86 protein-coding genes and 1 tRNA gene are annotated in these 105,807 nt (G+C 55.5%); 34 read left to right on the top strand and 53 right to left on the bottom strand.

Annotated features, from left to right (window positions below; all coding sequences use genetic code 11):
• The 5 genes from ENH71_RS11625 to speB form a co-directional block, all read right to left on the bottom strand.
• Positions 1-346 (bottom strand): hypothetical protein (locus ENH71_RS11625; RefSeq protein ID WP_294137834.1); only part of this gene is annotated, 346 nt, incomplete at its 3' end.
• Between the two features lie 129 nt (positions 347-475).
• A complete protein-coding gene (locus tag ENH71_RS11620; RefSeq protein ID WP_294130410.1) occupies positions 476-790 on the bottom strand; it encodes a hypothetical protein in 315 nt (104 codons plus the stop codon).
• A gap of 2 nt (positions 791-792) precedes the next feature.
• Positions 793-1,167, bottom strand: coding sequence for a PH domain-containing protein (locus ENH71_RS11615; RefSeq protein ID WP_294130409.1), 375 nt, complete (start codon positions 1,165-1,167; stop codon positions 793-795).
• Between the two features lie 48 nt (positions 1,168-1,215).
• Positions 1,216-3,162 (bottom strand): biosynthetic arginine decarboxylase, encoded by a 1,947-nt coding sequence (gene speA / locus ENH71_RS11610; RefSeq protein ID WP_294130407.1) that lies wholly within the window; start codon positions 3,160-3,162, stop codon positions 1,216-1,218.
• Positions 3,163-3,218: 56 nt separating this feature from the next.
• Positions 3,219-4,166 (bottom strand): agmatinase, encoded by a 948-nt coding sequence (gene speB / locus ENH71_RS11605; RefSeq protein ID WP_294130405.1) that lies wholly within the window; start codon positions 4,164-4,166, stop codon positions 3,219-3,221.
• A 377-nt stretch (positions 4,167-4,543) separates the two neighbouring features.
• Between speB and ENH71_RS11600 the strand changes: the two genes are divergently transcribed.
• Positions 4,544-5,884: an efflux RND transporter periplasmic adaptor subunit gene (locus ENH71_RS11600; RefSeq protein ID WP_294130401.1), complete on the top strand. Its 1,341-nt coding sequence runs from the start codon at positions 4,544-4,546 to the stop codon at positions 5,882-5,884.
• A 39-nt stretch (positions 5,885-5,923) separates the two neighbouring features.
• Positions 5,924-9,040: an efflux RND transporter permease subunit gene (locus ENH71_RS11595; protein WP_294130396.1), complete on the top strand. Its 3,117-nt coding sequence runs from the start codon at positions 5,924-5,926 to the stop codon at positions 9,038-9,040.
• 21 nt (positions 9,041-9,061) lie between these two features.
• Here ENH71_RS11595 and ENH71_RS11590 read toward each other — a convergent pair whose 3' ends face one another.
• Together ENH71_RS11590 and ENH71_RS11585 are read right to left on the bottom strand one after the other, a co-directional pair.
• Positions 9,062-9,706, bottom strand: coding sequence for a carbonic anhydrase (locus ENH71_RS11590; RefSeq protein WP_294130393.1), 645 nt, complete (start codon positions 9,704-9,706; stop codon positions 9,062-9,064).
• 55 nt (positions 9,707-9,761) lie between these two features.
• Complete coding sequence (locus tag ENH71_RS11585) at positions 9,762-10,886, bottom strand: PQQ-dependent sugar dehydrogenase (RefSeq protein ID WP_294130389.1); 1,125 nt, start codon at positions 10,884-10,886, stop codon at positions 9,762-9,764.
• A 237-nt stretch (positions 10,887-11,123) separates the two neighbouring features.
• On the opposite strand from ENH71_RS11585, the gene ENH71_RS11580 reads away from it, so the two are divergent.
• The 3 genes from ENH71_RS11580 to ENH71_RS11570 all read left to right on the top strand — a co-directional run bounded on the left by ENH71_RS11580 (position 11,124) and on the right by ENH71_RS11570 (position 14,250).
• A complete protein-coding gene (locus ENH71_RS11580) occupies positions 11,124-11,537 on the top strand; it encodes a copper resistance CopC family protein (RefSeq protein ID WP_294130386.1) in 414 nt (137 codons plus the stop codon).
• Positions 11,538-11,545: 8 nt separating this feature from the next.
• A complete protein-coding gene (locus tag ENH71_RS11575) occupies positions 11,546-12,505 on the top strand; it encodes a CopD family protein (RefSeq protein ID WP_294130381.1) in 960 nt (319 codons plus the stop codon).
• 80 nt (positions 12,506-12,585) lie between these two features.
• Positions 12,586-14,250, top strand: a complete 1,665-nt coding sequence (locus ENH71_RS11570; protein WP_294130379.1) for a Na/Pi cotransporter family protein — start codon at positions 12,586-12,588, stop codon at positions 14,248-14,250.
• 32 nt (positions 14,251-14,282) lie between these two features.
• Here ENH71_RS11570 and ENH71_RS11565 read toward each other — a convergent pair whose 3' ends face one another.
• From ENH71_RS11565 to ENH71_RS11530, 8 genes are read right to left on the bottom strand one after another with little or no spacing between them, the layout of a single operon-like run.
• A complete protein-coding gene (locus ENH71_RS11565) occupies positions 14,283-15,464 on the bottom strand; it encodes a multidrug effflux MFS transporter (RefSeq protein WP_294130378.1) in 1,182 nt (393 codons plus the stop codon).
• 20 nt (positions 15,465-15,484) lie between these two features.
• Positions 15,485-17,551 (bottom strand): tetratricopeptide repeat protein, encoded by a 2,067-nt coding sequence (locus ENH71_RS11560; RefSeq protein ID WP_294130375.1) that lies wholly within the window; start codon positions 17,549-17,551, stop codon positions 15,485-15,487.
• A 43-nt stretch (positions 17,552-17,594) separates the two neighbouring features.
• The gene (locus ENH71_RS11555) at positions 17,595-18,641 is read right to left on the bottom strand and encodes an AAA family ATPase (protein ID WP_294130373.1); all 1,047 of its coding nucleotides are present in this window, start codon (positions 18,639-18,641) and stop codon (positions 17,595-17,597) included.
• Positions 18,642-18,689: 48 nt separating this feature from the next.
• On the bottom strand, positions 18,690-20,891 hold the full coding sequence (locus ENH71_RS11550) for a transglutaminase TgpA family protein (RefSeq protein ID WP_294130371.1): 2,202 nt from the start codon (positions 20,889-20,891) through the stop codon (positions 18,690-18,692).
• Between the two features lie 28 nt (positions 20,892-20,919).
• Entirely contained in the window at positions 20,920-22,260 is a 1,341-nt protein-coding gene (locus tag ENH71_RS11545; protein ID WP_294130369.1) for a DUF58 domain-containing protein, read from the bottom strand.
• The gene (locus ENH71_RS11540) at positions 22,260-22,667 is read right to left on the bottom strand and encodes a TM2 domain-containing protein (protein ID WP_294130366.1); all 408 of its coding nucleotides are present in this window, start codon (positions 22,665-22,667) and stop codon (positions 22,260-22,262) included. Before ENH71_RS11540 ends, ENH71_RS11545 begins: the two co-directional genes overlap by 1 nt.
• Positions 22,668-22,726: 59 nt before the next feature.
• The gene (locus ENH71_RS11535) at positions 22,727-24,748 is read right to left on the bottom strand and encodes a TRAP transporter permease (RefSeq protein ID WP_294130364.1); all 2,022 of its coding nucleotides are present in this window, start codon (positions 24,746-24,748) and stop codon (positions 22,727-22,729) included.
• Between the two features lie 18 nt (positions 24,749-24,766).
• Entirely contained in the window at positions 24,767-25,843 is a 1,077-nt protein-coding gene (locus tag ENH71_RS11530) for a TAXI family TRAP transporter solute-binding subunit (protein ID WP_294130362.1), read from the bottom strand.
• Positions 25,844-26,038: 195 nt separating this feature from the next.
• Between ENH71_RS11530 and ENH71_RS11525 the strand changes: the two genes are divergently transcribed.
• Positions 26,039-28,387 carry a sodium:proton antiporter gene (locus ENH71_RS11525; RefSeq protein WP_294130359.1) on the top strand — a complete coding sequence of 783 codons (2,349 nt, stop codon included), beginning with the start codon at positions 26,039-26,041 and terminating at the stop codon, positions 28,385-28,387.
• 29 nt (positions 28,388-28,416) lie between these two features.
• Here ENH71_RS11525 and ENH71_RS11520 read toward each other — a convergent pair whose 3' ends face one another.
• Positions 28,417-28,851: an NIPSNAP family protein gene (locus tag ENH71_RS11520; protein WP_294130356.1), complete on the bottom strand. Its 435-nt coding sequence runs from the start codon at positions 28,849-28,851 to the stop codon at positions 28,417-28,419.
• 188 nt (positions 28,852-29,039) lie between these two features.
• On the opposite strand from ENH71_RS11520, the gene ENH71_RS11515 reads away from it, so the two are divergent.
• On the top strand, positions 29,040-31,076 hold the full coding sequence (locus ENH71_RS11515) for an SLC13 family permease (protein ID WP_294130354.1): 2,037 nt from the start codon (positions 29,040-29,042) through the stop codon (positions 31,074-31,076).
• Between the two features lie 2 nt (positions 31,077-31,078).
• Here ENH71_RS11515 and ENH71_RS11510 read toward each other — a convergent pair whose 3' ends face one another.
• The 8 genes from ENH71_RS11510 to ENH71_RS11475 form a co-directional block, all read right to left on the bottom strand.
• Entirely contained in the window at positions 31,079-31,321 is a 243-nt protein-coding gene (locus tag ENH71_RS11510; RefSeq protein ID WP_294130353.1) for a hypothetical protein, read from the bottom strand.
• A 64-nt stretch (positions 31,322-31,385) separates the two neighbouring features.
• Positions 31,386-33,191, bottom strand: a complete 1,806-nt coding sequence (locus tag ENH71_RS11505; RefSeq protein WP_294130352.1) for an FG-GAP repeat domain-containing protein — start codon at positions 33,189-33,191, stop codon at positions 31,386-31,388.
• Positions 33,188-34,762 carry an FG-GAP repeat domain-containing protein gene (locus ENH71_RS11500; protein ID WP_294130351.1) on the bottom strand — a complete coding sequence of 525 codons (1,575 nt, stop codon included), beginning with the start codon at positions 34,760-34,762 and terminating at the stop codon, positions 33,188-33,190. The genes ENH71_RS11505 and ENH71_RS11500 overlap by 4 nt, the downstream gene beginning before the upstream one ends.
• Before the next feature lies 1 nt (position 34,763).
• On the bottom strand, positions 34,764-35,729 hold the full coding sequence (locus tag ENH71_RS11495) for a PDZ domain-containing protein (RefSeq protein WP_294130350.1): 966 nt from the start codon (positions 35,727-35,729) through the stop codon (positions 34,764-34,766).
• A 40-nt stretch (positions 35,730-35,769) separates the two neighbouring features.
• Positions 35,770-36,630, bottom strand: coding sequence for a DUF2705 family protein (locus ENH71_RS11490; protein ID WP_294130349.1), 861 nt, complete (start codon positions 36,628-36,630; stop codon positions 35,770-35,772).
• On the bottom strand, positions 36,630-37,553 hold the full coding sequence (locus tag ENH71_RS11485) for an ABC transporter ATP-binding protein (protein ID WP_294137831.1): 924 nt from the start codon (positions 37,551-37,553) through the stop codon (positions 36,630-36,632). Before ENH71_RS11485 ends, ENH71_RS11490 begins: the two co-directional genes overlap by 1 nt.
• 19 nt (positions 37,554-37,572) lie before the next feature.
• Positions 37,573-40,584: a M16 family metallopeptidase gene (locus ENH71_RS11480; RefSeq protein ID WP_294130345.1), complete on the bottom strand. Its 3,012-nt coding sequence runs from the start codon at positions 40,582-40,584 to the stop codon at positions 37,573-37,575.
• Between the two features lie 75 nt (positions 40,585-40,659).
• Positions 40,660-41,406, bottom strand: a complete 747-nt coding sequence (locus tag ENH71_RS11475) for a ferredoxin--NADP reductase (RefSeq protein WP_294130344.1) — start codon at positions 41,404-41,406, stop codon at positions 40,660-40,662.
• 135 nt (positions 41,407-41,541) lie between these two features.
• Between ENH71_RS11475 and ENH71_RS11470 the strand changes: the two genes are divergently transcribed.
• Positions 41,542-42,828: a dicarboxylate/amino acid:cation symporter gene (locus ENH71_RS11470; protein WP_294130342.1), complete on the top strand. Its 1,287-nt coding sequence runs from the start codon at positions 41,542-41,544 to the stop codon at positions 42,826-42,828.
• 31 nt (positions 42,829-42,859) lie between these two features.
• Here ENH71_RS11470 and ENH71_RS11465 read toward each other — a convergent pair whose 3' ends face one another.
• From ENH71_RS11465 to ENH71_RS11450, 4 genes are all read right to left on the bottom strand, one after another.
• Positions 42,860-44,359, bottom strand: a complete 1,500-nt coding sequence (locus ENH71_RS11465; RefSeq protein WP_294130339.1) for a hypothetical protein — start codon at positions 44,357-44,359, stop codon at positions 42,860-42,862.
• The gene (locus tag ENH71_RS11460) at positions 44,359-45,258 is read right to left on the bottom strand and encodes an outer membrane lipoprotein-sorting protein (RefSeq protein WP_294130337.1); all 900 of its coding nucleotides are present in this window, start codon (positions 45,256-45,258) and stop codon (positions 44,359-44,361) included. Before ENH71_RS11460 ends, ENH71_RS11465 begins: the two co-directional genes overlap by 1 nt.
• Complete coding sequence (locus ENH71_RS11455) at positions 45,255-48,020, bottom strand: efflux RND transporter permease subunit (protein ID WP_294130336.1); 2,766 nt, start codon at positions 48,018-48,020, stop codon at positions 45,255-45,257. Before ENH71_RS11455 ends, ENH71_RS11460 begins: the two co-directional genes overlap by 4 nt.
• A gap of 94 nt (positions 48,021-48,114) precedes the next feature.
• Positions 48,115-48,462 (bottom strand): DUF4156 domain-containing protein, encoded by a 348-nt coding sequence (locus tag ENH71_RS11450; protein ID WP_294130334.1) that lies wholly within the window; start codon positions 48,460-48,462, stop codon positions 48,115-48,117.
• Between the two features lie 243 nt (positions 48,463-48,705).
• Between ENH71_RS11450 and ENH71_RS11445 the strand changes: the two genes are divergently transcribed.
• The 4 genes from ENH71_RS11445 to ENH71_RS11430 are packed head-to-tail and all read left to right on the top strand — an operon-like array spanning position 48,706 to position 51,214.
• A complete protein-coding gene (locus ENH71_RS11445; protein ID WP_294130332.1) occupies positions 48,706-49,437 on the top strand; it encodes an SDR family oxidoreductase in 732 nt (243 codons plus the stop codon).
• 8 nt (positions 49,438-49,445) lie between these two features.
• A complete protein-coding gene (locus ENH71_RS11440) occupies positions 49,446-50,123 on the top strand; it encodes a nitroreductase (RefSeq protein WP_294130331.1) in 678 nt (225 codons plus the stop codon).
• A gap of 21 nt (positions 50,124-50,144) precedes the next feature.
• On the top strand, positions 50,145-50,633 hold the full coding sequence (locus ENH71_RS11435; protein WP_294130330.1) for a hypothetical protein: 489 nt from the start codon (positions 50,145-50,147) through the stop codon (positions 50,631-50,633).
• A 5-nt stretch (positions 50,634-50,638) separates the two neighbouring features.
• Positions 50,639-51,214 carry a hypothetical protein gene (locus ENH71_RS11430; RefSeq protein WP_294130329.1) on the top strand — a complete coding sequence of 192 codons (576 nt, stop codon included), beginning with the start codon at positions 50,639-50,641 and terminating at the stop codon, positions 51,212-51,214.
• Positions 51,215-51,324: 110 nt separating this feature from the next.
• Here ENH71_RS11430 and ENH71_RS11425 read toward each other — a convergent pair whose 3' ends face one another.
• From ENH71_RS11425 to ENH71_RS11410, 4 genes are all read right to left on the bottom strand, one after another.
• On the bottom strand, positions 51,325-51,708 hold the full coding sequence (locus tag ENH71_RS11425; protein WP_294130328.1) for an ectoine synthase: 384 nt from the start codon (positions 51,706-51,708) through the stop codon (positions 51,325-51,327).
• Positions 51,709-51,761: 53 nt separating this feature from the next.
• Entirely contained in the window at positions 51,762-53,036 is a 1,275-nt protein-coding gene (gene ectB, locus ENH71_RS11420) for a diaminobutyrate--2-oxoglutarate transaminase (protein ID WP_294130327.1), read from the bottom strand.
• Positions 53,033-53,644 (bottom strand): diaminobutyrate acetyltransferase, encoded by a 612-nt coding sequence (ectA, locus tag ENH71_RS11415; protein WP_294130325.1) that lies wholly within the window; start codon positions 53,642-53,644, stop codon positions 53,033-53,035. The genes ectB and ectA overlap by 4 nt, the downstream gene beginning before the upstream one ends.
• Before the next feature lie 200 nt (positions 53,645-53,844).
• Positions 53,845-56,034: a BamB-related PQQ repeat family beta-propellar protein gene (locus ENH71_RS11410; protein ID WP_294130324.1), complete on the bottom strand. Its 2,190-nt coding sequence runs from the start codon at positions 56,032-56,034 to the stop codon at positions 53,845-53,847.
• Positions 56,035-56,260: 226 nt separating this feature from the next.
• Here ENH71_RS11410 and ENH71_RS11405 point away from each other — a divergent pair, with 226 nt between their 5' ends.
• The 3 genes from ENH71_RS11405 (at position 56,261) to ENH71_RS11395 (ending at position 60,331) form a co-directional block, all read left to right on the top strand.
• Positions 56,261-57,838 carry a M48 family metalloprotease gene (locus ENH71_RS11405; RefSeq protein WP_294130323.1) on the top strand — a complete coding sequence of 526 codons (1,578 nt, stop codon included), beginning with the start codon at positions 56,261-56,263 and terminating at the stop codon, positions 57,836-57,838.
• 10 nt (positions 57,839-57,848) lie between these two features.
• On the top strand, positions 57,849-60,200 hold the full coding sequence (locus tag ENH71_RS11400; RefSeq protein WP_294130321.1) for a sensor domain-containing diguanylate cyclase: 2,352 nt from the start codon (positions 57,849-57,851) through the stop codon (positions 60,198-60,200).
• Positions 60,201-60,254: 54 nt separating this feature from the next.
• Positions 60,255-60,331 (top strand) — tRNA-Arg (locus ENH71_RS11395).
• 203 nt (positions 60,332-60,534) lie between these two features.
• On the opposite strand, the gene ENH71_RS11390 is transcribed toward ENH71_RS11395, so the two are convergent.
• The 6 genes from ENH71_RS11390 to ENH71_RS11365 all read right to left on the bottom strand — a co-directional run bounded on the left by ENH71_RS11390 (position 60,535) and on the right by ENH71_RS11365 (position 69,321).
• Positions 60,535-63,669: an efflux RND transporter permease subunit gene (locus ENH71_RS11390; RefSeq protein WP_294130319.1), complete on the bottom strand. Its 3,135-nt coding sequence runs from the start codon at positions 63,667-63,669 to the stop codon at positions 60,535-60,537.
• A complete protein-coding gene (locus ENH71_RS11385; RefSeq protein ID WP_294130317.1) occupies positions 63,666-65,177 on the bottom strand; it encodes an efflux RND transporter periplasmic adaptor subunit in 1,512 nt (503 codons plus the stop codon). The genes ENH71_RS11390 and ENH71_RS11385 overlap by 4 nt, the downstream gene beginning before the upstream one ends.
• A 31-nt stretch (positions 65,178-65,208) precedes the next feature.
• Positions 65,209-66,534, bottom strand: coding sequence for a TolC family protein (locus ENH71_RS11380; RefSeq protein ID WP_294130315.1), 1,326 nt, complete (start codon positions 66,532-66,534; stop codon positions 65,209-65,211).
• Between the two features lie 83 nt (positions 66,535-66,617).
• Positions 66,618-66,917 carry a hypothetical protein gene (locus tag ENH71_RS11375; protein ID WP_294130314.1) on the bottom strand — a complete coding sequence of 100 codons (300 nt, stop codon included), beginning with the start codon at positions 66,915-66,917 and terminating at the stop codon, positions 66,618-66,620.
• 321 nt (positions 66,918-67,238) lie between these two features.
• Entirely contained in the window at positions 67,239-68,642 is a 1,404-nt protein-coding gene (locus ENH71_RS11370; RefSeq protein ID WP_294130312.1) for a Cu(+)/Ag(+) sensor histidine kinase, read from the bottom strand.
• Entirely contained in the window at positions 68,629-69,321 is a 693-nt protein-coding gene (locus tag ENH71_RS11365; protein WP_294130310.1) for a heavy metal response regulator transcription factor, read from the bottom strand. Before ENH71_RS11365 ends, ENH71_RS11370 begins: the two co-directional genes overlap by 14 nt.
• 199 nt (positions 69,322-69,520) lie before the next feature.
• Between ENH71_RS11365 and ENH71_RS11360 the strand changes: the two genes are divergently transcribed.
• From ENH71_RS11360 to ENH71_RS11330, 7 genes are all read left to right on the top strand, one after another.
• The gene (locus tag ENH71_RS11360) at positions 69,521-71,311 is read left to right on the top strand and encodes a copper resistance system multicopper oxidase (protein WP_294130308.1); all 1,791 of its coding nucleotides are present in this window, start codon (positions 69,521-69,523) and stop codon (positions 71,309-71,311) included.
• Positions 71,311-72,276 carry a copper resistance protein B gene (locus tag ENH71_RS11355; RefSeq protein WP_294130424.1) on the top strand — a complete coding sequence of 322 codons (966 nt, stop codon included), beginning with the start codon at positions 71,311-71,313 and terminating at the stop codon, positions 72,274-72,276. The genes ENH71_RS11360 and ENH71_RS11355 overlap by 1 nt, the downstream gene beginning before the upstream one ends.
• 26 nt (positions 72,277-72,302) lie before the next feature.
• Positions 72,303-72,752, top strand: coding sequence for a copper resistance CopC family protein (locus ENH71_RS11350; protein ID WP_294130306.1), 450 nt, complete (start codon positions 72,303-72,305; stop codon positions 72,750-72,752).
• Position 72,753: 1 nt separating this feature from the next.
• Positions 72,754-73,632 carry a CopD family protein gene (locus tag ENH71_RS11345; RefSeq protein WP_294130304.1) on the top strand — a complete coding sequence of 293 codons (879 nt, stop codon included), beginning with the start codon at positions 72,754-72,756 and terminating at the stop codon, positions 73,630-73,632.
• A gap of 163 nt (positions 73,633-73,795) precedes the next feature.
• A complete protein-coding gene (locus ENH71_RS11340) occupies positions 73,796-75,082 on the top strand; it encodes an APC family permease (protein WP_294130421.1) in 1,287 nt (428 codons plus the stop codon).
• Positions 75,083-75,111: 29 nt separating this feature from the next.
• Positions 75,112-75,339, top strand: coding sequence for a hypothetical protein (locus ENH71_RS11335; protein ID WP_070118150.1), 228 nt, complete (start codon positions 75,112-75,114; stop codon positions 75,337-75,339).
• Between the two features lie 75 nt (positions 75,340-75,414).
• Positions 75,415-75,873 carry an ATPase gene (locus ENH71_RS11330; protein WP_294130298.1) on the top strand — a complete coding sequence of 153 codons (459 nt, stop codon included), beginning with the start codon at positions 75,415-75,417 and terminating at the stop codon, positions 75,871-75,873.
• Between the two features lie 70 nt (positions 75,874-75,943).
• Here ENH71_RS11330 and ENH71_RS11325 read toward each other — a convergent pair whose 3' ends face one another.
• The 3 genes from ENH71_RS11325 to ENH71_RS11315 all read right to left on the bottom strand — a co-directional run bounded on the left by ENH71_RS11325 (position 75,944) and on the right by ENH71_RS11315 (position 78,413).
• Entirely contained in the window at positions 75,944-77,140 is a 1,197-nt protein-coding gene (locus tag ENH71_RS11325; protein ID WP_294130296.1) for an ATP-grasp domain-containing protein, read from the bottom strand.
• Between the two features lie 97 nt (positions 77,141-77,237).
• The gene (locus tag ENH71_RS11320; protein ID WP_294130294.1) at positions 77,238-77,522 is read right to left on the bottom strand and encodes a DUF5676 family membrane protein; all 285 of its coding nucleotides are present in this window, start codon (positions 77,520-77,522) and stop codon (positions 77,238-77,240) included.
• Positions 77,523-77,660: 138 nt separating this feature from the next.
• A complete protein-coding gene (locus tag ENH71_RS11315) occupies positions 77,661-78,413 on the bottom strand; it encodes a glutaredoxin family protein (protein WP_294130292.1) in 753 nt (250 codons plus the stop codon).
• A gap of 306 nt (positions 78,414-78,719) precedes the next feature.
• Between ENH71_RS11315 and ENH71_RS11310 the strand changes: the two genes are divergently transcribed.
• Positions 78,720-79,070 (top strand): DUF3147 family protein, encoded by a 351-nt coding sequence (locus ENH71_RS11310; RefSeq protein WP_294130290.1) that lies wholly within the window; start codon positions 78,720-78,722, stop codon positions 79,068-79,070.
• Here ENH71_RS11310 and ENH71_RS11305 read toward each other — a convergent pair.
• The 6 genes from ENH71_RS11305 to ENH71_RS11280 form a co-directional block, all read right to left on the bottom strand.
• Positions 79,052-82,165: an efflux RND transporter permease subunit gene (locus tag ENH71_RS11305; protein ID WP_294130288.1), complete on the bottom strand. Its 3,114-nt coding sequence runs from the start codon at positions 82,163-82,165 to the stop codon at positions 79,052-79,054. The two genes, ENH71_RS11310 and ENH71_RS11305, sit on opposite strands and share 19 nt — an antisense overlap.
• A 9-nt stretch (positions 82,166-82,174) precedes the next feature.
• Positions 82,175-83,305, bottom strand: a complete 1,131-nt coding sequence (locus ENH71_RS11300) for an efflux RND transporter periplasmic adaptor subunit (protein ID WP_294130286.1) — start codon at positions 83,303-83,305, stop codon at positions 82,175-82,177.
• A gap of 152 nt (positions 83,306-83,457) precedes the next feature.
• Positions 83,458-84,720 carry a TolC family protein gene (locus tag ENH71_RS11295; RefSeq protein ID WP_294130284.1) on the bottom strand — a complete coding sequence of 421 codons (1,263 nt, stop codon included), beginning with the start codon at positions 84,718-84,720 and terminating at the stop codon, positions 83,458-83,460.
• 10 nt (positions 84,721-84,730) lie between these two features.
• A complete protein-coding gene (locus ENH71_RS11290) occupies positions 84,731-85,408 on the bottom strand; it encodes a transmembrane anchor protein (protein ID WP_294130282.1) in 678 nt (225 codons plus the stop codon).
• 35 nt (positions 85,409-85,443) lie between these two features.
• The gene (locus ENH71_RS11285) at positions 85,444-86,103 is read right to left on the bottom strand and encodes a HupE/UreJ family protein (RefSeq protein WP_294130280.1); all 660 of its coding nucleotides are present in this window, start codon (positions 86,101-86,103) and stop codon (positions 85,444-85,446) included.
• A 174-nt stretch (positions 86,104-86,277) separates the two neighbouring features.
• Positions 86,278-86,661 (bottom strand): hypothetical protein, encoded by a 384-nt coding sequence (locus tag ENH71_RS11280; protein WP_294130278.1) that lies wholly within the window; start codon positions 86,659-86,661, stop codon positions 86,278-86,280.
• A gap of 556 nt (positions 86,662-87,217) precedes the next feature.
• Between ENH71_RS11280 and ENH71_RS11275 the strand changes: the two genes are divergently transcribed.
• From ENH71_RS11275 to ENH71_RS11260, 4 genes are all read left to right on the top strand, one after another.
• A complete protein-coding gene (locus ENH71_RS11275) occupies positions 87,218-88,513 on the top strand; it encodes a TolC family protein (protein ID WP_294130277.1) in 1,296 nt (431 codons plus the stop codon).
• A 17-nt stretch (positions 88,514-88,530) separates the two neighbouring features.
• Complete coding sequence (locus ENH71_RS11270) at positions 88,531-89,547, top strand: efflux RND transporter periplasmic adaptor subunit (RefSeq protein WP_294130275.1); 1,017 nt, start codon at positions 88,531-88,533, stop codon at positions 89,545-89,547.
• Positions 89,548-89,561: 14 nt separating this feature from the next.
• Complete coding sequence (locus ENH71_RS11265) at positions 89,562-92,684, top strand: efflux RND transporter permease subunit (RefSeq protein WP_294130273.1); 3,123 nt, start codon at positions 89,562-89,564, stop codon at positions 92,682-92,684.
• Between the two features lie 84 nt (positions 92,685-92,768).
• Positions 92,769-93,656, top strand: coding sequence for a cation diffusion facilitator family transporter (locus ENH71_RS11260; RefSeq protein ID WP_317622747.1), 888 nt, complete (start codon positions 92,769-92,771; stop codon positions 93,654-93,656).
• A 47-nt stretch (positions 93,657-93,703) separates the two neighbouring features.
• Here ENH71_RS11260 and ENH71_RS11255 read toward each other — a convergent pair whose 3' ends face one another.
• Positions 93,704-94,135 (bottom strand): Cd(II)/Pb(II)-responsive transcriptional regulator, encoded by a 432-nt coding sequence (locus ENH71_RS11255; protein ID WP_070116083.1) that lies wholly within the window; start codon positions 94,133-94,135, stop codon positions 93,704-93,706.
• A 163-nt stretch (positions 94,136-94,298) separates the two neighbouring features.
• Between ENH71_RS11255 and ENH71_RS11250 the strand changes: the two genes are divergently transcribed.
• Positions 94,299-96,260, top strand: a complete 1,962-nt coding sequence (locus tag ENH71_RS11250) for a TonB-dependent receptor plug domain-containing protein (protein WP_294130264.1) — start codon at positions 94,299-94,301, stop codon at positions 96,258-96,260.
• Positions 96,261-96,300: 40 nt separating this feature from the next.
• Here ENH71_RS11250 and ENH71_RS11245 read toward each other — a convergent pair whose 3' ends face one another.
• The 3 genes from ENH71_RS11245 to ENH71_RS11235 form a co-directional block, all read right to left on the bottom strand.
• Positions 96,301-97,125 (bottom strand): cation efflux transmembrane domain-containing protein, encoded by an 825-nt coding sequence (locus tag ENH71_RS11245; RefSeq protein WP_317622344.1) that lies wholly within the window; start codon positions 97,123-97,125, stop codon positions 96,301-96,303.
• A gap of 824 nt (positions 97,126-97,949) precedes the next feature.
• Positions 97,950-98,159, bottom strand: a complete 210-nt coding sequence (locus tag ENH71_RS11240; RefSeq protein ID WP_294130263.1) for an EAL domain-containing protein — start codon at positions 98,157-98,159, stop codon at positions 97,950-97,952.
• A 115-nt stretch (positions 98,160-98,274) separates the two neighbouring features.
• Positions 98,275-99,213: a LysR family transcriptional regulator gene (locus tag ENH71_RS11235; RefSeq protein WP_294130262.1), complete on the bottom strand. Its 939-nt coding sequence runs from the start codon at positions 99,211-99,213 to the stop codon at positions 98,275-98,277.
• A gap of 171 nt (positions 99,214-99,384) precedes the next feature.
• Here ENH71_RS11235 and ENH71_RS11230 point away from each other — a divergent pair, with 171 nt between their 5' ends.
• Genes ENH71_RS11230 through ENH71_RS11220 form a run of 3 tightly spaced genes read left to right on the top strand, consistent with a single transcriptional unit; the run spans position 99,385 to position 100,830 of the window.
• The gene (locus ENH71_RS11230; protein ID WP_317622345.1) at positions 99,385-99,768 is read left to right on the top strand and encodes a DoxX family protein; all 384 of its coding nucleotides are present in this window, start codon (positions 99,385-99,387) and stop codon (positions 99,766-99,768) included.
• 34 nt (positions 99,769-99,802) lie between these two features.
• Complete coding sequence (locus tag ENH71_RS11225) at positions 99,803-100,618, top strand: DODA-type extradiol aromatic ring-opening family dioxygenase (protein ID WP_294130261.1); 816 nt, start codon at positions 99,803-99,805, stop codon at positions 100,616-100,618.
• Positions 100,615-100,830, top strand: a complete 216-nt coding sequence (locus ENH71_RS11220; RefSeq protein ID WP_317622343.1) for a tautomerase family protein — start codon at positions 100,615-100,617, stop codon at positions 100,828-100,830. Before ENH71_RS11225 ends, ENH71_RS11220 begins: the two co-directional genes overlap by 4 nt.
• 331 nt (positions 100,831-101,161) lie before the next feature.
• Here the strand turns inward: ENH71_RS11220 and rnk are convergent, their stop codons facing one another.
• Positions 101,162-101,569 (bottom strand): nucleoside diphosphate kinase regulator, encoded by a 408-nt coding sequence (gene rnk, locus ENH71_RS11215; RefSeq protein WP_294130256.1) that lies wholly within the window; start codon positions 101,567-101,569, stop codon positions 101,162-101,164.
• A gap of 319 nt (positions 101,570-101,888) precedes the next feature.
• On the opposite strand from rnk, the gene ENH71_RS11210 reads away from it, so the two are divergent.
• Positions 101,889-102,311, top strand: coding sequence for a GreA/GreB family elongation factor (locus ENH71_RS11210; protein WP_294130254.1), 423 nt, complete (start codon positions 101,889-101,891; stop codon positions 102,309-102,311).
• Positions 102,312-102,624: 313 nt separating this feature from the next.
• Here ENH71_RS11210 and ENH71_RS11205 read toward each other — a convergent pair whose 3' ends face one another.
• Positions 102,625-103,083 carry an Rrf2 family transcriptional regulator gene (locus ENH71_RS11205; protein ID WP_294130253.1) on the bottom strand — a complete coding sequence of 153 codons (459 nt, stop codon included), beginning with the start codon at positions 103,081-103,083 and terminating at the stop codon, positions 102,625-102,627.
• Between the two features lie 100 nt (positions 103,084-103,183).
• Between ENH71_RS11205 and hmpA the strand changes: the two genes are divergently transcribed.
• Both hmpA and ENH71_RS11195 read left to right on the top strand, forming a co-directional pair.
• A complete protein-coding gene (hmpA, locus tag ENH71_RS11200) occupies positions 103,184-104,470 on the top strand; it encodes an NO-inducible flavohemoprotein (RefSeq protein WP_294130252.1) in 1,287 nt (428 codons plus the stop codon).
• Positions 104,471-104,534: 64 nt separating this feature from the next.
• A complete protein-coding gene (locus ENH71_RS11195; RefSeq protein WP_294130251.1) occupies positions 104,535-105,686 on the top strand; it encodes an NnrS family protein in 1,152 nt (383 codons plus the stop codon).
• Positions 105,687-105,807: the final 121 nt, after the last annotated feature.

Genomic DNA, 105,807 nt, shown 5'->3' with positions numbered 1-105,807 from the left:
GGTTATAGTCAAGGGGGTTGGTCTCTATCCAGAAATCATTGTAACCGCCGATGGCGCCACCAATGATATCGGTCAGTTCCACACCGGACGCTTCACGGGCCATACGGGCCTGCTCCTGCGCCATGACTTCCTCCAGTGTGTAGAATTCACGGTCGCCCAGTGCTGTCGGGCGTTGCATTGGAATGGAAGAGCTGAAATTCCACACGCCCCTGAGTTCGGGGTGGCCCCATTCGGTGCGTGGCGCGGTGTAACCGGTGGTGTCGTCCTGGGCGTAGAGTATTGATGAGGTGAGGCAGGCTAAAAGGGTTGCAGCAATCGGCTTGGCAGAAAAGGATCGTATCGTCATCGTCGGACTCCTTCGCGTGTCGCTGTTCTGGGTATTGTTGTTTTTGTTCTCCCGGTCAATTGCAGCATAGCTTTGACGGACTGGCAAGTGCCAGATCCGTTGACAAAAAAACGTTACTTTAAAAACGAATCAGAACACCCAGGCAATCAGCAGCCATAATACGAGGAAGAAAGCGAAGAATCCCGGCAACATGAATTGTATTTCGCCGAGCAGGCCATCGCCTGCTGCGAAGGCGAAAACAACCAGCACCACAAGCGTGGCGACGAAAGCGATAATAGCCGCGTCGCGCAAGCCCAGACCGGGTGCCAGGAAGTTGGCATTGAATTCGGCCAGCAAGGGTATGGCAAAGATGGCGCTGATGGTGAGCACCAGCGCCAGCACAATCAGCACAACGGCCAGTGCTCTGGCATCTTTCTTGTCCCTGGCGCCGGTTTTACCAACCATAATCAGGCATCCTGCTCGGCTTTGATCAGTTCGCGAAGGTCATGCGGGTTCGGTAATCCACTGACATCAATTTCCGGGTCGTCGCCGGCCGTGTAGATAGAGATCCTGCCCACACCGAAGATCCGGTTAAAGAAAGACTGATACACGTTCACAGTGCGGATACGGCTCACGTCCAGCTCGGTCCTGTCCTTGCTGAGCAGACCGCGCTCCAGGACCAGATCATTGCCGATGAAATCCAGTCGGGTCGATTTGCACTTCAGGTACCACACCATCAGTATGATAATGCCAATGGCGACCGGAATCAGCAGCACGGCGAGGATGAAGCCGAGCGGGTTGTTTCTGAACATGGCCGGGTGTTCGGAGTATTTTTTCTGCATTTTAATGTCCCTGAAAATGTAGTTCTACAGTAGTTGCCATAAAGGCTATCACCGCACAATCTCGGTTGTGCAGTAGGTGCTCTCGTCGAGGCGCTTGGTGTAATTGTTCAGAATCCGTGTGCCTTCTGCGGCCTTGATCACGCCGGCGTTGATCTGCTTGCGTATCAGCTCACTCATGCGGCGGTCCAGGTCGTTGGGAAAGTACTGAACCTGACTGAGCATGTCCTTGATACAGATGCCCTTGAGGGTTTCCTCGATCCAGAAGTTGCCGGTTTCGTCTTCCTTGGCGTAGACGTGAACTTCGTCGACTCGCCCCAACAGGTTGTGGGCATCGCCGAGAATTTCCTGATACGCACCGACCAGGAAAATACCCAGATGATAGGCTTCGCCGTGTTTGTGTGAGTGCAGCGGCAGCCAGCTGGTATTGGCGTGGCCGTGTACGTACTGGTCGATTTTTCCGTCCGAATCACAGGTCAGGTCAACGACCTGTGCGCGCCGGTCCGGACGCTCCTGCAGCCGGTGCAGGGGCATGACCGGGAACACCTGCTGGATGGCCCAGTGGTCAATAATGGAATGAAACACCGAAAAGTCGCACAAATACAGATCTGTCAGTTGTTCTTCCAGTTCCAGCTGTTCGGTGGGTGGCGGTGTCAGTTTGGCCGCCGCCAGCTTGTGCAGAACTTCACGACAGGTGCTCCAGTACAGACTGTCGGTGTGGGCCAGCTGATCCAGCGTCATGTAGCCCAGGCGCATGAGCTGATCGGCTTCTTCTCGCGCTTCGCGGGCATCATGGTAGCACTCCAGCAGTATGCCGGTGACGTCCGAGCTGGTGGCCTCCTCATAGGCAGTTTCCATGCGGGTGACCACCGACGGGGAGTCCGCCGGGGTTTCATCATGCATGGGCGGACTGTCCGGGCGATGCATGCCCAGCACCGGTACCACCAGCATGGAATGATGGGCGGTCAGGGCGCGACCACTTTCCGACAGCAGGGTGGGTACCGGAACGCCGCGCTCGTCGCAGATTTCCTTGACGGCATAAACCACAACATTGGCGTACTCGCGCAGGCCATAGTTGATCGACGAGTCGGGGTTGTCGTAGTCGCCGCCGTAGTTCACGCCCAGGCCACCGCCGACATCCAGGAATTTGACATTGACGCCACGCAGCACCAGGTCCGCATAAATCTGGGTGATCTCCTTAACCGCGCTGCGCAGTACCTGAATGTCCGAAATCTGGCTGCCCAGGTGGAAGTGCAGCAGCTCCAGGCAATCGCCCTGACCGCGCTTTTCCAGAATCTTCACCAGACGCACCAGCTCTGGTACGGTCAGGCCGAATTTGGAGCGCGCACCACCGGATTCGTACCACCGGCCGGCGCCCCGGGTATTAAGTTTGACCCGCACGCCCAGACGTGGCTTGAGTTCACGCTGATCGGCCAGGATCAGCAGCTGCTCGAATTCCGAGTATTTCTCGATAATGGGGATGACCTGCTGGCCAAGTTGCTGGGCGTTGAGCATCATGGTCAGCATGACATGGTCCTTGACGCCGTTGCACAGCATCAGGGTGTCAGAGCCGATCATCGGTAACGCTGCCATCAGTTCTGCCTTGGAGCCGCACTCGATACCGATATCGAATTCACGCCCGGCCTCGATGACCTCGGCGACAACTTCCTGCAACTGGTTAACCTTGATCGGGAAAATGCTGCGATAAACACCATCGTATTCAGCGGCTTCGATGGCTTCACGGAACTTGCGATTCAGACGTTTGACACGCGAGCTGATGATGTCCTGAAAGCGCACAATAAAGGGCAGGGTTGAGCCTTCGGCCAGCGCCTCTTCGATTACATCGTTAATGTCGACGCTGATGTCCTGGCCTTCAATAGGCCGGACACAAACGTTACCTTTGTCATTGATACCGAAAAATCCGTCGCCCCAGACGTCCATGGCATACATGTCATGAGCGTCGTCCAGGTTCCATGCGGGCGTTTGCTGTGCTGTCATTCAAAATTCCTCGAGTCCGGGATGATGCGCAGTTTGTGGTAACTGCAATGTCGGTGTCAGGTTCGACCGGCTTTGCACTCCGCGTACAGTGCCAGTAATTCAATGCCGATCTGGGCACCCGCCAGCGCAGTGATTTCGGCATGATCATAGGCAGGGGCTACTTCCACCACGTCCATGCCAATCAGATTGATGCCGGTCAGGCCGCGGATGATACTGAGTGCCTGCAGAGACGACAAGCCGCCTGGCACAGGCGTGCCGGTGCCCGGTGCAAAAGCCGGGTCAAGACAGTCGATGTCGAAGGTAATATAGGTCGGGCGATCACCGACCCGCGCCTTGATACGTTTGGCGATAGCGGCTGCGCTTTGTTCGTGTACCTCCGGGGCCGAGACGATATCGTAGCCCAGGGTGTCGTCATTGGTGGTGCGAATGCCAATCTGTATGGAGTGCTCAGGCAAGACAATACCTTCTTTGGCGGCTTTGTAGAACATGGTGCCATGATTCACGCCTTCACCGGACGACGGCCAGGTATCAGTATGGGCGTCGAAGTGGATCAGCGCGATGGGGCCGTGCTTTTTGTAATGTGCGCACAGGCTGGGATATGAAATGAAATGGTCGCCACCCAGCAACAGTGTGGCGGTATCGGTCGCCAGAATCCCGCTGACCCAGGACTCAATATGTTTGACGCTGAGCAGGCCGCCACCTTCGTTGTTCTCGCAATCACCGTAGTCAACCACCCGCAGCGCTTCCAGGGGGTCTGTTTTCCAGGGCCAGGGACGCTCCCAGGCCAACGACATGGATGCATTGCGAATGGCGCGAGGGCCGAGCCTGGCGCCCGAGCGGTTGGTCACCGCGATATCCAGCGGAATGCCCATCACCGCCACATCGATTTCACTCAGGTCGCGGCCAAACGGCGTGCGGAAAAAACTGACGGCACCGCCGAAACTGTGTGAATTGACGGCACCGGTTCCGGGTTTGCCGGTGAATGCGTTGTCCCAACTGCTCATAAAAACTTCCTGAATTGCGTTTGCGAGGATGAATGGTTTCGATAATTTGTCGGGTGTATGACCGACGGGAATCCATGTAACTGACGTTTAAGCTAACTTAAACTAACGGCGCAAATATGCCAAGCGCGCCAATCTGTCGGGAACAAGACCGAATTCAGGCAGAAATCTGCCAAAAAAGCTGGTTTGACAACATTCGTAACACAAAACTGCGAAACACCTTTAAATCAGAACCAGCACCCGGTGTTACGATTGATTGCCGGTATCGCGAGGGCAATGCCGGGGATTGTAAATATTTGATTTTACATGTGCTTGAACCATTTGCCGATGGCACGCGTATCCAACCTTCATATCACTTTATCTAATTTGGGCGATCAGTCATGACTTTAACAGCGCACATGTTTCGGCCGGTCCGACAGACACTGCTGGCGTTATCCGCCGCCGCTATGTTGCTGTCCTGCGGTGAGGGGGATGCCCCGGCCGGTCAGGCTGGCAGCGGCGGTGGCCCCGGTGGCGGTCAGCGCGCAATGACAATCCCCGCCGTGGAGGCCGTCCAGGCCCAGCGTGGTGCATTGCCGCTGGAAGAGCGACTGACCGGGCGCGTCAGCGCCCGCAATCAGACCGAAATCTACCCGGAAGTATCAGGTCCGGTCACCGAAATATACGTCGACAACGGCGATTATGTTAACGCTGGCGACCCTCTGGTGCAGTTGCGTGATGCAGAATATGTGGAACGCTATCAGCAGGCAGTGGCCGGACTGGATATCGCCCGGGCGCAGACCCGACAGGCTGCGGCCAATTTGCAGCAACTGGAAAATCAGGCCAGCCGGGTGCGCGAGCTGACCGAGCGCCAGCTGGAGACCACTGCGAATCTGGAAACCATTGAGGTACAGGTTGCGGTGGCCAAAGCGAATGTGGATCTGCGGGAAGCGCAGGAGAACCAGGCGCGATCGCAGCTCGAGGAGCGGCGGCTGGAGCTGGTCAACACCACTGTGCGCGCGCCGATCAGCGGTCTGGTGGGCCTGCGCAATGCCGAACGCGGCCAGATGGCCAGTACCGGCACGCCTCTGTTCCTGATCGGTGATGTTGATGAAGTACGCATCGAGGTCCTGCTGACCGAGCGCATGCTGAATTATATCCGCGAGGGCATGTCCGTGAACCTGTACTCGGAAAACTGGCCCAATACCATGCTTGATGCCGATATCTCGCGTATCTCGCCGTTTCTGGACCCGGAAACCCTGCGTACCCAGGCGTACATCGACATGGCGAATCCGGATAGTCTGATGCGTCCCGGTATGTTCGTTAACGTCGACGTGCTGTATGGCGAGACCGAGCAGGCGGTGTTGATACCCAACAGTGCCATTTACCGGCATCCACGTACCGGGGTGGAGGGCGTTTATGTCATGAACGCGCCCGGCGAGGAGCTCCGTCCGGTGGCTGAGATTGATGGTGCGCCGGCGGTATCGCCGCCCATGCCAGTGAGCTTTGTCGCCATAGACATTGTTGCCTCAGGCCGCATGGCCAGTGGTGTGCGCGGTGTGGATGAAGGTCAGTGGGTGATCACGGTTGGCCAGAACCTGATGGCAGGCGCCATCAGTGAGGCTCGGGCCCGACTGATGCCCTGGAATCGCATCATGGAAATGCAGCGCATGCAAAGCCGCGATATTTTCGACATTATTAAACAGTCACGTGACGAGCGTCAGGCACTGACCGGCAGTTAATTTTCCAACCCTCTCGAATTATCAAGCGGATACAGCACAATGGCGCTAACTACCAATTCGATTAAACGACCCGTTGCCACCTCGATGATTTTCCTGATCATCATCACGCTGGGTACGCTCGGATTTCGCTTTCTGCCCGTCGACCTGTTACCGCCCATCGAAATGCCTGAATTGTCGGTGCAGATCAGCTATCCCAATGTCGGCCCTGAAGAAATGGAGTTGTTGGTCACCGAGCCGCTGGAAAATGCGCTGTCGACGGTGCAAAACGTCGAGCGCATGAGTTCCAATTCGCGCGAAGGCAATAGCTGGGTTTCCATCCGGTTTGCCCAGGGCACCAATCTGGATTCAGTCAGCAACGATGTGCGTGAAGCACTGGACCGGCTGCGCCGGCAATTGCCGGAAGATGCCGATACACCGCGTATCAATCGTTTCAATCCCGATGATTCGCCGATTGTGGTGGTCGGTGCCCAATCCAATATGGATCTGATGGATCTGACCACGGTGCTTGATCGCGAATTGCGTCGCCGTTTTGAACAGATTCCCGGCGTCGGCGCAATTGACGTCTGGGGCGGAATCGATCGGGAAGTGCGTATCGAAGTTGATCGCGATCGCCTGTTGGCGGGCGGCCTGACCATGAACGATATCGTGCAGGCCATCGGGCGTGAGAGCAGCAATGCGCCGGGCGGCAATGTGCAGCGCGGCCTGAGCGAACTGTACGTGCGCTCGTTGGGAGAATACAGCAACATTGACGAGATTCGCGACACGGTTATCCGCACCGTGAATGGGGTTGCCCTGCGTGTCTCCGACGTTGCTGATGTGCAGTATGATCGCGCCGATATGGGCCGTTATGTCGAAATCAATGACGTGCCCATGTTGCGTCTGGGTATCCGCAAGCAGTCCGGCGCCAACACGGTAGAGGTGGCAGCGCAGATTCGTCGGGAAGCCGAGCGCATCAATCAGGAACGCTCTGACATCAACATGATCATTGTCACCGACCAGAGCGAATTCATTCAGGATTCCATCGACAGCGTGCGCAACTCTGCCGTGTGGGGCGGTATCCTGGCTGTCATCGTGCTGATGGCATTTTTCCGCAATGGATCCATTACCAGCATCATTGCCGTTTCCATTCCGATTGCCATCATTGCCACGTTCGGCCTGCTGTTTTTCGGCGGGTTGACGCTCAACCAGATGAGTTTTGGTGGTTTGGCCCTGGGCGTGGGTCTCATCGTTGATAATGCCATTGTGGTGATCGAGAACATCGTGCGTCTGCGCCAGAACGGCGCGTCCAGAAAGCGGGCAGCGCGGCAGGGTACACGCCAGGTCACCGGCGCCATCGTGGCGTCAACCATCACCACCTGCGTCATCTTCCTGCCGGTGGTGTTCATGCAGACCCTGACCGGCACCATGTTCCAGGAGCTGGCGCTGGTCGTGGTATTCTCGCTGGTATGTTCGTTGTTCGTTGCTCTGACGCTGGTGCCGATGCTGGCCAGCCGTTTCCTGACGGTAGTGCCGGACGCTGAGCGCAGCGGGCCCATCAAGGGCAACGAGCGAGTCCTGCGGGCGGTGGGATCACGTTACGAAACTATCCTGACCTGGTCGCTGAAACATCGTCTGACGATTGTTGGCATGACCATGGTGCTGCTGGGAGCATCGGTGTTTGGTGTCAGATTCCTGTCCTACGAGCTGGCACCACAAACGGAAGCTGACGAAATCAGTATCCGCATGAACATGGATGAGGGCACCAATATCGCCATTCTGCATTCCTACATGATGGAAATGGACAACATCGTGCAGGCCATTGTGCCCTGGGATGATGTGCTTTATTACACCCGTGATGTGCGTAACAGCAATGCCGAAATCGAGTTTGCCCTGGTCGATCAAAGTGAGCGCAGCATGAATGCTGACGAGCTGACCGATTTCATCCGGGCACGTGTTGAATCCGCTATCCCGGGTATGCGGGTGCAGGTGAGAGCGCAGACCGGCCTGTGGATCATGCGTCGTATTTTTGGTTCCGGCGGCGATGATGCGGTGCAGGTGGAGTTGCGCGGTTATGATCTGGACATGGCCGAGACGCTCGCGCAGGGCATCCGTGATCGCATGGAGACCGTGCCAGGTATTGCCGACGTCAATCTCAGTCGCCTGGAAGGGCGTCCGGAACAGAATGTGCGTTTTGACCGTGAGCGCATGGCAAGTCTTGGTATCGGCGTCGCCGATGTCAGCCGTGCCATCCAGAGCAGCATTGGCGGTGCCCGCGCGGGTGTCTTCCGCGAACAGGGCGACGAGGTTGATATCATCGTGCGGCTGCGCCCGGAAGACCGTCTCAACGTTCAGGATATCGACAACATTTCGGTGCGTGCTGCCGATGGTCAGGTGGTGCCGGTGTCATCGCTGATCACCACCACCTATGATCGCGGACCCACCGATATCAGGCGTATCAACGGACAGCGTGTCACCTATATCAATGCCAATCTGGAAAGCGGCGTAGCGTTGGGTGATGCTGTGCAGGCGATCCAGAATGAGCTGTCAACAATGTCCTTGCCAGATGGTTTTTCCATTGTCTACGGCGGCGAATACGAGGAACAGATCAGAGCCCAGCGTGATTTTGTCATGGCTATCGTGATGGCACTGATTTTGATCTACATGGTGATGGCAGCGCAGTTCGAGCGTTTCCTGGACCCATTGATCGTAATGTTCTCTGTGCCGCTGGCCTTTATTGGCGTGGTGCCGACATTGCTGCTGACCGGAACCACGCTTAACATGCAAAGCTTCATGGGCATGGTGATGCTGATCGGCATTGTGGTGAACAATGCCATCGTACTGGTCGACTATATCAACCTGATGCGCCGAGAGGAAAAGATGCCAGTGGTCGACGCCGTTATCAAGGCAGGACGGCTGCGTTTACGGCCGATTCTGATGACCACGCTGACCACCGTGCTTGGTCTGCTTCCGTTGGCGGTAGGTATCGGTGCCGGGGCCGAGATGCAGGCCTCACTGGCGCGGGTGGTGATTGGCGGCCTGGCGGCCTCCACGCTGATCACGCTGGTGTTCATCCCCATCGTGTATGTGGCCGCCAATGACCTGCGCGATCGGATCGCGGCGCGTCTGCCGGGGCGCAGGTCTGACAAGGACAGTGAGGGGATGGCGTCGTCAGCTTAGACTGATCGCTGAAGCAACAGACTAGTCTGCTGAGGCGTCATCGGACGCCTCCACGATCGTGGAGATAGTGTCCTGATCGTGAACTTTTTTCAGTGCGCCGCTGTAAATATTATAATGCCAGCCGTTTATCTGCAGCGTCCCGGCTGCCACCCGGCTGGCAATCCACGGATACGTCAACAGGTTGCGTAATGAAAAACCAATCGCCGCCTGCTCGCACTGGCTGAAGGTCTTGGGATCATTCAGTTTGTCCGGGTCTGCCAGTTTCGCCACCGGTGCCACAATCGACATCCAGCGCGAGATGAACGAATCCTTTTCCATCTTGTCCGGATCCAGCACCAGAGAGCGGATGCCGCCGCAGCGCGAGTGTCCCAACACGATGATCTCGGGCGCCTCCAGCACCGTTATCGCATACTGCAGGGCCGCGCTGGTGCCGTGGTACGAGCCTTCGACTTCGTACGGTGGCACCAGGTTGGCGACATTGCGAATAACAAACAGATCGCCCGGCTCGGTATCAAAAATCCGCGAGGGCTCCAGCCGGGCATCACAACAGGTTATCAGTACGTAGGACGGTCGCTGGTCCTGCGCCAGCTCCCGTATTTTTTCCCTGTTTTGTGCGTAATAGCCTTCTTTGAAACGCTTGTAACCTTCCAGTAGTTTTTCACTCATCCTTATTCTGGTTCCTGCTTGTTTTTATTGGTTGCACGGTACTGACTGCCGGGTATTAGTTGCCCGGTACAAGGCGCTTGATGCCTTCACCCTCAATGCCCAGATACACATAACCGTCCGGGCCCTGACGTATCGCGCGCACCCGGCCGATACCGGTCAGCAGATCGGTGCGACGCAGGACGCGGTCTTCATGAATCTCCAGTAACTCAAGCTTGGTGGCACGCAGGGCACCAACCAGCAGATGGTTCTGCAGCTCCGGGTAACGGTCGCTGGTGACAAAGGCGATGCCAGCCACGGCAATGGATGGGTCCCAATACCAGATGGGTTGTTCAATGCCTTCGCCAAATTTGGCTTCAGCCAGAGGCTCGCCGTTATAGTTGATGCCATACCCGACATAAGGCCAGCCGTAGTTCAGGCCCGCTTCTGCAATGTTGATTTCATCGCCACCGCGTGGGCCGTGTTCGCTGGCCCAGACCTGACCGGTGACCGGGTTGATATCGATACCCTGAGGATTGCGGTGCCCATATGACCAGATCGCGGCTTTGGCGTTATCCTGGTCTACAAAGGGATTGTCGGCGGGCACGCTGCCGTCAGCATTCAGGCGGTAGATTTTGCCGCCATCGCGGGTCAGGTCCTGCACATTGGTGAAGTGGTCGCCGCGGTCACCGATGGAGAAATAAAGATAACCGTCGTTGTCAAAGATCATGCGCCCGCCGTAGTGCTGGCCGCGCATGGAGTTTTCGGCGCCCTTGTAAAGAACCTCCTGATCAACCAGTCGGTTGCCGTCGAGCCGGGCGCGCATGATGGCGGTGTTGCTACCTTCGCCTTCGCCCTCTTCACTGGCGTAGCTGATATACAGCCAGCCGTTATCGGCATACTCCGGGTGCAGGACAATATCCAGCAGGCCACCCTGACCGTTGGTGTGCACGGCAGGAACGCCGCCCAGAGGATCGCCGACCTGACCATTGCGCACGCGGAAGATGTCGCCGTTGCGATCGGTCACCAGCATGTCGCCCTCAGGCAGCCACACCATGCCCCAGGGCATCTGAATTTCGCTGGTGATGGTCTCCAGGCTGAATTCCGGCAGGCCCTGCGCCAGGGCGTTGTTGACGGCAGAAAAGGACAAAGCATAGGAGCCTAAGGTGATGGCGGCGGCGCTTAACCAGACTTTCTTTTTCATGACAATTCCCCGTGTGGACTAACGTCGTTGGTAAACTGGGCTTATTGTAGCTGAGTACGGCAATTGTTTCAGCATGGATTGCCTGGGTGATGTCACCGGGGGCGACAGCGCCCGATCGGTGTTTGTATGAGACAAAGTGTCGCAGGCGTATTAAGCGGTTATTAAGCGCATTGGTGTACAATGCGCTCAGGTTACGTTCGGTTATGTTTATGCCTACACCGGTCTCAAGGAGTTGATATGAAAAAGTTGTCCTGGTTAAACGCAATGTTGCTGGCGGTAGTGGTAGCCCTGCCAGCTGGCAAGGTGCTGGCGCATGGTGAACTGAGTTCATCCGCGCCCGGTCATGAGGCGGTGGTGATGTCGCCGGAACAGTTGGTGCTGAACTTTAGTGATGATGTACGCCTGTTGCGTCTGACGTTGGTCCATGGGGCCAGCCACAACATGGATTTCGGTTTCAGCCCGACAACGGCCGCGCAGCGGACCTTCAGCCACGACCTGCCCGAGCTGATGCTGGGTACCCACACGGTGAACTGGACAATTATCGGGACTGATGGTCATACCGTGAATGGTAGCTTCAATTTTGTGGTCAGTGACGGCGGTGAGCAGGCCGAGCTGCAGGAGCTCAGCCACAACGACCATCATCAGCACTGAGCGCGCCATTGAACGCAACGCTTTGGGAAATCGCCATCCTGCTGAGCAAATGGCTGTCCTACCTGGCCATGGTGGCGACACCGGGTGCTGTGTTTGTCGCCTGGCTGTGTCGTCAGGTACCCACCGGCAGCCCCGACGCTGAGCCCCCCGGGATTGACCGGCGCTTGCTGTCGCATTTTCTGTTGCCGGCAGCGGTGCTGGGCATTCTGGCCTGCAGTGTGTTTTTCCTGTTCCAGGTGGGCGCCATCAATCAGCGCGGGCCCGGCGGCATGTTTGATCCGGTTATGTCGCAAATTCTGGCGCAAACAGCATTGGGCGACGGTGTGCGCTGGCGACTGTCCGGATTTTTTCTGGCGTTGGTGGCCACAGGCCTGTGGTACGTCTCGCGTTCGCTGCCGGCAGCAAAAGCCACCCCCCTGATACTGTCGTCGCAGGTCATCATTACGCTGACCGCCGCAGCGCTGCTGTGTATAGCAGTGTCTTTTGCGGTTCTTGGTCATGTCAGTCAACTGGCCACGATCAGTCGGCTGATGCTGGTTTTGCATATCGCTGCCGTCTGTTTGTGGGCGGGCTCCTTTATTCCGCTTTATGCTCTGTGCAGCGCCCAGATTCAAGGCCGGAACGGTTGTGATCGGCAGTCTTTACAATCGCTGCTGGTGTTGTTCAGTCAGGCGCTCTGGATCGTGCTCAGCGCCTTGCTGGTCAGCGGTCTATGGTTGATCTGGCAGCTGAACCCGGATTTCTCCGCGCTGCTGGCTACATCCTATGGGCAGGTGATGCTGCTCAAACTGGCGCTGGTGGCAGGCTTGCTGGCGCTCGGTGCCCGGCACAAGTTCAGTCTGGTCCCTGCGCTGATGCTGGATGGCGCGTCACGTTTGCGCCGCTCGATCAGGTTACAGATGGGGCTGGCTGCCCTGATCCTGCTGGTGACAGCGGTTTTCACCACCATGACCGGCCCGGCAGGCTGAGCTGACGCCAGTCAAAATTAATTGTCACCAAACTGTAAACAAATTGTAATATTGCGGCGCATTTAATAAACTTCGCGCCCATGGACTATTTCGAAATCTCTTATACCGCTATCGGCGGCCTGGGTATCTTTTTTCTCGGTCTCAAGTACCTGTCCGAGTCGCTGCAGTCCAGCGGAAAAGAGGCGATCCGTGGCATTCTTGCCTCCCTGACCCGGAACCGTGTGCTGGCAGTGCTGGCCGGTGTGGGTATTACGGTATTCGTGCAGTCCAGCAGTATCTCTACAGTGATGACCGTCAGTCTGGTGAATGCCGGGCTAATGGAGCTCAAGCAGGCTATTGGCGTCATTCTGGGTGCCAACATCGGCACCACGGTCACCGGTTGGATTATCTCCTTCAAGGTCGGCAAATACGGGCTGTTGTTCATAGGCCTGGGCATCTACCCGATGGTGGCAGCGCAGCGTACCTGGCTGAACACGCTGGGTAAGGCGCTGGTCGCACTGGGCCTGATTTTCACCGGTCTGGAGTTCATGAGTGGTGCGTTTGTGCCGCTGCGTACCGACGAAAACTTCATTTCTTACCTGTATCTGTTTGATGCCCAGTCACTGGGCAGTTTGCTGGCCTGTGTGGCGCTGGCGTGTTTGCTGACGGTGATTGTACAAAGCAGTTCTGCCATGCTCGGCATTACCATCACGCTGGCAGCAACCGGGGTGATCAATTTCGACACGGCGGTCGCTCTGATCATCGGCGAAAACATTGGCACCACCATTACGGCCCAGCTGGCGGCGATAGGTGCCAACACCTCGGCAGTGCGCGCCGCCCGGGCCCATGCCATATTCAATATTCTGGGCGCGGCGCTGTTTATTGCCATATTCCCCTGGTATGTATCGTTTGTCGATTTTGTCGTCGCGGGTGAGGCCAACCTCCAGGATGCAGAGGGTATGCGGCCCAATATCGGCTGGCATATAGCCGTCGCGCATACCCTGTTCAATGTGCTTAACGTGCTGTTCTGGATACCATTGATTGGATTTCTGACCAAAACCGTGATTTGGCTGGTGCCGCAAAAGGAAGAAAAAGAATCTCACAAGCTCAAGTATCTGGGTAGCCGTACCACCATGGCACCGGAGATGGCCCTGCAGCAGGCCGGTCTGGAAATGGACAATATGGTAGATATTACGCGGGAGATGTTTGAGGTCACCCGTGAATACGTCACGGCGCCCAAGCACAAAAAGAAGCTGTTTGATCGCATCAATCACCTTGAGGATATTACTGACAATATCGAAGAGGAGATGATCAATTTCATCACTATTGTGCTGACCGGCTCTGTGTCGCAGGGACAATCGCAGCGTTCATACGGGTTGATGCGTATGGCCGATGAGATTGAAAGCATTGCGGATGCATTGCAGTCGTTCAGTATTTACCGCAGTCGTCTGTTCAAACGCAGTGAAGACCTCAGCCCGGACGCCTGGGCCGATATTCTCAGCTTCTTCGATGAGGTTGCAGCGTATTTTGACCGTCTGACCAAAGCGCGCGAACGTGACGCCAATGCAGCTGAGTTCAAGACGCTTATCGCAGACTCGAAGAAAATCAGGAAAATCGGCAAGGACATGCGGGAGCGCCATCTGGACCGCCTGCGCGCAGGTGAATGCCAGGCGGTGATTGCGCAGACTTACAGTGACATGTTCATGTCGCTGCGACATATCAAGAATCACACCGTGAATTATGTTGAGGCCCACGCCGGGCTTTAACGAACCTCTGAACAAGTCTGAGTGACCCGGCCTTAACGCTGTACGCGGGTAAAACTCCACAGCGATATGAGTGCCGCGGCCAGCATCAGAAGCAGCATCGGGTACACAGTGCCGTTGAAGATCAACGCCACCATTTGTGCTGCCACAGCTGACAACCCCATCTGCAGGAAACCGGTCAGACCAGAGGCACTGCCAGCCATTTCCGGGAACTCGTTAATCGCACCGGCCTGGGCATTGGGCAGTGAAATGCCATTGCCGAAGGTGCTCAGGGCGATCGGTGCAAACAGCGCCAACGGTTGGTGCAATCCCCCCAACTGCAAAGCGATGGCAATGCAGATACCGACAATGCTCAGCCGGGACCCCATGCTGATCATCCGGTGGATGCCCCACTTTTTCGACAGGCCGCGCGCCATGTAGTTACCTGTCATAAACGCCAGCGGGATCATGATGAAGTAGTAGCCATATTCGTTGGGCGGGCGATTGAACACGGAGACCATGATTTCCGGTGCGCCTGAGATAAAACTGAAAAACACCACGGAGACAAAAGCGACATTGAACGCGTAGGCAGAGAAAGTTCGCGCCCGCAGCAGCGTGGCAAAGCCTTTGAGCATGCTGCCGACCCCGGTGAAATAAACTTTACGGTGCAGCGTTTCCGGCAAATAACGGAACATCGCCAACAGCATGACGATGGCAATGGCAGCCACCAGATAGAAGATGGCGTGCCAGTCGAAGCGGACCAGCATTTCACCGCCGACTACCGGTGACAGCATGGGCATGACGACCATGACCATGACCAGGGTGGCGATGATGCCGGCGGCCTCATCGGCCGGGTAAACATCGCGCACGATGGCCCGCGCCAGCACCAGACCCACCGCGCCGCCCGCGGCCTGCACGATGCGACCCAGTATCAGCCACTCAATGCTGCCGGCCAGCATGCACAGCAACGAACCAAAAACGGTAATGCAGATGCCTGTGAGCATGACGGGGCGCCGGCCATAACGGTCTGACAGCGGTCCGTATATGAGGGTGGCAATGGCAATGGACAGCATCGACAGGCTGAGCGTGAGCTGAGCGGTGCCCGTGCTGACCATAAAGCGTTCGCGTACCACGGGGATGGCAGGCAGCATGATTTGCATGGCGACCGGTCCCAGGGCGGACGCGGCGGCGAGCAACAGTATCATGCCGCGAGAGAGGGATCTCGGGATGTCGTGCATAAACTGACCTGAAAGTGACGTCAGCGCTGCAGCACGGAGTCTTGTCGTTGCTGCAGGCCGGAATCCTGATTGCTGAAGATAACGCTGTTGCCAAGTAGGGCGACACGCTGGGAACGGTCGATAGTATACGCGAGACTGAAGGTTCTGTCGTGGAACTGGCGGGCCAGACGCTGAGCGGCGCTGTCATCAGCGTCTCCGGCAGCATCGGTGACAGGGTCCGGCGCCTGCAGTTCGACGCAGGACAAGGCATCACCCGAGTGGTCGCGCAGGCACAGGCCAGGCGTGTCGGTCGACAGAATTTCCAGGGGTAGTCCCTGGTCGACAATTCTGAACCTGGGAGAGCGACTCAGGTAGGACACCAGTTCAGCACCTTGTTCGCTGCTGCTGCCCCCGGGGGTGATGGGGAGCGCGAGGCTCAGCCGGCGTAAAATAGTCGGATCCTGACGCAAGGCGGCCGCATAATGCTGCAGCGCCTGCTCCTGTTGACCTGAGCGCCACGCGGCGTTCGCCAGTCTGGCTGATACCCGTGCGCGCAGCATCACCTCCTGCGCCGGCAGTTGTGCCAGTGCCTGCTCTGCCGCAGCCAGCACCGCCGCGTCCCGTCCCTGCTGCGCTGCGATCTCGGTCTGATAGGCAAAGACATAACCCTGATTGAGCGCAAAGGCGCCTTCGCTGGCCGTGCTGGCAAGCAGTTGCTGCATGACGCCCGGGCCGATCAATGCGATCAGTTCCGGTTCCAGCCACTCGGGGATATGAACATCCAGCGGCGCATACGGACGCAGACGATTGGTCAGGGTCCCGGCGTTGGCGAACAGCGAAGCGGCATGACGCGCTGAGCGCCAGGCGCGGAAGCGAGCCGTCAACGCTTCAATGCGCAGACCCCAGGCACCAAAGCGTGACCGGGTGGCCAGGTCTTCCCGGATGCGCTCGTAGCGCATGCGGTGCGCAACACTGTTGACCAGCGCGGCAAAGGAGTCCTTCTGGGCTTCATCAGCGGTGTAGGAACCGGTGCGGTCGGGCTGGTTCAACGCAGTCTGGGTCAGTCGGGCGGCATCATCCGGGTAGCCCGCCAGCATCAGAAAAATGGCACTGACCATAAAATGATCAGCGCGGTTCATGACGCCCACCAACGGCGATTGGCTGTCGCGCCACACCAGCATGTTATCCAGGGCACTGCGGGCGGCATCAAAGCGGCCCTGGTTCATGTACAGGTAAAGCTTGTATATCCAGGGGTTGCCCACGCTGTCCGGATCTATCTGACGCGATGCGCGATCCAGATAGTTTTCTGCTTCCTCAAAGCGCAACAGGTTAAGCGAGACCTCGGATGCGTTAAGCAAATGCACGGTGTCGAGTTCTGTTGCCTGCGAGGCTGCGATGTTCTCGTCCTCGGTCATGGCATTTTCGCAGGCCTGCAGAGACTCCGCGGGTCGCATGTCGGCCAGCTCAACCGCGCACAGCGTATTCCAGGCCCGACTGCGGTCGCGTGGATTGTCGCTGGCAGCCAGTACTTTTTCGGCACTCTCGCGGGCGTCATCGTAGCGTTTCATTTTGATTAACGGCCAACCACGAAAGGACTCGGTATCCTGTCCGTAAATGTCGCTGATCTGGTCGAGATACTGAAGAGACGTTTCCTGATCACCGATCAACTGATGCGCGTAGGATAACTGGCTCAATGTCAGGTAGTGCCATTCCAGGTTGCCGGAGGCCATGGCGCGGCCCAGTGAACTGTAGTTGGTCAGTGATTCGGCGATATTCAGATGGAACAGGGCACGTGGTAAATTGCCTTCCACGCGGAACAGGACTTCGGCCAGCGAGAACTGGGCGCCCGGCGCCTCGGGTTCATCGGAAACCCATTGCTGGGCCAGTTCACGCGCCCGCACATTCTGCCCCAGCGTCAGTGCGTCGCAGATGGCCAAAGCTCGCTGCTGGGTGATGCCGCTCATGCCAAAACACAGACGTTGAGAATTGAACTGGATGGCGTCGAAGCCGTCGTCGCTTTCCTGTGCCTGCAGCGGCGCAGGCATTAGCATCGCCGACAGCAACAGTGCCGTCGCCGGGCCTTTGACCAGTGCGGGCACGCGGGCCAAAACAGTCCTTGTGAGCAAGCGGTGGTGTGACATAAAAACCAGTTTATTTATCGGACGAATGATGTGTCTTGAGCGTGCTTCGTGCCAGCTGTTCCAGTGGCTCACGCATGCAGTCGCGCAGTACCTTGCCGAAATCAGAGACACCTGGCGCCAGCTCGACTCTGTGCGTCAGTACATGCGGCAGCAGCATTTCCAGGTCGTCAGCGTTGACATAGTTGCGTCCGCGCAGGGCAGCCAGCACCTGGAGCGCGGGCAGAATCAGCACCAGGCTGCGTGTCGAATTGCCCTGCACTACCCGTTCGTCAGCGCGCAGCGCGCGCGAGATGTCGACCAGCGTGGACTTGATGCCATCAGCAATATAAACGTGCTGGTCAATGCTCTTGCGGGCACTCAGTATTTCATTGCGCCCGACGCGGATGCGGTCGGCTGCCGGGTCGCGGCGCTGTTGCCAGGTGTCCAGTACCGCCAGCTCGGCATCGCGGTCGATATGAGACATGGTGATCTTGAACAAAAACCGGTCCAGTTGCGGCGTCGGCAGTGGGTAGGTGCCGACCAGGTCCAACGGGTTCTGTGTGGCGATGACAAAAAACAACGGGTCCAGCGGGTAGGTGATGTTGTCCACCGTAACCTGCTTTTCGCCCATCGCCTCCAGCATGGCCGATTGCACTTTGGGCGAGGTGCGGTTGATCTCGTCGGCGAGCACGACGTGGGCAAAAATGGGTCCGTGACGGAAGTGGAAAGTGTTGCTGTTGGTGTCGAACACGGGGCTGCCGGTGACATCGGAAGGCAGCAGATCTGGGGTAAACTGGATGCGGCGGAAGGCTGCAATAGGCACCGCGTCCGTTGCATCCGACGGCGAATGGTCATCGACAATGGCTTCGCCCAGGGCTTTGGCCAGTGTGGTTTTACCGGAGCCGGGGAAATCTTCCAGCAGCACATGCCCGTCCGCCAGCAGAGCAATAACAGTCAGTTCGATGACCTGGTCACGCCCGATCACCTGAGCGCGCACGGCCCCCGCCAGTCGTTGCAGGACATTACTGGCTTCGCTCAGGTCCGGGGTTGTCGAGGCTTCCGCTTCCATCACTTGCATCGTTCACTCCTGCTTACATGCTTGAAAATAAATCTCGGGGAATACAGGCTACCGGCTTGTCAGCCAGGGCGCCGGATGTAACACGGCGATGAACCGCCGCCACTGGGGCTGTGACCTGGTCAGTTCCAGCTGCAATTGTTTGCGCAATTGCTGCCAGTATTGTCGGCTAGCCAGCGCGTCCTGATCCGATATTTGCCAGCCACCGGCCGGCGCCAGGCCATAGCCAGGAGCCACGCGCAGGTGATCTTCGGTGAGAACACCGAACACGGGTGCTGCTGGCGCCAGACGGCGGGCAAAGGCTTCCCGGCTTTCGCCGTGTCGACGCGCTATGCCATAACTTGCCAGCGTATCGAGAGCCGCGCGGTATTGCAGCCGGTACTGGTTCTGCGCGCTGGCCCAGGCGGGCACCTGGGTACGATAGAACCGGATCAGATAGGCGGCAAGCAGCAAGGCAGTCAGCAACAGGGCGATGCCTCGGGTGATGTTCACCAGTGACCAGCGGCTGTCGCCTGCCTGATCCTGCAGAAAGGCCTCAAAAGCGGCGTCGTCGCGCAGCATGTCGGCAAGCATTTGTTGCAGTGAATCCTGCGGATCGGTGGACATATCCACCAGTGTTTGTGCAGGTGTCGGGTCGACGATGACCCAGCCCAGATCCTGCAAATAGATCTCCGGCCAGGCATGGCCATGTACAGCCTGAATCAGCAATGCGGAGCCGCCGGCCCTGTTGGCAGAGGGAACCGAGTAGCCGACACCCACACGTGCCGGAATGCCGAGGCTGCGATACAGGTAGGTGGCAGCGTAGGCAAAATGGATACAGTAACCGGTCATGTCACCAAACAGAAACGAGGCTGCCGGGTCAGTGGCATAGGCGTGTTCGTTGGCCAGACTGTAGATGCCGTTAGTGTCCAGCCAGTCCTTGACGGCCAGCGCTTTGGCGTAAGGGTCCTCAGCGAACTCTGCGCGCAGGTTGGCAATCAGCTCGTTGGCAAACTCACCGTAGCGCGGGTCATCGGGCATTTCCAGATACTCTGTCCATTGCGCCACAGTCCAGTCGGGCGAGCCTGCCTGGCGGCCGATCAGGTCCGGGAAGCTGAATTCAGGTACCAGTGATTCAACCGTGTAGGTCTGTCGGAAGCGCAGGCTGTTGGGATTGGGAGCACGCTCAAAACGCACCGGTGCGTCCAGTCCGAACGGGCTGCGGTGGGGCGTCAACAGGCCAATGGTGGTGGTGACGCTGCGACGTTTGTCCGGTGCCGGAACCTGGTCTGACACTTCAATGGGTGAGGCCGGAAATTCACTGACCAGATCCTGATCCAGGCTGTCATCCTCGGCTGTCCACAACAGTGTGCCGTTAAACTGGGAGTAGGCTGACTCACGAAAATAGTAGGCACCGCTGTCGGGTTCGTAGTCATCGCGGAACAGGACGATGGCAACGGGAGCTTCGCGATCGCTGGCATCGTTTTCGCCATCACGGAACGGATTGTCCGATTGCGAGCCACCACCTGCTGCCGATTGTCCGGTCAGTCCCAGGTCATCGGTCAGACTTGGGGTGGGCATGCCAAAGAACTGAACGTAGGCCAGCAGCGAAAAGCACAGCACGGCGAGCACGGAAAAATGATAGGGCAGGCGCTTGTGATTGTTTTCCATCATTAACAGCACTGCCAGCGCCAGCACCGCGATGACGCCAATCGCCATCAATATGGACGAGGGGTCGATGCCGCGTATCAGGGCAAAATCACCAATGAAATACGGCCTGTCGATCATGCCGCGCTGATGGGCTGCCAGCGTAATGACAAACGCACTGGCGACAAACAGCAGTTCCGGAATACTGCCCCAGCTATGGCGGCGTGCCAGCAGGCGAAGAGTCAGGCCGATGCCGGCAGCCAGCAATACCCAAAACAGCATCTGCCCGAGTTGGTAGCTCGCCATGGCGCCCACGGTTTGCGCGATCAGCGAGGTGCCGGTTAGCCAGTTGGCGACGGCGGCGCCGACGGCAAGAGTGATAGCGATGATCAGTACGATCAGGGGTGAGCGCAGGCGGAACAGGCGCGCCCCGGCATGCTGACGATCCAGCCACAGACAGGCCAGCAGGCAGCCGGAAAAAGCAGCAGCGGAGCCGGCAACGGTCGTCAGCGGGGTGCTCAGCACCCAGCAGGCGATGGCCAGGATCAACGCCCTGATCACACTTTGCTGAGCGCGTGGTTGTGATCCCGGGGTCAGGCCCCGGTTGTGCTGAGTGATCTCAATCATGGATTGTGTCAGTCATAAGTCAAAAACATTAAACCCTTTTCAGGAACTGGTCAAAAGACAGACCGGTTTGCCGGTCAACCATTACAACATGCGCCCCCAGTTTGTGAAACTCAAGCATCAGTTGTCTTAGCGTGGCGGTGCTTTGCGCGTCCTGGTGGCGTTCCTGTTCGCCACTGGCCAGCAGCAGGGCCTGCCACCACGGCGCGGGCTGTTCGTCGCTGATGCCGTCGGTACTGAACACGACGGAAAACGGTCCGGGGTTGGACTGCAGTGTCCGCTTCAGGAGTTGTGTCCAGGGGCCGGGTGTCGCCGGTGCAAAAATGATGCAGGCAGACTGGGCCGACCCCTGTCGCTGCAGAAACCGATCCAGTCCGTAGTCCGGGGTAACGGGTTGTGCGCGGGCATTGACCTGGCGCGAGCCGGCAAGCAATGGCAGTGCGGCGGCCACCGAGCTGGCGGTATCTTCACTGGCATCGGCGCCAAACACCCAGGGTGAACCGATGGCGCCCTGCGTCAAGGCAAAGCGGGCAACACCTGCCGCCGCTTCGTCAGCGTCACCGGTCACCAGGTAGGCAAGGGTGCGTTCGGTGTGGAACACACTTCTTTCCGCCAGCCGGACGTTAAGGTGCCGGTTGCGGGCATAGACCCGCCACATAATGTCACGCACCGAATCGCCGGCCGCGTAGCGCCGAATGTCCATGCGATCACCTTCCGGGCGTCCGGCAGGGTTGGGTATGCCGTCTTCGGACTCCATGGAGCGCAGCACAGGCAGGGTACGGAGTCGACCGGTCTGCGGCAGCACAAGCAACGGCATCTGCTGCGACTGGCGCCATGAAAAGCGACACAGGCCCAGTACATCGCGCAAGGTAAACAGTCTTACCAGATGGTGACTGCGACAGCGCCGCCAGGGCGTGATCTCCTCATCGACAGAATTGTCGTCGGGATTGATCCGGTTGACCGTGGTGAACCGGTCCGGCGCCGTGACGCGCCACTCCAGTGTCATCAGTGGCAGCCAGGCGAGCGCGGGCATCCGGAATCCGGTTTCATTGGGAAAGCCCGCCTCTGCCTGACAGGCGGGCAGGGACGTGCCGACAAGGCGGCGCAATCGTCTGCGCAGCAGCAACCCGGTCACGGTCACCATCAATACACTGAAAATGACAATACTCAGGGCGCACACGGTCAGCGCGAACACGACCAGGTCCATGCGCTGGTAACCAAAGCCCTGCAAGGCCAGCAGTGCCATGGCAAGCACTGCGAGACCCGCCACAGTGAAGGGGAAATGGGGACGAAGGTGAGTGCTCCGGGCTGTCGCCCAGCGTTGCAGGCGTTGCCATCGTGACCCCATTGAGTGGTGGCTGGCAGCGGACATCAACGCGGGTCCTCATTGCTCTGATGTTTCTGCGCACGCGCCAGGCATCTGGCCATGATTCTGTTGTTGCGGCTGTGCACCAGGTGCCGGGCATTAAGCAGTTGCGGAATCTCGATAAAAACCATGGCCGTCAGCAACATCAGGCCATAAACCACCTGATCGGTGCCCAGCAGCAGCGTCAGCCCGGTTGCAGTCAGACCGCCATTGACAATACCTCGCCCCCAGCGGGCCAGATAAAAATGATGCAGCCCCAATGGGAACAGCCGGTTCAGCAACAGATAGCGATCCGGGCTCTTCAGTCTCGCGCTTTCCAGCGTCAGGTAGTACTGACGCTGGTGGTCAGGCAGGCTTCGGATCTGCTCCCGCAGTTCATGTTCTTCCAGATTAAGTTCTTTTTCAGAAAACATGTGCGGATACGTCTCTTAAGCGATGTCGCTTAGCCGGAGTTGCCGTTGATGGGTTTCATTCAGGTCGCTGCCACGCTATCCATTTTGTCCTGATGTTTCTGCCAGAGCACAACAGCTATGACCAGGGCTGCGCCGGCAATATGGTGATAAACCGTTAACGGCGCCCACATCAGTAGACCGGCGCCCACGGCAAGCATTGCAGCGGTGAGCAGATTGAGCGGCCGGTCCAGTCGCCACTGTAACAGACCTGCCAGGGCAAAGAGACCGATGCTGGCCCAGAAAAAGGTATAAAAGCGTTCTGGCCAGGTGCCCGAGATCAAAGGTGAATAGGCGAACAACACGGGCACCAGATACAGACCTTTGGCTATTTTCCATGAGGTCACGCCTGTTGCCATGGGTTTGGTGCCGGCGATACCCGCTGCCGCGAACGCCGCCAGACAAACCGGAGGCGTCACGTTACTGTCCTGCGACAACCAGAATATGATCAGGTGCGCACTGAGCAACATGCCGGTAAGCAACTCCGGGCTCAGTAGCTCCTGGCGCAGTATCTGACGCATTTCCAGCGGCATTTCCCGCAGCGCTACTATCGGATCGCCACCAAACAGATTCAGGGTAGCGGTAACACTGGCCGGCAGATCGGTGGCCTGCAGTGCTGCCAGCATCTGGTCCTGAGCGATGAGATCGTACAGGATGGGTGCGGCCAGCGTTGCCAGTACGATATAGGAGGCGGTCACCGGCAGGCCCATGCCCAGAATAAGCGACGCCAGGGCAACCAGTACCAGACTGATCAGCAGACTGCCCTGGGCCCATTCCACGATCATCAGGGAAAACGCGTTGCCAACACCTGTGGTTGTCACCACCATGATGATCAGTCCCACTGCAACCAGCAGCAGTGCGGTTGACACCATGGTGCGGACACCATCGACGGTGGCTTCAAAAATATCGCCGGCTTTCATCGGTGTGGGTGACAGCCACGAGGACGCAATGACCGCCAGGATCGCTACCGCGGCAGCGCGAATCGGGGTATAACCGGCCACCAGTAATCCCACCAGTACCGCCAGCGGGATAATGAAGTGCCAGCCCTGTTTGACCACCAGCCAGATGCTTTCGTGATCGCCCGCTTTGTCTGCCAGCAGCCCCAGGCGTTTGGCTTCAATACGAACAAAAAAGATCACCGTCAGATAGAAAAGCAGTGCCGGCAATGCGGAGACGGCAATAATATGCAGATAAGGAATCTGTGTGTAACTGGCCAGAACAAAGGCACCTGCCCCCATGATGGGGGGCATCAACGCGCCGCCAGTGGAAGCTGCCGCTACCACACCGGCAGAGAACTGGGCCGGGAACCCGGAGCGTTTCATCATGGGGATGGTAATGACGCCTGTTGAAACTGTATTTGCCACCGCGGACCCTGTCACCGACCCCATCAGGCCCGAGCCGACCACAGCCACAATACCGGCGCCACCGGTAAAACGTCCGGCCAGGCAGCGCGCGAAGTTGACGATAAAGTCACCGGCGCCGGACTTGAGCAGGAAAGAGCCAAACAGGATGAACATGAAGACATAGGTCGCCGAAATATTGGCAGTCATGCCGAACATGCCTTCTTCACTGAAGTAACTGCGGTACAGCACTGTTTCCAGGCTCAGGCCGGGGAACGAAAAGACGCCGCTGATGTAGCGGCCCATGAACAGAATGTAACTCAGCGAAATCAGGATCAGTATGGGCATGAACCAGCCGGTGGTGCGGCGGGTGAACTCGATGGCCAGCGCTATTGCCAGTGCTGTGATGACGTAGTCGGAGAGGATGAATTCAGCTTCGCGGGCATACAGCGCATCTTCGAACAGAATCAGGTAAGCAGTGATTGTCACTGCAACCACTGCCAGCACGATATTCAATACTTTTATCGGCAAGCGGGGGGTCACACCATCCGCATCTTTTTCATTACTGGACAGTGCACACAGCGCGACAAAACCACCAAAGTGGATGGCAGAGAACCACAGTTCCGACATCGTGGCAAAAACATTGACGTAGACATGAAACAGGGCAAACAAAAAAGCAGCCCATTTCAGTAAAGGTGTTCTCATAGTGCGGACTCGCTGGTTTTATTGTTCTGTGGTGCTGCTTTCTGTATTGGTGTCGCTGGCGTATGGCAGGCTGGCATCTGCTGGCCGGTCATCGCCGGGCAGAATCAGATGCGGCGCTATCTCAAGCCCCTGTTCGCGATAGTAGCGAATGGCGCCCGGGTGCAATGGTGCTCCCAGTCCGCGCACGGCACGATCCAGCCTCATGTCACGCGTGGCACCGTGAATTTCCTGCAAGGCCGCCAGGTTCTCCCAGATGGTGCGGGTGATGTGGTAAACAACATCTTCCGGCACATCGTCACGAACCGCGAGCACATTGGGGCTGGAGATGGAGCGCACCAGCTCGTTCTGATTGGGGTAGGTGCCGGCAGGCAGGTCATACCAGTCCCACAGGTCGTAGCGCCGATTGATCGCGTCCAGCTCGTCCTGGGTGAAATTGAGCAGGGTGATGCTTTCGCCCATCTGGGCAAAGGCCTGCGTAATGGCGCTGACCGGCGCACCGGCAGGCACGTTCATGCCGACAATATTGCCATCCTGGATGGCGTTGGCGGAGCCACCGTAGCCCATGTACGCCAGCGACAGGCGATTTTCGTAGTCGATCTCCAGCGCATCAAAAATGTAACGGCCGGTCTGTTCTGCGCCCGAGTTGCGTGCGCCCAGCACGAAGCGTTCGCCGTCCAGGTTGCGGAAGTCCTGCATGGTGCCGCTTTCAACCAGTTCGGTCATCAGTACAAAATGCTCAACATTGTGCCAGACCGCGCCCACTGAGCGCAGGTGGGTCTGCGGGCGGCCAATGGGGCCTTCGCCGTTCCAGCCCCAGGCGGCAAATGGCCCTTGCAGCAGGGCGAACTGAGCCTGGTTATCGCGCAGCAACTTGATGTTCTCCAGCGAACCGGCAGAGCTGATGGCTGACAGGCTGATGTCATAGTCTTCGGCAAGTTGGGATTTGGCGATGGTGGCGATGGCCACCCCTATGGGATAGTAGGCGCCGCCGGTGGTCGCTGTGGTCAGAATAAAGGGCCGGTTGCTCGCCAGCTCATCGGAGCAGGAAGCGAGTGACAGGGCGCCAAGCAAGAGTATTATCAGACGTGTCTTCATGGGCGCAGATATAATCACATTTCCCCGCAAAGCTCAATCAGGCGGCGCGCATTGCAGTGCCAGACAGAGAATATCATGGTCAGCGCTACCAGTTTACCTGTGCTTCTATTTATCATATTGATGTTTCAGGTTTTTTTTGGGATTATTAAAGGTCTATGGCTGGTTTCCAGAATGACACACAAAAGGATGGTTTGAGTGACATTTGATATCGCACTGGTATTGAGCATTCTGCTGGTAGCGGTGCTGCTGTTTGCCACCGACAAATTGCGCATGGATGTCGTTGCACTGCTGGTGTTGTGCTCGCTGGCGGTGACCGGGCTGGTCAGTCCGGAGGAAGCCATCGCCGGTTTCAGTCATCCAGCCGTGATCACCATCTGGGCCATGTTCATTCTCAGCGATGGCCTGACCCGCGCCGGCATCGCCGATATGATGGGGCAACGTGTGATCAAGGTGGCCGGCAACAGTGAAGTGGCGCTGGTGGTCACCTTCATGCTGTTGGCGGGGCTGTTATCTGCTTTCATGAACAATATCGGCGTAACCGCGCTGCTGCTGCCCGTGGTGGTGGGTGTTGCCCGTCAGGTCGGTGCAACGCCATCGCGACTGCTGATGCCCATGGCATTCGGGTGTCTGCTCGGTGGTGCTCTCACCCTTATCGGTACACCTCCCAATCTGCTGGTCAGCATTGCGCTGCAGGAAGCCGGCTTCGAAGGTTTCGGATTTTTCGACTTTGCACCGATAGCGGTGCCGGTACTGCTGGTAGCCACCGCGTTTGTGGCGCTGATTGGCCGGCATTGGCTACCGGCGCGGGATCCGGTAGCGGAGACCGGCGATAGCCGCGATCTGCGGGAGCTGTACAGTCTGCAGGAGCGTATTTTTGCTGTACAGGTACCCGATGAATCGCTGCTGGTGGGCAAAAGTCTGGGCGAAGCCGGCCTGACCACCGCGGCCGGGTTAATGATCATTGCACTCAGCAGAGGCGGGCATACGCAGGCGCTGCCGTCGTCGGTGACCCGTTTGCAGGCGGGCGATATTCTGCTGGCCCAGGGGCGACTGGATCGCTTCAAGCTGCTCAGACAATGGAGCGAGCTGTCCATTGAGCGTGAAGCGCCGGTTTTGCACGACCGGCTGCTGGAAGACGCCGGGCTTTACGAGGTAACCCTGGGTGAGGACTCTTCGCTGGCCGGCAAAAGCATGACGGCGGCGGAGTTCTACGAATCAACACAATCCTGGCTGCTTGCTGTGCTCAGTGGCGAGACGGTGCGCCGGACACGTCTGGCTGACTACACCTTTGTCAGTGGCGATCAACTGTTGATTCAGGGCGACGAGAAGGTGCTCAAAACCCTGCGCGAAAAATACCAGTTGATTGGCGTGACCCCGCTCGACAAGGAGCGCGTGCAGCAGAAGTATCACCTGGATGAACGTCTGTTGGTGTTGAAGGTGCCCAAGGAGGCATCTCTGGCCGGGCGTAGCGTGGGCGATACCCGCCTGGGCAAGGCTTTTGATCTGCGTTTACTGGCCATGTTCCGGGATGGCGAGTTTATCCGGCCGTTACCGGCCGAACAGGAGATACAGGGCGGTGACCTGCTGCTGGTGCAGGGCCGCCAGGAAGACTTCGATCTGCTCCGTGGTTTGCAGCAGTTGCGCATGCTGGATGATGCCACGCCCTACATGAAAATTTTTGAGCAGGGCAAGCTGGCGATGGTGGAAGCCATCATGCATCCGCACAAATGGATCAACAACAAAACTGTCGCTGACCTGAAACTCAGGGAAGCCTGGCAGGTGGAAGTGGCTGCGCTTTGGCGTGGCGGCCGGCCCTACCGTTCCGGTCTGGGCGATATGGAGCTGCAACGTGGTGATGCCCTGCTGCTGGTAGCTCCCATCAAGCAACTGGCGGCACTTAACAGGAATCGCGACCTGATTATCCTGAACCCGGTGTCGGCACCCGAAGTAGACAAGTCGCGGGCGCCCATCGCTGTGGGCAGTATGGCGCTGGTGGTCTTGTTGTCCATCTTTGGCCTGATGCCGATTTATATCGCAGCACTGATAGGTGCCACGCTGATGGTACTCGGGCGTTGTCTGAACATGGAGCAGGCTTACAAAGCCATTCACTGGCGCTCCATTGTTTTGCTGGCCGGCATGATGCCATTGGGCGCCGCGATGCAGGGGAGCGGGGCGGCTGCCTATCTGTCGCAACAGTTATTGCAGTTGACCGGAGGATACAATCCCTGGCTGACCGTGGCAGGACTGTACTTTCTCACCGTTCTGGGCACGTTGATCATACCCACCGTGGTCCTGGTGGTGCTGATGGCTCCCATTGCGCTGTCGGTAAGTATTGGTCTGGGCGTGCAACCGCATGCTGCCATGATGGCAGTAGCACTGGCGGCGGCAGTGAGTGTGGCGAGTCCGGTAGCGCATCCGACCAACGTGCTGGTGATGGGGCCGGGGGGTTATCGGTTTGTCGATTTTCTGAAGCTGGGGCTGCCGCTGACTTTACTGATCTTTGTTGTGGGCGCAATCCTCATGCCGATCGTCTGGCCACTGTAGGGTTTACGCCCGCAACAAAATATTCCGACTTATTTCATCTGCGAGAAATCGGTTGCTGTCATGTATTTGCGTTCCACGCCCTGCAGAATGGCGCCGTCGCGATTGGACTCGTCATTGACCACCGCCCATGCCGGATCAGAACCAAATGCCCGCCAGGATGCGTTGGCGGCGTCGCGGCTGTCATGTTTCAGCAGGTAAATCAGCGTATTTTCTGCTGCTTCAGGGTCGGTAGGCACCCAGTAACCGATATTGGTCATGCCGTGTTTTTCAAACAGTGCCATGGTGTGATCACGGAACCGGGTCAGCAGTTTGTCCAGATTGCCGGGCGTTGCGGTATACGTGCGTAGCTCAAACACCGGGCCTTCCTGTGCCTGGGCATGAACCGGGAGCAGTAGCGCCGCCAGTGCAACAAACGAAGCCGACGCCAGGGTGTTAATCATTCTTTTGTACATTGTTGTTTTCACGATCAATCTCCTAGTTATGCAGTGACTGCAGAGGAGCAGGAGCGTAACAGAAAGCACAGACAGACAACAAGCAACTCGCGACTGTAAGGATGCATGGAAGGGCATTGCCCCCATCAGGGTGTTAGTGTCTAATACCAGCAACAGCCTGCGACAGTCACCAGCTTGTCAGGTTGAAACGGAGTAAAGGTATGACGGTAGACCAGTTGATGATTATCGCCATTCTGGTCTGCAGTGTGGGTATGTTCATGTGGGGCCGCTGGCGCCACGATATGGTGGCCGGTGGTGCCTTGTTGGCATGTATCCTGACCGGGTTGGTGCCATCTGCCGAAGCCTTCGCCGGCTTCGGTCACCCGGCGGTGGTCACCGTGGCTTGCGTGCTGGTGCTCAGTTACGGTTTGCAGGTTACCGGCGCGGTTGATGCGCTGGCGCAAAAAGTATTGCCAGCCAAAGCCGGTCAGACATTCAGTATTTTTGCCTTGACCGCGCTGGCGGCAGTTCTTTCCGGATTTATGAACAATGTGGGCGCGCTGGCGCTATTAATGCCAGTTGCCATTCAGGTGGCTGTTAAACAGAACCTGCCACCGGGGCGCGTGCTCATGCCCCTGGCCTTTGGGTCGATACTGGGTGGCACTACCACGCTGATCGGCACACCCCCCAATCTTATCGTTTCAGGTTTTCGCGAAGAAGCGGGCATGGGCCATTTTGCCATGTTCGATTTCACCCCCGTCGGTCTTTCCATCACGGTTGTCGGCATATTATTTGTGGGGCTGATAGGTTGGCGCCTGGTGCCCGCGCGGCGTAATGCGGAGTCTGCCAGCTTTGACACCGGCACTTACCTGACCGAAGTACGTATCCAGAGCGAGAGCAAGGCAGTAGGCAAAACCTTGCGTGAAGTGGAAGTGATTCTGGAAAAAGCGGATGCCCAGATTGTGGGTCTGGTTCGTGGCGAGGTGCGTGTCATTGCCCCCTACTCACGACGGGTGTTGCGGGAACACGATATTCTGGTGATAGAGGCGGAACCCGAATCCCTGGGGGCAGCATTGTCCAGCCTGGGATTGAAGCTGGAAGAAGAAGTACTGGAGATCAGCAGTGAGCAGGACGACGCCGACGAAGAGGAGTCCGGCGATGCCCGGAAGGCTGACAGCAAACCAGCGCGTTCAGCCAGACGCGAAACCGGGACGGCCGTCAAAGCAGACTCGACCGCTGGCAAAAATTCCGAGCGCAGTGCAGAAAAAGGTTCCGAAAAAAGTTCAGGAAAAAATCCAGCAAAGGGAGCAGGCAAGAAAGCCGGCAACGAGTCGACAGGCGAGGGCAAAAGCGGCACCAATAAGGAAGGCGACGCTGACACCAAGACACCCACCAAATCAGATGAGTTGGTGATTCAGGAGCTTGTGGTGATGCCGGGCTCCCCATTGCAGGGTCGTTCGGCAACCGACATTGAATTGCGCACGCGTTATGGTATCAACCTGCTGGCAGTGTCCAGGCAAGGGCGACGCTCCATCAAACGTTTGCGCTCAACATCCATCCAGGCCGGCGACGTCCTGTTAATGCAGGGCGTACCCGAGGCGGTGTCCGGGTTCGCCGGCGATTACCGTTGCGTACCCTTGGCAACCCGGGATATCCGGGTGCCGGTCAAAGGTCAGGCTGTGCTCGCAGTGGCAATTTTTCTTGCCGCCATCTCAGTGACGGCACTGGGCCTGCTGCCGGTGGCAGTGTCGTTTTCGGCGGCCGTGCTGGCGTATATGGCAGTGCGCATCGTGCCGCCACGTGCCGTGTATGATGCCATTGACTGGCCGGTCATCGTGTTGCTGGGCGCCTTGTTGCCGGTGGCCGGAGCGATGGCCAGCACCGGCACGGCGGATGTGCTGGCGACGGCATTGCTCGACTCGGTGGCGCAGGGCAATCCGGTGGTGGCGCTGGCGTTGGTGCTGATCGTTACCATGACGCTGTCGGACTTTATGAACAACGCAGCGACGGCAGCGGTAATGTGTCCGCTTGCCATCAGTATTGCAGCGCAGTTGGGAGTGAATCCTGACTCGTACCTGATGGCGGTGGCAATCGGAGCGTCCTGCGCCTTTCTGACACCGATCGGACATCAGAACAACACCCTGATTCTTGGTCCCAGCGGATTCAAATTCGGTGACTACTGGAGGCTGGGTCTGCCCGTGGAAATCGTGGTGGTTGCTGTCAGCATGCCCGTGCTGTTGTGGGTATGGCCCTTATAGGATTACGGGTCTCGCTTTTCCGGTTGCGGCTGTTGAGGTTTTTGATTGGACGGTACTTCCTCATCTGCCTGGTTCATCAATACCCAGGCGCCGCCGAACACACAGCTGATCAGGGTAATGCTTAGCACTACCGCCAACCGGTAGGGCATGGCGATGTAAACGCCGCCGAAGCGGTCGGCGGCAAAGGCGAGCAGGTTGACAATGACAAGTGCGCTGATAAAACTGATCCAGACTATTTTTCGCATTATTTTCTGTCCTGGTTGTTGCGTTGGTTATGACCATCACGGCGGCACTGTTGCCGGCGCCGGATCAGTCAAACCCGGATAACCATAATACTCCGGTCACGGCAGTCTGACTGCGTTCAAGAAAGACGACGATATCGTCATTGCCATTGTTGTTCAGGTCAGTGGCAATGATGTCGCCGCGTTGTGCCTCGCGGGGCAGTGTCAGGCTGACGTCGGCCTGCTGCCCACTGACAGCATTGAGGTCACGATTGATCTCGATGTCAAACTCGTCAATGATGCGCCTGACGTCGATTTCATAGTCATCGCGTGTCCGTTGGTAGCCAATAGAGGCGAGGAAGCGATCGTCATCGATTTCAGATTCAGGCGCCAGTGCGCTATAGAAGACGTTGACCTGATCGTCGAGCAGCACCAGCAGGTCTGCCATGGCAGCACCGGGCTGAGCAGCGGCGGCCTGTTCAGCGGCCAGCAGCGCGCGTGATGTGGGCACGATGGTTTCGGTGCTGCGGGCACGATCGCGCACCTCTTCAACCGAGCTGATCATTCTGACGGCCGACGGAAACCGCAGCGCGACAGTGATTCGGCGTGCCGGTCGCCGTGCAAAGGCGTTGCCTTCATTAGGGTAAACAAAGGCTTCTATATTGATAGTGCCCGAAATTGCCAGCCACAGAAATACATCACCCAGTGAGATCTGTTCCACCCGCCACAACCAAAGGTCGGGCTGTCCGTCGTCATTCTCATCCTGCAGGAATACACTCAGCACGTTGCCACCCGAACGCAGAATCTGGTCGGCCTGATCGAATTCGATGCCGTCAGCACTGCCCAGATGCAAGGCGACCCGTCCGCCTTCACGCAGGATCATGTCATCGATACCATCGCCATTCATGTCCTGCAGAATCTCTTCATGAGTCAGCGCCAGCACACCGGTCAGGTTGGCAAAGTCGAGCTGATCGACATCAAATTCACCCAGGCGTTCGCGAATGGCCGTGCGGTCAATACTGTAATCCGGCGTGGCTGAAAAGTAGTCACCGCTACCGTCCGGGCTGGCCAGAAACACGTCAAAGCGCTGGTCGGTATCCGATACCAGATCGGGGCGACCATCGCCATTGACGTCACGCAAAGCCAGCAGCGGAATACGCAGGCTCTGGCCGACATCACGGGTGAGATCGACGGCCTGCTGGCGTCTGTTGTCAGCGCCAATGACACCGAGGTTACGGGGGTTGTCCGGTGTCAGTATCGTGCGCAGCTGCATGTCCGATGAGATGGCCAATGGCTGCTGGTAACTGTCGTCGGCATTGCGGATATGTAATGACAATTGACCGGCACCCGGAATGATCAGGTCATCGAGACCGTCATCGTTGATGTCGCGGGAGAAGTTGAGGCGATAAACACCCTGTCCCAGAAAGCCTGTGAGACCCGAGAGCAGTGCCGTGGCCTCAACGAACTGTCTGTCCTCGACCTGCCATCGCAGAATCCGGTTGCCATCAATCAGCGCAATCAGGGACCAGGCTTTGTTGTTAGTCTCTGAAGCATAATTATCGCTGATGTCCCAGCCTACGGCGTTACCGGGCAAACTGAGTTGCGTGCCCGGGGCAGAGAAATCGAACCCGGCTGGCGTCTGAAAGTACAGGCTGATGGTGTTGCCGGCGAAGGTCATCATGTCATCAAGGCCGTCGCCATCGGCATCGGCGACCAGCATGCGTTCAGTGTCCGCCGCGAGTATGAAAGCAAATTGCCGATAACCCGGCAGGCTGCTACTGGCGCCGGTTTGGGCCTGGGCGTTTAAGGCGGGCAGACCTTGGCACAACAGTAAACCTGTCAGTGCGAAATACCCGGCTGTTTGGTGACGTGGTCTTGCAGCTAACCATTTCATGGTGAAGAAACCAGGACAGTCATGGAATTGGAGTGGTTCAGTAACAGGTCGGGAATCCCGTCCGCGTTCAGGTCCTGTACGCTGAATCCGATAATGGTGCGCTGTGGCACGTATTGCCAGAAAGGAGTGTCGGCAAACTGCAGATTGCTGTTGATTGCCTTGGCTGCCAGTGTGCCGTCGGCGGTCAGGTAAAGTGCGTCAGCCCGACCATCGCCATCAAGGTCAGTGTCGATCACGATGGGACTGGAAAGACCGCGAATACTGCTGGCGGAAAAACTCTCCTCAAGGCTGAAATCCGGCCGGTTGTTGAAGCGATGCTGGTCCTGATTGTTGTTACTGCCATACAACAACTGGGTGCGCACAATGCTGGTGTTGCGAATCGCATTGACCACCGGAATGGTGTAGTAACTGATACTGAGCTCGGGGTGTCCGTCGCCCAGAATATCATTGATGTTGAGCTGCAGGTCGTAACCACTGAAGCGCATGACCTGATCGGGTTGATCAAAGTCGAAATGTCCGCCCCGATTGAGGTAGAAATGCACAGTCCAGTCATTGGCATCCTCCACCACGCGGACGACATCCGTCAGGTCGTCGCCGTTGATGTTCTGCAGCAGGATATCGCCCTCCATATCGATGGGGCCTTGCCAGTCCGGTTGCTCGCTGTACGTCCCGTCGCTGCGTTGGGCGAGCACATTGATCTGGCCACGGATATCGTTGCCAATATTCAGGAACACAATATCGTCGCTGTCGCTTTGTGTCATGTTGCGCAGTACTGCCGGCGGCAGCCAGACACTGCGGTCGAGCAGGACGTTGCTGTCGTCGCTGTCGGCATGGTCCAGGAAGTCTTCAAAGGCGGTATTGGGACGTGCATTGATCCTCACCACCAGTCCGTCCTGCCGATTGAACTGTACCTGTGTGGAAAAGCGTCCGGCAGTGTCTGGCAGATCGGCCGGGTCCAGGTCCTCATTGACGGTACTAAAGCGATGCGCCAGTGTGAACTGTTCATCCGGTGCGCCATGCCAGACACCGTAAGTCTCGGGACCGGGCAATAACAGATCAACGTGGCCGTCGCCGTTGATATCTTCGGGCGGTGGCAGAAACTCAACGACTCTGCGGTCAGGAATGGCAGCGGCCAGCGACCAGTCGAACAGCGGGCGAATATTGCCGCTGTAGCCGTCGATGGCACTGGACAGGCTGAACGCAGCGGTGCCGGTAAACAGCAGTAACTCAGCGCCGGGTTGTGGCCGCAGGTCGGCGAAACTGACTGCGACAATTTCCGGCACGATAGCAATATAACGCGATGCCTGGGCGGGGAACCGGTTGTTGGTCTGTTGCAGAAAGACCAGCAATTGTCTGCCGGTATCGGCAGTCCACTGTGGCAGAATCAGATCCTCACGTCCGTCGCCGTCCAGGTCGGCCATGGCCAATCGATTGGGCCATTCCGGACTTGGGATTTCTGACGCGATGTAGTTGAGCTGGCGCGGCTCACTCTGTGCAAGAGCACCCGGGCCGGACAGACTGATGCCGGCTATCAGCCATGCCGCTACTAATGTGAGACGCTGACCGCGCATATCAATCCTCAATCAGTTCACCATAGTCACTGGCGGTGCGGAACAGTCCGAGCACGTTGTACTCACGTTCGGCACCGTTGCGCTGATAGGAAAATAATGAAAATAGGATCAGGTCGCCCACATTGAGACGGGTCTGGTCCGGGCTCAGGGTTGACTGATAACTGAACAGCGGCCACAGGCTGAGCCGGGTCAGTTTGCGACCGGGGTGCCACAGATCAAGGCGCTGGCTTCGTATAATATTGTTTCGACTGACGGTCAGCGTGACTGATTGCCCGGCACGGTAATCTTGCGTCAGCGTGGACACCAGCCCCTGTGCAGATTCAATGAGCCTGTCATCAACGGCGAGGATGATATCGCTAATACCAATATCGGCTGCCGCCAACGGGCTGTCTGTGAACAAGCGCACCACACGGGCGCCGGAGACCCGACTGCCGTTCCGGTCCTGCAGCAGTTCGGTGCTGAACCCTGCGCGCAACAACACTGGCTCAGCCCGGTACAATTCGACGGGTTCTGTCTGTTGATCCAGGACCGGCCTGACCTCCAGCGTTGTCATGAACACCGTGGTGTTGCGGCGCACTTCAAACGCAAAGCGGCGCGCCTCGGTGGTCTGCACAGCCAGTGCATCAAGCACATCAGGATGATTCGTGTCGGCGCCGTCTATACTGAGGATGATATCGCCGGCGCGGATACTGGCCCGGTCAGCGGCGCCGCCGGGCGCGACCGCGCGCACCCGGATTCCGGGCAACACACTGATATTGGTCAGGGAGTCACTCTCATTGACGCCGGCAGTCAATCCGAAATTAACACCGGGTGCCTGCGGTGCCCCGGCGTTGTCGGACAACACAACATTATCGGGAGACAGTGACAGGGTAGGCACCAGTTGCCGTGGCTCGTAACTGACGCAGGCAGTCAGTGCCAACAGACAGATCATCAGGCCGCCCGGTTTCAGTCGTTGTTTAATCGTCATCTGGAGGCCCTCAGGTAGCTGCGCATTTTTTGAGAACAGGTCAAAGCTTACGGTATTGAACTACAATCAGGCTGGCAATGACCAGCGCCAGCATCTGCGGCCAGGGTGCCCACTGGTTGAGTTGCAGCAGCGTCGGGTCGATCATGACGTCAGAGTACCCGCGCACCAGGCGGCTGACATCGTCGAGGTACGACTCGTTGAGCAGGGATGACTGGTAGTTGACGTACAGGTAGTCGGAAAAATCACCCATCAGGCCTTTGAAAATATCGAGCGCCAGTGTCAACCCAAGTGCTGCCGTTATCGCCTGAGTAGCGTTCTGGGTGCTGACTGAAATCAGCATGCCCAGGGCAATGGCGGCCGGCAGCGGGATCAGCGCCAGCACCAGCCCCAGGCGGATCTCGGCATGGATCTCGGCAGTCCCGATCAGCTCGTAACCATCTTCCACCACGGGGCCAAAATCCCACAGGCCGTTGCCGACCAGCAATGCCACTGCCAGCATCAGCACCACGGATATCAGACCCATGATATGGGCATTCACCAGCTTGGCCGCCACCAGCGCCCGCCGGCTCACGCGACGAATCAATAAGTGCCGCAGCGCGCCGCTGTCTTTGTCGCCGGCAAAACTCCAGGCGGCGTAGGCCACCAGTGTCAGCCCTGTCAACGTCAGTCCTGTGGATATCGCATCCACCAGCGCGCCCCAGGCGTCGGCGCCTTCAGCAGTGCCCTGGCCAAAACCCTGACCCGACAATGCATCACGTGCCTGTTCGCCGGCGCTGCGGAAACTCACCAGCAGCAACTGCAGGGCACTGATAAGAGCCGGCAGCAAGACCACCAGGCGTGTCGAACTGCTGCGTAAAGCGACATAAAGTTCAGCCCGCAGGGCGATGACAAAACCGTCCATCAATGCGCCTCCACCACGTCGTGGAAAAGCCGGGCCAGGCTTGGTCGTCGCATCTCCAGCCCGGACACGGAGATGCCGGCCAGGACCAGCACACTGTTGATGGCAGCGGCGTCGATATTGTCCAGGGTCATGCTGAGCACCGTGCCAGTGGCATCGACATCGCGGGTGACGGCGCTGACGCCGTTTATGTCAGCAAGCAGGGAACAGGCTTTGTCCGCCTGGTCACAGCGCACATCCAGGCGTGCCAGCCGATCTTTAAATAAAGTGTCGACACTGCCTGTCAATTCAATGCGGCCCCGGTGCAGAATGGCCAGGTGTGTGCAGACACTTTCCAGATAAGCCAACTGATGGCTGGACAGAAGAAAAGTGGTGCCATGCTGGTGGTTCAGCTGTTTAATCAACGCCAGCACATCGTCGACGCCGCCGGCATCCAGGCCGTTAAACGGTTCGTCAAGAATAATGAACTCAGGCTGCCCGATAAGTGCGTGGGCAATGGATGCCCGCCGCCGGTTACCGAGTGACAATTGTCTTATTTTATAGTGACTGTATTGAGTGATACCCAGCATGGCCTCGACCTCGGCCGGGCTGCGCACCGGCCGCGCGCAAACAATGCGGGCATGTTCCAGTACCTGGCGTACGGTCAATGCCGGATGCAGGCTGGGGGCGTCGAAAATGCCAACCACATCGCCGCGTCCCTGCCAGAGCCTGGACGGGGGCCGACCCAGCACCTGCAGGTCGCCCGATTGAAAGCGCTGCATGCCCAGCACGCATTCCAGCGTGGTGGTTTTGCCCGAGCCATTGAGTCCAACCAGCCCGTGAATGGCGCCACGCGCCACGCTGAGATTCAATTGTGACAGCACAGCGGTGGTACCGTAGCGTTTCTCCAGCGCAGCGATAGACAACACGGATTCTGGCGATTCCACGCCCGCACGCGCCATCTGCTTACTCCACGAAAACGTCGTCAACGGTCAGTTCGCGAATGCTGCCCAGTTCCGCCAGCGCCTCCATGTTGATGCGACTGGTGTCGCCCACTATCGAAATCAGCTTGGCGCGGTCGGCAACCTGTGTCTGCTGGAACTGCAGCAGATCCTCCAGAGTCATTTCCTGTAATTGGGCAAAGCGCTGTTGACGCGGATCCCCGTTCAGACCGAGTTGCTGCCAGGCATACACGGTGCCGGGAATCTGGCGAAACCCGATGGTGGAGGTGCGATATCGATTGATCTGGGCATTCACAGCGTCCTCAAAGCGGTCGCTGGAGCGCGGCATATTGTCAAACAGATCAACAAAGGCGGCGGTGGCTTCGACAGCTTTGTCATTTTGCGAGCCGATGGCGCCCAGTACCATGGTTTGCACCTCGGGACGGCCACCCTGAGAGTAGTTCGCTGCCGCAGAGTAGGCCAGGGCACGTGCTTCGCGCAACTCCTGGAATACCACACTGGACATGCTGGAGCCGAAGTAGCTGTTGTACACCGATGCGGGTACCACCAGGTCTTCTTCGTAGGTGCCGTCGGGGAATTCCAGGCGAACCTGTGATTGCGCGGTCTCGCGGTGAATGACATAGATCTCGTTGTCAGCGATCTGGCGTGCACGGCGGTACTCATAGGGTGGCGGCGGCAGCAGATCGTCACCGGGCTGATGATGTTCCTGCAGCAGCGCAGTAACCTGCTCCAGGGACATGGATCCGGTGTAACTGATGCGATGCTGGTATTGTTGCAGGCTGCTGATCAGTGTCAGTAACTCCTCAAGCTCGACTGCCTGTATGGCGTCGCTGCTCATCGCCTGCAGCATGGGCGATTCGTCGCCATAGCGGTTGTACAGGTACAGTGCCTGACTGATCGCCTGCGGATCTTCGCGCTGATTGCGGCGCGCCTCCAGTATCGTCGCCTTCAGTTCGGCAAAAGTGTCTTCATCGGCGCGCGGGTCACTGATCAGCTCCAGCATCAACGCCAGCGTTGCCCCAAACTGTGAGTCCAGACCCGTAATTGCGATGCTGGTTTCATTGGCACTGCTGCTGAGACCAAAGTCACTGCCCAGGCGGTACCATTCTTTCTGCAGTTCTTCTGCTGACAGGTTTTCCGTGCCGGCCTTGCCCATCACGGCGCTGGCCAGGCTCAACAGATCGTTCTCTTCGGTACCCACATCAATACTGATGTTAAGCGTGAACAATTCGTTCAGGGGGTTGTGGGCATAATATAGCGGTACATCCGCGGCGTACTCGGAAATCTCGTAGTCACGACCGGCTTCCAGAAAAGTCGGCTCGATTTCTTCGTACGGCATGGCGAGAATGCTGGCGGCGAACTGCGACTGACGACTCGGATCAATCTGAACCGGATCGATCTGCGGCTTCTCTACCGGGGGGATCACCGCGGGACCGTCGACTCGGTGAACAGCCACGTAGCTGTTGTCATCGAAGTAGCGGTTGGCGACATCAATAATGTCCTGGCGGGTCACCGATTCCAGTCGTTGCATTTGGTTGATGTGGTAGTTCCAGTCTGTGTCGGACAGGAATGCGGCGCGCATATCGGCGACGCGGGCAGTGTTGGATTCCAGGCCGCGCATGTTCATGCGGCGAAAATCATTGAGAATAGCGGGCAGAATCCAGTCTTCGAATCCGCCGCGTTTGATGATGTCCAATTGTTCGAGCAGTAAGGCTTCGACTTCTGCCAGTGTCTGTCCGTCGCGGGGCACGCCCCACAAGCGCTGTGACCCGTAGTCGTTAAGAAATTCGGGTGACGAGCCGGCGGCCTGCACACGTTGACGCTGATTCAGATTGAGGTTGATCAGCCCGGCGGTGCGGTTGTCCAGAATCATGTCCAGCAACATCAGCGCTTCCTGGTCGGGGTGGCCATTGGGGACCGTGCGGAATGCCATCTGCACTTCTTCCTGGCCCGGATAGGTGACGGTGACGCGCTCAATATCGGTAATCGGGTCTTCCTGCCAGGTTTGCTCATCGGGCAGTGGTTTGGCCTCCCAGTCGGAAAACTCCTCGCTGATGACGGCAATGGTGTCTTCTATATCGATATCGCCGCTGATAAAAATCGCCATGTTGTTGGGCACATACCAGGTGTCGAAATATTCCTGAATGTAGACCAGTGATGGGTTCTTCAGGTGTTCGGCGTCACCGATAGTGGACTGTTGGCCGTAAGGATGGTTCTTGTAAAGCAGGTCAGCCAGCGCGTAGTAGGAGATGCGGTCACGATTGTCCAGCGTGCGGTTCTTTTCCTCATACACCACTTCCAGCTCGGTGTGGAACATCCGGAACACTGGATTTACAAAGCGATCTGCTTCTATCGTGGCCCATTGCTGCAGGCGGTTGGCGGGCAGGCTCACTTTGTACACGGTCTCTTCGTGCCAGGTGTGCGCGTTCAGGCCGCTGGCGCCCATATTGCTGTAGACGGTGCTGATTTCGTTGGGTACGGCGTACATCGCAGCCTGCTGTGACAGGCGATTGATCTCGGCATAGATCTCGGCGCGGCGCTGTTCATCCGTCTCGCTGAAGTGTTGCTCGTACAGCGCCTCAATCTGCTCCAGATAGGGTTGTTCGGCGCTATAGTCCAGGGTGCCCAGTGATTGGTTGCCCTTGAACAACAGGTGTTCAAGATAGTGCGCCAGTCCGGTCGCATCAGCCGGATCCTGTTTGCTGCCGGCGCGTACCGCGATTTCAGCGTAGAAGCGCGGTTCCTGCGGATTGCGGGTAAGGTAGACCTGCAGGCCGTTGTCCAGTTCGTAGATGTGAGCGTCCAGCGAGTCACCGGGCTGGGGCGGATGGACCAGGGTATAGGGGGGTGCGTTTTCGGCACTCATGGCTGTTTCTGCGCTCAGGGCTGTTTCGCCGCCATTTGCCGGCGCCGGGGCATCCGGTGAGCACGCGACCAGTGCCAGGAAAAGGGCGCCAACTCCGATTGGAGGGAGTCGATACAGGTGGCGGAATTGGGCTATCGCTGAATTGAACATGGTAAAACTCTCCGGATAAAACTGCGGCAACTCCCTAATGTATAGGAATTCGTACAGAAATCCAGACCCGTATGTTTACCAGTAACTTTCGTAGCTCAGTTGACCTGGTTGTCCGGGTCGATTGTCGCGGAAGCCACGGTTTTGCAATTCGGCGACGGCGTCCTTCACCATGCCGGGATTGCCGCACAGCATTATATGGCTGCTCTCGGGGTCGAGTTGACGACCAAGCCGCTGCTCGAGCTCGCCACTGCGCAGTTTGTCCGGGATGTGACCTTGCAGAGTGCCTGCGCGTTGTTCGCGGCTGATAAACGGCAGCAGGGTGAATCGGTCCGGGAAGCGTTGCTGCAAAGTCTGGAACAGCTCCCGGTAGCGAAAGTCGTCCCAGATCCGGGCCGCGTATACCAGTACAACGTGATCAAACAGTTGCCAGGGCTGATCGGTTTTTAACATGGAGATAAAAGGCGCGACGCCGGTCCCGGTTGCCATCAGGCACAGGGTTTTGCCGGGCGTGCTGATGCCTGCCAGCGTCAAGGTGCCGGCGGGCTGAAACTGGACCCAGACCGATTCGCCTGCAATTTTGCGCGACAAGGCCCGTGACAGATCACCTTCGAGCTGGGTATAGAAGAAAAACTCCAGCGGTTGCTCACCTGGCGCGCTGAGAATTGAATAGGGTTGCGCGACGCGCTCGCCATCCACGTCCAGTGCCAGGCTGGTGTATTGGCCAGCCTCGAAAGGAGCAATGTCTGCCCGGATTTGCAGCGAAAAAAGGTTGTTCGTCCAGTGCGTGTTGGCCACCACCACGCCTTTGACCCAGTCTGTCATGAAGTCCTGCCTGCTGTGCGCCGAAGAGGCGGCATTGTCGCATAAATGGAAATAATTGGCACTTCGTCAAGGTTTTAGATAGTCTGTCCCGAATCGGTACCTAAAGACAAAAAATCAGAAAAGAGGATGACGATAGTGACGAGTTCATCAAACACGATCACTCAGAAGTGGTTTACGACACCTTTATGGAAACGGATCGTGCTGGCGTTGATTCTGGGCGTGATCGTGGGTGCCATCTGGGGCGAGGGTGCACAATCCATTCGCTGGATCGGTGATCTGTTTATCCGTCTGATTCAGATGGTGGTGGTGCCGCTGATCTTCATTACCATTGTCGCTGGCATCGTGGCCATGGGGGATCCGCATAAACTGGGGTCGCTGGGCATCAAAACGCTGGCGATTTACATGGGCACAACCCTGATCGCCATTATTATCGGTCTGACCATGGCGGCCATTATTCAACCAGGGATCGGCGTCGACCTTTCGGGTGCAACACCTGGCGCCTTGCAGGACCCCATCCCCATTGGCGAACGCATGATGTCGATCGTGCCGACCAATCCGGTGGCGGCCCTGGCTGAGGGCAATGTGCTGGCAATCATCTTTTTTGCCCTGATATTTGGTATGGGTATTCTGGTCGTTGGTAAGAAGGCACAGCCCATGGCCGACATCATGGACGCAGGTGCCGAGGTCATGCTCAAGCTGACGCATTGGGTCATGGAGTTTGCGCCGTTTGGTGTGTTTGCACTGATCGCCTGGGTGGCTGGCACACAGGGTGTATCAGCCTTGCTTGATGTGATCGCGCTGGCTTCAACAGTGATACTGGCCCTGATCTTCCACACGGTGGTTGTGCACAGCAGTATCATGAAATTTGTGCTCGGTTTGTCACCGGTGAAGTTTTTCAAGGGTGCCAAGAATGCCATGTTGGTGGCGTTTTCAACTTCATCCAGCATGGCAACACTGCCCGTCACCCTGACCTCGGCAGAAGAGAATCTGGGCATCAAGCCTGCGGTGGCGTCAACGGTACTGCCATTGGGTGCGACCATCAACATGGACGGCTCTGCGATCTACGTGGGCGTGGTGTCCGTTTTTGCCGCTCAGGTGTTTGGTGTTGAACTGGGTTTCATCGACTATCTGCTGGTGGCAGCGACCACAACCATGGTCTCCATCGGCACGGCTGCCGTGCCGGGTGCGTCAGTTTTCCTGATGGCCGCAGTGATGGGAACCATCGGTCTGAGCCCGGAGCAAATAGCAGTGGTGGTCGGCTTTGTGTTGCCATTTGACCGCCCGCTGGACATGCTCAGAACCAGTGTCAATATCACCGGGGATCTGTCGGTAGCGACCACTGTGGCGAACTGGGAAGATGAGTTCGACCGGGAGATTTTCGAGTCTACGGGCAAGAGCCGCGACAATGCTGCCAGCGCTTGATGCGAGGTCCTGGGTTGAGCGGGTGTGCTGCCTAGAACGACCAGCTCAATGTCAGGCCCGCACGAACATCGCGTTCCAGAAAAAACAATGCACTGTCACTGGCTGCGTGGGTCAGTATGATCTGGCCCGCGACTTCCCAGGTGTCGCTTAAACGGTAGTCGGCCGTCAGATTCAGCAACACTTCATCCCCGTCCAGCGCAGCCTGCGCTGTCGCCGACAACATCAATTCTTCATTGCGCAGGCTCTGGCTGTAGCGCAGCAGAGCATTGCCTTCGGTTTCGCGCTGCCGCCATAGGGTGGATGCCGAGTCGGATGGTAACCCGATGAACCGTTGTGCCTGCACGCCCAGGCTGACCTGTTGCGTCGCCGAAATGCCGTACTCAAAACCCGCCGCCATACTGATCCGGTTTTGTGTGTCGAACCCGGGTAGCCATAGAGCACTGTCATCGCTATCTGCGACCAGGTTCAGGACATCCGTTAGCAGGCCGTGGCTATAGGCGACATCCAGAGTTAGCAACAGGCGATCAATGGCACGGTTGGCGCTGAATCCCAGCAGGATAAAGTCATTGATGTGCGGCCGCGTCCGGTTGGACCCGTCTGTGGGCAGGGTGTAGCGCAGGGCGTTTTCGTATAGACGTGCCGCCATCACGGCTATGTCGCTGCCGATCAACGTCCGGTTCCAGCGGGTGCCGGCCTCAAACAGATCCCGCTTCCCATCATAACTGCCAAGGCGTAATGGCCGGCCGTTCATCTGCGCCGGTTCAGGAAACAGCGGGCTGCCGGTGACCGGTACCGGATCGAATTCCGGATACAGGTTGATAAAACTGGACCAGCTGCCGCTGTCACTGAAGTGATCCCACACCGCCAGCCACTGGTTGAGGCGGGCATCTTCAATGTCGATGATGGTCAGATCACGATACTCTGTGGTATTGATGACATCCAATACCGACATGCCGATGGTTTCGCCCCAGACGATGGTCTGCCTGCCGAAGGAGAAACTGTTCTGCGCGCCGCTGCGTTGCAGAAACAGCTCATTCAGCCGCCATTCCCAGCCATCGCGGCCCGGGTTGTCATGTTCATAATCGCCGGGCAGATAGGCACGCAATTGGGCACTGCTCTGCAGCAGCCAGCCGGCAGCAAACGGGTTTTGATAACGAATGTTCAGGCCCAGGCGGTTGTTCTCCAGGCCACGATGCTGGGTGTCTGTGGTGCCGGCGGGTGTCGAATAGCGATGTTTGCTCAGATGCGTAACGGTTTGCTGGCTGAGCTGGAAGCGGAAGTTGCGTGGAGCTTCGGTAGCAGTGTCAAACAGATCGGCCCCATCAAACATGCTGTCATCAAATGCGGCATTGTCAAAAGCGCCGGCATCAAACTCAACGGCGTCCGGGAACTCACCGGCATCACTGTTCTGGGCCGACAGGCTGGTGGGTGGCAGCAGCGCTAACAGGCAACAGATCAGTCGGCGTCGAAGTCTGCACTCAAGAGTCGTCGGCAACAGTCCGGTCACCAGCGTTGTCACTCGGTCGGGCATTAGTCTACCTGCGCACGAATGCGGCTGAGCTCGGCTTCACGGAAGGCGACATCGGTCAGTGTGCGTGGCGTCAGAAAGGTCTCCGGCACGTCGATGCCGGTGTTGATTTCCAGAATAGCCATGTTGGACAGGCGGTTCGCCACCAGGTTCATCATGGTCAGGGAGCGCGCAGTCCACACCCCGTCGACCTGTTCAATACGTGATGCCATCAGGCGTTTGACTTCTCGACCCTGACGGTCATACATGTCAGCGCGCAGCACCACGAAGCGCTCTTTGTCGATGTATTGTACGGTGCGGGCATAACGGGTTTTACGGGCACGCTCCTCGGTGGGTATGGTGTCAATGACCCAGACCGGGCGACCCGATTCAGTACTCTCTTCCAGGATATTGATTTCGTACTCTTCCAGTTTGCCGGTGTCCTGGTCTTCGGTAGTGAACTCGGAACCAAACAGCGAAGCAGATTCGGAATCATCGTCAGAGTTGCCGCTGGCAATACGTTTTACCTGGCCCAGCGCAGACAGGTAGAGCCAGGTTTCGTTGTCCCGCTCGGGGTCGTCGTAGGCATAGCTCAGCATGCCGATGCCGCGCTCGGCTGCCGGTTCCAGCACAATGGAAATCGACTGGGTGTCGCGGTTGTCGGCACCGGTATTGATGCTGACTGATTCCAGTGCCTTGACGCGAGGGCGTTCGGCGCAAGTGATCTGATTGTTCTGCAGCCCGAAGCGGCAACTGGAAAGCTGGATACGGTTGAAGGCGGCGTCCGATACTGCGCGCTGGTTGTCTTCCACACGCTCGAGAATTTCCCGGCCGCTGAGTTCTGACTCAGTTTGTGCGTGAACGGTGAGCGCTGTAGCGGTCAGGGCGGCGGCAACGAGCAGGCCGCTTAGTGTCAATCTCATGCATTGTCTCCGGCGTGATTGCTGGTGTATCGGTCGTCACTGCTGGCAATGACACCAAATTCCTGAATCGGACCTTTCAGCCCGAAGCGTGGCTTGAGCTTCATCAGCAGTGCCGGCAGAAGCAGCAGGTCACACAACAAGGCGACGAAAATTGCCAGTGCTCCGAAAATGCCGATTTTGGCCATGCCCAGATACTCCGAGAAACCAAGAATAGCAAATCCCAGGCCCAGTATCATGGTGGTGAACAAGACCGCACGACCAACGTCATGAACTGTACTGTCCAATGCCTGCTGCATGTTGCGTGTACGCACCAGTTCGACGCGATAGTGTGTCATGAAGTGGATTGTGTCATCTACCGCGATTCCGATAATCACCGGCGCAATCAGCAGGGTGTCAGTATCCAGCGGGATATCCAGCAATCCCATCAGGCCAAAGGCGAGCAGGGCCGGGATCAGGTTGGGTACAATGGATATCAGACCGGCCTGTACCGAACCCAGCGTCAGTATCATGATCACACTGATGACGGCCAGCGCGAGCAGGAAGCTGCTGTATTGCGACTGAGCAATCTCATCCATGGCGCGCATCATCAGCGGAACCGAACCGGTGACAGTCACTTCCAGGTCCGGGAACTGCGCCTGCAGCGGCGTGAACACGGCGTCTATCTCGGCGCCCAGTTCGTCAAAGAACACTTGGTACTGGTAGGAGCCGGCGTTGTAGGCATTGATGGTGATATGGCTGCGACTGAAGTCGTCCGACACCAGGCTGCGCCGTTCTTCCGGATTGGCACTGTTGAACAGGTACATGAGCTGCGACACGGTGATTGCTGAATCCGGAATACGGTCGAAATCGGGATTGTCCTGATTCATCACCCGGTTGGTGTCCTTGACGATATTGGCCAGTGAATAGGTGCGCGAAACTTCGTCCGGGTACCGGTTAACGATGCGCGTTTGCAGTTGTTCCATGGCTCTGAGTAGCGCGGGCTCCATCAGTCCGTCGCTGGTACCGCTGTCAATCATGATGGAAATGCTTTGCGCGCCGGCCATGTGCTCATCGACCATGTTATAGGCGATGCGCGGAGCGCTGTCCTGGCGTGCCAGTTCAGATACATTGCTGTCTATCTGCACCTGGCTGGTGCCGTACAGGGAGGCAGCAAACACCGCGCCGAACACCAACAGGATAGTGCGCGGGCGCGAGGCGACCAGCGGCGGGCAGGCGGCAAGCAGTGCGTCCTGCCAGCGCAGCACTGCCAGTGCCAGCACGCCGATCAGGGCAATGTAAAGCGCCAATACAACACCAGCCACCCATGCCAGGGCTGCCAGCGCAACGGCAACAATGGCACCCCGCGCCGGCCAGGTGCAGCGTTGCCAGAAAGCCGCCAGTGAGAGAGGGTGTTTCACCTCTGACTTTTCCTGAGTGGCGCCGGGGTGCCAGATGCTGAGCATGATGGGCAACAGCGTCAACGTAAAAAAGAATGCCATGAACACGCCGAGCGCGGACATGGCGCCGAACACCCGGATAGGGACCAGACCGGATGTGGTCAGTGCCAGCACGCCGGTCATGGTGGTGATGGTGGTGACCATGATGGCGAGGCCGGTTTTGCCGTAGGCGCCGGTCAGCGCCTCCTCATGCCCGCGGCCCTGCTGACGATAGACAAAATAGGCGCTCAGGACATGCACGCAGTCGGCAATACCGACGGCAAAGACCAGCAGCACGGTCAGTGAGATCATGGTCGACAGCGTGACACCCAGGGCGACGGTAATGCCCCAGGTCCAGATCAGGCTGAGGGCGATGGTCAGAATCGACCACGCCACGGCGCTGAATGACCGGAACAGGGTTCGCAACAGAAACACAAAAATGGCGACCATGCCCACTGCCAGCCAGGCAAACTGCTGCAGCACCTCATACACCCAGGCCATCAAGGGTGGATTGCCGACAGGATAAAACGCCAAAGTGTCGTCAACGTCGGCAAAAACCTGGCTCAGTGCAGCATAAAAGCGCTGGTACTCGATCATGTCGACGGTCTGGAACGGAATGTCCTGCACTGTAGCGCTTTCATCATAATACAGATCAAAGCTGCCATCGCCGGACGCAGCGCTGTCAAAATCACTGAAAAAGTCGCCCAGCGTGACATCGTCAGCGTTGACGGCGGGCTCGAAACCTTCCACCGGAGTGGCGCCGAATGTGGTCTGTATCATGAGGGCGCCGAAGCGACCGTCGGCCGAATAGAAGGCCAGCCTGAAGTCTTCCTCGGCCATCGCCTCATCGCGTATCGCGGCCAGCGCCGCCGGTTCGACGGGAATCGGGTCAGGGACCAGGCTGTCAGAGCGCAGGGTATCGCCCTCGACACGCTGCACCCGCAGGGTGGTGATGGATTGCACGCGCCGTATCTGATCGAGTTCATTCAGGTCAGCACTGTAGTTCCCGGCGTCCAGGTCGCGCCAGTTACGCAGCTTTTCCGTCAGTTCGCTGACCGCTCGCAATGAAGGCGCAGAGAACACGTCGCCATCGCGAGCTTCGTAGACCAGAAACACGGAGTCGTCGCTGCCGAACTGGGTCCGGAACGAATTCAAAGCCTCAATGGCCGGATCGCTTTGATCCAGGAAGCTGTCAATGCTCATGTCCAGGCTGGTACGCGTGACGATACTGTAAACGCTGAGCAGGGTGCCGGCGAGCAGTAACAGGCACACCAGTGTTCTGTGCCTGACCATGGTGGCGGGTGCGCTGGCAAAAAAGCGGCTCAGCACCAGAAGCCCATTCTCCATCGGGGTGACTCCAAGTACGTCCTGTTACCGCTTAACACAAGGACTGAATTATTGTTATTGATTGAAAGTTAGTGCCTGGCCGTGGTGGTTCTTTTCAGCACTGATAGATGCCGAAGGTCTGACGGCCTTCATTTATGGTCGACTCCGGTACCACGCGGTTGCCACCGGCTTCGCCGGCCTCGTTGCGGGCCAGGTTGACCAGCTCGTCCTGCAGCCGGTTGGCGCCGCGATTGACAAACCCGATGCTGTCCAGCGCATTAACGTTGGCGGCACCAATACGGCGGCAATTGTTTATTTCAGCGGCCGTGGCCAGGCTGACGCGCTCGCCTTCAGGGGTAACCTGCACCCAGCTGTTGCCGCAGGCCGCAAGTATCAGCGGCAATGCGCAGAGCATCGGCAGACGACGGTATTTAAAAATAGACCGGATAATTGAATGGTGCATAGGAAGAGCCTCATGAGTGTTTCAACGCCTGCATGCTGTCAATTGCCGGGGCAATTTGTGAATGCATTCAGGCATACAACTGACGCTGTGTATTATCCTTGTTCTCCGGCACTTGGCAACTGCCCAAACGGGTTAAAGATGTGCGTTGCTTCACGGTTTTTGACACTGTGTCAGGCACGGAGGCAGGTCTGATCGCATTTGTGCTAATATCGCGCCATTCGCAAATCAAGTTGGAGAGGTTTTATGCAGGCACCAGAGACTGTGCTGGATGGGAAAAACGTCGTGGTTATCGGTGGTACATCGGGCATTGGTCTGGCCACCGCGATGGCGGCCAGCAAACTGGGCGGTAAAGTCTGGGCATGTGGACGGTCGGCCGAACACATGGATAAAGCACGCGAAGCCACCGACGGCAAGGTGGAGTTGGTGCAACTGGATACCCACGATGATGCAGCCATGACGCGTCTGTTCACGGAAATAGGCCACATTGATCATCTGGTGTCAGCAGCCACCGGCGGCACGCGCACGCTAAAGCCATTTATAGAGCAGACCGAAGAGCAGTTCCAGGCCGCCTTCGGCAAGCTGTGGGGTTACGCCAAAGTCGCCCGCCTGGGCGCACCATTTGTCGCCAAAGATGGCAGCATCACCTTTGTCAGCGGCGCGCCGGCGCGACGTTACAAACCCAATATGTCGGCGCTGAGCTGTGTCGGCGGCGCTGTCGAGAACATGGTGCGCTGCCTGGCAGTCGAGCTGAGCCCTGTCCGGGTCAATGTTGTGTCGCCTGGTATTGTTGACACTGCGCTGTTTGACTGGATGGGCGCCGACAAGTCAGAGCGCGTCGCCGCCATGACCCAGGGGCAACTGGTGCGCCGTATCGGCCGCCCGGAAGAGGTCGCCAGCGCTCTGGTGTACCTGATGCTGAATGGGTATGCCACCGGGACGACCGTCGATGTTGACGGCGGACAGTTGTTAAGCTGATGGCTGGCATGACGCTTCACGATGCGATCCATCAGCGCCGCTCGGTTCGTGGTTACCTGCCCGATGCCATTCCCGACGAGGTGCTGACCCGGATTTTTGCACTGGCGCAGTTGGCGCCGTCCAACTGCAACGTGCAGCCGTGGAAGGTGTTTGTCGCCACCGGCGATCTGCGTGATCAGCTCAGCGCCGAAATGCAGCGTCGCGTCATTGCCCGCGAACCGGCCAACCCGGACTATGAATACCGCGGCGACTTTGACGGTGAATATCGCAAACGACAGGTGGAGTGTGCGGTTGCGTTGTATTCGCAAATGGGCATTGAACGCCACGACCGGGAAGGTCGCGAGCGGGCAGTTCTGCGCAATTTTGAATTTTTTGATGCGCCTTACATGGCATTTATTGGCATGGACAGGGCCTTTGGCACTACCGTGGCGATTGATGTCGGCATGTATGCGCAGAATCTGATGCTGGCGATGGTGGCCAATGGCGTGCACAGCTGCCCGATGGGTACCATGCGCAACTATCCGGAGCTGGTGCGTGATGCCTTTGGCCTGGGCGATGAAACCCGTATACTGTTCGGGCTGGCGTTTGGCTATGAAGATACCTCGGTGCCAGCCAATCGCACCCGAACAACACGTGAGCCGGTCTCGGCCAGTGTTTTGATTAAACACGCGATCACAAAAGAATAACGAAAAGCCTGAGGGCACGGAATGCGTTTTAAACCTGTTATCCTTATTTACGACATTGATAATCGTCTGGTAGACGACGTGGCTGCAGAAATCGGTATTACCGGTAAATACACCAGCATCAATACCTATAATGAAGCCAATGCCATGGATGCTGTACACCAGTATGATCGTGGCTTTGGCTGGCTGACCAACAAGCTGGCCTGCATTATTACTGGCTGGAACAGCCATAAAAAACCACGTGATCAGTTCCTGTATCGGTTGCGGGCCATAGAGCGCAAGAGCCCGTTGCGCGACCCGTCACCGGTAATTATCATCAGCGAAGATCATCGTGATGACCTCAAGCAGCGGGCACTGGAACCGGACGATGGTCACGTTGCCGCTTATCTGCATCCCGATGATTTCAAAAAGTCTCTGGCAGAGCTGCTGGAACAGATTGTTTATCGGGACAACGCCGAAGTGTTGAACAAACAGGCATTGTCCAGCTTTCTTGCGGAGAAAGATCAGGAGTAACTCGCTTGTCCAAATTCGAGTTCATCATGATGTTCGTCTCGGTTGTGGTTGCCTTTGCCATGGCGGAGCTGCTGATGGGCTGGGGCAAGATTATCCGCGCCCGGCACCGCGTCAGCCATCCCTGGCTGCTGGCCGGCTGGTCAGTCTGGTTGCTGATCATCATTACCTACCATTACCTGGGCTTCTGGGAATATCAGGCTTACAATTTTACCAAGGTTGCGCCAATGGTGTTGTTCCTGGCGGCGCCCATCATGATGGTGTTGTTGACCTTTGTATTGACCCCGGAGCTGCGCTATTACCAGAAGATGGATCTGGAGGTGCACTACTTTCAGACCAAGAACTGGTTTTTCTGCATGGTGATCATCTTTCTGGTGCTGTCACGGGCGTCAGACCCGCTTCTGCCTGACTTTGCCGACACCTGGGAGCGACGCACACTGGGTACCGTGCTGGTCAGTTTTTCGGTCATCTGGTTATTGTTTACGCACAATCGTACCGTGCACTATGGGCTATTGTTCTTCAATCTGGCGTACCTGATTCTGGTTTCCAGTATCATTCCCGTAACTGGCCTTACCGCATTCTAGTCTGTGTCCGGATCTAGTTGACCAGAACACTTCGGCCACGCGCATTAGGCAGACACAAAAAAGCCCGCCCCTGATATATCAGGGGCGGGCTTTTTTGTTCGATAACGCGATCAGGATGACGCGGGGTAGGCCCCATCGGCATCATGTACTTCGCGACCGGTTACCGGTGGGTTGAAGACACAGGCCAAGCTCAATTCTTCATGTGCATAAAGGATATGCTTGTCATGCTTGTCCAGCACGTACAGAGTGCCAGGCGTTATCGCGTGAGTCTGCCCAGTAGCCAAATCCTTGATTTCACCTTTCCCGGAAATGCAGTACACCGACTCGAGGTGGTTCTTGTAATGCATGTGGGTTTCAGTGTCAGCGAAAATGGTGGTGATATGAAACGAGAAACCCATGTTGTCGTCTGCCAGCAACATGCGCACACTCTGCCAGGTTTTCGACTTTACGCTTCGATCGCTCTGTTCACATTCCTGTAACTGTCTGACTATCATGCTGTCTCCTTCTAGCTTCGGTAAATGTCTGATCTAAATGATCAGTCGGCGTCTCAGGACGCTATGCTGAGCTCTTTCTGGAAAGTATGTGCCACAGCTTCTTCCAGTATATCGAGACCTTTGTCCAGCTCTTCCATGGTGATGATCAAAGGACACAGGCACTTCACGACCTGACTGTCGGCGCCACTGGTTTCAATGACGAGGTTCTTGGTGAAAGCGTATTTGCAGATCTTGCCTGCCAACTCGCCATCTCGACACTCAAGGCCCTGCATGAAGCCACGGCCCTTGGCCTTGACCAGCTTCCTGTCGTACTTGCCCGCGATTTTCTTCAGGCGCATGGTCAGGTGCGCGATTTTCTTTTGCACGTCGGTCTGGAATTTGTCGTCTGACCAGAATTCTTTAAGTGCAGCATTCGCCGTTACAAAAGCATGGTTGTTGCCGCGGAAGGTACCGTTGTGCTCACCGGGCTTCCATGTGTCCAGCTCTGGTTTAATCAGTGTGACCGCGAAGGGCAGACCATAACCGCTCAGCGATTTCGACAGCGTAATAAGGTCGGGCTTGATGCCCGACTCTTCAAAGCTGAAGAAACGTCCCGAACGACCACAACCGGCCTGGATATCGTCGGCGATCAGGATAATGTCGTGCTTGCGGCACAACTTCTCGATGGCGCGCAGCCAATCGTTGCTGGCCACGTTCAAACCACCTTCACCCTGGATAGTTTCCAGGATAACAGCAGCAGGCTTGTCCAGACCGCTGGATGAATCTTCCAGCAGGTTTTCGAAGAACTTCACGGTGTCCAGCTCTTCGCCCATGTAATTCGAGTATGGCAAGTGTGTCACGCCGCCCAGCGGAATGCCTGAAGCATCGCGGTGATGTGAGTTACCGGTCGCTGCCATGGCGCCCAGGGATACCCCGTGGAAGCCGTTGGTAAAGGCGACGATGTTGTGACGGCCGGTCACGTTGCGGGCAATCTTCAGCGCAGCTTCTACGGCGTTGGTACCAGTCGGGCCGGTGAACTGAACCATGTAGTTCATGTCGCGCGGCTTGAAGATCAGCTCATTGAGATTGGTCAGGAACTCTTCCTTGGCACTCGTGTGCATGTCCAGGCCGTGTGCAATACCGTCACGCTCAATGTATTCGAGCAGTGCCTTTTTCAGTACCGGGTTGTTGTGACCATAGTTCAGCGTGCCTGCTCCGGCAAGAAAATCCAGATAGGCGTTGCCGTCTGTGTCATATAGATACGCGCCCTGAGCTTTGTCAAAAATGACCGGAAAGGCACGCGCGTAACTTTGTACTTCAGATTCGATGTCTTTAAAGATGTTTGTCATTTTTGTTCTCCTTTGGGGCTGTCTTTGCCAAGAGGTCCAATTCTCAACTTGTATTCTGTGTCGTGCAGATTGAGAAAATGAGTCTGCCTGTCAAACATGACAGATTCTTCAATGCTGCAATTATTGCGTCGGGCCAGGGAAGCAAACATCGCTCGCGAAGCGGCGTTGTCGCTGGTCACAGTGGTTTCCACAAATCGAACGGCTTTGCTTGCGTCGGATGCCAGTATGGCGTTCAGCATGCGGCCGGCCAGTCCCTGCTTCTGAGCAACCGTGTCAACGGCTACCTGCCAGACAAACAAGGTGTCCGGCTGCTCTGGTGGAATGTATGCCGTCACAAGGCCAACGATATCTTCGCCCATGGTGGCAACAATACTGGTCTGCGAGAAATGCGTGCAGATGGCCAGATAGCAGTACAGGGAGTTATCGTCCAGAAACGCGCTTTTGCGAATCAGATTATGGACAGGCGCACCGTCTTCCGATTTGGGGGTGCGTAATTGAATGTCTTGTCGGGGGTCGGGTCTTTCTTGAAGCGCTGGCGCTTCTTGAAAAGTAGTCATAACAAACAGTTTGTTTCCCTTTGTTAATGAAAAGATGATGTAAGCTGACATTGATACATGTGTTCGACAATATCAGTTCTTTATAGTTTTTATCTATGAATATTGAGAACGTGATAAGTATATCAAAATAGCTCCCTGTTGTCTAAACCGGCGGGTTTGCATTTGTTCAGCACAAAAAAAACGGCGCCGTCAATGGGCGCCGTTTTTGTCGTCAGGCCTTGCTGGCCAAGGTCTCCGGGTGGATCAGGTTTTTAATTGGGCAGTGTCAACGCAACAAACTGCGCCGGCCCATCACCACTGACAGACATGACGATGTACTGTTTGCCCTGGTGGGCGTAAGTCATTGGCAAGCCTGTTTGCGAAGCTGGCAGATCGATTTCAGCTAGGATCTCGCCACTGCTCTTGTCGTGGGCACGGAAGATCGGATTGCCGCCCTGACCTTCTCCGGCAAACAACAGGGTTTTGGTTGCCAGCAGGCCAGCGCGCGTCGGAATGCCCGTGCGCTCCAGATCAACGCCTTTCAGCAGCGGGTGATTGGCAATACGGTCCGGTGTGTCCGCATTGGCTATCCACCAGGCCATCTCGCCGGTTGTCAGGTCGAGCGCGGTGATACGGCCCCACGGTGGCTGCACGATCGGAATGCCATCCACATTGGGCGTCCGCGCCGGGCCCTGGATCCAGTCGACCGCTGAGAACTCGGCGCCCGGTACCAACGACAGCACTGCAACATCGGTACGCGACGGGATGTATAACATGCCTGTGTCCGGATCATAGGCTGCACCTTCCCAGTTGGAACCGCCCAGCGTGCCGGGCAGGCTGAGTGTACCGATGGTGCCATCCTCCGCATTCGCCAGTGACGCCGGCTGGAATAACGGCCCCATACGATAGGGTTTGACGGCCTGTCTGGCCCGGGCAAGGATCTCCGGTGTGAAGTTCACCAGATCATCATCGCTGATACCCTGACGGTCGTAGGCTGGTGGTTTGGTCGGGAACAACTGTGTTGGTGAAGTCCACTCGCCGGGAACGTCGGTCTGCGGTACCGCCCGCTCCTGCATTTCCCAGATGGGTTCACCGGTTTCGCGGTCCAGCACATAAGCAAAGGACTGCTTGGTCATCTGCACCAGCACCTTGCGGCCATCAGGCAGATCAGCCAGTACGGGCGCGGAGGGGGTGTCATAGTCCCAGATATCGTGGCGCAGGTGCTGGAAATACCATTGACGCTCACCGGTGCGGTAGTCAACAGCGACCACAGAGCCGGTGAACAGGTTTCTGCCCGGACGGTCACCGCCATAACGGTCACCGGTGCCGGACTCTACCGGCAGGTAAACCAGACCCAGTTCGGGGTCGGCCGACATCGCCGTCCACACGCCACCGTTGCCAGTGTGCTGAGCCGATCCGTCAAGCCAGGTTTCATAACCTTCTTCGCCTTTACGCGGGATATTGCGATGTGTCCACAACAGCTCGCCGGTGCGGATATCAAAGGCCCGAACGTCGCCCTTGACGTTATCCGCAGTAGGGGGACGCATGCTGACCTGGTGGGCAGCGCCAACCACCAGCACGTCCTCGATTACGGTCGGCGGGAAGGTGAGTGTGATGTCGCGGTCATCGCGGACTTCAGAAAAACGCATGCCGTCCATCAGGTCCAGTGTGCCACCGGTGCCGAATGACTCGAGCATACGCCCGTCGCGCGCATCCAGCGCTACCAGATAATAGCCAGGTGTCACCACAAATATGGTTTCCTGTTCGCCATCGGTCCAGTAAGCAACACCCTTGCCGGAGTTCTTGCGCGGTGATTCTTCAAAACGCTCGCCTTCCTGCGGGCGCCACATCCACAGCGTCTGGCCGGTACCGGCGTCGATAGCGACGACGTTACGGGTAGTGCCGACCGTGGCATACAGCACACCGTTGGCCATGATTGGGGAGGTCACATTCAGACCTTCCGGGCGCGGGCCGTAATTGGCGCCGTTCCAGGTCCAGGCAATCTGAAGCTCATTGACGTTGTCGGCATTGATCTGTTCGAGCGGTGAATAACGATTGGAATTGAGCCCGCCATTCATGCTGGTCCAGGGATAATAATCGGGTCCGGCACCGGCTTCTGCGCCCTCGATGGTCAGCGCCGCCAGCTGTGGCAGGCTCATGCCGATACCTGTCTGCGTGGCGTTGGCAAGCTGCAGCACGTAGGCAGTCAGGTCCAGGTATTGATCCGGGCTCAGTGATCCGGGCGTCTCCGCCGGCATGGTGGCCATGATCTGGCTGTGAAGTTCATTGGCGGGTCGCCCCAGCCAATCGTTGCTGATGCGCATTTCAATATCAGCCTGCACGTGACAGCGGGCACATTCGGATTGAAACAGGGTGGCACCACGTTCGGCGGACGCTGTCTGCGCTTGCGCACCGACAGACGCGAAAATGGGTAGTAAAATGAGCAGCAGGAATCTGATCAAGCGGATTCTCCTCTTTCGTGGGCAAAGATGGTGATTTATTCCGGGGATTTTTCTAATTATAAAGACGGTGTTATTAGGACAGACCGAGATATTACCGCGTTTGTTACGCACGAGAAAGCGTGGTTCTGCAACAGAACGTGTCAGCGCCGCGGCGGTCAGAGCGATTGCCGCCGACTCTAACGAAGATTACAATCGTGAAACCGGTTCATTGCACAGGAGTGCCTTCATGGCTGACAAGACAAGCATTCAGAGCAATATATGGCACCACCTGACGGTGACAGCCCTGGCCCTGACGCTGTCGACCTGTGCGGAAAATCCGGTGACGGGGGACCGTGAGCTGACTTTTGTGTCCGAGCGCCAGGAAATCAGCCTGGGCCAGGAGAACTACCGGCCGACTCAGCAAAGCCAGGGCGGGCAATGGAATATTGATCCGGAGCTGAGCGCCTACGTCAGTGAAGTTGGCCAGCGCGTGGCAGCGCAAAGCCCGCGCGATCTGCCTTATGAATTTGTGGTGCTGAACAGCTCAGTGCCCAACGCGTGGGCGTTGCCCGGAGGCAAGATTGCCATCAACCGGGGATTGTTGGCAGAACTCGACAATGAGGCGGAGCTGGCCGCTGTGCTGGGGCATGAGGTCGTCCACTCGGCCGCTCGTCATGGCGCGCAATCGATGGAGCGGGGCATGTTGCTGCAAGGTGCACTGCTGGTCACCTCAGTGGCGGCCCAGAACACTGAATATGCCGGCGTTATCGTGGGCGGCGCACAATTGGGCGCCCAGCTGGTCAGTACGCGTTATGGCCGCGAGGCCGAGCGCGAAGGTGATCTGTATGGTACACGGTACATGGCCGAGGCCGGCTACGACCCGGCGGCCGCTGTGAGCCTGCAGGAAGCCTTTGTGCGCCTGTCAGAGGGTAACAACCCGGGCTGGCTGGAGGGCTTTTTTGCCAGTCACCCACCATCAACCGAGCGGGTGCAGAACAACCGGCAATTGGTTGCACAACTGCGGACAGAAGGTTACACCAATGGGGAGCTGGGCGAGCAGCGCTATCAGCAACACACCGCACGCCTGCGTGAAACCCAGCCCGCCTATGAGGCATTCGATGAAGCCTACGCACTGCTGCGTGAGGACAAGGTAGAAGAAGCCGAGCAGAAACTCGATAGCGCGATCGCCATGGTGCCGCAGGAAGCCCGTTTTTACGGTCTGAAGGCCGATGTCGCACTGATGCAGCGTCGTTACAGCGCAGCCATTGAGACTTACAATCAGGCACTGGCGCGCGATGACGCCTATTTTGACTACTACCTGGGCCGCGGCCTGGCGTATTCCCGTCAGGGTAATGAAAACCGGGCGCGTGCCGACCTGCAGGCCAGTGTCGACTTGCTCCCCACCGCGCTGGCGATGAATGAGCTGGGCACGATGGCGTTGGCGGCCAACGAGCGCGGCGCTGCCAAGCAGTATTTTGAACAGGCCGCCCAGGCGCCGGGAGAGCTGGGCGCACAGGCCCAGGCTTCCTATATGCGATTGGACGTATCGGACAATCCTGGCAATTACGTTCAGGCGCAGGCGTTTGTCGGGTCAGGTGGGAGAATCCAGGTGCGTGTTGTGAATCGTGCACCGGTTGACATCACCGAGATCGAGTTGGAACTGCAGGCCTCAGTTGGCCGTGAGAGCGTTCGTCGTGCTATTGCCGTGCGCGGACTCGCTGCAGGTCAGGCACGAGACGTTGACTCCGGCTTGACACTGCCTGCGGAGACCGACCCACAGACAGTGCAGGCGCAGATCTTTGTGCGGCGAGCAGCAGTTAACTGAGCAGAGGATTATGCTGGATAGAAAACGAACTTTTTCCGAGAAATGGCTCCGTGTTACCCGAATATCATCGCTGGTTGCAGGCGTGCTGGTTGTTGGCACGCTGCTGACACTGATGGCCTGGCGCAACGCCGTTGTGGTAGTGACACTGGAGGATCAGGACCGGTTTGAGGAAGAAACCAGCGACAGCCTGGAGCTTATTCGGGAGCGAATGCAGGTTTACGGGCAGGTGCTCAGAGGCGTCAAAGGCCTCTTTGTTGCGTCTGAGAATGTCAGCCGCGAGGAGTTTCGGTCCTACACCGAAGAGCTGGATCTGCAGCAAAACTACCCGGGCATCCTGGGCATTGCCTATGCGCTGAACATCGAACCGGGGCGGCTGGAGCAGCATATTGCTGAGGTGCAGGCATTTGGCTTTCCGCAATATAGAGTGCGGCCTGAAGGCCAACGTGACGCGTATTCATCAATACTGTTTATTGAACCGTTCAGTGGCAATAATCTGAACGCGTTTGGCTTTGATATGTACTCCGAGCGGGTCCGGCGTGAGGCAATGGACCGGGCGCGAACCAGCGGCACACTGGCACTGTCCGGCAAGGTAAGCCTGGTGCAGGATGTTGATCGTGGCCCGATTGCCGGAGTGCTGCTGTATCTGGCTCTGTATGCTAGTGAAGTCACAGGCGCCGAAAACAATTCCGATGAGTTGCTCGGGTGGGTTTACGCACCGTTCAGCATGGATATATTGATGGCAGGCATCCAGTTGGATGACTCAAAGATAGCGATGACCATCTACGATGGCACTGACCCGGGCGTGGAGGCGCAGCTGTATTCGTCAGCGGCCGAATCGATGACGGCTGGTGATCTGCCTTTCTCACGTACTGAGCAGCTCGATATTGCCCAGCAAACCTGGACCGTCAGTTTTGCAGCGGATGCAGGTTTCATTCAGCCGCATGAAAACACCGAGCCGGAAGCTGTGCTGTCGATAGGCGCCCTGTTTACAGTGCTGATGGCAATACTGACCTGGGCGCTCGCGTCTGGCAGAGAGCGGGCAGAAGCACGGGCAGAGGTCATGAACAGGGAGCTGCTGGAGACTGAGTTTCGATGGAAATCAGCATTGTCCGGCGCCGGGCATGGCGTTTGGGACTGGAACAACCTTACTAACGAGGTCAATTACAATACCGAGTGGAAATCGATGTTGGGTTATGCCGATGATGAGATCAGGGATGATTTCTCAGAATGGCAACGTCTGCTACACCCGCTTGATCGGGAGCGTGCAGAGGCCACCATTACTGATTTTATCTCCGGTAAAACCAAAGACTTCAGTCTGGAACACCGGCTTAAAACCCGAGAGGGTCATTGGCGCTGGATACTGGGTCGCGGTGCGATTATCAGCAGGACTGAAGACGGCAGGCCGGCGCGAACTATCGGCACTCATACCGATATTGACCGCCAGAAGTCTCTGGAGCTGGCGCTAAGCGAAAGTGATCAACGCTTCCGGGGTGCATTTGAAAGTGCGGCAGTCGGTATGGCGCTGGTGGGGCTGGCTGGCGAGTGGCTGGAAGTCAATCAGGCGATACTGGATATGTTGCAATATGATGAAGACGAGCTGCTAAAACTGACCTTTCAGGACATCACCCACCCTGATGACCTCGAGCTTGATCTCCAGCATCTGGAAGCACTGACGGCCGGTAAAATACCCAGCTATCAGATGGAAAAGCGCTATTTTTGCAAGGATGGCTCCATCATCTGGATTGTACTCAGTGCCTCAATGGTCAGAGACGGTAATGGAGAACCATTACATTACATCGCGCAGATTGAAAATATTACCGAGCGCAAGGAGCTGCAGAGACGTGTGATTTATCAGGCCAGTCATGATGACCTGACCGGCTTGCCCAACCGCCGTCTGTTGCAGGAAAGGCTGGCGCAGACCCTGGCGCTGAGTCGCAGGCACAAGCGTTCATTTGCGCTGATGTTCATAGATGTCGACCATTTCAAGCATGTCAATGATGCGTATGGTCACGACGTTGGTGACGAATTGCTCAAATGGATAGCAGAAAAGTTGAGCGCTGTTGTGAGAACCTCCGATACCCTCGCGCGTCAGGGGGGAGATGAATTTGTGCTGTTGTTGTCGGAAATCAGCGCGCCTGAGGACGCCACCCTGGTGGCTCGCAAAGTGTTTAACGCAATGCGCGACGAATTCGATACGGGGGTCGTGCAATTGAAGGTGTCGCTGAGTGTCGGTATCGCCATCTTCGACCCGCACCACCCGGATTCTGCCGAAGACCTGCTGCGCAAGGCCGATGTCGCTCTCTATCAGGTTAAACGCTCGGGTCGCAACGATTTCCAGCTCTATCAACATGAGGATGAATAATCTCTGCGTTGACGGGTGACCTGCGCTGCAGTTCCCTATATAATGCCGCCCCACGCACCCGTAGCTCAGCTGGATAGAGTAGGTGGCTTCGAACCACTTGGTCGGGAGTTCGAATCTCTCCGGGTGCGCCAATATTTCCTTTTATAACAATGGTTTGAAATCCTTTAGGTAGACTGTCCTCGGGTTTGAAACCGTTAGAATGCGGGAGTTTGCGGGAATTCCCATGACCACAATAACAGTCCTATGTTCACGATTAATTATGGCGTTCGGAAACACTCCGATGGTGAGGCAGCCCCCACCTGATGATGCTGAAGGGGCCTTGCCTTGCGTGCGGCTACTTCAGGAGTTCAGAGTGCAGTTGCCACCTTTGCCATAAAAAATACACTGCAGGCAACACCAGCAGGGTCAGCACCAGGGTGCTGATCATGCCGCCCACCATCGGTGTTGCTATGCGCTGCATGATTTCACCGCCGGTGCCGTGCCCCTGCATGATGGGCAGCAGGCCCACTGTGATGGCCGCGACGGTCATTACCACAGGGCGCAGGCGTTGCAGTGCGCCTTTGGCAATCGCATCTCGTAAGCCCTCCACAGTCGGGCCGCCTTGTTCACGTGCCTCAGCCAGGTAGCGTGCGCGGTACTGGTTCAGATAGATCAGCATGATGACACCGATTTCCACCGCCACACCTGCCAGGGCGATGAACCCAACGGCGACGGCGACCGACAGATCGAAGGCAAGCCACCACAGTAGCCAGCTGCTGCCGGCAATCGCCATGGGCAGCGTGGCCATGATGATCAAGACTTCCGCCAGCCCGCGGAACGCCATGTAGAGCAGAAATGCGATTATCAGCAGGGTCAGCGGTACCACCAGTGTCAGCCGCTCCTTGGCCCGCTCCATGTATTCGTACTGTCCGGACCAGGTCAGTGAATAGCCAGCGGGCAAGGCCAGATTGTCCGCCAGGTGTTGCTGTGCGGCCTGGACATAAGAGCCAATATCACGCTCGGCGATGTCTACATATACCCACCCGGTAGGGCGCGAATTCTCGCTCTTTATCATCGGTGGTCCGTCTTGTATTTCTATATGTGCCACGTCACCCAGACGAATGCGTGCCCCTTGCGATGTTAATACGGGCAGATCCCTGATGGCATCGACCGAGTTGCGGATTTCCTGCGGGTAGCGCACATTGATCGGGAAGCGCTCCAGGCCCTCAATGGTTTCGGAAACATTCATGCCGCCGATCGCCGACGAAACAACTGCCTGCACCTCGTCGATATTCAGACCATGGCGGGCCGCTGCCACCCGGTCAATATCCACGGTAACATAACGCCCGCCGGCGACCCGTTCGGCAAACACGCTGGCGGTTCCCTGCACCTGCGGTAGCAATGCCTCGATATCCGCACCAATATTCTGTATGACCGGCAATTCGGGACCGCCGATCTTGATACCCACCGGTGTCTTGATACCGGTGGCCAACATATCGATACGGGTCTTGATCGGCATAACCCAGGCATTGGTGACGCCTGGCAGATCCACCGTGCGCCGGATCTCTTCGCGGATGCGCTCAATGGTCATGCCCTCGCGCCATTCGGACTCAGGTTTGAAGCGGATGATGGTCTCTATCATGCTTAGCGGCGCCGGATCGGTGGCGGTATCGGCGCGGCCGATCTTGCCGAACACCTGTGCTACTTCCGGCACAGACTTGATCAGCCGGTCGGTCTGCTGCAGCAACTGGGTGGCCTCACCGATGGACAGTCCAGGTCGGGTGGTGGGCATGTACATCCAGTCACCCTCATCCAGTGGTGGCATGAACTCCGAACCGAGTCGGGACAGCGGCCAGATCGCTGAAGTCATCACCAGGATACCGGCGGCGACCATCACCCAGGGCGCACGCATGACCATGCCGATCACGGGCCGGTAAATCCAGCCCAGCAGTCGATTTACCGGGTTTTTGTTTTCCGGTAGTATCTTGCCTCGAATCAGGTAACCCATCAGTACCGGCACCACAGTGATTGACAGAATAGCGGCGGCAGCCATCGCGTAGGTCTTGGTGAACGCCAGCGGCGCAAACAGACGCCCCTCCTGGGCCTCCAGGGTGAACACCGGCAGAAAGCTGAACGTGATGATCAGCAGTGAGAAAAACAGGGCAGGACCCACTTCGGCAGAGGCCCTGGCAATGACACCCCAGCGATCGGTTTTTGCCTTTTCGGGATCATGCTCCAGATGTTTGTGCACGTTCTCGATCATGACAATGGCGCCATCAACCATCGCGCCAATGGCAATGGCGATACCGCCCAGTGACATGATGTTGGCGTTAAGATCCTGGCCGCGCATGATCAGCAGTGCCGCCAATATCCCAAGCGGCAGTGTGGCAATGGCCACCAGCGAAGAGCGTAGATGGAACAAAAACAGGGCGCAGATAAAAGCGACCACCGCAAACTCTTCAAGCAGTTTGGTGTATAGGTTATCGACCGACCTGCCAATCAGCTCTGAGCGATCATAGGTGGGCACCACTTCCACGCCATCGGGAAGGCTTGCCTGCAGCTCATTCAGGCGCTGCTTGACAGCTGCGATGGTTGCCTGGGCATTTTCACCGGAGCGCATGACCACGATTCCTCCAGCCACTTCGCCTTCACCGTTCAGGTCGGCAACACCCCGGCGCAGCTGCGGGCCGGTCTGCACGCGGGCAACATCACCCAGCAGCACCGCAGTGCCGTCCTGTGTGACTTTTAACGGAATGGCCCGCAGATCATCCAGGCCCTGAATGTAACCGGTGGCCCGCACCATAAACTCGGTTTCCGCCATCTCGATGACTGAACCGCCCACTTCCTGGTTGCCGGCCCGTATCGCCTGGTTCACCGCAGACAGCGTCAGGCCATAGGCACTCAGCCGATCCGGATCAACAATGACCTGGTACTGTTTGACCATGCCACCGACTGACGCAACTTCTGACACACCTGCCACGGTCTGCAGTTCGTATTTCAGAAACCAGTCCTGAATGGCGCGCAATTGCGACAGATCATGTTGATTGCTTCTGTCCACCAGGGCGTATTCGTAGACCCAGCCGACACCGGTGGCATCGGGCCCCAGCGCCGGTGCCACGCCGTCAGGCAGGCGCGAGCTGACCTGACTCAGGTATTCCAGTACCCGGCTGCGCGCCCAATAGGGATCGGTATCGTCGCTGAAAATGATGTAGACGTAGGAATCACCAAAGAACGAGTATCCTCGCACCGTCTCCGCACCGGGCACCGACAGCATGGCGGTAGTCAGCGGATAGGTGACCTGATCCTCGACCACCTGCGGTGCCTGCCCCGGAAAAGGTGTACGGATGATGACCTGGACATCAGATAGATCGGGCAGGGCATCGACTGGCATGGTGCGCAGGTTCAGCAACCCGGCAATGGTCAACAGCAGGGCGGCAACCAGTACCAGCCCGCGATTGCGCAGGGAGGCGCGAATGACAGCTTCAATCATGGCGTGTCTCCCGGGCCTGACGTTTTCGCCGGGCGCAGCGCCGTGATGCTGTAGCCGCCGGCAGGCATCGGCATAAAGTCGAATTCGATCTGATCGCCTTCGGCGACATCAGACAGATCAACGCCGGGCATGATCTGGAATCCCATGACCATTGAAGGCCAATTCAGAGCAGGTATGGGACCGTGGTCCAGCGTCACGCGGTTGTCGCTGATGCTTTGGATAGTCCCGGTGCCGGTCAGCGTGGCCGGGGCGGTGCCAGTGTCTTCTTGCTGGTCATTGACCTGCTCCGGGTCGAGGTCAGAATCAGAGCCAGCGGCGTTAAGTCTTGCCATTGCCTGCTCTCCATTAGCTTCGGAGTCCAGCAGAAACTGACCCGATGTAACGACCTGCATGCCATCGCTCAGCCCGTCCAGGACTTCAATCCGGTCACCGCGTGTCACACCGGTGCGAACCGGCTTTACCGTGAAACGACCGTCGCCTGCGGCGAGCAACACCCGGGCACCCTGACCGGAGCGGATCACCGCTTCTGTTGGCACACTGACGACGTTGTGTCGAGTAGGGCCTTCCACCTGGACGCTGGCAAACATATTGGGTTTCAGCCTGTGTTCCGGATTGTCGATTTCCAGCCGCAACCGCAAACTTCGGGTGACAGGATCAAGTTCCGGATAGACAAGTGCGACTTGACCCTGCCATTGTTCGGCGGAGTATGCTGGGAATTCGGCAGTGACCGGCAAGCCCACCTCCATCCAGGACATGGCGGTGGACGGTACTTCGACATCCAGCCATATCCGGTCGAGTGAGGCCAGCGTCAGAATGGTATCTGCCGGTGTCACATAGCTGCCCTCGCGGGCGCCAATGGCCGATACCACCGCATCTGATTCGGCGCGATAGGCTAGTTGGGCACTGACTTCATTGCTGCTGGCAAGTTCCGTTACCTGCGCCGGTGTCACACCCAGCGCAAGCAGTCGATCTTCAGCCGCCTTGCGAAGAACGGCATTTCCGGCGGCGTTGAGGTATTCGCGCTGAGCACTGACCAGTCGCGGTGAAAAAAGCTGATACAGGATCTGGCCAGCGCTGACACGATCACCGACGCTGGCCACATTGAACTGTTCCAGCCAGCCCTCGGCGCGCGGGTGCAGCATCTGAATAGTTGACTGATCCCACGCGGTATAACCCACAGCATCAGCCTGCTGCCGGAACTCGCCCATGGTAACCATGCCCAGGCGTACACCCAGATTCTGCTGAACAGTGGCTGAGATGGTGACGCTTGCATCTTCATCATTGTCTTCATAAACCGGCACCAGTTCCATCCCCATAGGGGAGAGCCCCGGTTCGTCGCGTCGATAATCCGGGTCCATCGGGGCGACCCAATACAGGGGCTGCCTTGTTGTCGATGATGCATGCTCAGCAGAGATATTGGCTTGCTGGGGCATTAAAATGAAATAGGCAGCTACCAAAATCAGTGCAGCGACTACGATTCCGGCAAGTAACATGTTTCGTGTGTTCATGATTCTTCTCTCTTCAGCAGATGCCGCAGTTTTAGTGACCAGAGAACTCAAAGGGCCAAAGCCGCCCGCCCACCAGTCGATCTATTTCAGCATGGGCCTGGTACTGGTCGGCCATGGAGCGGGATAACAGTAGTCGGGCCTCAAGCAGTGCCTGCTCAGCCTGAATAACATTGGAGAAATCCGCGATGCCCTCCTGATAGTCAGACTGTGACGCTGTCAGTGATTGCTGTGCGATAGGTATCAACTGCTCACGGCACAACTCGATGGCGTGTTGGGCTTCCTCGGCGCGTGATAGTGCTTGTTCAAGCTCGCTAAGCAGCTGATTGTGAAGATACTGGATGTCGGTTCGGGCACTGTTAAGTTGGTAGTCTGACGCGGCTTTGCGTGCAGAGCGCTTGCCAAAATCCAGAGGTATGTTGACTGATACGCCCACCTGCAGGCGCAGGTCGCTGGCATTCCACAGTTCGTTGTAACCCACATTGACCTGTACGTCGGGGAAGTCGTTTTTATAGGTCAGGTCCCGGTCTGCGCGCGCAGCATCGGCCTCAGCCCGGGCCCCCCGCAGTGCGGGATTGGCTTCTTCCAGCCAGCTGTGCAGCACTGTGTCGGCTGGCAACGTTGGCGGTTGCGGTTGCTCCTCGGTGGCGGCGAGCTCAGCCGCTGTCGGGCGATTGCGCAAGGCATTGATGCGGGCCCGGACGCGCCTGGCCTGCTGTTCAAGGACTATGTCGCGATGATCCGCCTGAATCCTGGCCGTTTGCACCTGAAGCAGATCCTGTTGCAGGCCGCTGCCGCTGGCGTACTGGGTTTCGATCACTTTCTCCTGTTCGGTAAGCAACTGTTGCTGTTCACGGTTGATGGTTAATGCCTGGTGAACATCCCACCAGCTAGCCCAGTGACGCCGGCCGGCAGCGATCAGTTGCAATTGCAGATCCTGGGTCATCAGATGAGCGGCTGTGCTTTGCGCTTGCGCGACTTCCGTGCGCAATTGTCGTTTGCCCGCCCACGGGAAATTTTGACTGAGTTGAATAACCTGACGTACGCCCAGGGTATCTCCCAGCGCACTGGGGATGTTGTCGCCGATGCTCGCCGGGGCAATGGCATAGTTTACCCGGGGGTCGTCAAGTGCGCCGGCGCTGACAATTTGTTCCTCGCGGGCCAATGTCTCAAGTCGCTGAGCAGCCAGACCGGGATTCAGTTGGAGAATCTCCTGAATCAGTCCTTCGGGGGTAAACCCTTCGGTCTGCTGCGCACTTGCGGGCAGGGAAACAAGCGTGATTGCTAGCCCAAGTGGAATCAGGGCGGCTGTTAATCGGGAAACAAAATACGAACCGATTTGTGTGTTTGTATGGTGCATGGGCAGAACTCCGTCATCGAACAATAACCAGGAACGGCAGGAGTGAGCTGCCGCTCTGAAGCAGTTGTAACTACGGAGTTTTGTTAAATACGGTAGCGCTGGGTTGCCTGGTAGACGGGCAGGGGAGTGCTGTGGTCCTGATCGTTGGACGGCACAGCATAGCCGCCGGTTTGCGCTGTCTGCAGCACAGTGAGGACCAGTAAGGCCATGACTGGCGCCAGATTTTGTGTTCCCGGTTTGTCCTTGAGCAGGGCATGGTCGTTGCCGGGGTCCGCATCAGCCTCGGGCGAAGCCTTGAGCTGTAATGATACCTTCAGTGTAAAACAAGTATCACTGGACGAGGCGGGAGTATCCGGTTTTTCAGATACCTTGTTTTTGTGCATAGCAAGGCAGCACTCGTGCACAGGCTGCGGTAGATCAGGCATATCCGGCATCATCGTGCAGGCGAAAGTCGACTGAACATTCAGAAGCAGGCTGGCTACAAAAAACCATGTGAGTAACTGGCGATATTTTGTCTTTCTATGCATGACCATAACGACAAAGGTACAGAAAGTGCCACATCTGGCTGAGTTTAGTGAAGCAACGATATCCGATCCAATTAATAGCTTACCAAGCTTTACCGGCGAAGTATATTCATTGCATTGATCTGGATAGTATCGGCGAGATGTTAAAAAAATGGTGCTCGCCTAACGGCAGGAACAATTTTAGGATTTTACCGGTAAAAAGAATGTAAAAGACGTCTTATCCCGGACAGAAGTAGCCTCCACATGCCCACCATGTGCTTCAACGATGGATCTGACAATAGCCAGCCCCAGACCTGCGCCTTCACCCTGTCTTACACGAGAGGGTTCAACTCGATAAAAGCGGTCAAACAAATGGGACAAGTATTCGGCGGGAATCATGGGGCCAGGATTCTGTACACTAAGCGACACTTCGTGGTGAGAAGCGTTGTCGACCAACACTTTCACCTCTTTCCCCGGTGGAGTGTACCGGATGGCATTGGACAACAAGTTGGAAATAGCTCGTCTCAGCATGGCGCGGTCACCCATGGTCATAGGTGCGCAACCCTCCAGCGTCAGGCGGATATTTCTCTCTTCTGCCAGTGCTTCGAAAAAATCAAAAAGTTCATTAACTTCATTGGTCAGGTTGAGGGGTACTTGCTCGGGTTTGAGCAGGCCATGATCACTTTTCGCAAGCCAAAGCATATCATTGACCATTTTGGCTAGCCGCTCCTGCTCTTCTAGATTGGAGTATAGTAGTTCGCGATATTTCTCGAGCGTCCTGGCCTTGCCTAGTCCAACCTGGGTCTGAGTAATAAGATTGGTAAGGGGGGTTCTTAGCTCGTGAGCAATGTCAGCGGAAAAATGCGATAGACGAGTAAAACTGTCCTCCAAACGACCGATCATATGGTTAAAAGAAGTCACCAGATCTTTCAGCTCCGACGGTATTGCGGATGGATCGAGTCGCACGTGTAGTTTGTCTGCTTGGATGTCGCCCATTTTTGCAGACAGACCACGTAGTGGGGCATGGGCCTGATGTACACCATAGCCTGCAGCCAATAAAGTTATAACGCCAGCCAGACTCATGATAATCAATAAGCTTTGCCGAAAGTCTTGCAGAAACTGTAGGTGAAAGCTCATGTCAATGGCGCTAATGATGGTGTAGTTCTGTCCAGAGACTTCTAGCTGGCTGAGCACCCCTCTGTACGTCTTGGTGTCTTCGCGCCAGGTTTGTAAATTGCCAGGTTGTATCACATCGGTTGGTGTCAGGATACGTTCCGCTTGCGCCAAACCCGACTCTGCTCCGACAGTTTGGTACAGGATCTCTTCGTTGCTATTTCTTACTTGAAAATACACGCCGTGATGACCGGAGATGGCATTGGATAGGGCGGCGCGCAGGCGATCGGGCTGATTTCCTGCATTTTCCAGTGCATTCGTCACGGCGCTGGACATTACTACAAGTTCACTAGCATCTTGCTCGGAGAAATGATGCTCCACAGCATTCAGCACCAGGGTGCCAATCAGCATAAAACTCAGACCAATGGTCAGGCCAACGAACAGCATGACTCGCGCAGCAAGGGGGAGTGGGTATCGGCTAATAGGTTTCATCGTTGGATTCCAGGTCCATTTTGTATCCCATCCCACGAACGGTATGAATCAATTTAGGCTGAAAATTGTCGTCGATCTTGGCGCGCAGGCGGCGAATCGCTACATCGATAACATTAGTGTCTGAATCAAAATTCATGTCCCACACTTGGGAGGCAATGAGTGAGCGAGGTAGCACTTCACCTGGGCGACGCGCCAGGAGTTCCAATAGCGAAAATTCCTTCTGGGTCAGGAGTATTCTCTTGCCTGCGCGTGATACGCGATGTTTGAGCAGATCAAGTGTCAGGTCTGCCACCTGAATCTGCTCTGCTGGTGAAGCCATGGATCGTCGGCGGAGTAAAGTTCGTATCCTGGCCAGTAACTCGGCAAATGCAAAGGGTTTGACAAGGTAGTCGTCGGCGCCCAATTCCAGGCCTTTGACGCGATCATCGACAGAGTCCCGAGCAGTAAGGAACAACACAGGGGTCTGATGCCCAGCATCTCGGTAAGATTGCATGATGCGCCACCCGTCTACATCCGGGAGCATTACATCGAGGATAATCAGGTCAAAAGACTCTGTCATGGCCAAGTGGTATCCGTCCAGGCCGTTGCGAACTAGCTCAACGACAAAGCCAGCCTCAGACAGGCCCTGGCGAATGTAGTTGCCAGTCTTTGTTTCGTCTTCCACTACGAGCAATCGCATAGCGTGCCTCTCCTGATCGGTGCCTTGCCACTATAGATTACTGCATCCGACAGTCAGATTACACGACGATTACAACAATGTAATGTAGACGTCATCCTCTGGACAGGTCGATTTCGCTACCCTTGTCAATTCTCAACTGGATTGTATCGGCACTATAAACGTATTGACGATAAAGGCATCGGCGAAAGGAGCTGCTCCTATGAAAAAGTCTGAACAACCATTGCCATTCCCAATCAATGTGAACCGGCGAAGGTTCGTACAGGGCTTGGCTGCTGGTGGCGTGCTGGCGGCCTTTCCCGCAGTGTTGCAGGCTGCCAGCCGGGCAGGCGCGACGTTGACACACACGGGTACGGCGCCCGTGCTCAGCGGCAATCAAATTGAGCTTGTGATAGCTGAGTCGCCGGTGAACTTTACCGGTGAAGTCCGTATGGCAACGACTATCAACGGCTCTATACCGGCGCCGACATTGCGGCTGCGCGAAGGTGAGGAAGTCACTATTCGTGTGACCAATCACCTGCCCGTAGCGACTTCCATTCATTGGCACGGCATCATCTTACCCTACCAGATGGATGGAGTGCCGGGCATAAGTTTTGACGGCATAGCGCCTGGAGAAACCTTTGAGTACCGGTTCACGCTACAACAAAGCGGAACATATTGGTATCACTCTCATAGCGGTTTTCAGGAAATTACGGGAATGTACGGTGCTTTGATTGTAGAGCCTCGTGACGGCGAAACTATAGGAGCAGACCGAGACTATGTGGTGCAGTTGTCCGATTGGACTGACGAAGACCCAATGCGGGTGTTTAGCAAACTGAAAGTCCAAAGCGATGTCTACAACTTCAATCAGCCTACTGTGCCTGGTTTTATGCGCGACGTATCGACGCTAGGCTTGGCGGGTGCTCTCAACAAGCGTCGCATGTGGAATCAGATGCGCATGAACCCTACTGATCTGGGCGATCTATCTGCCTCAACCTTAACCTACCTTATGAATGGTCAAACACCAGCAGGCAACTGGACGGGCCTGTTCTCACCCGGCGAACGAGTTCGATTGCGATTTATCAATGCTGCTGGCAATAGCTTTTATGATATTCGCATTCCTGGCTTGAAAATGACCGTAGTCCAGGCCGACGGTCAGAATGTCGAACCAGTTTCTGTTGATGAGTTTCGGTTTGGGCCCGGGGAAACCTATGATGTGGTGGTAGAACCCGAAAATGATGCCTATACGATCTTTTCGCAAAGCATGGAGCGTACCGGCTACGCCAGAGGCACACTCGCAGTTCGGCATGGACTTACGGCACCGACACCGGCGCTTGATGCCGTAGAATGGTTGGCAATGCGCGATATGATGGGTTCGATGGATCACGCCGGCATGAACCACAATGACATGGGTATGGACATGGACCACGGTGAAATGGCGATGGACCACAGTCAGCATGCCTTGCATTCCAATCCTTTAGCCATACCCTCGACCAGCGTGAACCACGCGCGTTCCGAATACGGGCCATCTGTAGATATGCTTGTACACACGCCCCGTACCAATTTAGACGACCCGGGCGTTGGTCTTCGACAAAATGGTCGACGTGTGTTAACCCTCGCCGATTTGAAGACTATCGGCGGACCAGTTGATCAGAGACTGCCGACTCGGGAGATCGAGTTGCATTTGACGGGCAACATGGAACGGTATAGTTGGTCTTTTGATGGACTAGAGTTCGGCCAGAGTACCCCGATATCAATGAAACATGGAGAGAGAATTCGGGTGATTCTGCAAAACGACACCATGATGACCCATCCCATGCACCTGCATGGGATGTGGAGCGACCTGGAGAACGACCAGGGTGACTTCCTTGTGCGGCGTCATACGATTCCGGTGCAGCCGGCACAACGCATAAGCTTTCTCACCACCCCTCATGATCTTGGGCGCTGGGCCTGGCACTGCCATTTACTGTTTCACATGGACGCAGGCATGTTCCGGGAGGTGGTTGTATCGTGATGTATAAAATTAACATTTGCAGCTCTAGTAGAGTGTTGATGGTTTTTGGTTTGTTGATCATGCCAGTTGCGCTTTGGGCGCAGCCGAATGACCCACATGCCGGGCATAACCTGAATCCGATGGTAGACGCCCATGCAGGGCATGCGGAATCAGAGGTGGCAACGGCTTCTACGGAAAGTCCTGCACCTAATAATGGCGTTATGAACCACGGTCAGATGCAGATGCAAGGAGCGGAAGCACCTGCGGACGCGCGAGACCCCCATGCCTACTCCGATGGTTATACGCTAACTGAGGGGCCCTACGCCCGACCAGGTCCACGGCAACTGAAACTGGCCGATGAGCATCAGTTCTGGTCAGTGTTGGGCGACCGGTTGGAATATGATCCAGACAACAAGACCGCTGTGTTTGATCTTCAAGGCTGGTATGGGTCCGCGTACAACAAAGCTGTTGTCAAACTAGAAGGCGAAGTCGAGGAGGGCACACTAAAGGAAAGTGAGACAGACCTGCTTTGGGCGCGTGCCCTGAACGCCTATTTCGACACACAACTGGGTGTGCGTTTCGATAACAATGATGAGGGTGAGGATCGCCAATGGCTGGCATTTGGTATCCAAGGACTCGCACCATACTGGTTCGAACTTGATGCAACGGCATACATTGCGGAAGGTGGGCGCTCAGCGCTGACCTTCGAGGCTGAATACGAACTATTGTTTACGCAGCGGTTAATTTTGCAGTCACGAGCCGAATTGACGTTTTATGGTAATGACGATTTATCGAATGGGGTGGGAAGCGGTCTTTCAGCTTCTGCTTTAGGAATGCGGTTACGGTATGAGTTTTCACGACAATTCGCGCCCTATTTCGGATTCGAGTGGACAGGGAGTTATGGTAAAACTGCTGACTACCAAAGAGCAGAGGGAGCGCCGGTGCGTGACACTCGCCTGGTGGCGGGTGTTCGGTTCTGGTTTTAACAATCAATACATAACGGGAAATGAATATGAGAAAAGTAAACCGGTTGACAATTTTACTATCGAGCTTGATTTTGTTTCAAACGGGTGTGTTGCAGGCCCATACAGAGCTCTCCACTATTGTTCCGGCTGACGGTGCCGTGATCAATCAGCCACTATCGGCACTGGAGCTAAGCTTTACTGCGGACGTTCGTCTTCTGCGATTAGCACTTATGCACGCAGGACAACACTCCGTGGGCATTGGATTTAAGCCCACCGCCGACACGAAGCGTCAATTTGTTGTGCCACTGACAAAGCTTCAAGAAGGACAATACGAGGTGGAATGGACAATTATGGGGGCTGACGGCCACACGATGGACGGTAGCTCTGATTTCACCCTGACGTCGGACGCGATGTCTGCGCACGGCAATCATATGCAAAATATGCAGAGCGAGGACACATCCGATATGGGGCACTCCGAACACGGACACGCTCACTGATATGAGCCCCTGGGATATCTGGTCCTTGGTCAGTAAATTGCTTGTCCTGGTTGGCGCAAGCACTGTTTCTGGTGGTACATTCAGTCTCTATCTGAGCCGGGATTTCGGAGACGACATCAGCGGGCGACTGTGTCGCTATATCATCCTTGGGGCAATGCTTGGAGCTGTGGCGACAATGGTGACATTTCTAACGCAGCTCGGCGCAATCAATCAAAACGGGTTGCGCGGCATGTTTGATCTTCAAATGGCTGAGATCATCGGCCAGTCACCACTCGGCTATGCCACAGGGACAAGGCTCGCCGGTTTTACGATCGCGATTGCCGCGATGCTATTGTGGCAATATCGTGAACGATCTCGGCTCTACTTCCTGTACGTTGTGCTTGGCCTTGGCGCTCTGGCATCACTGTTTTTTTCGTTTATTATGATGGGGCATATTGCCGAACTTGGCATTCTTCCCCGTCTGAGCATTGTGATTCACGTTGCAGCCGTTCTTCTGTGGATAGGGTCTTTGTATCCCTTGTGGCTTTTGTGCAACGCAGATGTTTCGAGTGCAAAGTTAAAGACTGTCATGGAAAAATTTGGTCGGGTTGCCATCTATTTCGTGGCTCTGTTGCTCACTGCGGGCGTGTATTTGCTGACTCAGCTACTGTCCTCAATCGACCAATTGTTCAGTACCCCGTATGGTCAAGCCATGCTTATTAAACTACTTGCTGTGGTTGCTCTGTTGACTCTCGGTGCTTTAAATAAATTTTTTCTTGTCTCTCGTCTGGACGTAGACACTGGCAGACAAAGTCTGGCTCGCTCTATTGGGTTGGAAATGGTAATGGCGCTGGGGATACTGGTCATGACGGTTCATTTGACTACGAATGTTGGACCTTAATGCCGTCCACCGTGCGCAAGGGGAGGAGGCATCAATTAAACCTCGAATCCAGACCGACAGGCTAATCCGCTAATACAGGAGAACGTTGACCATGGAATCCGACGACAAAAATGATCGCAAATCAAGCTACGCCAAAGACAGTTTAACGTTGGGCGGCACCGTGATGCTGGGCACTGGTGTCATGATAGGTGCAGGTATCTTCGCGTTGACAGGGCAGATGGCACAAATGACGGGCGTATTGTTTCCGTTGGCCTTTCTGGCTGCCGCGGTAATCGTGAGCTTCAGTTCGTATTCTTACATCAAGATCTCCAATGCCTATCCGTCTGCCGGTGGCATTGGCATGTACCTGCACAAGGCATACGGGAATCGACTACCTACCGCGTTCAATGCTTTGTTAATGTACTTTTCAATGGTGATTGCGCAAAGTTTTCTGGCACGCACATTCGGCGCTTATACCATGCAACTCTTTGGTGGTGACGACACTGGTATGATGGTTCCCGTGTTAGGTGTGTCTCTCATAGTTGCAGCTTTTTTGGTCAACTTGTCCGGGAATCGGTGGATTCAGGGTGTCGCCTCTTTTATTGGCATCCTGAAGATCGGCGGTATACTGATTTTTGGGCTAGTGGGGGTATGGATAGCAGACAGCCTCGCTGTTGATTTCTCGAGCTCAAGAGAGACAGGCGATGTTGGAAACTTTTTGGGCGCTACCGCTCTGGGTATTTTGGCTTTCAAAGGCTTCACCACGATTACCAATAGTGGCTCGGAGGTTAAGGACCCAACACGGAACGTCGGACGCGCCATAGTGATTTCCATTGCAGCCTGTGTGGTGATCTACACCTTGGTTGGGTTTGCCGTTGCGAGCAACCTCTCGCTTGCCGAGATCATTGAGACACGAGACTATTCGCTTGCCGCCGCCGCGCGGCCAGCGTTGGGTGAGTATGGCGTATGGTTCACGGTAGCCATCGCTATGATGGCAACTGCCGGGGGAATTCTGGCTAGTATATTCGCGGTGTCGCGCATGTTAGCGATGTTGACAGAAATGAAACTTGTTCCGCATCGCCACTTTGGCATGCCCGGCAGTATACAGAAACACACACTGGTCTACACCGTGGTTTTGGGACTGGTTTTAACTGCATTTTTCGATCTGTCCCGAATAGCTGCGCTGGGTATTGTGTTTTACCTGATCATGGATATTGCCATCCATTGGGGCGTGCTGCGTTATTTACGCGAGGATATAAATGCGAAGGCTTGGGTGCCAGTTGTGGCGATTCTGCTTGATCTGCTCGCGCTTGGTGGTTTCGTCTGGGTTAAGCTGAACACAGACCCCTTCGTAATCGGGGTTGCAGTTGTTGCAATGATCGTGATTGCAGTTGCCGAGCAAATCTTTCTCAAGAGAACTTCGGAGGCACGAGATGCCGAGGGTGACGAATCTCATAAAGGTCATCACTAAAAACGAAAAATGAAATGGAGGATAGCACCATGATGGGGAATGAAATGGCGGGAAATACAATGTGGGCAGGACACTGGCTGTGGATGCTGGTAATCGCAATTGTGGCTGTGATCCCGGCGTGGCGTATATGTCAACGTACAGGGTATCCAGGTTTTTTAGGATTTTTGATACTGATACCCTTGGTGAATCTGGTTCTGTTGTACTTTCTTGCTTTTGCTCAATGGCCGGCGGAGAAAGCCCGGCGACATGATGAGTGAATAACCTGGTATCTAATCGCTGAATTAATAATGGTCAGCAAACGTAACGTAATATTTATCAAGGAAACATCTGGCATGGAAATCAAAACGTTTTTCGATCTGATCGAATGGTCCCGCGCATTGCATGCGCAACTGGCGCAATGCCTGTCACACTGTGCGAAATTGCACCATGAAGAGCGCACGGCCATGCTGCTGGAGTATCTTGCGTCCTGTGAAACTGCCATGGAAAAAATGGTGGCTGGCTTTGAACATCAGGCTGATCCCAAGGCGGCAAAGACGTATGTCTACGATTACATTCCTCATAATCCGATTAAGACACATCTCGATTGTGATGATCACTACGCGAAAATGGATGCTGATGCGATCAGCGCTGAAGTCATCGATTTTCATGAGCAAGTCATTGAGTTGTACCGCACTCTGCTGCGCAAGGCAGAGATCCCAGAAGCTGCAGAGCTGATGCAACTGCTGCTCGACATGGAGGAGAATGAAACGAAGCTGCTGGTTCGGCAACTCGGACGGATGGATGATTTGTAAGCGTGATTACTGATTCTGGCAAGACGACTCCCAATTAATCACGGTTTTCGGAACTTAGTAGAGCCAAGGCCTATTCAGCTGAATTTAACAGCAGCAGCGGGGCGAAACCACCCCCCGGTGTGCGGAAATTGGTTGTTTGCCCCTGATAGAGTCGCGCTGCAGCCAATAGAACGGCGCCCTTGTAGGTGTAAAGACGCACATCAACCTTGAGCATCTGCTGTTCTCCATCAACCAAAACCACTCGTTCCGAAGGAGGTACATAAGCCTGAGCGATATAATCGCTGTCAAGAATACGGGCAAATGTACCTTTGGTCAGCTTACTGCCGCGGTAGACACCTTTGCTGCCATGACCTGCTACCGGTTTAAAAAACAATTGCTTTCGCTGCTGCCAAAGCTCATCGGCGTTGGTTGCATTCACTTGCACGGTGCGCGGTACGCCATGCTGTAGGAATTCAGAATGTTCGCGGCTTAGCCCCCAGTCGAGTAAGGTATCACGATCAGATAACAGTGCCAGGTTGCGCTTGTCTGCACGAAGCGCATGAACAAAAGGATTGGGCGTGATGACAGCGCTGCCGTCCAGCCATGCCGAGCGCAGGGCCGCCTGCTCAGGAGCTTGCAGTCCGAAATCCACCAGGCGGTTATATACCATGTCGATCTGTTTGTCGCCGCTATACAGTGCGCCGCCCTCATACCGGAGATCTGAGGGAGACAGTATCAGTGCGTCGAACCCATTGTTCCGCAACAACTGTTGTGCCAGTCTGAATTCGGGATACAGATGCTGTTCGGCTGGTTGCTCGTCCACAATGGCTATTGTTTTGGGTCGGCCGCTGCCGCGCTGTGCGCGCCATTCACTGTCGAATTGCGCAACCACGGCAGAGTCAAAGCTCTCCGCGCCTGACATGCGTGTTGACGCACCACAACATTGAATCTGGACATGTCTCATTACGGCGTTGAGGAATGCGCCACCGGCATTGGTATTTACTTCAATAAGGCGAGGACCATCCGCTCCCAAGTGGAAATCGTAGCCCATAAATGCGCCTGATGGTCCCGGGTCGACCTGCGCATTCTCAGGCGCCCAGGACAAGGCACTGCTCCTGTACTTTGGAAGCGCGACCACAGCCTCAATGGCATGAACAATAGACTGCATCAAGCCCATTTCGTGATCAGGCACAAAGACGGCAGTATTTGAAAAGAACTGCTGCCAAGCCGTGATGGACAGAATCTGATCGCGTTCGTTCGGCAATTCCTTGGCGAGCTTTTGAGCCACCGTAGACTGATCTAATGTAAGGCAAACGCAATGTCGGTTTAGCAATAATGCCTTAGTCTGTTCCGAATTTATATTGGCTGATAACAATGGGAGTTCTCTATTCTTTGGGCGTTTTGGAAAACCAATGATATAGGACGACAAACAAGATCGCGATGTACCAGCCGTAGAGGTAGGTTTCCACTAAGCCAATCAAAAATCCGCGCCAGGTTAGCCATTCAAAACCAGGAAGTAAAGGCGCCCACGCCTCGTACATGCGCATCTGATCAGGGACCAGTATGCCAAAACCAATGCATAGCAGGTAGCTGATTACCAGCAGAAGTGACAGTGTGTTGCCTACTGCAAGAAGCCGAAGCCGGGCGCTAGGTGTGCTCGAACTGTTCATGGTCAGTTTCCTCTTGGAGGTGTCGTGAAAAAATGGTCCTTCTTTGGACCAGATGATTCTTCAGATGTTTTTGGATACTTGATAAGGCTATTACCTATATCTTAAAAGTACATCAAGTTGAGAACCTGTTGGTCGCTTCTATCCTAGAGTGCTATGCTTGACAAGCATCCATACCCCCATGCCGAGCATCATGAGGTTTTCCGTGAGTGATATAAAACCCAATGGCACATTGCTTTCGCCTCCGACGCAAGCACATTTGAGTTCTCGTTTCTCAATATAGACGGCTTTAAAAACCGAGATGGCACCTACTGTGCCTATGACCAAGGCGATGGGGATCGAAACGAAGTTTAGCACCCCGGCAATCATAAGCACGCCGGCAATACCCTCTCCGTAGGGGTATACGTACCCGTACGGTACCCATTTTTGCGCTAGAAGATCATAGTTAAGAAACATGGTCGAAAAACTTTCCACATCCCGAATCTTTAGATACGCAAGCGCACACATTGAAAACGCGATGAACCATTCAAAAGCGCGTAAGGACAGCCATTGCCCTTCAGCTATCGAAGCTGCTCCCAAAGCCATCAGGAAAGTAGTGGAAAAAAGGCTGATAACAGGCCAATAAGTTGTTTCGTCCTCATCTGTGGGTTCTTTCCCAAAATAAGTCTGTAGTTCATCATAACCACCAATCCGGGTGCCATCGATAAATGTCTGTGGGGTGGTATCTATATCGTGTTCGGCCTTGAATGCTTCGATTTCTTCCCGGTCTTTCAAGTGGTGGTCTTCCACGTGAAATCCTTGAGTTTTCAGTAGGTGTTTCGATTTTAAGCCGTAAGGACACACATGATCCTCCGTTACCATTCGGTACAGTTCAGCTGTCTTGGAGTCTGACATTTGTGATTCCTCCTTGTTCGACTGATTTGGCAGAATAAATAGTATTAAGGCGGCTTAAACAGCCTGATTATAACGAATTTATTCTGTCTTAAACATGACATGGAGATTACGAAAATGTAATTTTGAGGTCATTCTTTTTTTCATAAATTAGTATGGTAGTTGAAAGTGAACCGGCAATTGGCCAAAGTAGGAGTTCTGAGAGGAGGCGTCAAATGCTTCTCGAAAGGATGAGTAGGCCATTGTAATTTGTTCAAATGGAAATAAAGTTCCCTGGATATTATGTCCGTCGGTAAGAGGTGTGCACCGTTGGCTTACTACATAGTGAAAATCTTAATTACCGTACTGCTTGTTGTTACGATCTCAGAACTATCCAATCGCAATTCGTTTTTGGGGGCACTATTGGCATCTGTGCCGCTGGTTTCAGTGTTGGCGATGATTTGGCTGTACGTTGACACGGGTGATGTAGCAAAAGTCAGTGAGCTTGCCAGCAGTGTTTTCTGGTTGGTACTGCCATCCTTGGCATTGTTCATCGCTCTGCCTCTGATGCTGTCTCAGGGCGTCAATTTCTACTTGAGCCTGACAATCTCAATTGTCATCACCGTGATCTGCTACGGGTTACTCGTGGTTATATTGCGTTTTTATGGCATAGAACTTTGACGCCCGCCATGCACCAGCCGATACAGCGCGGGCAGCACGAATAGCGTCAACAAGGTTGATGAGATAATCCCGCCAATCACGACCGTCGCCAGCGGACGCTGAACCTCAGAGCCAATGCCGGTATTCAGTGCCATAGGCACAAAACCCAGAGAAGCCACCAGCGCCGTCATCAGCACCGGTCTGAGTCGCCCGATGGCACCCTCCATGATGGCGTGATCAAGCGCTTGTCCCTGTGCCCGCAAGTCACGAATAAATGACAGCATTACAAGGCCGTTCAATACAGCTATCCCGGACAATGCGATAAAACCGACGCCGGCGGAAATAGACAGCGGAATATCACGAAGCAGAAGTGCCAGCACACCACCGGTCAGCGCCAGTGGTACTCCGGAAAATATGATGGCTGAGTCACGGATGGAGCCCAGTGCCATCACCAGCAGCAAGGCGATCAGTAACAGGGTCGCCGGCACCACAATCAACAATCTTTGCGAGGCAGATTGCAATTGCTCGAACGTGCCTCCGTACTCAATCCAGTACCCTGGCGGGATGTCTATATTGCGCTCGACAGCCTGCTGTACATCAGTCACAAATGAGCCCAAGTCACGACCTCTGACATTGGCCGTGACCACGATACGACGTTTACCGTTTTCCCGGTAGACCTGATTGTAGCCAGTGTCGATGCTGATATCGGCCACTTCCCCCAATGGCACATAACCACCATCGGGCAACATGACGGGCAGATGCTGATAGGCATCGGGGTTACTGCGGCGATCCTCAGCCAGCCGTACCACGATATCGGAGCGCTGATCCCCCTCATAAAACTGACCTGCAACTGCGCCGCCCAGCGCCATCGCCAATGTGTCCTGTAATCCCGTGATACTCAGTCCCAGGCGTGCCATGGTCTCCCGTCGTGGCTGCAGGGTCATTACTGGCAATCCTGTCGTTTGCTCCAGCGCAAGATCGGCCACACCGGGAATGCCTGACATAAGATCTTCAATGTCAGTGCCCAGCGCAATCAGTTGATCGAAATCATCACCGAATACTTGTACGGCAAGCTCGCTTCTGACGCCAGCCAGCAGTTCGTTAAAGCGCATCTGAATGGGCTGCAGAAACTCGTAGCGATTGCCCGGGATTGGAGTAACTATCGCTTCAAGTTCTGCCACCACCTGCGTTTTAAGCTTTGATGGGTCAGGCCATTGGTCACGCTCTTTCAGGATTATAAAGGTGTCCGCCACGCTTGGGGGCATGGGGTCGGTGGCTACTTCAGCACTGCCAATCTTTGAAAATACCCGTTCGACCTCCGGCATTTTCCGGATTTCTTCTTCCAGTTTGAACTGCAAAGCAATCGCCTGTTCGAGAGAAGTGCCGGGTATGCGTAATGCGTGCATGGCAATATCGCCCTCGTCCAGGTTCGGAATAAACTCCGTGCCCATACGCGTGGTCAATGCCGCACAGACACCGACCAGCGCAACGGCCAATACCACGACGCCCCATCGCAAATGCAGGGCCGCCTTCAGCGCAGGCTGGTACAGGAAATGTGCAGCCGACATAATGGGATTTTTCTTTTCTTTGACAGGCTTTCTGAACAGCATGGCAACGCAGGCTGGCACAAAGGTGATGCTGAGTAGCATGCCGCTGAGTAGGGCTATCACAACGGTGATTGCCATGGGGTGGAACATTTTTCCTTCTACGCCTTCCAGCGCGAAAATGGGGATATAGACAGCAGTAATAATAAATACCCCAAACAGAGCAGGGCGTATAACTTCCCTTGTCGCAGCCGAGACCACCTCAAGCCGTCGCTTCAGCTCCAGTTTGCCCTGCGAACTGGCCTCACTGAGTCGGCGCAGACAGTTCTCGACAATGATGACGCTGCCATCAATGATCAGGCCAAAGTCCAGTGCCCCCAGGCTCATCAGATTGGCGCTGACGCGGGTTTGCACCATGCCAGTAATGGTCATCAACATGGCGATGGGAATGACGGCTGCGGTCAATATGGCCGCGCGTATATTGCCAAGCAACAGGAATAGCACCGCGATTACCAGCAGCGCGCCTTCGAGCAGGTTTTTTTGCACGGTTTGCAGTGTTTTATCGACCAGGGTGGTTCGATCATAGACGGCAGTCGCGGTAATACCCGGAGGCAGACTCGGTTGAATCTCCTGCAGACGCATCGCCGTGTTGTTGGCCACTTCCCGGCTGTTTTCACCGACAAGCATAAACACCGTGCTCATGACCACTTCGCGCCCGTCCTGGGTAGCAGCGCCCGAGCGCAGCTCTTGTCCGATGGATACACTGGCAACATCACTGACTCTAACGGGCACACTGTCTCGCTGTCTGATGACAATATTGCGCAAGTCATCCAGATTGGCCGCCTGGCCGGGGACACGCATCAGCAGTTGTGAGCCATTATTTTCGATAAAACCCACCCCCTGGTTGCGATTGTCACGCTGCAGGGCATCAAACAGGTCAGCGCTGCTTACACCGTAAGCAAGCAGCTTCGCGGGGTCGGGTGCCACTAGAATCTCTTTTCTGAATCCGCCGATAGGATTGACCTCTACCACACCTGGGACACGAAGTAGCTGGGGTCTGATAATCCAGTCGTGGACACTGCGCAGGTCGGTGGGGGTGACCGGCGTACCATCGGCGTTGGTTGCGCCAGGCTCGGCATCCACCGTGAACATGAATATTTCACCGAGACCGGTAGCGATTGGGCCCATTTCGGGCTCTAGTCCTTCCGGTAAATCACTGCGTGCCGCGGAAATTCGTTCACTGACCTGTTGTCGCGCAAAATAGATATCGGTGCCGTCTTCAAATACAGCTGTTACTTGCGAGAGACCATAACGAGAGACAGACCTTGTATAGGACAGGTCAGGCATGCCGCTCATGGCGTTCTCCAGCGCAAAGGTAATGCGCTGCTCAACTTCCAGTGGCGTGTAGCCGGGTGCAGGTGTGTTGACCGCGACCTGCACGTTGGTGATATCCGGCACGGCGTCGATCGGCAGCCGATTAAAATTCCATATTCCCAGGCCGATCAGCATCATGGTCAGAACCAGTATCAAACCACGTCGGGCCAAAGAAAAATTAATAATTGAATCAAGCATGATGGCTCCTTAGTGGTCGTGAGATGCGCCGGATTTTTCGACATCTGCTTTTAATATGTAACTGTTCTCAGTGACATAACGTGTCCCTGGTTCCAGTCCCCCCAGCACTTCGACCCATTCCTCTGACTGGCGTCCCAGGTCCAGCATGCGAACCTCAAACTGATCACCTATCTGAGCGTAAACGACGGTAAAATCGCGAAAAGCCTGTAGCCCTTCGCGCCTGACGGCCAGTGGAATCTCGTGCTCAGCGATATTTATTTGAGCCTGAACCCAGGTTCCGGCCCGCAGAACGCCATCGGAGTTATCCAGCACCACACGTGCTGTGACTGCCTGATTGGATGCTGTCTCTGGCAGGATTCTGGCAATTGTGCCGGTAATCGGCGTATCAGTAAGCGGTGTGTTGATGGTCACTCGTTTCCCGATATTGATGCGTGGCAGGTCAGCAGGGAAAACCGCAAGGTCGGCCCAGACGGTTGATGTATCGGTGATGGTGAACAGCGCTCTGCCGGCTGTTGATTCCCCTCCCGACGCGTTTCTTGCGGTAATGAGGCCGCTTATCGGGGCGAGCAGCTCGAAAGACGTGAGGCTCTGATTGCTTTCGATGGTGGCGAGCGTGTCACCCGCGTTGACGTAATCTCCTAGCGCAACAGCCACCGTTTCAATTTTTCCGTCAAATCTTGCCGTGACGTTACTGACAGCATCAGAATTTGCCACGATACGACCGTAAACCGGGATGGTCTCCTCGATAACAGCGCGTCCCGCAATGTCAGTTTCAATGCCCAGTGCTTCAGCGACTGCAGGCTCTATCGTCGTACGCCCCTCAAAGCTGTCATAGGACCAGCGATGCGAGTTGCCATTGTACGAGGCCGTGACCGAGACACTGAAGGAGTGTGGCTCGTAAATCACCATGTCGCCACGCAGGGCATCCCCGGTTGGCACAAAGTCGATGTCATCGACAGCACCGCCCAGGCGGGAAAGTTGGACATTCAGATCCAACTCATCGGGGTCCACAGGTTGATTGTTGACGGTCGCCCACGCCCGGTATTCAGGCGGTACGCCAGTTTCGAAGATCGCCAGTTCGAGTACAAAATCATCGTCGCGCAACAAAATTCCGTTGTTTGGCCCTCGTTCATCGGTCATCTCGCTCTCTGTTTCAGGCGTAGTTGTACTCGTGTCCGTTGATTCACCGCAGGAGGACAGCAGCAGTAAAAAGAGCAGGGGGGCCGCACGGGAGACAGCCCGAAATAGCCCTATGGTTTTAACAGTATTAATAGTTGGGTACATGGTTAGCCTCATTGTTCAGATCCAGTCTGCGCGATACGCACACCAGTCAATCGTTCAATTTCAATCATGTTTTGATGGGCAAGCACACTGGCTTCAAGCAGTTGCTCTCGCGCTGCCAGCAAATCGTTCTGTACCTGCAGCCATTCCATGTAGCTGGAGCTGCCTAACTCATATGCTCGTCTTACCTCGGACAAAGCCAGTTCGTATTCAGGAATGACATCGCTGCGCAACGACTCGACAATATGCAGGCTGTGTTCCAGCTCCTGGTGGAACAGAAACAGTGACGTCATCACACGAATGCGTTCCGCCTCCTGTCTGGCGGATGATTGCGCCAACCTGACACGTGCCTCTTCAATACGGCCCTGATTCTGATTGCCGCGATTCAAAGGAATGGTCACCCCGGCAACAAATCCCACATCAGAGCTGCGCTCCATCCGGCGCACGCCGGCATTAAATTGCCATAGCGAGTTGCGCCTGGCCTGCTCCAATAACAGGGTGCTTTCATGCAAGCGTTGCTCTGACAGGAAGCGCGTCAGATCCGGGTTCTGCTCAATTCGTGCTTCCAGAGAAGGATACGGCTCAACGGCAGGAAGATTCGTAAGATCGCCCCCGACGTGGCTGAAATCCGGCTCCAACGCTCCCCATTGTGCTGCGATACGGTGATAAAATCCGACCAGCTCATGATTCAGGTCTTCCTGCATCAGCTCTCGCATGGACAACTCTGCCCGTGCTCTGGCCAGATCGGATCGGGGCGAGGTGCCGGCAGCAACCCGTTGGCTGATTGTGGTCACAGTATCTTCTGCCAGCGAAATTGACTGCGCGGCGAGTTGTAGCCTGGCTTGATGCGCCAGCGCCTGTGTGTAATAACGTGCTGTCTGGGCGGCAGCATCCAGGCGCATCACTTCCGCTTCACTGGCCAGCACCAATGATCCCGTGCGTGCGGCGTCTATTCGCCGTTGGCGCAGTTGGCCTTCAAGTACCCAGCTGATGCTTGCGGTGGTTTGTGCACCCGACAGTCCCTGTGCCACGCCTGTGCCCAGTACATCTTCGACGGTAACCGTGAGCTCAGGTTTTGGCGACAGTCCGGCTTGTAAGATCACGCCGTTCTGTGCCCGCAATTCGTAGCCAAAAGCCTGCAACTCCGGATTTTGAGTGATGGTGTTGATGATTGCCTGCTCGAGCGTTATCTCTTCCGCAGCGAGTGACAGGGCAGAGATCACTAACAGTGCTGTTGAGACCGCACTGGTCATTACTATCTTTTGAGCTCGCATAAACGGCTCCTTAGTCAAGAAGAAATATGTCGGTGTATTCACCGCGCGTCTGTATGGTTACCACAATCGGGCTATCGGTCCGGTTTCGCCAGAACCAGCCATGATTGCCATCAAAGGCTGCTTCAAGTACGCCGCTACTGCTTTGTTCGGCGCCCCGACTGTAATTATGATAGTCAATCTCCAGTGGCACCGAGTCGCCATGAATATCAAAGTTGGCAATGCCGCCCTCGGATTGCCAGCTGTATTCAACAGTTTTTCCTTGTGCCATGGTCACCTTGATTTCTCTGCCAACACCGGGTGCCAGTGACACTTGCATTTCATCGCTACGAATATCGGGCTCCATTGGCGTAGGCGATTGTGCGACCTCTGCGGGTGCGGAGGCAGCTGCCGATGAGTCCAGCTCCTGCGTTTCGGCAGGCTCTACCTCGGGTTCCGTCAACGGTTGATTCATGGCAGCTGCCAGTGCCCGTTCTTCAGCGGCGGCCTCATCGGCCAGCGCCATTTTTGTCTCACCCATTCGTGTGAGGCCAGTGATGCTGCCCAGGCCTGTCGGATCTACGCCGTATTCAGCGGGCATGACAATAATGAGCAACAACAGCAGGGCGGCAATAGCTGCAATGGCGGTCGATTTGAGAAGTTGCACAGTTGAGGGCAAATCTGCCTCTGCTGGCTTATTGGTTATGTGCATAATGGAGTTCCTGTTTCAAAAATGGTTGATGGATGTCAGGCAACGAAGTATCCGGTGAGTTGATAACCCGTCAGCAGAAAGCCGGCGGTCATCAGCACAACTTGCGCGCTGTAGGCCTGGCGGCTAAAACGGGTGGAGCGGCGCCAGAATCCCATGGCAATCAGGATGACGCTCAACGCTAGCAGCTGACCGATTTCAACGCCGACATTAAAGGCAATCAGATTGGTCACCAGCCCGTCTGGGGAAACCTGGTAGTCAAGAATTTTGGTTGCCAGACCGAAGCCGTGAAACAGGCCAAAAATCATGGTTGCAATGCGGGTGTCGGGCTGCACGCCGAACCAGCGCTGGAAGGCGCCCAGATTGTCGAGAGCTTTGTAGACGATGGAAAAACCAATAATGGCATCGATCAGATAGGCGTTAACGCTTATCTGCATCAGTGTGCCAAACAGCAGGGTTACGGTGTGCCCCAGCGCAAACAAGCTGACGTAGAGGGCTACATCCTTGAATCGATAGAGGAAAAAAATCACACCGACTAAAAACAAGAGATGGTCATAACCGGTGACCATATGTTTTGCGCCCAGATAAATGAACGGGAATATCATGACCCCGCTGCTTTCCTGAATAAAACCTTTATCCCCTTCAGTGACGCCGTGCGCGAACACCTCAGCAGGAAATCCCGCAATCGTAAAAAGCATCAAGATTGAAACCACGGCCAGCCTGATAACAAGGCGGGGGTGGCAGAAGTAATTTTTCATGTTGAAATAACCTGACAGTCGGATATCGTAGATCGATACGCGCTGCTGCCATCAAGGCCAGCAGTCCTGGATCGGACTCAATAAAAACGATATAAATGGGCGTATAGCCCGAGACTACAGGAGATTGGGCGGAGGGACGGCGGGGGCGTAACTTAGTGAGTTGTGATCGAGCCGGTACCGAGCGACCGGCGGAGAATCAGCCCTGAAAAAGTCCAGAGCCAATAAGCCAGGTATATCTATGTTCAATTGAATGTTTATACCGTGTTTGTGTTGATGATCGTGTACGTCGCCAGCGGCTTCGTGCTGCGCGGCGCTGTCCGGCCCCAGGTAGTTGTCGTGATCATGACTGTGGTCATCAGCATGTGCATGGTGATGATTGTGTTGAATGGCTTTGCCCAACGGATGCTGCTCATCTGGCATGGCGGCTGCCTCGTTAGCTCCGAATGCCAACGAGTAGTGCATGACCAGCATCAATGCGAAAAAAACTTTGCGGTACACGGCAACGACTCATTATGAGTTATTCAAGAAACTCTATCACTGTGTTCGATACAGGGTCAAACCATGTTCGCAGGAATCTTGTAAAATTCTAAATTTTTCTTTTCCACGTGATTCTGGTAAGCTCGGAGTTGAATTCTAGGTGGGTTTTATGATCAAACGCTGTTTCATTTTTGCGGTAGCGCTCATGATTGCTTTGCAGTCAGTGACTTCTATTGCCTACGAAGAGCAGCTTCACCACGCCTCGGCGCCCCACCATGAGCATTCGCTGGCATCGGCTGAGGTTGAAAAAGAAGTCCACAAAAGCAACCCTTCCCAAAACGAGTCTCATCACTCAAGCGCCGATTGTCATCACAATCATAACTGTTTCCATATGGGTTTGGTGATACCACAGACAAGTCTCGCTAGCACTGTCGAAGCATCAGTTGTGCTCGTTTACCGAGCCAGTTTGCTGAAAGGTATTCACCCCCCACTGCTGCGCCCTCCGATCGCCTGATACTGCTTATATCTTCCCTAGTCAGGGAATAGCTGTTTTTCAGACTTTCGTAGGAGCATTCTCATGCATTCCAATTTTCCCGTGCTTACGGGGCGGTACGCGTTGTCGTATCACACTTTTTACGTTTTGTTCTGGGTGATTTTCGCCTGTTCGCTCAATGCTACCGCCGTGCAGGCGGCGGAGAGCCCGCTCACCCTGAGCGATGCTATGTCCCGCGCCATGGCGCAAAACCCGCGTTTACAAGTCTTTGGCCTGCGCCTTGACGGACTCCAGGGGCGCCGAATCACGGCTGATCTGAATCCGGCCCTGGAAGCCGGCGCAGAGGTTGAAAATTTCCTTGGCACTGGTGATGTCCGTGGCCTGGTGGGTGCGGAGCTTACGCTGACCCTGTCGTCAACGATTGAACTTGGCGGGCAGCGACAGGCCCGAGTCAGTGCAATCGATTCACGCCTCGGACTGGTTGAGGCGGAACGCCGGGCGGAAACCCTCGATCTGCTGGGACAGGTGACGCAACGTTTCGTCGCCACCCTGGCATTACAGGAAAAACTTCAACTGGCCGCCGACGCTGTTTCACTGGCTCAATCGACGCTTGATATCGTGACCCGTCGCGCCGAGCAGGGTGCCACACCTCAGGCTGAAGTCTTGCGCGCCAGGGCTGCGCTTACGCAAAGCCAGATCGAACAGTCACGCCTGCAATCCGAGCTGGTCAGTCGCAAGATGGCGCTGGCTTTGCTGTGGGGGGATACCTCAGTGGAGTTTACCCAATTGCAGGGTGATCTGTTCCAGTTCGGTGCCTCCGACAGTTTCGAGTCTCTATACCAGCGAGTCAGCGATAGCCCTGCCATTCAGGTCTACGCCAGCGAACAGCGTGTGCGCGAGGCAGAGATTCAACTCGCCCGCAGTCAGTCCGAAAGCGACATTAACTGGCAAGTGGGTGTCCGGCGCATGGAGGAGATCGATGACATCGCATTTACAGCGGGATTTTCCGTCCCATTGTTTCCGGCGCAACGTAATCGCGGCGAAGTACGAGCAGCGTTGGCAGCTCGCGATGAGATCAGGTTTCAACGCGAGGCCACTTTGCTGAACCTGCATTCACGCCTGTTTGATGCTTATCAGCAAAGGCAGCAGAGCATCGCTGCCGTGGAGCAGATTCGTAGCCAGATGCTGCCCAACTTGAGCGAGGCGCTCACTCAAACCCGGGAAGCTTATGAAAGCGGGCGCTACAGCTATGTGGAATGGATGGCCGCCCAGCGCGAATTGCTCGCCGCGCAGCGGGCTTTAGTCGACGCCGCAACCACCGCATTGCTGAATCAGGCCTTGATCGAACAACTTACAGCCCAGCCTCTGGCTGGCCGCTGAACAACGGGACAACGACTATGAAAAACGTTAACTTTTTATTCATCCTTGCCAGTATATGTGCGCTGACATCAGGCCCGATTCAGGCCGTGCAAGATAATCATGCACACGAAGAGAATGTTGAGCACCAAGACCACGAAGAAACCGGTGAGTACGCCGATTCCGAGGAACACACAGAAACAGGGGAGCACGAAGAGGGCGACGAACACGCGGATCACGAAGAGTCAGAGAACGCCCATGTGGAAATCTCAGCCGGCATGGCGGAGCAGACCGGTATCCGAAGCAGGGAGGCCCGTGGCGGCACCTTAGTGCGCACATTGGTCAGCTACGGAAGATTGACGCTGGACCCTGACAGCATTGTGCACATTCGGGCCCGATTCCCAGGACAGATCGTCAACGTGAATGCGGGCCTGGGCGATCGCGTCGAAGCCGGTAATCCGCTTATTACTGTCGAGTCCAATGACAGTCTTCAAACTTACACAGTGACAGCACCCATAAGTGGCACCGTGTTGGAGCGCAACGCCAATCTGGGCGGGGTGGCGGCGGAGCAGACCCTGTTCACCATCGTCCCGCTTGATACATTGTTGGCAGAGCTGAAAATCTTTCCGGGCCAACGCCAACAGGTGGCACCCGGACAGATGGTCCGTATTGATACTGGTGATACTCAAATCGAAGCCAGCATTCGCGACATCCTGCCGCAAAGTAGTGACTCTCCGTACGTCATTGCTCGCGTAGAAATTGACAACGCTGATGGCTTGTTGGCACCGGGACGTCTGGTTACCGGACATATTGTGGTGGAGCGCATTGACGCACCTCTGATGATTGAAGATCGCGCATTACAGTCACTGGATAACTCGCAGGTTGTATTCATACAGGATGGTGACGCTTTTGAGGCACGGCCCTTGGAACTGGGTCGCAGCGATGGAGAGTTTGTCGAAGTCCTGTCCGGTTTGATGATAGGGGAGCGCTACGTGGTCGACAACAGCTACCTCATCAAAGCCGATATTGAAAAATCCGGCGCTGAGCACGCCCACTAAACCAGGAGACTGCCATGATTGATGCAATCGTACGCTTCTCGGTTGAGAGGCGGTATCTTATGTTATCCCTGATTCTGGCGCTTATTGGTGCCGGGGTCTGGAGTTTCCAGCGCCTGCCCATTGATGCGGTGCCGGATATCACCAATGTTCAGGTACAAATCAACACCGAAGCCCCGGGTTATTCGCCTTTGGAGGCCGAACAGCGGATCACGTTCCCGGTGGAAACCGCGTTGTACGGCCTGCCTAACCTGTCCTATACCCGATCGCTGTCGCGTTACGGTTTATCTCAGGTCACTGTTGTATTTGAAGAGGGCACAGATCTTTACTTCGCCCGTAACCTGATCAACGAGCGTCTTGGCTCCATCAAGAGTGTCCTGCCACCGGGGATGGAGCCAGAAATGGGGCCTATTTCCACTGGTCTGGGAGAGATTTTCATGTACACCGTGGATGCCGTTCCCGGCACCACGCAAGCCAACGGTGAGCCCTGGACACCGACAGCCTTGCGGGAAGTGCAGGACTGGATCATTAAGCCGCAACTTGCACAGGTACCAGGTGTCATTGAAGTCAATTCCATTGGCGGATATAACAAGCAGTATCACGTGACCCCGTATCCGGCAAGATTGCTCGAGTTGGGCGTCACTCTGGAAGACCTGGTCACAGCACTCCAGAGCAACAATGCTAACCGCGGGGCTGGTTATATTGAAAATAATGGCCAGCAGTTGCTGGTGCGATCGCCGGGCCAATTGCAGACCATCAGTGACATTGAGCAGGTGGTTATTGCCAATCGCAATGGCGCGCCGGTCAAGGTAACGGACGTTGCAACGGTAGCCATCGGCAAAGAACTGCGTACCGGTGCAGCCACCCGCGATGGCGTAGAAACCGTACTCGGTACAGCCATGATGCTGGTGGGGGAGAACTCCCGAAGTGTCGCCCAGGCCATCGCCGCCCGGCTGGAGGAAATCCGCCCGACTTTGCCGGAAGGCGTTCGCCTAGAAACGGTTTATGACCGCACCACGCTCGTAGATAAAGCCATCGCCACCGTGGAGAAGAATCTGCTGGAAGGTGCGCTGCTGGTAATTGTGGTGTTGTTTTTGCTGTTAGGCAATCTGCGCGCGGCGTTGATCACCGCGGCAGTGATTCCGCTTGCGATGCTCGCCACTATCACCGGTATGGTGCGCACCGGCGTTTCCGCCAATCTGATGAGTTTGGGGGCATTGGATTTTGGTCTCATTGTGGATGGCGCGGTCATCATCGTGGAGAATTGTACCCGACGCCTGGCCGAAGCACAGCACGCCAGTGGCGGACGTCAACCGCTGAAGGAACGGCTGCAGTTGGTGTATGAAGCTACCTCGGAAGTTATACGGCCCAGTCTGTTCGGCGTGGCCATCATTACCGTGGTGTACATTCCCATCTTCTCCCTTACCGGTGTCGAGGGCAAGATGTTCCATCCCATGGCTGCTACGGTTGTCATGGCGCTCCTTTCAGCGATGGTGCTCTCGCTTACCATTGTGCCCGCCGCTGTTGCTGTGTTCATGAGCGGCAAGATCCGGGAAAAGGAAAGTGCTGTCATCAGCGTCTCGAAAAAACTTTATCGACCGGCATTGGAGCTAGCACTAAGATTTCGTTTGATGGTACTTACCGGCGCTGGTGTCTTGCTGGCCGCCAGTCTGTGGTTAGCAACAACGCTCGGTTCTGAGTTCATCCCGCAACTTAACGAAGGGGATATCGCCTTACATGCACTTCGCATTCCTGGCACTGGTCTGGAGCAGTCGATTGCCATGCAGGAACAGCTTGAGCAGCGTATCAAGGAGTTCCCGGAGGTAGACAAGGTCTTCGCGCGCATAGGCACACCCGAGGTCGCCACCGACCCCATGCCGCCCAATGTCGCCGACAACTTTGTGATTCTTAAGCCAAAAGAGGATTGGCCCGACCCGGGCAAACCAAGGGATACGCTGATTGCGGAAATCCAGGCGGCCGTCGAAGAGTTGCCCGGCAACAACTATGAGTTCACCCAGCCCATCGAGATGCGTTTTAATGAGCTGATCTCAGGGGTGCGGGCAGATCTGGGCATCAAGGTATTCGGCGATGACCTGGATCAGTTGCTTGCCTCGGCCACTGAGGTGCTGGAAGTGGTTGAGTCGGTCACTGGCGCTGCTGATGCCCGACTGGAACAGGTCACCGGTTTGCCTATGCTCTCGGTTCATCCCAAACGCATGGCACTGTCGCGTTACGGCTTGACTGTGGATGACATGCAGGACCTGGTGGCAGCAGGCGTCGGTGGCGAGAATGCCGGTCTGATTTACGAAGGCGATCGCCGGTTCCAGTTAGTGGTCCGGTTGCCCGAAGATATCCGCCGCGATGTGGATAGCCTGGCCGATTTGCCAGTCCCATTACCCAATGGTGGTTATGTACCGCTGTCGGAGGTGGCCGAATTGGAACTGGCGCCCGCGCCCAACCAGATTAGCCGGGAAAATGGCAAGCGACGAGTGGTAGTCACCGCCAATGTTCGTGATCGTGATCTGGGTGGTTTTGTGGAGGAAATCCGCGAGCGTATGGAGCAGGAGGTCGATCTGCCCGCAGGCTATTGGCTCGACTATGGTGGCACATTCGAGCAACTGGAGTCCGCCAGTCAGCGTCTAGCAATTGTTGTACCGGTCACACTGGCAATCATTGTTGCGTTATTGGTGATGGCATTTGGTTCGCTCAAGGATGCCTTGATTATCTTTAGTGGCGTACCGCTTGCCCTCACCGGTGGGGTATTCTCCTTATGGTTGCGAGACATGCCCTTGTCAATCTCTGCCGGGGTGGGTTTTATTGCCTTGTCGGGTGTAGCCGTGCTCAATGGACTGGTGATGGTGGCTTTCATCCGCGACCTGTGGCATGAGAATGGAGAACTGATCAAGTCAGTGACTGAAGGCGCATTGATACGACTGCGGCCGGTGCTGATGACAGCGCTTGTCGCGGCCTTGGGTTTTGTGCCCATGGCGCTAAACACCGGAACCGGTGCTGAGGTACAAAGGCCATTGGCTACAGTGGTAATTGGCGGCATTATTTCGTCAACATTGCTGACGTTGTTTGTGTTGCCGGTGCTTTATACCCTGCTGCACAGGAAAGACAAAAAACTTAAGGAAAGGTGATTGTTTTGCCTCTGGCGACCTTGCCGGGGGCAATTTTCCAGCGACTGAGACGAGGGTGATCCAATGAGTCAAGAACACGACCATATGTCCCATGAATCGAAGGATAAGCGCGTTGCCATCGCCATCTGGGCCAATGCCATTCTGACGTTGGCGCAAATTGCGGGCGGCATTTTTGCCGGTAGCCTGGCGCTGATTGCCGATGCCTTGCACAACTTTTCCGACATGGCGGCGCTGGTTATCGCGTTCGCGGCCCGGAAAATTTCGCGCCGTCCGGCTGACGCCAAAATGACCTTTGGCTATGGACGAATTGAGGTGGTTGCAGCCCTGATAAACTACACTTCTTTGATTATTATAGGTTTATACCTGATCTACGAAGGTGGTATGCGGATAATCGACCCCCCGGAAATCAAGGGTTGGTGGGTCATCTGGCTTGGCGGTATTGCTCTGGCCGTGGATACGCTGACAGCCTTGCTCACTTACTCAATGCAGAAAGACAGCGTTAACATCCGCGCGTTGTTTCTGCACAATCTTTCCGATGCGCTCGCGTCAGTCGCCGTGATTATTGGCGGCGCCCTTATTCTACTCTACGACTTGCGTTGGGTTGATCCCGCTATCACCATCGGTATTGCAAGCTATATTCTTTATCTTGGCCTGACAGAAATCGGTGGAAGTATCAGAACATTGATGCTGGGGAGCCCTTTGAATATTAATACGGACGCTGTCATTCTGGCTCTCACCAGGATCGAAGGTGTGGTTGATGTTCATCATGTGCATTGCTGGCAAATGGGTGAGCATGAAGCCTCGCTGGACGCTCATGTAGTCATTGATGTCGACGCCTGGGATCAGTTTGAGCAGACCAAACATCGGCTAAAAATGGCGCTGGAGGCGGAGTTCAACATACGGCATTCCACGCTGGAGTTTGAACACCCTGATCACTGTCACCAAGATACCAAGGTATATGGGCACGGATAGAATGACAGCATAGACTGTAATTGGCTGTGAGGTTGATCAATTGCTAGTCAATGTGAAGGGAACCGTTTGATTGCCATTTTGCCACGGGCTGAGGTTGTCAATTCATTGAGAATACCGCAATCAGGCGTTCTCTTTCCTTTTGAACAGCGTTTACGCAACTCAATGAGCTGGCTCTCTAGCGCACGCATGCTGACAATTTGAGTACGAATCTGAGCCAGATGTTCATCGACCAGCTGATTGATCGCATCGCAATCTGTTGGACTACCATGTCGAAAATCGAGCAAACGCGCTATATCAGCGATTGATATATCCAGAGAGCGGCATTGGCGAATGAATGCCAATCGGTCCAGGTGCCCAGGGCCATAATCGCGATAACCATTCGGCAATCGTGCAGGGTCGGGCAGCAACCCAACTTTCTCATAGTAGCGAATTGTTTCAATCCCTATGCCAGTTGCTTGGCTTAGCTGTCCTATCCGCATGCTCACCTCTATAATTTTTCCAGATAATACCCTATTGACCCTGGAGTAGCTACAGGGTTTTAAATGTCGGCCATTGCCACCAAAGCGGCGTTCTACAAAGCTGACTCCTCCATCATTGATTCAGATGTCAGCCAAAATTGCAGTTCATAAAGGAGCTCTTATCATGCAGTCTTTTTGGTCCCCGTTAGTGTGTGGAGTATTAGTATTTTGTATCGTTCAACCTGATGCGTATGGCCAATCTGATGATGATGAAGATACCCAGGAAGAGGCAGTCGAAGAAATCCTGGTGACCTCTACCCGAAGCCGTCGTTCATTGGAAGATTTGCCAACACGAGTGGAATTAATCTCGGGTGAAGAGCTTGGTGAAAAGGTGAACATGAAACCTGGTGACATCAGGATGTTGTTGAATGAAAGCACCGGCATTCAGGTTCAACAGACTTCGGCGACCACATTTAACTCGAGTATCCGTATCCAGGGGCTGGACGGCCGCTACACACAAATGTTGCGCGATGGCTTGCCATTGTATTCGGGTTTTGCCGGTGGACTTGGGTTGCTCCAGATCGCGCCTCTGGATCTGCAGGCAGTTGAGGTCATCAAGGGCTCCTCTTCTACCTTGTATGGAGGCGGCGCAATAGCGGGTTTAGTGAATCTGATCACCAAAGTGCCTGATTACGAGCCAGAGACCAGCATGTTACTAAATCGAACCTCGGCGGGTGGACTCGATGCCAGTGCTTTTCACGCTTCGCGCAGCGACAAGGTAGGTACCACACTTTTCGCTTCATGGAACGAAAACACTGCCTATGATCCGTCGGATGTCGGCTTGTCAGCTATTCCTCAATTTGAGCGATGGACGCTGAATCCGCGCGCATTTTTCTATCTGGATGATTCAAGCGAGCTGAGCATCGGCATTACCGCCGTTGTGGAAGATCGCCTCGGCGGCAATATGGATTACATCAAAGACAGGCCGGTCGCCGAGCCCTATTACGAAGACAATCGTACCAAGCGGTTGTCAAGTCAGCTTGAATATAGTCGCCCGCTGGGAGAGGGGACTTTAAATTTCAGAAACAGTCTGGGACACTTTGATCGAGAGCTTGAAATGGCCGACTTTGGATTTGCGGGGGTACAAAAATCAAGCTTCAGCGAGCTGCACTACGCGCTGCCGAAGGGTGCTGCCGAATGGATAACGGGCTTGAGCCTGATCACTGAAGAATTTGAACAACAGGACGCCGTACCGGGCTTTAATCAGGATTTCTCTCAGTATACGCTGGGTGCATTCATTCAAAACTCCCGACCGCTGACCGACACCGTCAGTATTGAAGCAGGCGTTCGTGTAGACCACAACGATGATCACGGTACCATTACTCTGCCGCGTGTCGCGTTTTTGTACGAGCCGACGACTGACATCACTGTTCGCGCTGGTGGTGGTCTGGGCTATCGTTTGCCTTCATTATTCATTGAAGAAGCAGAGAGTGTGCAGTTCCGCAATGTATTACCGTTGGACCGCAGCTCGATGAATGAGGAGCAGTCCAAAGGTGTCAACATGGATGTGACCTATCGGATACCCCAGAGTAACGGTAACCTTATTACGCTAAATTCGCTGCTGTTTTACACACGCGTGGACGATCCACTGGAGTTGCAGGAGCAGGGAGATAACCTTGAATTTACGCAACCCGATGGATATGTCGATACGCGGGGCGTAGAGATCACTGTTACAGCCACATACGGCGACTTCAAGCTGTTTCTGGGTTATACGCACGCGAATGTGCGCGAGCACTATGCGGGTACGGTATCCAGAGCGCCGCTGGTGTCAGAACACCGGCTCAACAATGTTCTGATCTATGAGCGCGAAGATGATTTCAGAATAGGACTTGAAGCTTATTACTACGGACCGCAGCGTCTGAGCGACGGTGCCAGAGGTAAAAGCTATTGGGTCACAGGTGTGATGACAGAGAAGACTTTGGCGGAAAGCGTAAAGCTGTTCCTTAATTTCGAAAACTTTGGTGATACCCGTCAAACACGGTTCGACACTATCTACACCGGCAGCCTATCGAATCCTCAATTCAGGGATATTTATGCCCCGCTTGATGGTTTTATTGTGAATGGGGGTATTAAAGTGTTGTTCTAGGTTGCGTTCATCATAGAGGCATGTACAAATGTCCAATGTGCTAATTTTTAAGCTGAAGAATGCGCCAGGCACCGTTTAATACAATGGCACCAATAATAAAACCAATCACCAGGTCTGGATAACTTGATCCTGTCCAGGTCACCAACACCCCGGCGAGAATGACGCCAACGTTGGCGATAACGTCATTTGCCGAAAAAATCCAGCTGGCCTTCATATGTGCGCCGCTGTCTTTTTCGCGATGGATTATTATGAGACAAGCGATGTTGGCTGCAAGCGCTAGCAGCCCAAAGCTTATCATCAATCCAGAAACAGGCTCACTACCCAAAAAGAATCGTCGCACGACCTCACCAAGTACGCTCAACGCGAGCAGCATCTGTAAAAGCCCCGCCAGATGGGCTGCACGTAACTTCAAGCTGCTGGCGCGCCCCACTGCATACAGTGCCAGCCCGTAAACTGCGGCATCTGCGAACATATCTAAGGAATCGGCGATCAAGCCGGTAGATTGCGCTATCCAGCCGGCTATCAACTCAAGAGCAAACATAGTCCCGTTGATAGCTAACAACCATTTGAGTGCGGACGATTCGCGCGCATGATCTACATCTGACTGCTTCATGGTCTGAGTCAGTTCATCTTCGCTAAGTTCACGCACTGATTGCAATTTTGCACCCAGGCGTAATGCTTCAAGTCGTGGCTGAATGTCAGATAGTTTGCCACTATGGACTATTCGAAGGCTGCGATTTCTTAGATCAAAAATAAGAGTCGGTGGTGGTTCAATATGCGCAAGCGCCATTCGAACCATCTGCTCTTCAGCGGCACAGTCCATTTTTGGAAGATTGAACTCGCAGACAAATTTGTTTTCTGTCACTTGAAAGAAACCCTGTTTTTGCCACTAATTTCTATTCTATCTCGCAATCGAGACATTGATCAGATTGATTCCTAATGCACTAAGTGTCAACTAGGCTTCCTAAGTCAAGTGTTATGCCTAGCTTTGGCCACAGACAAGGTTTTCAGTATATTTTCGGGCTAGTGCCTCTTCCCCGTATTCTGCGCTAAGTCCTTGCGGGACTTTTGCGGGTTTGGTTGTGCATTGTTGTGCTTTATAGTGCAAAATCACGCAACGGACGCACTATTAAAGTTAATAAAAACAATCATATAGCGCTTGCAATAGGGGCTTCGAACCACTTGGTCGGGAGTTCGAATCTCTCCGGGTGCGCCAAATTTCTTATCAAAAACAATGACTTTTTGTCGTTGCCTGGGCGGCAGCTCACAGTTTTGTAATTGTCAGTGCGGGACTTTGCGGGACTTTTTCTCACGCGGGTAAGTAACGGCATTTATAATCTCATTACTCTCCAGACTTGAATTATGTGACGTTGCCGTCGCGATGATCCAACCTCGCACATCTTGTATTTTTGAATTTCGCTTTTTCTTAGCCTGTGACAAGTTACACGATTTCTCGCATCGCAAACAAACCTTGAATCCGATTTCGAGCACTGCTGAGAAAGGGATATCGTTGCCTGAATGGTGAGAGTTCCACAGCTGCTCCTCACCCCCTGATATGTACATCGCGTTTCTCGCAGACCGGGCGTCGGTCAGTTATTTCCAGGAAAGGTGATCTCCCCGCCCGACAAGACAGCGTTTATGTAAAATCGGGGTTGAACCCTAAACAGCGTTGCGCAATCATTGGCGCTTTCAGCCGCCCACCGTTATCGGCAGATGATCGTTCGTCAGCAGTTTCTCTATCTCATGGTCTGGAACCGATCTGCCGTAGAAGTAGCTTTGCGCCTGGTTACATCGACGCAGGCGCAACATCCGACTCTGCTCATCGGTTTCCACGCCTTCAGCAATGACACCCAATCCCAGATTATGTGCCAGTGAGATAATTGTTGAGACCAGGCTCATGCAGTTTGCGTCCTGATACTGGCCAGACTGCCAACACACAAGGCCAGCGCCATTAGTGAACTACTGCCACACCATGGCGGCAGGAAACCGCTGCCATGGTGTGATGGTTGGACGGTTATTTCTGAACTACTTGACCAGCACACAGCGCTGTCCGCACATACTCCCGGAAGACCCGCACACGCGCAGGTGCATCGCGCCCGCCCAGGCTGATTGCATACAGCGTGCCTCTGGCAACGCTCCATTCGGCGAGGATGGGAACCAAGGCGCCCGAGGCTACGGAAGTGGCTGCTATCATACTTGGGATGGGCCCAATGCCTCCGCCCGCAAGAACCACACGGAGCAAGCTGGCATAATCGCTGGTGCGGATAATTGGATGCGCAACGACCTGTGCCGACCGACCTCGTTTGTCCGTCAGCAGTAATTGCGCGGCTCCAGGGGGTTGTCGTGAGAGCACCCAACCGTATTCAGTAAGCGCTGAGGGCACGTCCGGGTCATTCCCATTAGCCGCGAGGTACTCCGGCGCGGCGTACAGCCCGATATGAAAGTCCGTTATCTTTGACGCCCGATAACCCATGTCCGGCAGGGCCTCTACGCTTGCCCTTAGTGCCAGGTCGATTCTATTGGCGGCGAGATCGAGAGAAGTGTCTGTAATCAAAAGTTCCACATTAATTTGCGGGTGCAATTTGCGGAATTGCACAACAAGATTGGGCAAGACATCCATGCCCACATCGACGGGTGCGGTCACGCGCAGGTGCCCGCTAAGAACATCTTGTGACTGACGGGCGCCCTCTGTGGCATCATCCAGCCATCTAAGTGCTTCGCTGGCCTTGGCATAAAACGCAGTTCCTTCTTCCGTTGGCGTGACTGCTCTGGGGGTTCGAGCGAGTAGCGTGGCGCCTAGGCGACTTTCCAGGCGGGATAGGCGGCGGCTAATGCTTCCTTTGGTTTCACTAAGTTGCCGGGCTGCGGCGGTGACGGTGCCGAATTCCACAACCGCGCAAAACGCCCGCACATCTTCAATTGCACCTCCTAGGGTTTCCATTTCATAAACCATGAGTTCCAATCCTGCCATCTTACGTTAAAGTGGAAACTACCGCATTATGCCTCCTGTTCCAACCACAAGTCACTTTATTAACACAGGAGCTTCATGATGACCGCTATAACAGATCCCCGCATAATCACACCGCACCTTGCCGACAAGGTCGGCGTGCTCGCCTACCCGCTCATGCGGATAACCACCGGGCTGCTCCTGATGCCGCATGGCGCGCAGAAGCTATTTGGCTGGTTCGGTGGCTATGGACTATCCGGCACGGGCATGTATTTCGGTGATACGCTGGGACTGCAGCCAGGCTACCTGTTTGCTCTGTTGGCCGGGCTGGTCGAATTCTTTGGCGGACTTGCGCTGGTGTTCGGACTGCTGACTAGGCCCGCTGCTGCTGCGGTTGCTGCTCTGCTGGCAGTGGCGGTCAGTGTCCACCTGCCGAATGGCATTTTCTGGACCAATGGCGGTTTTGAGTACCCGCTGATGTGGTTTGTGTTCGCCGTAGCGCTCATGCTGCGCGGTGGTGGCGAATATTCACTGGACCGTCATCTGAGCATGCGGTTCTAGCTCGTCACCCCGTCAACACCAGGAGATTAAGTATATGACCACTCAAACATTGCCCACACTTTTTGTGCCACACGGCGCCGGTCCCTGTTTCTTCATGGACTGGACGCCAGCGGACACGTGGTCGAAGATGGCAACGTGGCTGCGAAGTGTACCTGAACTGATTGGCACGCAGCCCAAGGCGCTTTTGCTGATATCCGGGCATTGGGAGGCCTCTCCTTTCACGGTGAATGCGCAGGCGGCACCGCCGCTTCTCTACGATTATTCCGGGTTTCCGCCCCACACCTATGATCTGGAATACGCGGCCCCCGGATCATCCGAACTCGCTGCACGGGTGCAGGCATTGCTGGATGCCGCCGGCATCAGCAACGAGGCGGATCATACCCGTGGTTTGGATCACGGCGTCTTCATCCCGATGAAATTGGCATTCCCCGATGCCGACGTGCCCATCGTACAGCTTTCACTTAAAAGCGGGTTGAGCCCGGCGGAGCACCTGGCCGTGGGCCGGGCCCTGGTGCCGTTGCGCCGGGAAGGCGTGCTGATCATCGGCAGCGGCATGAGCTTTCATAACATGCAACGCTTTCGTTTCGAGGATACGGGTGCGGATCCGGATTCGGATTCGGTACGTTTTGACGCGTGGCTGTCGGAGACCGTTGGCATGCCCGCGGATATTCGTGAGCAACGCCTGATTGAATGGGCCGAAGCTCCGGGCGGGCGGGCGTCGCATCCGCGCGAGGAGCACCTGTTGCCGCTACATGTGGTCGCTGGCGCCGCTGGCGATGATATCGGTCATCAGGTGTTTCAGGATCGTGTCATCGGCAGTATGCAGTCAGCTTTCATGTTTGGGGGATGACGGTCGGTCAGAGGCACAGCAGGAAAATTCACTTCTACATTTATTTATTATTGGAGAACATTATGCCAGTCGTCAGAGTCAGTTGGTTTGAAGGTAAAGAGACAACCGCCAAGAAAGCCGTTGCCAAAGAAATTACGGAAAGTATGGTCAGGAATTTTAATTTCCCTCGTCGTAATATACACAAAGTCCTTGCGGGACTTTTGCGGGTTTAGATGGGCATTGTTGTGGTTTATAGTGCAAAATCACGCAACGGACACGCTGGTACAGTTAATAAAAGCACATATAGCGTTTGCAGTAGGGGTTCGAACCACATGCTCGGCAGTTTGAATCACTTCGGGTGCGCCAAACGGCAAATGTCCTGCTCAAAAGAGCAGGGCATTTTTGTTTTTGGTTAAATGAAATCAGCATTGCCACCACCGCGCCCAAATGCAAACGCTTTCTATCTCGACTACGTTCGCTCTTCAGAAAAAAGCTTGATCATAGGCATTATGAGGTGTCTGAACCTGCGAGGATGCCGTCGAGTAGACAGGTTGCTCCGTTTAACTACCGGTGGAAGTCGCCCGCGCGTTCCGGTTGATAGAGAACTTCCTTGATTCGAACCCGCAGCACACCCCCACCCGGTTTGGGCCACTCGATCTGGTCGCCCTGACGTAAACCAAGCAGAGCGCTACCCACGGGCGCAAAAATTGAAATTTTCTCACCAGAGGCATCGGTATCCTTGGGGTAGACAAGTGTCAGGCAAAACTCCTCTCGGGAGGATTCGACCTCAAACCGTACTTTGGAGTTCATGGTGACTACCGTTGAGGGTACATCCTTCGGCTCGACAATCGTCGCCCGGTCGAGTTCGGCCTCCAGCGCATCTTTTCCAGGAAACGACTTTGGCGGCAACGATGCAATAATATTTTCGAGCCGCTCAGCATCCAGAGATGAGATTATTACTTCGGGCTTCATATATGATCCTGTCAGTCAGGTAGGACTGCTTGAAGGTTTTAATTGGGCTGGCGCAATTATAGTGGAATTTCAGAAAGGAAGGTAGGCAAAAAGCAGAGTGACAGATACGTCAGCAAGTAATCCAGCTTAGCTTGTTAATATATTTAGAAGATATATACTTGGCCAACCTCTATCAAACGGCGCCAGTCTCGTGAAGACAGTTTTTTTCTCTAGCAACATATTTCATCCGACCTTCCTCACTTAACCGGGTGTGGCGATACAGCTGCCCCCGGGTTATTTAGTAAACAAAAATTTGTGAATATGTACGGGAATAATGTTCTTGGAGTTAGGTGTGCGCGGAGAAGTTATTAATGGCGAAAAAATCGCCAGTATATATCGTTTTATTTCAAAGATTTCGGATTTCATTAGCGGGAAAAGCTCCGGCGAATCAATGATGCTTGATAGAGCAGAGCTTATCTGTCTGCTTGAAAGGTTGCAGGACAGATATGTGCTCGACGCTCATCCGCCCGGCCGTTGGGTGCGGATCGGCGCGCAAGTTGCACTGAAGGATATTCTTGATTCATCAGAGCTGGATCTGGAAGTTACATTGCCTGACAATAGTGATCCTTCATGTGGCAAGATCAGCGTTCTTTCGCCTTTGGGCGCAGCGCTATTCGGTCGGCAGGAAGGTGATATTTTTATCGTTTCCCTGGGCAATCGCCTGAACAAGTTCCGCATCATGTCAATTGACCGACAGTCCTGAAGAGGGTCGAAAGGAGGTTGCTCGCCATGCAGTATTTCGATGCCGCAAACTTGGAATGGAAGCAGCGTAGCTGCTGAAAAACGGTAGCCGATGTCAGCATACTGCGGCCAGCTGATTCAGATACCCTTCACCATATACTTTGGGTGGGAATATGAGTAAGGAAAAGGCAAAAAAACAAGCCTCAAAAACACTGAAAGAAAAGCGGAAAGAGAAGCGCGATAAAAAAACTAACAAATCGGTTTTCCGATAATATAAAGGGGGGATCCAGTTGGATTCCCCCTTTTTTATTGAGCATACAATTATCTTGTGTTTTCTAGGAAATCTTGAGTGGTAAAATGGAATCCGGCCTGAGGGGTTTCAGGAACAAAGACTTGTTGGGGACGGCATCGGCCAGCGTATGTTGGTTGAGTGACTCGATAAAGGCCTGATTGGCATCGTAAAGAAAGTGTTTGAGCTGGCAGGTATTAGTGACCTTGCAGGTATTGGTGTCCTTATCGAAACATTCGACGATATTCATATTGGGTTCAAGGCTCCTGATCATGTCGCCAAGCTTGAGTTCAGCTGGATCCCGGGCCAGCCGGATTCCTCCACCTTTTCCCTTGGTGCTGGCGATATAACCCAACTGACTGAGCTTGTGCACAACTTTAACCAGATGATTGCGGGAAATGCCGTAGTGTTCGGCGAGTTCGCGAACACTGCATAGCCTGTCCGGCTCGGCGGCAAGATACATGAGCGCGCGCAGGCCATAGTCGGTAAACGTCGTCAGTTGCATGAATCATCCTCAAATGAGACTTGCAATAGCGGGCAAGTCCGGCAATAATAACATGTACCAAGAATACATATTAAAGCATTTTTGTAAAAAAGGATCCGTAATGTTACGCGAAGAAACTATCAAGGTTGTTAAATCCACTGCTCCGATTCTTGAAGAACATGGAGAAACCCTGACTCGCCACTTCTATGAAAGGATGTTCTCACATAACCCTGAAGTCGCACCATTATTCAATCCCGCCAATCAGGCGGCAGGGCTTCAGCAAAAAGCCCTGGCAGGCGCAATCTGTGCCTATGCGGCCAATATTGACAATCTGGAGGCGCTGGGCGGTGCGGTCGAACTGATCGCGCAAAAGCATGTTTCCCTGCAAATTCGGCCCGAGCATTATCCAATCGTAGGTGAAAACCTGCTGGCGTCGATTTCAGAGGTGTTGGGTGAAGGTGCCACGGATGCGGTGATTGACGCTTGGGCTGAGGCTTACGGCTTCCTCGCTGACGTCCTGATTGGCCGGGAACAGCAGATCTACAGCGAACATGCCGAGGTCGCAGGGGGCTGGGTGGGGTTCCGGACCTTCCGGATCGCGCGAAAAGAGGTCGAGAGCAGTGTTATTACTTCTTTCTACCTGGCGCCGGTCGACGGGGGAAAGCTGCCGGAATTCAAACCAGGGCAGTACATCACACTCCGGGTAGAAGGGCCGGACGGTTACACTACCATGCGTAATTACAGCCTCTCCGACAAGCCAGGTCAGGATCACTTTCGTATCAGCGTAAAACGGGAAACCGGAATTGGCGCTGGCAATCCGGATGGTTACGTTTCCAACCTGTTGCACGCAAAACTGGTGGTTGGCTCGGAACTGGAAGTGTCAGCGCCTTGCGGTGAATTCTTCCTCGACGTCACGGAAAAACACGAACGACCTCTCGTTCTTTTGGCGGCTGGTGTGGGTGTTACGCCTCTCATGAGCATGCTTCTCAGCGTTCTTGAGACGATGCCAGGGCGTGAGATCGTCTTTATCCATGGTGTCGAGGATGAACAGGTCCAGGCGTTCCGCGCAACAATAGATGCGTTGAGCTCACAATACCCGAATCTGAAAGTGCACTACCGTTACAATGCGCCGATCAATCCTGAGACGGTTCATTCGCACTCATCGAGCACCGGACTGGTAGACGCAGAGCTTATTGAATCACTCATCCCCCAGCGCGATGCAGACTACTATTTCTGTGGTCCGCAGGCGTTCATGGTCAACATTTACCACCAGCTGCTGACGTGGGGAATTCCTCCGATGCAGGTGCATTTCGAGTTCTTTGGTCCACGCCAGGCGCTGGACAAGGGCGCATTTGACGAGACGCCTCAAGAAAGGCGTGTGGAGGCCCGTTGTCCTATGCATGCCTGATGGGGCGTGTCTGACGGGCCGAGTCGAATGAGATGAAAAGGATGGGCATAAAGTGAAAAAGATTATGGATAGATTGTTTTCCTATGCATTCCGCCCGTTTTTTCTGCTGGGCGTCATCTATAGCATGTCAGCAATCATCCTGTGGATTTTGATCTGGAGCGGGAACCTGGTGCTTGACTGGTCCAGATCGCCAGTACACTGGCATGCGCATGACATGATGATGGGGCTTATGGCTGCCGCAATCGCGGGATTCGTATTGACTGCAGTGGCCAATTGGACGTCCCGTCCGCCAGTCGCCGGCTGGCCGTTGGCGATCCTGGTAACTTTTTGGCTCGCCGGCAGGCTGGCGATATTGGCGCCCACGCTGAGCGCCATGGCCGATGGGTTTTTCTGGCTATTGCTGTGTGTGCTCGTGGCACGGGAACTGTTCAGTGCGCGCAACAAACGTAACTATAAGGTTCTCGCAGTGGTGGTCGCACTCAGCCTGAGTGACCTGCTGTTTCATGCCGGAGAATTACGACTACTGCCCGCTCTCGATCTTCAGCGTGTATTGTGGGCTCAGCTATGGTTGGTCGTGTTATTGATCAATGTGATCGGCGGGCGCATCATTCCGGCTTTTACCGGCAACTGGTTGCGTCAAAGAGCGGCAGTTGGTGAGGTGTTGCCCCCATCCAGTTTGCCAGAGCCCTTTGGCAGGGTTGATCAGCTAGCGATTGGTTTGCTGGTAGTGTTTGTGACAGGCATCCTGTTTCAGTGGTCGAATACTGTGACTGTTTTTTTGGGTTTGAGCTGCTTTGCAGCACAGGCATGGCGTTTGCTGCGCTGGAAATTCTGGCTCACTCTGTCTGATCCGCTCGTGTGGATGATGCATTTGTCCTACGCCTGGCTGGTAACGGGCATTCTTTTGTGGACGCTGTCGCTGGCCGGGGGTATGTCTGTCAGCGCCGCCGTGCATGCTCTGACCATAGGGGCCATCACCAGTATGATTGTCAGTGTCGGTGCTCGGGCAGCGCTGGGTCATACTGGTCGTGCTTTAAAGAGTCATTACCTGTTAACGAGTGCAATCGTGCTGCTCAGCCTTGCTGCTTTAACGCGTATCGTCGCTGCAACCGCTGGCGGGCAACTTTGGCTTGAGATGGCCACTGGGCTTTGGGTATTGGCACTGCTGTGTTTTGCTGTTCGTTATGTACCCATTCTGATCGGACCTGCAAAATAGTTGGAGTCTTGTATGCACCCAAATCTTCACCGCTTATCGAGCCTGCTAGTCTATGCCGTGATGTCAGTGATGGTGCTCGTCCTGGTTACATTGCTGGTATTGGGCGGCCCGTCATTAATCT

The organism is Pseudohongiella sp. (assembly GCF_011050365.1).
In the GTDB taxonomy this organism is placed as follows: domain Bacteria; phylum Pseudomonadota; class Gammaproteobacteria; order Pseudomonadales; family Pseudohongiellaceae; genus Pseudohongiella.
Note: the sequence above shows the minus strand (reverse complement) of the source record. Positions and strands in the feature narration are given on the sequence as shown.

Bases quoted from the DNA above. Each gene is read 5' to 3' on its own strand.
- ENH71_RS11620 (WP_294130410.1), bottom strand. From the start codon at position 790: ATGGTTGGTAAAACCGGCGCCAGGGACAAGAAAGATGCCAGAGCACTG.
- ENH71_RS11615 (WP_294130409.1), bottom strand. From the start codon at position 1,167: ATGCAGAAAAAATACTCCGAACACCCGGCCATGTTCAGAAACAACCCG.
- speA (WP_294130407.1), bottom strand. From the start codon at position 3,162: ATGACAGCACAGCAAACGCCCGCATGGAACCTGGACGACGCTCATGAC.
- speB (WP_294130405.1), bottom strand. From the start codon at position 4,166: ATGAGCAGTTGGGACAACGCATTCACCGGCAAACCCGGAACCGGTGCC.
- ENH71_RS11600 (WP_294130401.1), top strand. From the start codon at position 4,544: ATGACTTTAACAGCGCACATGTTTCGGCCGGTCCGACAGACACTGCTG.
- ENH71_RS11595 (WP_294130396.1), top strand. From the start codon at position 5,924: ATGGCGCTAACTACCAATTCGATTAAACGACCCGTTGCCACCTCGATG.
- ENH71_RS11590 (WP_294130393.1), bottom strand. From the start codon at position 9,706: ATGAGTGAAAAACTACTGGAAGGTTACAAGCGTTTCAAAGAAGGCTAT.
- ENH71_RS11585 (WP_294130389.1), bottom strand. From the start codon at position 10,886: ATGAAAAAGAAAGTCTGGTTAAGCGCCGCCGCCATCACCTTAGGCTCC.
- ENH71_RS11580 (WP_294130386.1), top strand. From the start codon at position 11,124: ATGAAAAAGTTGTCCTGGTTAAACGCAATGTTGCTGGCGGTAGTGGTA.
- ENH71_RS11570 (WP_294130379.1), top strand. From the start codon at position 12,586: ATGGACTATTTCGAAATCTCTTATACCGCTATCGGCGGCCTGGGTATC.
- ENH71_RS11565 (WP_294130378.1), bottom strand. From the start codon at position 15,464: ATGCACGACATCCCGAGATCCCTCTCTCGCGGCATGATACTGTTGCTC.
- ENH71_RS11555 (WP_294130373.1), bottom strand. From the start codon at position 18,641: ATGCAAGTGATGGAAGCGGAAGCCTCGACAACCCCGGACCTGAGCGAA.
- ENH71_RS11550 (WP_294130371.1), bottom strand. From the start codon at position 20,891: ATGATTGAGATCACTCAGCACAACCGGGGCCTGACCCCGGGATCACAA.
- ENH71_RS11545 (WP_294130369.1), bottom strand. From the start codon at position 22,260: ATGTCCGCTGCCAGCCACCACTCAATGGGGTCACGATGGCAACGCCTG.
- ENH71_RS11540 (WP_294130366.1), bottom strand. From the start codon at position 22,667: ATGTTTTCTGAAAAAGAACTTAATCTGGAAGAACATGAACTGCGGGAG.
- ENH71_RS11535 (WP_294130364.1), bottom strand. From the start codon at position 24,748: ATGAGAACACCTTTACTGAAATGGGCTGCTTTTTTGTTTGCCCTGTTT.
- ENH71_RS11530 (WP_294130362.1), bottom strand. From the start codon at position 25,843: ATGAAGACACGTCTGATAATACTCTTGCTTGGCGCCCTGTCACTCGCT.
- ENH71_RS11515 (WP_294130354.1), top strand. From the start codon at position 29,040: ATGACGGTAGACCAGTTGATGATTATCGCCATTCTGGTCTGCAGTGTG.
- ENH71_RS11510 (WP_294130353.1), bottom strand. From the start codon at position 31,321: ATGCGAAAAATAGTCTGGATCAGTTTTATCAGCGCACTTGTCATTGTC.
- ENH71_RS11505 (WP_294130352.1), bottom strand. From the start codon at position 33,191: ATGAAATGGTTAGCTGCAAGACCACGTCACCAAACAGCCGGGTATTTC.
- ENH71_RS11500 (WP_294130351.1), bottom strand. From the start codon at position 34,762: ATGCGCGGTCAGCGTCTCACATTAGTAGCGGCATGGCTGATAGCCGGC.
- ENH71_RS11495 (WP_294130350.1), bottom strand. From the start codon at position 35,729: ATGACGATTAAACAACGACTGAAACCGGGCGGCCTGATGATCTGTCTG.
- ENH71_RS11490 (WP_294130349.1), bottom strand. From the start codon at position 36,630: ATGGACGGTTTTGTCATCGCCCTGCGGGCTGAACTTTATGTCGCTTTA.
- ENH71_RS11480 (WP_294130345.1), bottom strand. From the start codon at position 40,584: ATGTTCAATTCAGCGATAGCCCAATTCCGCCACCTGTATCGACTCCCT.
- ENH71_RS11475 (WP_294130344.1), bottom strand. From the start codon at position 41,406: ATGACAGACTGGGTCAAAGGCGTGGTGGTGGCCAACACGCACTGGACG.
- ENH71_RS11465 (WP_294130339.1), bottom strand. From the start codon at position 44,359: ATGCCCGACCGAGTGACAACGCTGGTGACCGGACTGTTGCCGACGACT.
- ENH71_RS11460 (WP_294130337.1), bottom strand. From the start codon at position 45,258: ATGAGATTGACACTAAGCGGCCTGCTCGTTGCCGCCGCCCTGACCGCT.
- ENH71_RS11455 (WP_294130336.1), bottom strand. From the start codon at position 48,020: ATGGAGAATGGGCTTCTGGTGCTGAGCCGCTTTTTTGCCAGCGCACCC.
- ENH71_RS11450 (WP_294130334.1), bottom strand. From the start codon at position 48,462: ATGCACCATTCAATTATCCGGTCTATTTTTAAATACCGTCGTCTGCCG.
- ENH71_RS11445 (WP_294130332.1), top strand. From the start codon at position 48,706: ATGCAGGCACCAGAGACTGTGCTGGATGGGAAAAACGTCGTGGTTATC.
- ENH71_RS11440 (WP_294130331.1), top strand. From the start codon at position 49,446: ATGACGCTTCACGATGCGATCCATCAGCGCCGCTCGGTTCGTGGTTAC.
- ENH71_RS11435 (WP_294130330.1), top strand. From the start codon at position 50,145: ATGCGTTTTAAACCTGTTATCCTTATTTACGACATTGATAATCGTCTG.
- ENH71_RS11425 (WP_294130328.1), bottom strand. From the start codon at position 51,708: ATGATAGTCAGACAGTTACAGGAATGTGAACAGAGCGATCGAAGCGTA.
- ectB (WP_294130327.1), bottom strand. From the start codon at position 53,036: ATGACAAACATCTTTAAAGACATCGAATCTGAAGTACAAAGTTACGCG.
- ectA (WP_294130325.1), bottom strand. From the start codon at position 53,644: ATGTCAGCTTACATCATCTTTTCATTAACAAAGGGAAACAAACTGTTT.
- ENH71_RS11405 (WP_294130323.1), top strand. From the start codon at position 56,261: ATGGCTGACAAGACAAGCATTCAGAGCAATATATGGCACCACCTGACG.
- ENH71_RS11400 (WP_294130321.1), top strand. From the start codon at position 57,849: ATGCTGGATAGAAAACGAACTTTTTCCGAGAAATGGCTCCGTGTTACC.
- ENH71_RS11390 (WP_294130319.1), bottom strand. From the start codon at position 63,669: ATGATTGAAGCTGTCATTCGCGCCTCCCTGCGCAATCGCGGGCTGGTA.
- ENH71_RS11385 (WP_294130317.1), bottom strand. From the start codon at position 65,177: ATGAACACACGAAACATGTTACTTGCCGGAATCGTAGTCGCTGCACTG.
- ENH71_RS11380 (WP_294130315.1), bottom strand. From the start codon at position 66,534: ATGCACCATACAAACACACAAATCGGTTCGTATTTTGTTTCCCGATTA.
- ENH71_RS11375 (WP_294130314.1), bottom strand. From the start codon at position 66,917: ATGCACAAAAACAAGGTATCTGAAAAACCGGATACTCCCGCCTCGTCC.
- ENH71_RS11370 (WP_294130312.1), bottom strand. From the start codon at position 68,642: ATGAAACCTATTAGCCGATACCCACTCCCCCTTGCTGCGCGAGTCATG.
- ENH71_RS11365 (WP_294130310.1), bottom strand. From the start codon at position 69,321: ATGCGATTGCTCGTAGTGGAAGACGAAACAAAGACTGGCAACTACATT.
- ENH71_RS11360 (WP_294130308.1), top strand. From the start codon at position 69,521: ATGAAAAAGTCTGAACAACCATTGCCATTCCCAATCAATGTGAACCGG.
- ENH71_RS11355 (WP_294130424.1), top strand. From the start codon at position 71,311: ATGTATAAAATTAACATTTGCAGCTCTAGTAGAGTGTTGATGGTTTTT.
- ENH71_RS11350 (WP_294130306.1), top strand. From the start codon at position 72,303: ATGAGAAAAGTAAACCGGTTGACAATTTTACTATCGAGCTTGATTTTG.
- ENH71_RS11345 (WP_294130304.1), top strand. From the start codon at position 72,754: ATGAGCCCCTGGGATATCTGGTCCTTGGTCAGTAAATTGCTTGTCCTG.
- ENH71_RS11340 (WP_294130421.1), top strand. From the start codon at position 73,796: ATGCTGGGCACTGGTGTCATGATAGGTGCAGGTATCTTCGCGTTGACA.
- ENH71_RS11335 (WP_070118150.1), top strand. From the start codon at position 75,112: ATGATGGGGAATGAAATGGCGGGAAATACAATGTGGGCAGGACACTGG.
- ENH71_RS11330 (WP_294130298.1), top strand. From the start codon at position 75,415: ATGGAAATCAAAACGTTTTTCGATCTGATCGAATGGTCCCGCGCATTG.
- ENH71_RS11320 (WP_294130294.1), bottom strand. From the start codon at position 77,522: ATGAACAGTTCGAGCACACCTAGCGCCCGGCTTCGGCTTCTTGCAGTA.
- ENH71_RS11315 (WP_294130292.1), bottom strand. From the start codon at position 78,413: ATGTCAGACTCCAAGACAGCTGAACTGTACCGAATGGTAACGGAGGAT.
- ENH71_RS11305 (WP_294130288.1), bottom strand. From the start codon at position 82,165: ATGCTTGATTCAATTATTAATTTTTCTTTGGCCCGACGTGGTTTGATA.
- ENH71_RS11300 (WP_294130286.1), bottom strand. From the start codon at position 83,305: ATGACCGATGAACGAGGGCCAAACAACGGAATTTTGTTGCGCGACGAT.
- ENH71_RS11295 (WP_294130284.1), bottom strand. From the start codon at position 84,720: ATGCGAGCTCAAAAGATAGTAATGACCAGTGCGGTCTCAACAGCACTG.
- ENH71_RS11290 (WP_294130282.1), bottom strand. From the start codon at position 85,408: ATGCACATAACCAATAAGCCAGCAGAGGCAGATTTGCCCTCAACTGTG.
- ENH71_RS11285 (WP_294130280.1), bottom strand. From the start codon at position 86,103: ATGCTTTTTACGATTGCGGGATTTCCTGCTGAGGTGTTCGCGCACGGC.
- ENH71_RS11275 (WP_294130277.1), top strand. From the start codon at position 87,218: ATGCATTCCAATTTTCCCGTGCTTACGGGGCGGTACGCGTTGTCGTAT.
- ENH71_RS11270 (WP_294130275.1), top strand. From the start codon at position 88,531: ATGAAAAACGTTAACTTTTTATTCATCCTTGCCAGTATATGTGCGCTG.
- ENH71_RS11265 (WP_294130273.1), top strand. From the start codon at position 89,562: ATGATTGATGCAATCGTACGCTTCTCGGTTGAGAGGCGGTATCTTATG.
- ENH71_RS11260 (WP_317622747.1), top strand. From the start codon at position 92,769: ATGTCCCATGAATCGAAGGATAAGCGCGTTGCCATCGCCATCTGGGCC.
- ENH71_RS11255 (WP_070116083.1), bottom strand. From the start codon at position 94,135: ATGCGGATAGGACAGCTAAGCCAAGCAACTGGCATAGGGATTGAAACA.
- ENH71_RS11250 (WP_294130264.1), top strand. From the start codon at position 94,299: ATGCAGTCTTTTTGGTCCCCGTTAGTGTGTGGAGTATTAGTATTTTGT.
- ENH71_RS11240 (WP_294130263.1), bottom strand. From the start codon at position 98,159: ATGAGCCTGGTCTCAACAATTATCTCACTGGCACATAATCTGGGATTG.
- ENH71_RS11235 (WP_294130262.1), bottom strand. From the start codon at position 99,213: ATGGTTTATGAAATGGAAACCCTAGGAGGTGCAATTGAAGATGTGCGG.
- ENH71_RS11230 (WP_317622345.1), top strand. From the start codon at position 99,385: ATGCGGATAACCACCGGGCTGCTCCTGATGCCGCATGGCGCGCAGAAG.
- ENH71_RS11225 (WP_294130261.1), top strand. From the start codon at position 99,803: ATGACCACTCAAACATTGCCCACACTTTTTGTGCCACACGGCGCCGGT.
- ENH71_RS11220 (WP_317622343.1), top strand. From the start codon at position 100,615: ATGACGGTCGGTCAGAGGCACAGCAGGAAAATTCACTTCTACATTTAT.
- rnk (WP_294130256.1), bottom strand. From the start codon at position 101,569: ATGAAGCCCGAAGTAATAATCTCATCTCTGGATGCTGAGCGGCTCGAA.
- ENH71_RS11205 (WP_294130253.1), bottom strand. From the start codon at position 103,083: ATGCAACTGACGACGTTTACCGACTATGGCCTGCGCGCGCTCATGTAT.
- hmpA (WP_294130252.1), top strand. From the start codon at position 103,184: ATGTTACGCGAAGAAACTATCAAGGTTGTTAAATCCACTGCTCCGATT.
- ENH71_RS11195 (WP_294130251.1), top strand. From the start codon at position 104,535: ATGGATAGATTGTTTTCCTATGCATTCCGCCCGTTTTTTCTGCTGGGC.